The organism is Nitrobacter hamburgensis X14, from assembly GCF_000013885.1.
GTDB lineage: Bacteria > Pseudomonadota > Alphaproteobacteria > Rhizobiales > Xanthobacteraceae > Nitrobacter > Nitrobacter hamburgensis.
In genome coordinates this window covers 3,415,389-3,526,646 of sequence record NC_007964.1, presented here as the reverse complement: position 1 = coordinate 3,526,646, position 111,258 = coordinate 3,415,389, and the positions used below count along the sequence as shown (strand labels likewise).

Below are 111,258 nucleotides of genomic sequence, written 5' to 3'. Positions count from 1 at the left end.
AACGTCACCAAGGATCTGCAGCTTTACGTCGGCTCGTCGGTCGAGAGCATCTCCTTCGCCAACCGTGCGGCGGCCGAGGTCGATATCTACGGCGGTATCCGTCCGACTTTCGGCGCCTTTGCCTTCGACTTCGGCGTCTGGGGCTACCTGTATCCGGGCGGCACCTGCGTTGATACCGCAGCCGCCGGTCTCGGCACGCTCTGCCCGGGCGATACCGGTGCAATCGCTCTGTTCAACGGTAACGTCATGAAGAAGGACGTGAGCTTCTTCGAGACCTACGCCAAGGTGAACTACACCATCAACGACAACTGGGCGGTCGGCCTGAACGAGTACTATTCCCCGAACTTCCTGAACACCGGCGCCTGGGGCAATTACGCGTCGATCACCGCCAAGTACACCGCGCCCGCCACCACGTTCGGCAGCAGCGGCGTCGGCATGTATGTGTCGGGTGAGTTCGGCCGCCAGTGGCTCGGAACGTCGGACTCGTTCTACGGCACCGGCGTTGCCGCGGCCGGCTTCGCAGGTCCGTTTCCGAACGGCATCAAGTATGCCGATTACAATACCTGGAATATCGGCATCGGCCTCACCTACAAGGTGTTCACGCTCGACCTGCGCTACTCCGACAGCGACCTGTCGAAGGGGGACTGTAACGCCTTCACGTCGGATTTCAGGGCTCCGCTCAACGGCAGCTTTACAAACATCAATCCGGGCGGCGCCGGCTCCACCTGGTGCGGCGCGACTTTCATCGCAAAGCTGTCGGCTGACCTGACGGCGATGACCAGCCTGAAATAGTCCGCGCTCTTTTCGTCGAGCCATGATGTCAGGGCCGGGGAGGCGATTGCAGCCCGCAGGCAGATTTCGGCCACAAAGCGGACTCCACCTCACGAAATCTGCGTATGTAGCGTTTTCGAGCGAAGCTTGTCCTCGGGCTTGACCCGAGGATGGATACCGGTTCGCGTGAAGAAAACGCGTCAAAATCATAGAGCCCCGCTTCTGATTCCATCAGAAGCGGAAAGGCACTAGAACGGCGCGGGTCTGATCGGTCGCGATCATCATTCAACGAGGGCGGATGGCTGCAAGGTTTGGGTTCTGGTCCGGTGCGGTTGCGATCGCCGTCGGAGGCATCATTGCATCGCCGGCGTCGGCGCAGGATGGATTTCCGTTCGGCTTCGAGATGACGCTGGATGCGCCGCCGCAGCCCGGCTCGAAGCGGGTGCCGTCGCTGGAAATCGGCGACAGCGGCGAGGCCAAGCTCGAGTTGTGGTGCAAGGGCGGCAAGGGCCAGTTCTCGGTGGCCGGCAACACCGTCATCTTCGTGGCCGGTCCGCTGGAGGACCGCTCCTGTCCGCCGGAGAAGGCGCAGGCCGATGACGACCTGGTTGCGGCGCTCACTGCTGCGGTCACCTGGGAGCGGCAGGGCGACGCGGTCTCGTTCGCCGGACCGACCACGCTGCGGTTTCATCTCAATACAAACTGAGAGCGGGATGAGGTTTGATTGAATCGTCATGCCCGGCTTGGGCATCCACGTCTTGAAACGTGAATCCGATCGATGACGTGGATGGCCGGGACGTCTGCGCGAAGACGCGCTTCGCGCTTTAGCCCGGCAATGACGGACAATCGAGATGTTTCCGTCCAAGCGTGAAGCACTCATAATCCGATTTCCGCGCGCACGGATCGCAATCCTGTGCCGCAGAGAGTCGGGGCGCGTTATTTCCAGGCCGATTTGTCGGCGTCCCAGCGCTGGGCCTTGAACTGCTTCGCCAGCGCATCCACCGAACCGCTGTCGTCGGTCTCGACGCCCTCGTCGTCGCCCGCTGACGTGTCGTCGGCCAGACCGAGCCTCGGTCCCTCGGTTTCGTCTGTGGTAGTCGTCGACGGGACGCCGACCCAGAGCATGATGTGATCGGACCCGCCGGGCTTGTCGGGGCCGGGCAACGCGGTCACCTCGATGGTGTCGGTAAGCTTGAGCGCCGGAACCACGTCGCTCGGACGTTTGAAGGTCAGCGTCAGCTTGCCGGTGTCGTCACTCCATTTTGTTGACACCGGCTTTGCGTCGAGGGCTTTTTCCAGCACGCCGGAGATGGCGGTCGCGAGCTTGTTACGATTGAGCTTGCCGTTGTCGCGCCATTCCGCGGCCGGAAACCGGATGGTGCGCTCCATGTCGAACATGCCAGTGCTCCAGCCGGCGGCGATCACGCCGGGCGAAGCCTTCAGTTTGGCAACGAGGGCGGGCGCGCGCTCGGGATCGACGTTGATGTCGATGACCTGCGCGCCGGCCCGCAGCACCTCGCAGTTCACATCGAGGCTGTTCAGCGCCACCTCGACATGCTGTCCTCTCAACCCCTTGAGCAAATCGACCGCGGCGTCGAGTTTCACTTTCACGGCGATGGCTTCGGGAGACACCTCGGTGAAATCCTGCGGCGTTGCGATGATGCCGTCGTCGGTTGTGCGCGCGTCGTTGAACTCGGCCTCGCTGAGGTCGGAATTGTCCGTCGAGGTCACCTCGGTGACGGTCTGGCCGACGCTGACCCGGCCCTCGAACTCGAACGTATCGCCGGTGGGCTTGCGGGTGAGGTTGACCTCGACCGGAAGCTTGTCGCCGATGCTTTGGGTCGTGCCGGTCAGGGTCGAGCCGTTCACCGCGAGGTTGACGACGAAGCGGTCCTTGCGATCGGAGCCCTTTTTCGCAGGGTAACACACATCGAGAACGGCGGCTGTGACGGTCTTGCCCTGGCGAGTTTCCTTGAGGATGACGTCGGCATTGCCTTCCATCAGCCCGTCGATGGAGGTGAAGTATCGCACCTCGGCGCCGCCGGGGGGTGTCCTTGGAAGCGGCCTGTCCTGCGCGAACAGACTCCCCGGCAAAGCGATCACCAAGCCGACCAGGCACAGCCGTAGCGCGCGCATAGAGAATCCCCGTTTGTCGAATCGCCTGTCACCCTAGAACCGGCTTCGCCAAAAAAGAAGGCCGCCCGGAGGCGGCCTTCTGGCGAAGTCGTGCAGTTGGGAAGGCTCAGAAGCCCATGCCGCCCATGCCACCGCCGCCCGGCATAGCCGGCGCCGGCTCCTCCTTCGGCAGTTCGGCGACCATGGCTTCTGTGGTCACGAGCAGGCCCGCGACCGACGCGGCATCCTGCAAAGCGGTGCGCACCACCTTGGCCGGATCGATGATGCCCTTGGCGACCATGTCGACATACTCTTCCTTCTGGGCGTCGAAGCCGAAGGTCTCGGTCTTGTTTTCGAGAACCTTGCCGACAACGATGGACCCCTCGACGCCGGCGTTTTCCGCGATCTGGCGGATCGGGGCTTCCAGCGCCTTCAGTACGATGTTGATGCCGGCCTGCACGTCCGGGTTGTCGTTGGCGATGCGCCCGACCGCCTTCTTGGCGCGCAGCAGCGCGGTGCCGCCGCCGGGCACGATGCCTTCCTGCACGGCTGCGCGGGTGGCGTTGAGGGCATCCTCGACGCGATCCTTCTTTTCCTTGACCTCGATCTCGGTGGCTCCGCCGACGCGGATCACCGCGACGCCGCCGGCGAGCTTGGCCAGACGCTCCTGCAGCTTCTCGCGGTCGTAGTCCGAGGTGGTCTCCTCGATCTGCGCCTTGATCTGTCCGACCCGCGCTTCGATATCTTTCTTCTTGCCGGCGCCGTTGACGATTGTGGTGTTCTCCTTGTCGATCACCACCTTCTTGGCGCGGCCGAGCATGTCCACGGTGACGTTCTCTAGCTTGATGCCGAGGTCGTCGGAGATGAGCTGGCCACCGGTGAGGATCGCGATGTCCTCCAGCATGGCCTTGCGGCGATCGCCGAAGCCGGGCGCCTTGACGGCTGCGACCTTGAGGCCGCCCCGCAGCCGGTTGACCACCAGCGTCGCCAGCGCCTCGCCCTCGATGTCTTCCGCCACGATCAGCAGCGGCTTGCCCGACTTCACCACCGCCTCGAGCAACGGCAGTATGGCCTGAAGGCCGGACAGCTTCTTCTCGTGCAGCAGGATGTAGGCGCCGTCGAGTTCGGCGGTCATCTTCTCGGCATTGGTGACGAAGTAGGGGCTGAGGTAGCCGCGGTCGAACCTCATGCCCTCGACGATGTCGACGTCGGTTTCGAGCGACTTGTTCTCCTCGACGGTGATGACGCCCTCGTTGCCGACCTTCTGCATCGCCTGCGCGATCATCTTGCCGATCGCGGTGTCGCCGTTGGAGGAGATGGTGCCGACCTGCGCGACTTCGGCCGAGGATGCGACCGGCTTGGCGCGCTTGCCGATGTCCTTCACCACGGCCGCGGCCGCGATGTCGATGCCGCGCTTGAGGTCCATCGGATTCATGCCGGCGGCAACGGCCTTGGCGCCCTCGCGGACGATGGCCTGGGCCAGCACGGTGGCGGTGGTGGTGCCGTCGCCGGCGGTGTCGTTGGTCTTGGAGGCGACCTCGCGCACCATCTGCGCGCCCATGTTCTCGAACCTGTCGTCGAGCTCGATCTCCTTGGCGACGGTGACGCCGTCCTTGGTGATGCGTGGCGCGCCGAAGCTCTTCTCGATCACGACGTTGCGGCCCTTCGGGCCGAGGGTCACCTTTACGGCGTTGGCGAGGATATCGACGCCGCGCAGCATGCGGTCGCGCGCGTCGCCGGAAAACCTGACGTCCTTGGCTGACATTTGATGGTTCCTTGATTGAGCAAAACGTCTTCCGCAGAGTTTTACAAGCACTGTGCTGTCATCATCCGCGAAAGCGGATGACCCGGTATCCCGCGATGTTCAATCGCAACGCGTTGCGTCGGAATACTGGTTCGCCCGGTCATCGGGCGCATAGTGCGCTCTTGCCGGGCGATGACGTCGGTAGATGTGGAGGCCGTCAGGCTTAGTCCAGCACGCCCATAATGTCGGACTCCTTCATGATCAGGACGTCCTGGCCGTCGAGCTTGATCTCGGTGCCCGACCACTTGCCGAACAGTACCTTGTCGCCGACCTTGATGTCGATCGGGACCAGCTTGCCGGCTTCGTCGCGCCCGCCGGGGCCGACGGCGATGACTTCGCCCTGCGAGGGCTTTTCCCTGGCGGTGTCGGGAATGATGATGCCGCCCTTGGTCTTTTCTTCGGCATCGATGCGTTTGACCACGACACGGTCATGCAGCGGACGAAATTTGGTTTTAGCCATAGCGGCTCCTCCGGGGGTTCGCAGGACTCTGAATTGCCATCGACGGAATGCAATGCGCCCGGATTCGAAACGCCGAGCGATTCGTATCTTTGGCAATCATGCTCCGATCTTTGGCAATCATGCTCAAAGAGTGCTAATCGTCGGCGGGGAATATGGCTTGGCAGCCATGCTTGTCAAGCAAGCCCCCTTAAGCCGTTGGTGAGGGGTGTGTAGGATAGTGCAAACCATGTCGTGGTGCCCTCGTGATCGCGGGGTAAGGTTGCCGCGGCCACATTTTTTAAGCCTGGCTGCCTGGGGCGCGGCGGTCGGGAACTCGGTCGGGGAAACATACGATGGTCAGATCAGACGGCGGACGCGCGGCTTTGAACCTTGGGGCGGCCGCGGCCCTTGCGGTGTTTCTCGGCGGGTGCGGGTCGATCGGCTCGATCGGACTATCGAACCAACCGGCGCAGCCTCCCCAGCCGGCGGTCGAGCCCGACATTCCGGCCACGATCCGCGCCGACGAACTCGTCGGACGCTGGGGCCTTGCATCCTATCAAAACCCGAACGACCGGGCGCGGACCGAGGCTGCGGCCAAGACGCAGTGCCGTAATCCCTACGTGATCGGCGCAGGCGGCAACGGCGGTGTGATCATGCATCTCGCCGACGAGGCGACGCCGCAGGAATTGCGGCTGAAGGGCAGCCAGAGCGGCAAGAACTATATCGGACCGGAAGGACCCGCCGGCGGCCCGAAGGATCGCGAGATCGTCTCCTTCGACGGTCGCGTCCTGGTCACGCGCTTCATCGACCCGGATGCGGCGACCCGCTACGGCAACATGGTTTATGTCCGCTGCGCGCCCGCGGCCGCGTCGGCCTCCCGCCACACGGCGGCAAAGCCACACGCGCATTAGAGCGTTTTCGAGCGAAGCCTGTCCTCGGGCTTGACTCGAGGATGGGTACCGGTTCGCGTGAAGGAAAACGCGCCAATTCAAAATCATAGGGCCTCGCTTCTGATTCCATCAGAAGCGAAAAGGCTCTAGCCGGGTTGCGCGCGACTTGAAGCCGATCGATTTCAAACCAAATGCCCGGCGCGGCGGCCGGGCATTCTCAACGAGGGATGCTTCCTGGGACTAGCCGAACAACGCGTCGATATCGTCCTGGGAAGCGTGGCCCTCGTCGCCGTCGAGCTTCGGGCCATTCAGCAGCCTGGCATCGCCCACGCGATCGTCGACGATCGGCGGAGCGTGGGCCCGGATGGCGTCGACGCCGCCCCAGATGTCCATCATGACGTTGATGTGATGCTCGATGAACTTCATCGTACTCATCACCTTGGCGATGCGCTGGCCGGTGAGATCCTGGAAATTGCAGGCCTCGAAAATCGAGATCACGCGTTCCTGAATTTCCTCGCTCAGCAACCGTGTCTGCTCCGGCGACGCCGCCTTGGACAGGGCGCCGGCCGACTGATCGATCGCCTCGGTCGCCGCCAGAATCTGTTGCGTCGCCTGCTCGGTGCCTCCCACCACGGCGCCAAGCTCGTCGGTAACCTTCGCCATCTCGTCGCCGCTGAAACTCTTGCCATGCAGAACCGCGATTTCCTGCTTGGTGCGGTTGATGGCGTCGTGGATCAGATCGAGTTCGGTCTTGAGCTTTTCGCATTGTTCGATCTGTGCGCGGTAGGTCTGCAGCAACGCCTGCGCTTCGGCGACCTCGCGGCTGGCGGTCCCGCCGTCGGCCGCGACCGACTCGGCCGCACCATTGCGGTGCGGGGCTCCCATCTGTTGGCGGATCGCGCGCAACTCCGCCATGATCTCGCGATGCACCGGCATGGGCGCGTCGTCGACGGCGATTGCGATATCCGGCGTGCCGCCGCCCAGGATTTCCTCGACGCGGAAGCGTTTGCGTTGAACAGGCATCAGACTCCCCAGCTTTGACTTAATTCAATACGTTATATCATGCGTTTTATACCGTCGTGTTTTAACACCGGGTTCACGCCGGGAACCGCGCGTCACGAATTTTCCGCGCGCACCGGCGATTAACCATGGTCGGTGTCCGTTCATCGAAAATAAACGCTAGGTGAAGGAACCGGGTCGCATTGACGGCGTGGTGAATCGAAACGTCGGTCCTGTTTACCAAACCGATGCGATTTTGATTCTAATTCGCTTGTGTGAGGATGCGCCATCGGGCGCACTGACTGCGAACCATCCACGGCGAAACAGTACAGAGTACGTCGATGTTCAAAAACATATCCCTCGCGCTCCTCGCGGGCGCGTCGCTTGCTGGCTTTGGCGTTCAGCAAGCCTTAGCGAGAGAACCGCAAGCCAGGTTCTTCACCGAGCCGACCGTCGTTTACGCCGAGCAGTCCGCGTCGCAGCCGGCCGAGCAACGCTTGGCTTACGCGGAGCGGCCCAACATGGGCGGCGGATTCATCGAGTTCCTGTTCGGCGACGACCAGCCGCAGGGATCGCGTTACCAGCAGCAGCCCTACGATCCGCGTCCGCTCTATGCGCCGCAGCCGCAGCAGATCATGCCTGAGCAGGATGCAAGCGAGGCCGCGCATCCCGCGTTCGATCCGAAGTTCGAGAAGCAGCTCGTCGATTATCACGGCAAGGAAACCGCCGGCACCATCGTCATCGATACGTCGAGCAAGTTTCTCTATCTCGTGCAGGGCGACGGCAAGGCACTGCGCTACGGGGTCGGCGTCGGCAAGCCGGGCTTCCTGTGGGCCGGCGTCAAGACGGTCACGGCCAAGAAGGAATGGCCGGGCTGGACGCCGCCCGCCGAAATGCTGAAACGCCGTCCCGATCTGCCGCGCCACATGGAAGGCGGGCCGCAGAATCCGCTCGGCGCCCGCGCCATGTATCTCGGCTCATCGCTCTACCGCATCCACGGCTCCAACGAGCCATGGACGATCGGCACCAACGTGTCGTCCGGCTGCATCCGGATGCGCAACCAGGATGTGATCGATCTTTATGGCCGGGTTCACGTCGGCGCCAGAGTGGTCGTGATCTGACGCAGCACATCGTCTGAGACGAACAGGACATCGACTGAGACGGAAACGGCCGCCCCATCGGCGGCCGTTTTGCTGCTGCGAATCGGAGGGGTCAGTAATCGCCGCCGCCGTCGTCGAAGTCGTCGGAGTCCATATCCATCTCGTCGTTATCGTCGTCGTCCTGATCCTGGTCCTGGTCCTGATCGGCATCCGCCTGGGTCTGATCGAACGGACTGGTTTGCGGCGTGTTGCCGGGTTGCGATCCGACATCCTTCACACCGGCGTCGCGCGCCAGACTGCTGCCGGACTGATCGCCGGCGCCGCCCCATGGGCTGCTGCCTGAGCCGCCGAGGCCGCCCGAGCCGCCTAAGCTGCTGGCATGAGCTTCGCCGCCCATCATGGAGCGGATGCTGCTCAGAAGCAGGCCGCCGCCCACGGCGCCTGCGGCTGCGGCCGCCGCGGTTCCGAGAAACGAGCCGCCGCCCGCTTGCGGCATGCCGGTGGGCTGACCGGCAGGTGGCTGACCGGCAGGTCTCTGTTCGTAAGCTCCCTGATTGTAGCGTCCGGGCTGTTCGGCCTGCTGCAGCACCTGGCCGGTGTTCCAGGCCGGCCGGCTCGACGGCATCGGGGGAGGTTGAACGTTCGGGACCGAGCCGCGCTGCGGCGGCTTGCCGAACAGGGTGTCGCGCATCTGGTCGAGGAATCCGCCTGAGGCGGCCCGATCGGTGGCTCCGCCGCTCTCCAGTTCCTGAATGCGGTCGTGGGCGCGCTTCAGCGCTTCGTCCTGCACCAGAACCGTCTGGACCAGCGTGTAAAGCGCGTTGGGCGCACGCCGCAGGCCGTCGGCAATAACGGCGGCGGCGGCAGGATCGCGCGGCGCGTTTTCGACGCCGGCGAGGCGGGTGAAGAGGTCGTCAACCAACTGGCGTTCTTGCGGCGTCATGGCGCTCTCCCAAAAGATGGCGGATGGGATGTAGGCGCGTTTTGTGTCGCAAGTAGTGCCGGCCGGATTAAAATTTTTTCACACGGCGGCGGGAGGAAGGCTGGCTTTTTGGCGGCTCAGCCCAGCGTCACCCGATTCGCCGCCAGCATGTCCCGAAAACCGTCCCCTGAGAGGAATGCGTATTCCCGCTCGCGCTGGTCGGTGAGCGGATCGAGCGCGATCAGGGTGTCGTCGACAAAGCCGGGATGGCACATGATCAGGCCGCCGTCCGGCGAACCGTCCAGAAACGTCTGCATCAGCGCGGCGAAGTCGGACTTCGTGAAATCATAGGCGCCGGCGAATGCCGGATTGAAGCGGATGCCGGCACGCGCCGCATGGCGACGAAACCCGGCGCTCAGAATATCCAGAAGCAGCGCCTTCGGCGTGCCGAGCCGCCGCGCCAGCGGTTGGCGACGACCGCACTGGCGCACCCATGCGCCGGGCGCGGCGTTTCCGACCGCCGACAGAAAGGCGCCGCGTACCTGCGGGAAGATCTGCACGTGCTGATGGCCGTCGACATAATCGGGCGCGCGGCCGAACCGTTCGGTAAATGCCGCGATCTGCGCCGTCACTTCGTCGAGAATCATCTCGGGCTCGAACCGGCACAACAGGCTCGCGCGCAGCATCTTCGAAAGCGGCGGAAACAGTCCGCCATCGCGTGGCCGGTAGTGCATGGTGAGCGGCTGAAACGGCGCGGTAAGAGTGGCGTGCAGGCCGATGACGCAATGCGGATTGCGCGCGACTGCGGCCTCCAGCGCCTCGACGTCATGGCGTCCGGCGGCGGGGCCGACCACCATCACCGAGGTCGCATTGATGCGCTCCCGCTCGATCAGATCGCGGATCGCGCGGTTGACGCCGGGGCTGATGCCGTAGTCGTCAGCGCACAGCCGAATCCGGCGTAACGGTTTATCGCCGCTCATTCGGCGGCGGTCCGGTGCGGGTCGCCGGCGGACGGTTCGTCCTCGGCCTGCTTCACGCTGTGCTCGGCGACGAAGTAGATCGGTCGCGCCTTCAGTTCGGAGAGAATCTTGCCGATGTATTCGCCGACGATGCCGATCATCAGGAGTTGCACGCCGCCCAGCGTCATCAGGCCGACCACCAGCGACGGATAGCCGGGTACCGACTCACCATCGACCCAGGTTTCCCACAGGATCGACAATCCGAACAGGAAGGCGGCAAGCGCCAGCAGCAACCCGAGCAGGCTGGCCAGCCGCAGCGGCGCCACCGAAAACGACGTCAGCCCCTCGATCGACAGACCGAGCAGCCGCGCGGTATTGAACGTGGTCATGCCGTGGGCGCGAACGTCGGGTTCGTAGTCGACGCGAATCTGCCGGAAGCCGATCCAGCTCGCGAGGCCCTTGAAGAAGCGGTTGCGCTCGGGCAACTGGCGCAGCGCGGCGGCTGCGCGGGGCGACAACAGGCGGAAGTCGCCGGCGTCTTCGGGAATTCGCTGGCGCGCGCCCCAGTTGATGATCGCGTAGAAGCTGTGCACGCCGATCCGCCGCAGCACCGACTCGTTCGTCCGATGCGCTTTCGCTGTGTAGATGACGTCGTAGCCGCCGTTGATCCAGTGATCCACCAGCCGCTCGACGAGGTCGGGCGAATGCTGGCCGTCGCCGTCCATGAACAGCAGCGCGCCGCGCCGCGCGTGATCCAGGCCCGCCATCAGGGCGGCTTCCTTGCCGAAGTTGCGCGACAGCGACACCACCTGCACGTCGATCGCGGCGGCGGGGAGCGCGCGGGCCAGGCCCAGCGTGCCGTCGGTCGAGCCGTCGTCGACGTAGACGACCTCGCAGGCGAGGCCGAAGCGCTGCCTCAGCTTTGCCGCAAGCGCGCCGAGGCGTTCGTGCAACTGCTGGAGCCCGGCGGCCTCATTGTAGACGGGAACCACGATCGACAGACCCTGCGCAGCCGCGGCGGCCGCGTCCGCGGGCAGACCTGGAAGGCTGGCAGTTGGCGTCATCGGTCGATTCCGGCGGTTCTGTGCCGTAGGTAGTGGGTGCGGCCGTGCGCTTCAACGGGCGGCCAGCGCCGTTCTACGGCCGCAGAAACGCTTCCAGCCTCACGAATAGCGGGTTCTCGCGATCGAACACATAGTCCAGCGAGGCGATCGACACCGTTTCCGCACCGTGCTGGCGCAGAAAACTGCCGAGCGCATAAAGCCGGTCCGGCGGGCAGTGCAGCGTGACCATGCCTGAGGAGGTCGGCCCACCGAACGGCGAGACCACGCCGAAGCGATCGTGTGCTTCAGCGAGCAGCGTCGTATCGCAGCCTGTGAAGCGGGTCCGCACCTCGCGGTATTGGTTGGCACGGGCGCGCGCGGCGATGTGGTCGAGAATGATCCGCGCCGTTTCGCGCGCGCCGTTCGACCAGTCCGCGTCGCGCGACGCGACCAGGTTGGCCTGGCTGCGCAGGATGACGCCGTCGTCAAGTACCTTGAGGCCGTTGGCGGCGAGCGTTGCCCCGGTCGTGGTGATATCGACGATCATCTCGGCGGTGCCGACCGCGGGCGCGCCCTCGGTGGCGCCCGCGCTCTCGACGATGCGGTAATCGACCACGCCGTGCGACGCGAAGAAGACGCGGGTGAGGTTGATGTATTTGGTTGCGACCCGCATCCGCCGGTTGTGCTGCGCGCGAAACCCGATGGTCACGTCGTCGAGGTCGGCCATGGTGCGCACGTCGATCCAGGATTGCGGCACCGCGACCACCACGTTGGCGCTGCCGAAACCCAGCCCGTCGATCAGCGCCACGCGCTTGTCGGCGTCGACGATGCTTTCGCGGATCAAGTCTTCGCCGGTGACGCCGAGATGCACCATGCCGCGCGCGAGCTGGGAGGCGATCTCGCTCGCCGAGAGATAAGCGATCTCGACGTTGTCGAGTTCGGCGATGGTGCCGCGATAGTCGCGGACGCCGCGCGGCTTCGCCAGCGTCAACCCGGCGCGGGCGAAAAAGGCCTCGGCGTTTTCCTGCAAACGGCCCTTCGACGGCACGGCCAGAACGAGAGGGGCGGTCATGACGCGCTCCTGCCGGTTCGGCTCGCGGAGGCTTCACCCGCGAACCGTGTCAAGGCCTCGATCCAGATCGAGAAGCCGACCGCCGGGATCGGCGCGGCTGCACCCAGTTGCGTCATCAGGCCATCGTAGCGACCGCCGGCAACCAGCGGCTCGTCGCCGTTGCCCTTGCGCTGCAACTCGAATTCAAAGCCCGTGTAGTAGTCGACGCCGCGGCCGAACGACGTCGCGAAGCCGATGCTGCCGGTTTCGATGCCGCGCGCCGCCATGAAGCCAATACGGCTTTCGACCTGATCGATCGCGGTGTGGATATCGAGACCAGCGTCGGAAGCCAGCGCGCGCAGCTCGCCGAGCGCCTCGTCGGGATCGCCCGCTATCGCGAGAAACCGCTTGATGATGGTCAGCGCGTCGCGCGGCAGCGCGCCGCTCTTCAGCGTGGATTGTTCGAGAAAGCGGTCGGCGATCTCGGCCAGGGTGCGGCCGCCGACATTGGTCGCGCCCGCGATCGACATCATGTCCGTCACCAGTGCCAGCGCGGCCTTGCGATCCGAACCCGCGAGCGCCGCAAGCACGCCTTCGTATTCGTTGTGCCCGGGCCCGGTCGCGAGCGTCAGCCGCTCGATATCCTGCGCAAGACTGGACTTGCGGTTGAAACCCTTGATCAGCCGGCGCCGCCACACCGGATAAAGCTCGAGCGCATCGATCAGCGCGGTGAACAGCGCGACGTCGCCGGTGCGGATATCCACATCGGTGATGCCGAAAGCCGCAGCGGCTTCAAGGCCGAGCGCGAGCATCTCGGCGTCGGCGGCGGCGCGATCCTGCCGGCCAAACGATTCGATGCCGGCCTGGAGGAATTCGCTCGATCGGCCGCCGCGATAGCGGAACACAGGCCCGAGATAGCAGAATCCGGCCGGCTGGCCGGCTTTGCCGGAGGCAAGATAGTCCCGCGCCACCGGGATGGTCAGGTCGGGACGCAGGCAGAGCTCCTCGCTGCCCGCGTCCGAGGTCAGGTAAAGGCTCTTGCGGATGTCCTCGCCGGACAGGTCCAGAAACGGCTCGGCCGGTTGAAGGATCGCGGGCTCAGCCTTGACGTAGCCGGCCTGGGCGAACGACGACAGCAGTCCGTCCGCCCAGGAGGGCGATCGGGTTGCAGGATTTTCCGCGCTACGGCTCATATCGAAGTCCATGGATTCCAAGGCGTTTTCATTCGGTTTCAGGGCAAGCCCTTAGCATGGCCGTTCGATAGTTTCGACCACGATCGGGGGCATGGCTTAACGAGTTGCCGAAATCTCAACCTGCGTGCGTTGTTCGGCCGCGGTCCAGTCGCCCAGCACGGTCTGGACAAGGGCAATGGCAGCGACCGCGGCGGTATCGGCGCGCAGGATCCGTGGCCCCAGCGACAGCCGCAGCGTATTGGGCTGGTTGAGCAGATTGGCCCGCTCGTCTTCGGCAAAGCCGCCTTCGGGGCCGACCAGAACGTCGATGCCGTGCGCGGCGCCGCGCATGGGCTCCAGCGCCGCCGCCGGATTTGTCACCAGGGCGGCCTCGTCGCACAACACCAGCAGGCGTTCGGGAGCGCGCCGGCCGAGCCAGCGGTCCAGGGTCACCGGCTCCTCGACTGCTGCGAGGCTAAGGATGCCGCATTGCTCGGCGGCCTCGATGACGTTGGCGCGCATCCGTTCGCCGTTGACGCGAGCCACCTGGGTGAAGCGGGTCAGGACCGGCTGTAGTGCGGAGACCCCCATTTCCACCGCTTTCTGGACCATGTAGTCGAGCCGGGCGTGTTTCAGCGGCGCGAACACATAGTGCAGGTCGGGCAGGCGGTCCTGCGCCCTGGCCGCGGCGACGATATCGAGGCATTCCGGGCGCTTGCGGCCTGAAATCGCTGCCCGCCACTCGCCGTCGCGGCCGTTGAAAACCAGAACGTTTGCCCCGGATCCGAGGCGCAGGACGTTGCCGAGATAATTGCCCTGATTGCGGTCGAGCGGAACCTTGCCGCCCGGCTCGAGTGGGGCATCGACATAGAGCCGGGGACTGCGAAAGTCCGTGTCGGGCATGATTGAAATCCTTCGGGAGCCGTTTCTAGACCAACACCATCCGGCCCTCAAACCACGGCGCGGAAAACAGCCCTGAACTTTCTTACGACACCAGCTTGTTCGCGGGAAATGTGCGGGGTCCGGGGCCGCCGGCCTCCGTCGCGGCCATGCGCGCCGCGCTCTTGCCCAATTCGTCGGGTTGTTAAAAACCGGCAGGAATCGTAAAACGCGGAAACATGGAAAGTCGTTCGTTGCGAAGACTTCGGGGACATTGACCCTGCCGGAGGAATATTGTGATCGTCCGACGTCTGATCGTTCCACTGATCCTTGCGGTGTTCGCCACCAGCGTCACCGACGCGCTTGGCCAGACTCCGTTTCCGGCGCCGTTGCCCAATGGCGCGGTCGGAACGGTCAATGATCCGGCGTTTCCGCCCGTAAGGGGATCGGTCGGAACTCCCAACGATTCGGCCTTTCCGTCGGTCAACGGTACGTCTGCGCGAAGCACGGCCGCGCCGCGTCAGGATTCTGCGTTTCCCCCCGTTAACGGAACGACCTCTGCGAAAGCCGACGCGCCTGCCGCATTTCCCTCTGGTGGCGCGGCTCCGATGCTCGGCGGCTTTGGTGCACCTCCTCCGCGGCAAGCGGGTCCGCCCGGCGGCGAGGAATGCATGAAGGAGTTTGTGCCCCTGCGTGAAGCGGCGGAAAAGCGCGGCAAGCTGATCCAGGCCGCCGGTGCCCGTCATGCGCCGCCGGATGAGGCTTGCAAACTGATCGGACAATATTCGCAGGCTGAAATCAAAATGGTCAAATTCATCGACACGCATTCGCAGAAGTGCGGAATTCCCGACAATGTCGGGAAGCAGATGCGCGCCAACCACAAGGCGACGGAAGCCATGCTTCAGAAGGTTTGCGACGTGGCCAAGCAGGCAAAGATGCGCGCTCCGGCCGGCCCGAGCCTGAGCGAAGTTCTCGGCTCGGCCGGCGGCATGCCGGAGGCGACCACATCGAAAAAGGGTGGCAGCACGTTCGACACCCTGAGCGGCAACGTTCTCACCCGATGACCGGTATCCGATGAGCGATGCGGCGGCACGCGTCGCGGACTCCGCCGGCAACTGGGTCGACAGCCGTGCGCCGCTGTGGGCGCGGCCTTATCTCAGGCTGTCGCGGCTTGACAGGCCGATCGGGTCCTGGCTGCTGCTGCTGCCATGCTGGTGGTCGGCGGCGCTGGCCGCGGGCGTCGCCAATGACTTGAGCCGGCTACCCCTGACCATCGTGTTGTTTTTCATCGGTGCGTTCGCGATGCGGGGCGCCGGCTGCACCTGGAACGATATCACCGACCGCGATCTCGATGCCCGCGTGGAGCGGACGCGGTCGCGTCCGATTCCGGCGGGACAGGCGACGGTGGCGCAGGCCTTTGTGTTTCTCGTGGCGCAGGCGCTGGTCGGGCTGGTCGTGCTGCTGCAGTTCAACCGCTTTGCCATCGCGACCGGGATCGCCTCGCTTATCGTCGTCGCGGTCTATCCCTTCATGAAGCGCATTACTAACTGGCCGCAGGTCGTGCTCGGCCTCGCCTTTTCGTGGGGCGCGCTGATGGGGTTCGCGGTAGTGCTGGGCCGCGTCGATGCTGCCGCGCTGGCGCTGTATGCGGGGTCGATCGCATGGGTGATTGGCTATGACACGATCTATGCCCATCAGGACACGGAAGACGATGCGCTGATCGGCATCAAGTCGACGGCATTGCTGTTCGGCGAGCGCACGCGTTCCGCGCTTGCGATCTTCTACGGGCTGGCCGTTGTTCTCATCGGCGTTGCGTTGCATCTGGCCGGCGCGCGATGGCCGGCATGGATCGGCCTTGCGGCTTTTACCACGCATCTCGCCTGGCAGGTCGCCCGGATCCAGATCGGCGATTCCCGCCTCTGCCTGCGGCTGTTCAAGTCAAACCGCGATGCAGGATTGTTGCTGTTTGCGGGATTGCTGGCCAGCGCGTTGCTGCAGGCAGCCGGCGGGTCCTAATTCCGCGCGATGATCTCGCGCTCGCCCCGATAGACGCTCGCGGGGTTGAGCAAATCGCCGCTGCGCCGGCGCACCAGGAAGGTCGGACGCCGCTCACTGATCGCATTGCTCCGCCGCCGGCGCGGCGCCGGATCGCGTTTGTCGTCGGCAAGTTGCGGAAGCGCGAGGATCTCGCTCCAGGTTTGCCACGCGGCGGCACGCTCAGTAGCGTCCTCGGTCACGAGAAGGGGAATGGCGAGCGATGGATCGCGGTGAAGTAGAACGAGTGCTCGCCCCTCGGGGGTGTCGCGCACCGTAACGCCGATGAATTCTTTGACGCGCACATTGATCGTCATCTGCATGCCGTGCACGACGCGGTGCAGCGTCACGCGTTCCCGATGAAGCTCGATCTGCCGGACGCCGCCGTCGGCGCGGCTGTCGCGCGCGGCGAAACTGACGGGCAGTGTGAGAGGGTCGAGCCGCAAGCCACGGCTCGACCCGGCGGGATTGATCCCGCCTGTTGCTGTTTGACGCCTCACGGCTTCGATCTCCCCGCCGGGATTATGTTCCCGGTCGATGGGTGAGAGCATGCCAGAGCGCGGTCCGGATTGGCTTAACAAGGCTGGTTAATCGAAGGTACCCCGCCTGTCGTTCGTGCACATGATTGACAGACCCTTGGCCGACATGATTGACGGGACCTTGCCGGGGTGCGGAAAATCCTCGACACCCGCTTCATTGAATGCTTGAAGTCCGCATAAAATAAGCACATCTCATGATGGGCTGCTCGCGCGCAGGCCTTGCTCGAATCCCCGGGATTTTGTTCGTGATCTCTTCACCAAATTCGTCATCGTCGAAATCCGCCGCTTCCGAACTCTTCGATCAATCCGCGCTCAGTCAACTTGCCGAGCGGCTGGTCGAGGCTGCGAAGCGCGCAGGCGCAGATGCCGCGGACGCGGTCGCGGTGCGTGGCGTCTCGCAAGGCGTCGAGGTTCGCGACGGCCGCGTCGAGGAATCGGAGCGATCGGAGAGCGATGACGTCGGGTTGCGTGTGCTGGTCGGGCGGCGGCAGGCCACGGTCTCGACCAACGATGTCGGCGGCGACAATGTTGCGAAGCTCGCCGAACGCGCGGTCGCGATGGCGCGCGTTGCACCCGATGACCAATATGTCGGGCTGGCCGACCCGGCATTGCTGGCGCGGAATTTCCCCGATCTCGATCTGCTCGACCGGGTGACACCGTCAACGGCAGAACTCGAGCGCCGCGCGGTCGAGGCCGAGGCGGCGGGTCTTGCGGTCAAGGGCGTTACCAAATCCGGCGGCGCGTCGGCGTCCGCCGGCATCGGCGGCATGGTGCTGGTGACGAGCACTGGTTTCTGCGGATCTTATCTGCGTTCGAGCCAGGGCATCTCGATGATGGCGATCGTCGGCGACGGCACCGGCATGGAACGCGATTACGACTACACCTCCGCGCTTCATGCCTCCGATCTCATGTCGCCGGCCAGCATCGGCCGCAGCGCCGGCGAACGTACCGTGGCGCGCGCCAACCCACGCAAGGTTTCCACCTGCAAGGTGCCGGTGGTGTTCGATCCTCGCGTCGCGGGTTCGCTGGTGGGGCATGTCGTCAGCGCAGCCAATGGCGCCGCGATCGCGCGCAAGACCAGCTTTCTGAAAGACCGGCTCGGCCAGCAGTTGTTCGCGAAGGGAATCCGGATCGTCGACGATCCCTTGCGCCTGCGCGGACTGCGCTCGCAATCCTTCGACGCCGAAGGCGTCGCGACGAAAAAGCTGGCGGTGATCGACGATGGCGTCCTGACGTCGTGGCTATTGGATTCGGCAACCGCGCGCGAACTTGGTCTGACGACGACCGGTCACGCCCACCGCGGCGTCTCGTCGTCGCCATCGCCGGGATCGTATAACCTGCATCTCGAAGCAGGGCAGATGACGCCGACCGAGCTGATCGCCGACATCAAGCAGGGCTTCTACGTCACCGACCTGATCGGGTCCGGCGTCAACGGCGTGACCGGCGACTATAGCCGCGGGGCCTCCGGATTCTGGATCGAGAACGGCGAGATCACCTATCCGGTCAGCGAGATCACCATCGCCGGACATCTGATCGAGATGTTCAAGTCGCTGACGCCCGCCAACGACCTCGCATTCCGCTACGCGACCAACGCGCCGACCGTGCGCATCGAGGGGCTGACGGTTGGCGGGCGCTAACGCCGACAGCCGCGACGACCTTCTGGCGCGGGATCGCGCTCTATTGATCGAGACGGTGCGCGAAGCAGGCGGGCTGGCGCGCGCGATGTTCCGTACCGAATTGCGGACCTGGACCAAGGGGGCGTCATCGCCGGTGTCGGAGGCGGACATCGCCGTCAACGATCTCATTGCAGGCAAACTGCGCGCGGCGACGCCGGATTACGGCTGGCTGTCCGAGGAAAGCGCCGACGATCCCTCGCGGCTCGGCAAGCAGCGGGTCTGGATCGTCGATCCGATCGACGGCACGCGCGGCTATCTCGCCGGTCGCGACGACTGGTGCGTCAGCGTCGCGCTGGTCGAGGGCGTCTCGCCGCTGCTGGCGGCGGTGTTCGCGCCGGCCACGGACGAGTTCTTCCTCGCCGCGCGCGGGCAGGGCGCGTCGCGCAACGGCGTGCCGGTGCGGACGACGCCCGGCGACACCCTGGTTTTTCCCAGGATCGCGGGACCGAAGCCGCTTGTGGAAAAGCTGGACCGGCCGCGAGGCGATGTCGTCCTTCACCCGAGGATCAGTTCGTTGGCGCTGCGGCTGTGCCGCGTCGCGGACGGCAGCATCGATGCGGCTTTCGCCGGCGGCCAGAGTTGCGACTGGGATCTCGCCGCCGCCGATTTGCTCGTGCATGAGGCGAATGGTAGAATGACGTCGCTCAAGGGCGAGCCGATCCTCTATAACCGTGCCGAGGTAACGCACGGCGCGCTGATCGCGGCGGGCGGCCTGCGCCACGAGCGCATTCTCGCGCATTTTCAAGGACATCCGTTGCCGTAAGTGCCGGTGATGGACTTTCGTGGGAATTTGCCTGATGGCCGGCGACATAGTAGGACAACGCGTAAATGCCGCCAGACAGTCCGCCCCAGCAATTGCTCCATCTCGTGATCGGGGGCGAACTGACCGATCTTGCGCATACGACCTTCAAGGACCTCGACGAGGTCGAGATCGTCGGCCTGTACCCGAACTACGCATCGGCCTATGCCGCCTGGAAGGCGAAGGCGCAGCAGACGGTTGATAACGCCCACATGCGGTATTTCATCGTGCACCTCCACCGCCTGCTCGATCCCGGTCAAGATACGAAGCCCGCCCGTTGAGAAAGCTGCTTCGCAATCTGCTGCGCGCCCGCTGGTTTCAGCAGTTCGCGGGCCTTCTGGCCGCAGGCTTTCTGCGGCTGGTTTGGTTGACCAACAGGTTCAGCTATGATCCGGAGGATGTCTACGACATTGTCGAGCCCGAGATGCCGGTGATCCTCGCGTTCTGGCACGGACAGCATTTCATGACGCCGTTCATCAGGCGGGCGCACCATCGCGGCAAGGTCCTGATCTCGCGCCATCGCGACGGCGAGTTCAATGCGCTCGCGGCGGAGCGGCTCGGAATCGAAACCGTTCGCGGCTCCGGCGACCACGGCTCTGCGTTCAATCGCAAGGGCGGCGTCGGCGCTTTCAAGGAAATGGTCCGCGCGCTCGAAGAGAACTACAACATGGCCCTGACCGCCGATGTGCCGAAGCGCTCGCGCGTTGCAGGCCTCGGCATCATCATGCTGGCGCGCGAATCCGGGCGGACCATCATGCCGTTTGCGATGGCGACCAGCCGTTTCATCCGCCTCGACAACTGGGATCACACCACCATCAACCTGCCGTTCGGACGCGGCGCTCTGGTCGGCGGCGAGCCGATCTCGGTTCCGCCCGACGCCGACGCGCAGATGATGGAGGCGCTGAGGGCGCGGCTCGAGGCGACATTGAACGACGCTACGCGCCGCGCTTACGCCAGGGTCGGCCGGCCCGAACCCGAGGCGGGTCCCGAATACGAGGCGGGTCATGCCTAGCTCAATGCCGGCGACGCTGCGCCTCTACAGCAGACTGTCCGCCGCCGCCGCCCCGCTGACGCCAGCCCTTTTGAAGCGGCGGCTGAAGCAGGGCAAGGAAGATCCCGCGCGCATCGACGAGCGGCGGGGCATCACCCGACAGCCCCGCCCTGCAGGCCCGCTGATCTGGATTCACGGCGCGAGCGTCGGCGAAGTGCTGGCCGCAGCAGCGTTGATCGAACGGCTGCGGGCGCTGAATATCCGCATTCTGCTCACGTCGGGCACCGTGACCTCGGCGGCTGTCGTCGCGAAGCGATTCCCGCCGGATATCATTCACCAGTATGTCCCCTACGATTCGCCGCGCTTCGTGGCGCGCTTTCTCGATCACTGGCAGCCGGGTCTTGCGCTCTTCGTCGAATCGGATCTGTGGCCCAATCTAATTCTGGCTGGCGGCGCGCGCCGTCTGCCGATGGTGCTGATCAACGGACGGATGTCGCATCGCTCGTTCCCGCGCTGGCGCAGGCTATCGGGAACGATCGCCGCGCTGCTCGAACAGTTCGACATCTGCCTCGTTCAGTCGGGAATCGACGCGGAGCGCTTCACGGTGCTCGGCAGCCGTAATGTCATCACGACCGGAAACCTCAAGCTCGACGTGCAGGCTCCGCCGGCCGACGAGGCCAGGCTGGAACGACTGCTATTCGTCACCCGCGGCCGCCCGGTGGTGGTGGCGGCGTCGACCCATCCGGGCGAGGAAGAGATCCTTCTCAAAACGCACCGGACGCTGGCTGTTCACTTCCCCTTGCTCTTGACCGTGATCGTTCCACGCCATCCCGGTCGGGGCGAAGCGATCGCCCGCATGATCGCAGCGTCCGGCGCGCAGGTCGCGCGGCGCTCGCTGGAGGAACTGCCGACGGCGAGGACGGACATCTATATCGCCGACACCATGGGCGAACTGGGCTTGTTCTACCGGCTGGCGCCGATCGTTTTCATGGGCGGTTCGCTGGTGCCGCACGGCGGCCAGAATCCGATCGAGGCGGTCAAGCTCAATGCCTCCATCGTGCACGGGCCGCATGTCTTCAACTTCACCGATGTCTATGATGCGCTCGACCGCGCAGGCGGCGCGCGCCGGGCCGGCGACGGTGAAGCTCTGACGAAGCAACTCGGCCATCTGCTGAACGATTCCGCCGCCCGCGACGCCGCGGCGACGGCTGCGGCCCAGGTGGTGGATCGGCTCGGCGGCGCGCTGGATCGCACGCTGGCCGCGCTCGAGCCGTATCTGTTGCAGTTGCGGCTGGAACGGGGAGCGGCCGATGCATGAGCCGGCCTTCTGGCACCGGCCGTCATCGCTGCTGTCGCGGTTGCTCATGCCCGTTGGCGCGCTTTACGGCGCGGTCGCCGCGCGGCGGCTGATGCGGACAGGCATGCGCGCCGGCGTGCCCGTCATCTGCGTCGGAAACTACCATGTCGGCGGCGCCGGCAAGACGCCCACCGTGATAGCGCTGGCCGGCATCCTCCGCTCGCTCGGCGAAACGCCGGTCGTGCTCAGTCGCGGCTATGGCGGGCGGCTGCACGGTCCGGTGCACGTCGATCCGCATCGGCATACGGCTGCCGATGTCGGCGACGAACCGTTGATGATGGCGTGGACGATCCCCGTGATCGTGTCACGGCAACGGGCGGCGGGCATCGCACCGGCCCGCGCGCTGGGGGCGAGCGTGATCCTGATGGACGACGGCTTTCAGAACCCGGCGCTCGCCAAAGATATCTCGCTGATCGTGATCGACCGAGCTCGTGGCCTCGGCAACGGCCAGGTTTTTCCGGCCGGACCGCTGCGTGCGCCGCTGCCGCCGCAACTCGCGCGCACCGATGCGCTCGTGATCGTCGGCTTTGGGCCCGCCGCGGATGACGTTGCGGCAAGCATCGGCGCGCGGGGAGGCCTTGTGCTGCCGGCGCGGCTCATCCCGGATGACGCGTCGGTTGTGGCGCTGCGTGGCAGGCGTGTCTATGCCTTTGCCGGCATCGGCGATCCGCAGCGGTTCTTCCGCAGTTTGCGCGCCTGCGGCATCGACGTGGCCGCGGAGCGGGCATTCCCGGACCATCATCCGTTTTCGCAACGCGACGTCGCAGACTTGCAAACCGCCGCCGAACGCGACGGTTTGACGCTGGTGACGACGGAAAAAGATCTGGCGCGGCTACGCAACAGCGAAGACCTCGCAGCGTTCGCGCAGGCCGTCGTCGCCTTCGCGGTCACGCTTGCGTTTGATGATGAAGCGGTGTTGCGCTCGTTCCTGACTGACCGGATCGGCCGGGCGCGGCGGTAGCGCGTATTCCGCAAAAGTGGATACGGTTTTGCGATCAGAATACGCGCAGGTTATTGATTGAGAGGATTTTCTTACGGCTAACCGGATTCCCCTTAGCCGGAAAAGGCTCTACGACGGAGCCTTGAGCGCGCCGGGGTAATGCCGCTGCAAGACCGCGCTTGGGAGCGCGTAAGCCTCCTGCAAGTCGACGCTCCAGTATTTCAGCTCGTCGAGCGGAATGCGGGCGTCGGTGACGGCGCAACGGACATAGGTTCCCGGCGAAATCACCCGGAAGTCGCCATCGAGATACTGCACCCGCGCTTCGCCCTGGCCGGACTGGCCAAATTTATTCAGCACCGCTGCTCTCCCGCATCTTCCGACCGCAAACACGCCATCGGCTAGAGCCTCGCTTCTGATGGAATCAGAAGCGAGGCTCTATGATTTTGAATTGACGCGTTTTCTTCACGCGAACCGGTAACCCACTTCGCTGGAAAACGCTCCAGGTTATCATCTCCACAGATAGGTTCGCAGGGTGCTGCGTTAAACCCACCGATTTGTGATGAATTGCTTTCTGACCCCATGATAGGTCTGAATTCACGTCTCCTTTTTGCAGCATACCAGACCATCCGGCAAGATACATGCGCCTGCTGTCAGCACTTGTTTCGGTCGTGATCCTTGCGTCGACGGTCACGACATTCGCGGCGTCCGGCAAACCGCCGCCGCCCCAACGAGTCGACATTCCGCAGGCCAGCGGGGTGCTGCATGGCCTGCTCTACAAACCCGACGGCAATGGCCCGTTCGCAACGGTTATCGCCTTGCATGGCTGCAGCGGTCTGGAGCACGGCGGGCAGATCCAGCCGCGCTATCGCGACTGGACCGAGCGGCTGTTAAAGGCCGGGAACGCCGTGCTGTTTCCAGATAGTTATGGCTCGCGGAGCGCCGGTCAGCAATGCCAGCCCAAACAGCGCAAGATCCACGCGCGCCGCGAGCGCATCGCCGATATCCGCGCCGCGCAGCAATGGCTGATTCATCAATCCTGGGTTCTGCATGATCGCATCGGCCTGCTCGGATGGGACTCGGGCGCCAGTGCCGTATTATGGGCGGTTCGTCCGCAGCTTGCACCGGCCGGCCGGCATGACGATTTCCGTTCGGCCGTGGCGCTCTACCCGAACTGCCGGATAGCGTCGCGCCTCGGCTGGAGCGCGCGCGTTCCAACTTTGGTGCTGGTTGGTGCCGACGACGATCTCAGTTCGCCGTCCGCCTGCCGGCAGATGGTCGACAATGCGCGCGGACGCAGCGCGCTCGCCCGCATCATCGTCTACCCCAACGCCCATCATGGTTTCGACCGGGCGAACGTGCCGCTCCATCTGGTTGCCGGGAGACACGGCCATATCGGCACCAATCCCGGGGGACGGGTGGACTCGCAAAAGCAGGTCGCGGCCTGGCTCTCGCGTTAGAACAGGCTTCCCTGATCGGCGGCCTTGGCTGCGCGCTTGCCGGATGCCGGTTTGGGCCGGCCTCTCGGGTTGGATCCTGTCGGAGCGGACGATGTCGCTGCGGATTGATCGTCGTCGGCGGTTGCCGCTACCCGTCCGTCGGTGAACTCCAGTGTCAGCCGTGCGCCGGGACCGACCGCCGATGCGCTTCGCAATGCCTGTCCGGCGTCGTCGCGGACCAGCGCGAAACCGCGCGCGAGCACGCCGCGATAGGAAAACGCCGCCAGCAACTGGCCGGAATACGTGATGCGCGCCTCATGCCGCTGCAGCAAGGTGGCCAGCGCCCGCCGCGTCCGCTCGGCAAGCCTTTGGGTGCGCTCATTCGCGCGCGCGATCCGGTCGCGCTGCGCCTGTGCGTTGGCGAGTCGCGATGCCTTGAGCCGGATCGCCAGTCCCACGAAGCGATCGCGGCGGTGACGCAGCACGACCTGCGTGCCGTGCGCAAGCCGCGCGCCGGTCGCGGCGACGGACTGTTTTGCGTGCGCGACCTGTGCGCGCAGCACGCGCAGCGTGAGTCCGCGGGAGATTTCCGTAAAGCGGCGATGATGCAGGTGTGTGCTTGCACGCAAGACGCGCGGCAATGCGGCAGCGACGCCGTCGAGCTTCTGGCGGGGAATCGCGAGCAACTCGCCGGCTCCCGGCAGCGCGCGGGCGGCCGAGCGCAATTCGGTGCGCCGGTCGTCGTGACCGCGCCGCCATGCGACGATGGCGCGGGCCGCGAAACCCGAGACTTCCACGAACAGCTCGGTGCGGACCGGCACCGCCATTTCGGCGGCAGCCGTCGGAGTAGGCGCGCGTTTGTCGGCCGCAAAATCGATTAGCGTCACGTCGGTCTCGTGACCGACCGCCGAGATCAGCGGGATCATGCTGCTGGCGGCGGCGCGCACCACGATTTCCTCGTTGAAGGACCACAGGTCTTCGAGCGAGCCGCCGCCGCGCGCGACGATCAGGAGGTCGGGGCGCGGGACGTGTCCGCCTTCCGGCAGCGCATTGAAGCCGTCGATGGCGGCGGCGATCTGTTCCGCCGAGCCTTCGCCCTGCACCCGCACCGGCCACACCAGCACACGGCGCGGAAAACGATCCTCCAGCCGATGCAGGATATCGCGGATCACTGCGCCGGTCGGGGAGGTCACGACGCCGATTACCTCGGGCAGCCAGGGCAGCAGTTGCTTGCGGGCTTCGTCGAACAGGCCTTCCGCCGCGAGCTTCTTCTTGCGCTCCTCCATCAGCGCCATCAGCGCGCCGATGCCGGCAGGTTCCAGCGCCTCGATCACGATCTGGTATTTCGACGAGCCCGGATAGGTGGTCAGCTTGCCGGTGGCGATGACTTCGAGGCCCTCCTGCGGCTTGAACCGCATCCGGCCATGGACGCCTTTCCAGATCACCGCCTCGATCTTGGCGCTCTCGTCCTTCAGCGCGAAATAGCAGTGGCCCGATCCATGCGGGCCGCGAAAGCCGGATATCTCGCCGCGCACCCGCACATGGCCGTAAGCGTTCTCCACGGTGCGCTTCAGCGCCGAGGACAACTCAGAGACGGTATATTCCGGCGCGTTCGCCAGGAGTTGTGCAGGATTTGCGGGCATCAGGCTCACTTCTGTTGCGCCTCCGCCTTACCATGCTAAACCGCTTCGAAACCATCGGGAACCCTGGATCGGCAGTCAGTCATGAACATTCTTCTGCTCGGTTCCGGCGGCCGCGAACATGCGCTGGCCTGGAAAATCGCCGACTCTGTGCTGCTTACGAAACTGTGGTGCGCGCCGGGCAATGCCGGAATTGCGCGCGAGGCCGAATGCGTCTCGCTCGATGTTGCCGATCATGCTGCGGTGATCGCGTTCTGCAAAACCAACAAGGTCGATCTGGTGGTGGTCGGACCCGAGGCGCCGCTCGCGGCAGGGATTGTCGACGATCTCGCGGTCGCGGGTATCAAGGCGTTCGGGCCGAGCAAAGCCGCCGCGCAGCTCGAGAGCTCGAAGGGCTTCACCAAGGAGCTGTGCCGTGACAACGCTATTCCGACCGCGGCCTATGAACGCTTCAATGACGCCGCGGCGGCGAAGGCCTATATCCGCGTCCAGGGCGCGCCGATCGTCATCAAGGCCGATGGGCTTGCGGCCGGCAAGGGCGTCGTGGTCGCGACGACGCTCGACGAGGCGCTGGCGGCGGTCGACATGATGTTCGACGGCGGGTTCGGCGGCGCCGGCGCGCAGGTCGTGGTCGAGGAATTCATGCGTGGCGAGGAGGCCTCGTTCTTCGCGCTGTGCGACGGCGAAGACGCGCTGGCGTTGGCGACGGCGCAGGACCACAAGCGGGCGTTCGACGGCGACAAGGGACCGAACACCGGCGGCATGGGCGCCTATTCGCCGGCGCCGGTGATGACCGCCGAGATGTGCCGCCGCACCATGGACGAGATCATCATTCCGACATTGCGGGCGATGCGCGCGCGGGGAGCGCCTTTCAAGGGCGTGCTGTTCGCCGGCCTGATAATCACGGAACAGGGACCGAAGCTGATCGAATACAACGTCCGCTTCGGCGATCCGGAATGCCAGGTGCTGATGCTGCGGATGATGGGGGACATCGTGCCGGCGCTGTTCGCGGTCTGCGACGAGCAGTTGAAGCATTTCGATCTGCGCTGGTTTCCCGCTTCCGCCTTGACCGTCGTGATGGCGGCGAAGGGGTATCCCGGTGACTACGCCAGGGGGACGCGCATTGACGGGCTCGATAATGCCGCCAAGGTGGAGGGCGTGGAGATTTTCCATGCCGGGACGAAGGAAGAGGGCGGGCAGATTCTCGCCAATGGCGGCCGTGTGCTGAACGTCTGCGCCTCCGGCAAGACCGTCGCGGAGGCGCAAGCCCGCGCCTACGAGGCGGTCGATCGCATTAACTGGCCCGATGGCTTCTGCCGCCGCGACATCGGCTTTCAGGCAGTGGCGCGGGAGCGGGAACTGAAGGCTTGACGAAGGTATGATCGAGGCCGTCATACCCGCGAAGGCGGGCATCCAGTAAACCGGGCGGTGGTTACTGGATCGTCCGCTTTCGCGGACGATGACCGTGCCTGTATACAAGGCGAGGCAGCCGACCTCACCGCCGCGCCTTGAAGAAATCCCGCAGCAGTGTCGCCGCCTCGCTCTCCCCGACCGCCGGGTACACCTCCGGGCGATGATGGCAGGTTGGCGCGGCAAAGAATCGAACGCCGGAATCCACTGCGCCGCCTTTCGGGTCGGGCGCCCCGTAGTAGAGCCGCCGGATCCGCGCGAACGAGATCGCGCCCGCGCACATGGTGCAGGGTTCCAGCGTCACATAGAGATCGCAGTCGGTCAGCCGTTCGCTGCCGATGGCGTGTGCGGCGGCCCTGAGCGCCAGAACCTCGGCATGTGCGGTGGGATCGCGGTCGGTCAGGGTCCGGTTTCCGGCGGCGGCGATGACCTCGCCGTCACGCACGATCACGCAGCCGATCGGCACTTCGCCCGATTTTCCGGCGCTATTGGCGGCTTCCAACGCCAAATCCATGAAAGAGGGTGCGGTCATGCCTCGTGTCTCAGCATATGATCCGCCAAAGTGTAAGCGGTTTGGCGATCAGATCATGCGCCATATCAATATCTTAGAGCGTGATCGGACGCAAAACCGGCATCCACTTTTGCTCATCGCGCTCTGATGAGAACTCTGTTAAGAGGGCGCCTTCAGCAAAAGTGGATGCCGGTTTTGCGTGAGAATGCGCTCTGTATAAGAGGCGGGCGCGACCTCGTCATGCTACCCCTCCACGCCGGCGCGGCTGCCGTTTCCAATGCCCGTAGCGAGATCATTCATGCCCCGCGATAACGACAAAGACAATGCATCCTCGCGCGGCCGGCGTGATCGGCCCTCCGGCGGCAAGGGCCGTTCCGGCGCGGCGCGCGGGCCGGAAAAGAAGTTCGCCAAGCGCGGCCTTGCCGGCAAGACCGACAAAGGTGACGGCGACAAGCGGCCCTATGCCGGCAAATCCGATGGCACGAAGCCCTATGCCAAGAAGCCTTACGCCAGGAAGCCGTATGGCGCGGGCAAACCCTACGCGAGCAAGCGCGATGGCGATGCCGCACGGCCCCGCTTCAATCGTGACGGCGGCAGCGAGAAGCGCCCCTATGCGCCCCGAGGGGATTCACCTCGCAGCGAACGCCCGGCCTTCAAACGTGACGATCGCGCGCCGCGCGCCGACCGTGGCGATACGCGTCCGGCAGGGCGCCCTGCCGACAAGAAGTTCGGCGAGAAGCGTTCGTATGCGCCGCGCGGAGATCGTCCCTTCGGTGACAAGAAGTTTTCGCGCGGCGCGCCGGATCGCGGTCCGCGCAAGGAGTTCGGCGATCGTGCGGATCGCGGCGAGTCCAAGCCGTGGGAGAAGCGCGAGGCCCGTCCTCGCGATGATGCGCGCCGCGAGTCCCGGCCCTCCCGCGATGGCGCCGGGCGTTTCGACAAGCCTCGTTTCGACCGGCCGCGCGACGATCGCGGCGGCTCCGGGCGTCCACGATTCTCGAAACCACGAGAGGATCGTCCGGAGCGCACTGCAGGCGGCGATCGTGGCCCGCGCAAGTTCGACCGGCCGCAAGGCGACCGTCCGCGTTATGAACGTCCGACCGGGGATCGTCCCCGCTTCGATCGCCCGCGCCAGGACCGTCCTGACGGCGATCGTCCTGGTGGTTCCCGCAACGCGTGGCAGGAGCGGCCACGTCGCAATGACCGCGACGAGCGTCCGCGTCGCGACAACGAGGATGACAGCAGGGTTTTCGCCAAACGTCCGGCGTTCGGGGGACGCGGCGCTTATCGCGAACGCAAGCCTGACGACGACCGGCGCGGAGCACGGCCCGAACCAAGGTCGAAGAAGACCGGCGAACGCATCGCGAAGGTGATGGCGCGCGCAGGCGTCGCCTCGCGCCGCGACGCCGAGGAATGGGTCACGCAGGGCCGCGTTGCCGTCAACGGCCGCGTCATCAACTCGCCGGCGCTCGATGTCACCTCGCGCGATGTCATCACGATCGACGGCCAGCCGTTGCCGGAGCGCGAGCGCACGCGGCTGTTCCTGTACCACAAGCCGCGCGGCCTGATGACGACCCACGCCGACCCGGAAGGGCGGCCGACCGTGTTCGACAATCTGCCTGAAGGTCTGCCGCGCCTGATCAGCATCGGCCGGCTCGATTTCAACACCGAAGGGTTGCTGCTGCTGACCAATGACGGCGGTCTGGCGCGCGCGCTGGAACTGCCCGACACCGGCTGGCTGCGGCGCTATCGCGTCCGCGCCCACGGCGAGGTGACGCAGGCGCAGCTCGATGCGCTGAAGAACGGCGTCGAGGTCGACGGCGTCAAGTATGGCTCGATCGACGCCACGCTGGAGCGCGACCAGGGCGCCAATGTCTGGCTGGTGTTCGCTATACGCGAGGGCAAGAACCGCGAGGTGCGCAACGTGATGGCCCACCTCGGGCTCGAGGTGAACCGGCTGATCCGGGTCTCCTATGGACCGTTCCAACTGGCCGAGATCGCGGAAGGTCAGGTCGAGGAGGTCAAGACCCGCGTGCTGCGCGAGCAGCTCGGCGATAAAATCGCCGCGCTCGCCAATGCGAATTTCGCCGGCACGGCCGCCGAAGCCGAGACCGAGCCAAAGCTCGGCCGCGACGGCACACCATTACGCTCGAAGAAGGACAACAAGGCGAGAGCGAAGCGCTCGCTGATTGAGGATCGCAAGGGCCGCAACGTCGTGGTGCAGCGAACCGGCAGCGACGAGGCGCGGGCGCGCAACGAAGCCGAGGCCAATGGCTACGGTCCGCCACGCCGGCCGAAGCGCGGCTATCACGGCAAGCGCGATCTGACGCCTCGGGACTGAACGATGCGTGTCGTCGGCGGACGGCTGAAGGGCCGCAACCTCGCGTCTCCATCGACGCAGCAGATTCGGCCGACGGCCGATCGCCTGCGCGAGTCGCTATTCAACATCCTCGTTCATGCCTATGACGATCCGGTTGCGGATGCGCGCGTGCTCGATCTGTTTGCGGGCACCGGCGCGCTCGGCATCGAGGCGGTGTCGCGCGGGGCGACATTCACGCTGTTCGTCGATAACGGCGCCGAGGCGCGCGCACTGTTGCGCAACAACGTCGAGGCGCTGGGGCTCGGTGGTGTCACGAAAGTCTATCGCCGCGATGCGACCGATCTCGGGCCTGCGCATCCCGTCGAGCCGTTCTCGCTGGTGTTTCTCGATCCGCCCTATGACAAGGGTCTGGCGGACAAGGCGCTTGCCTCGCTGCGCGACGGCGGTTGGTTGACGCGGGGAGCATTGCTGATCGTCGAGGAAGCCACGGCGGCGGCGTTCACCGCGCCTGAAGGTTTTTGCGAACTCGAACGCCGCGCCTACGACGACACGGAATTCGTATTCCTGCGGAGCGCATGACCACCGGCCCCGTCATTGCGAGCTCGCGACAAAATTGGCTCTTGCCAATTTTGCGCGTGAAGCGAAGCAGTCCAGATGCCGCACACCAACGCTGGATTGCTTCGCCGCTACAGCTTCTCGCAATGACGAAATGGTTCGATCTACCTTCGCCCGAACAGCTTCTCGATATCGGCGAGTTTCAATTCCACATAGGTCGGGCGGCCGTGGTTGCACTGGCCTGAATTGGGCGTGTCTTCCATCTCGCGCAGCAGCGCATTCATTTCCTCCGGCTTGAGGATGCGCCCGGCGCGCACCGAACCATGACAGGCCATCGTGGCCGCGACATGCATCAGGCGTCGTTCAAGAGGAAGCGCCTCGTCCCATTCCGCCATGTGCTCGGCGAGATCGCGCAACAGCGCTGCCGCGTTGGTCTTGCCGAGCAGCGACGGCGTCTCGCGCACGGCGACCGCGCCGGGTCCGAAGGACTCGATGGCGAGACCGAATTTTTCCAGCTCAGGCGCACGGTCGATCAACTTTTCGACGGTGGCCTCGTCCAGCTCGACGATGTCCGGTATCAAAAGGATCTGCCGCTGCACGCCGTCGCGCTCCAGCGCCGCCTTCAATTTCTCGTAGACGATGCGCTCGTGCGCGGCGTGCTGGTCCACCACGATCAAACCGTCGCGGGTTTGCGTCACGATGTAAGTCTCGTGAATCTGGGTGCGCGCCGCGCCGAGCGGCCGGTCTATCAGATCGGCCACGGGGTTGGGATCGGATCGCACATCCGCGCTGGGCGCACCGACATCGAACGCGGTTTGTCCGGGTGCGGCGAAGGCGGCAGCAGTCGCGCCGCCGGACCATGGCCCCGCGCCGACAGGCGAGGCCGGCGATTGCCGCCAGTCCCAGTTGGCCGGGCGCGGAACTGCGGCGGGACGGAATGCGGTGAGCACCGCGCCGTCGCTGTTGGCCGCCGTGCGTCGGCCCTCGCGCGCCAGACCTTCCTTCAGGGCGTGCACGATCAGCGCCCGCACCAGTCCGGCGTTGCGGAAGCGCACTTCCGTCTTGGCGGGGTGAACGTTGGCATCGACCTCCTGCGGAGCGGTCGTTACGAACAACGCCACCACCGGATGGCGGTCGCGCGGCAGGTAATCGGAATAGGCCGCGCGCACCGCGCCGATAATCAGCTTGTCGCGCACCGGGCGGCCGTTGACGAACAGGTACTGGCCGAGCGCGTTGGCGCGGGTCAGCGACGGCGCGGCGGCAAAGCCCTCCACGGTGACACCGTCGCGTTCGGCGCGTACCGCGATGGCGCTGCAGCGAAAATCCGCGCCAAGAATGTCGCCGAGCCGCGTCAATTGTCCGGCCGCGCCCGGCAATGCCGCAGTCCACGTCACCGGTGCGCGTTCTTCACCGGCGAGCGTGAAAGCGATATCGGGTCGCGCCATCGCCAGCCGCCGCACCACCTCGCGGATCGCCTCGGCCTCGGTGCGGTCGGTCTTGAGAAATTTCAGGCGCGCGGGCGTCGCATAAAAGAGATCGCTGACCTCGACGCGGGTGCCTTGCGTCAGTGCCGCCGGCACGATCGCGGATTTCCGTCCGCCCTCGACGGTGAGCGACCACGCATGCGGCTCGCTGCCGTGGCGCGTGGTGATGCCGAGCTTCGCCACCGCGCCGATCGACGGCAGCGCTTCGCCGCGAAAGCCCAGCGTGCGGATGCGCAGCAGATCCTCGTCGTCGAGTTTCGAGGTGGCGTGGCGGTCCACCGCGAGCGCGAGGTCGGCCTTCGTCATGCCTCCGCCGTCGTCGGTGATGCCGATCCGCCGCCGTCCGCCGCCGTCGGTGAAGATGTCGATGCGGCCCGCGCCGGCATCGATGGCGTTCTCCACCAGTTCCTTGACGACGCTCGCCGGACGCTCGACCACTTCGCCCGCGGCGATGCGGTTGACGACGGTCTCGGGAAGCTGGCGGACGGGCATGGGCGATTCACTTGGGCCGGTATTGAAGTCGATTCGAGCCTTGGCGCAGTCTAGTGGATCGCGTCTGACATTTGAATCCGGGATGGGATTCCCATCTGACTGGATGCATGCGAGTCTGGCGCATGCGAACCGGAATTTTCATCACCCTTAAGCCTGCCGACCGCCGCCATCTGAAGGCGCTGGCGCGGAATCGGAACACCCCACACAAGCATGTTTGGCGGGCCGAGATCGTACTGTTGAGCGCGGACGGTTTCGGCACCCATGAGATCATGCGCCGGACCGGCAAGTCGAAGACCTGTGTGTGGCGCTGGCAGGAACGCTTCATGGTGGCGGGTTATGACGGCCTCCTGCACGATAAGACACGCCCCTCGCGCATTCCGCCGCTGGGGTCGGGCATCGCTGAACGCGTCGTGGCGCTCACCCGGACCGAGCCGCCAGCAGAGGCGACCCACTGGACCTCGGCCATGATGGCGAAGGTCGTCGATATCAGCGCGAGTTCCGTTCAACGCATCTGGCGCGCCCATGGGCTGCAGCCGCACCGGGTGAAACAGTTCAAGCTCTCCACTGACCCGCGCTTCGTCGACAAATTGCGCGATGTCGTCGGCCTCTATGTCGATCCGCCCGCCCATGCCGTCGTTCTCTCGGTCGATGAAAAAAGCCAAATCCAGGCGCTCGACCGCACCCAGCCCGGCTTGCCAATAAAGAAGGGTCGCGCCGGGACGATGACCCACGACTACAAGCGTCATGGCACGACGACACTGTTTGCGGCCCTCAACGTCCTCGACGGCACCGTCATTGGCCGCAATATGCAGCGCCATCGGCACCAGGAGTTCATCCGCTTCCTCAACGCCGTCGAAGCGCAGGTGCCGCCGCGAAAGCAAATCCACGCTATCGTCGACAACTATGCAACCCACAAGCACCCGAAAGTGCGCCAGTGGTTGGCCCGGCATCCCCGCTGGGCCTTCCACTTCACGCCCACATCAGCATCCTGGCTCAACGCCGTCGAGGGCTTCTTCGCCAAACTCACAAAACGACGACTGAAACGCGGCATCTTCCGATCGGTCGTCGACCTGCAGGCTGCAATCAATCGCTTCGTAATCGAACATAACGCCGAACCGAAGCCCTTCACATGGACTGCCGATCCCAACAAAATTATCCGAGCCGTCAGACGCGGGCACCAAGTGTTAGATTCCATCCACTAGCAGGCTGTTGAAAAATCGCTCTCGTCGTGAACATAACCGAATCTCACAGAGAACGAATTACGATTCAATCAAACCCTATCCCGCGCTAGTCCTCGAATCCGGCCGATCCGCGTCTTGCCTTGACGTCGGCGCGGCGCTTCTTGCTCTCGAGGCGGCGCTGTTTCGAGCCGAACGTTGGTTTCGTCGCGCGGCGTGGCGTCGGCCGGATCGCGGCCTCGCGCAGCAGTTCGATCAGGCGGTCGGTGGCGTCGGCGCGGTTGCGCTCCTGGGTGCGGAAGCGCTGGGCATGGATCACGATCACGCCGTCCTTGGTCAGGCGCTGACCGGCGAGCCGGGCCAGCCGCACCGCAACGTCAGGGGCGAGCGTCAGGCGGCGGGTGTCGAAGCGCAATTGCGCGGCGGTCGAGAGCTTGTTGACGTTCTGGCCGCCCGGTCCGGAGGCGCGAATGAAACTGATCTCGATGTCGTTTTCGTCGATCACGATATCGCGAGTGATCCGCACCATGCCACTCACCAGGCCTCGCCTGTCCGACGGCGGGAATGGCGGGAATCAGGCCAAGGCACCATAACCCGTTTGCGCGATCTTGCCTGCCCGCGCCGTCAGTGCGCGGCAGGTTGAGGCGCCGCCGGCTGGGTTGCCGCTGGTTGGGCCGCCGCTGGTTGCGCTGCCGCCTGTGGCGTGCGTCCAACGATCACGGTCAGAAGCCCCTGTCCCCACAGCCGCTTCGCGATCTGCCTGGCCTGGTCGAGGGTGACGGCATCGACAATGGAATTGCGTTTCTCGATGTAGTCGATGGGCAGATCGTCCGTCTGATACTGCAACAGGCCGGTGGCGAGCTTCGAGGAGGTGTCCAGCTCCAGCATCTGCGACCCCTTCAGGTAGGATTTGGCTTCGTCTAGCTCCTTCTGGGTCGGCCCGCTTTCGGCAAAGCGCCGGATTTCGCTGTTGATGGCGTCGATGCTCTCGCCGACGCGGTCGGCGCGGGTTCCGGTGGTGCCGGCAAACAGCGCCGAGTGATCCATCCACAACAGCGATTCCGAGACGGAATAGGCGAGGCCGCGCTTTTCGCGAACCTCCCGATAGAGCCGCGACGACAGCGAGCCGCCGCCGAGAATGTGGTTGTCGATGTAGGCCGCCATGAAATCCGGATCGTGACGCTTGATGCCGGGGCCGCCGAACATGACCACGGTTTGTGGCACGTCGAGCGGAACCAACGCGCGTTGCGGCGGCTTCGCGGCGACGACGTCGGCAACGGGTGTGAGGTCGCCCTTCGCGGGCAGGCCCCCAAAAGTCTGATCCAGCAGTTTTGCGAGAGCCGCCGGCTCGATGTCGCCCACGACCGCGATCTTCAGCTTGTCCCTCGCCAGCACGTGGCGCACGTAAGTCCTGAGGTCGTCGGTCTTGATCGTCGGGATGCTTTCGAGCGTACCGTGCGACGGGCGGCCGTAGGGATGATCGCCGAATGCGAGCTTGAGGAAATTGCGGCCGGCGAGTGCGTTGGGATTGGTCGAGTTACGACGCAGCCCCGACATGATCTGCGAACGGATGCGCTCGACGTCGCTGCTGTCGAAGCGCGGCGCAGTCAGGGCGAGCCGCAGCAGGCCGAACGCTTCGTCGCTGTGCTCCTTGAGCATCCGCAGCGAGCCGCGGAGCCGGTCGCGTTGGATCGTAAAGCTCAGCTCGATGGCGCGGCGGTCGAGCCGTTCATGGAAGGTCCTGGAGTCGAGATCGGCGGCGCCTTCGTCGAGCAGGCTCGCGACCATGTAGCCGACGCCCGGCTTGTCGGCCGGGTCCTGTGCCGCGCCGCCCGCAAACGCATATTCCATCGCCACCAGCGGAACGGTCGCATCCTGAACGAACCAAGCCTCGATCCCTCCCGGCGTCACCAGATGCTGGATTTTTGTCGCCGCGAACGACGGATTCGCGACGAGGGAGGTCAATGCGAAGCATAAGGCGGCGAGCAGGCGGCGCGCCGCGCCGGTCCGGGTGCATCTCACGACCGCTTCTCCTCAGGCTTCGGCGTGGTGTCCTTGATCAGGTATCCCGTGACCGACCGCGTCTTGACCAGCCACTTTTGCGCGGCCTCGCGAACCTGCGCGGCGGTCACTGCGCGGATGCGGTCCGGCCAGCTTCTGATCTCGTCGACGCTCAATCCGACCGTCATGCCCGCGCCGTACCAGCGCGCCAGCGTCGTCTGGCTATCCTGGGCGTAGATCGCCTGCGCGATCAACTGCGTCTTCACGCGCTCGAGGTCTTCCGCGGGGATCGGGTTTTTGGCGAGATTTGCGATCACGGCGTCGATGGCCTGCTCGATCTCGGGGAAACCGACGCCCGGCTTCGGCGCCACCGCGATCGAAAACTGGCTCGGATCGACCGCGGTGCCTTGATAGGTTGCGTTGGTGCTGACGGCGAGCGGCTTGTCGACGACCAGCACGCGATAGAGATAGGCGTTGCTGCCGTCGCCCATCAATTGCGCAAGCACATCCAGCGCGGCGCTTTCGCCGGCGGCGGCAGTGGTTGCGGAGGGGACGAGATAATAGCGCCGCAGCATCGGCTGCTCGACGCGAGCGTCCGCGAGCGTGACCGTCCGCGACGCGACCGGCAGCGGTTCCTGCGGACGGATGCGGGTGGCCGGAATGGCGGGCTGCGGCGGCACCTGGCCGAAGGTCTTTTCGATCTCGGGGCGAATTGTTTGCGCGTCGACGTCGCCTGCGATCACCAGCGTTGCATTGTTCGGCGCATAAAACCGTTTGTAGAAGGCAAGCGCGTCCTCGCGGGTGAGCTTCTCGATCTCATGGTGCCAGCCGATCACCGGGCGGCCATAGGGATGGTTGAGATACAGCGCGGCCATGATCTGTTCGGTCAGCCGCGCGTCGGGATTGTTGGCGACGCGCATGTTGTATTCCTCGAGCACCACGTCGCGCTCGGGCAGCACGTTTTCGTCCTTCAGCACCAGGCCGGTCATGCGGTCGGCCTCGAACGCCATCATCGTCGCGAGTTGATCGCGCGGTACGCGCTGGTAGTAGCCGGTGTAGTCGAAGTTGGTGAAGGCATTCTCCTCGCCGCCGACACGCAGCACGGTCTGGGAAAACTCGCCGGCCGGATGCTTGGCGGTGCCCTTGAACATCAGATGCTCAAGGAAATGCGCGAGCCCGGATTTGCCGGGCGTTTCGTCCGCCGAGCCGACCTTGTACCAGATCATCTGCGTGACCACCGGCGTCCGGTGATCGGGAATGATCACGACCGCGAGGCCGTTGGCCAGGGTAAACGTGGCGGGAGGCTGAGAGGTGACGGTCTGCGCCTCAGCTTCGGGGAAGGCAAACAGGAGCGCAAGGCACAGGGCCAGCGCCGCGAGGGCGCGGACGGTCAATCGTCGCACTGCCGTCATGGCGTGCACCGGCGGCAATTTGTCTTTAGTCGTCACGGGTTGCCGCCAGTCCTTTGCTAGAGTGTTTTCGAGCGAAGGGTCGCGTGGTCCGATGGCCGCCGCGACCGTTAGTTAGTACGCTCTTTACCGCTGTTGATATCGATATAGGTGTTGCCGAGGGCTTCCTTCGGTCCGGTGCCATAAGCGAAGTTCGGTGACGGGGTCTGATAGCCCGCCGGCGGCTGCGTCAGTGTTTCCCGTTCCGGTTCACCCGTGAACGGTGCGGTCTGGGTCTTGTTGCCGCCGAACAGATTGCCAAGCTTGCCGGTGAAGCCGAGTTGCGAGGGGCTGAGCGACGGATTCTCGTTCTGCGGTTTGCCCGGCTCTTCCGTCTCGGCCCGTCGTGAGGTGGTGCCGGAACCGTGCACCGCGAGCTTGCTCGGCAAAATCGAGCGGCCGTTTTCTTCAGATGTCAGTTTCCTTTGCTTGCGGGCGGCGACCGCTTCCTTGTGGCGCTGAACGTCGGGGTCATTCGGCCAGTTCGGGTCCCTGGCCGCGGTCGAGCCCGGCGGCGGCAACTCGATCTTGGGCGGAATCACCAGCGGCGACCGCTCGCGATACTCGATGCCTTTGCTTTCCATGTTGGTGCCGCCGATGCCGCTCATGAGGTTGTGGATGATTTTCTCCTCGAAGGTGGAGCTATCATCGTCGTCCTGGGCGCGGGCCACGCCGGACGACAGTACGACGGCGATGCCCGCGGCAACCGCGGCGAGGAGAACGCCGCGCGGCAGCATTCCCGAAGCCTTGAGCACATCCCAACCGTTCCGTCCGGTCTTGCGCATCGCGTTCATCCTGTTCATTTTTTCGAAGGATCGCGGCCGGAAGACGCCGGCATTCCGAGCAGCCCCCTATCGGCCGGGATCAGGGCGCTTTTGCGGCGGGTGTCCTGAGGAAGGAATCATACAACAGGGCTATCACCCCGGCAACGATCGCCACATCGGCAAGGTTGAACACGTACCAGCTATAGGTTTTTCCCGCGAGTGGGACGTGAAACAGGACGAAATCCACCACCGCGCCATAGGCGAAGCGGTCGATGGCGTTGCCGATGGCGCCGCCGATGATGAGGCCGAGGCCAATTGTCGCGAGGCGGGTCTGCGAGCGCGCCATCCAGATTGCCAGCAGGACTACCGCGCCGGCCTTGATCGCGAGCAGGATCGTGGCGCCGACCGGGCTGTCGGTCTGGAACCAGCCGTAGCTGATGCCGGTGTTCCAGGCCAGCACCAGGTCGAAGAACGGCGTAACCCTGACGGCGCCGCGATGGCCGATGTCGAACACGAACAATAGCCAGAGCTTGGACGCCTGGTCGGCAATCAGCGCCGCGACCGCTGCGACGATGCCGGAGCGCAGGGGGGTCACACGGTCACTCCCAGCGCCTTCCACTCCCGCAGCGCCTGCGCGTCGCGCGGCGACACGTCGGGATACTCCTTGTCGTCGCCGACGGTCGGCAGGATCTTCCACGATCGGGCGCACTTGGTGCCCGCGGCTTTCTCGACCACCACGGCCACGCCGGGGACGTTCGGCAAACGGAACGCGTCGGCCGGCGCGTCGCCCTCGCGAACCTCGTAGTTCGAGGTGATGCAGACCTCGGCAAGATCGACGTCGAACAACGTTGCGAGCATCGCGCGGTCGGCGACATAGACGATCGGCGAGGCTTCGAGCGAGGAGCCGATCCGCTTGGCGGCGCGCTCGCGTTCCAGCGCGCCGGTGACGACGCTGCGCACGGCGCGGATGGTCTCCCACTTCGCGGCCAAAGCATCGTCCCGAAATATTTCGATACTCTCCGGAAACAGCGTCAGATGCACCGACGGTTCCGCATCCGGCCGATATTGCCGCCATGCTTCTTCGGTGGTGAATGAAAGCACCGGCGCCAGCCATTTCAGGATCGCGTCGCACAGCAAATCGATAATGGTGAGCGCGGCTTTCCTTGCCGCGGACGACGGCGGATCGCAATACAGCGTGTCTTTCCGGATATCGAAATAGAACGCCGAGAGTTCCGTGTTCATGAAGGCCGCGAGACTGGCGACCACGGTCTTGTAATCGAAATCCGCGTAGGCCTTGCGCACCACCGCGCTCTGCACGGCCAACTGATGCAGCATCAGCCGTTCCAGTTCGGGCACGTCGCTGAACGTGACCTCGTCGTCGCGCTTGAAGTGATGCAGCGTGCCGAGCATCCAGCGGATAGTGTTGCGCAGCTTGCGATAGGTCTCGACGGTGTTCTTGAGGATTTCCGGACCAATGCGCTGGTCGTCGGCATAGTCCGTCGCGCAGACCCACAGTCGCAGGATGTCGGCGCCGGACTGCGCGATCACCTTCTGCGGCTCAACCGTGTTGCCCAATGACTTGGACATCTTGCGGCCGTTCTCGTCGAGCGTGAAGCCGTGGGTCAGCACCACATCATAGGGCGCGCGGCCGCGGGTGCCGCAGCTCTCCAGCAGCGAGGAGTGAAACCAGCCGCGATGCTGGTCGCTTCCTTCCAGATACATCACGGTATCCTTGCCGCCATCGACCTTGCGTTTGATGCCCGCAAGACCGGGGAAGTGCACGGGATCTTCCAGCACGAAGGCGTGGGTGGAGCCGGAGTCGAACCAGACGTCGAGGATGTCGTCGACCTTGCTCCAGTCCTCGCCGGCACGCGGCCCAAGAAAACGCTCGCGCGCGCCCTCGGTGTACCAGGCATCGGCGCCTTCCGTCTCGAAGGCGTCGGTGATCCGTTTGTTGACGGCGGCGTCGATCAGGATTTCGGCGGAGCCGTCGCCCTTTTCGCGCACGAACACGGCGATCGGCACGCCCCAGGCACGCTGGCGCGAGATCACCCAGTCGGGCCGTCCGGTGATCATGCCGGTGATGCGCCTCTCGCCGGCCGGCGGCACCCATTGGGTGACGGAGATCGCCTGCAGCGCGCGGGCGCGGAGGGTGTCGCCGCTCTTGGCCTGACCGCGGCCGGCGATGTCCTTATCCATCGCGATGAACCACTGCGGCGTGTTGCGGAAGATCACCGGCTTCTTCGAGCGCCACGAATGCGGATACTGATGCTTGAGCCGTCCGCGCGCGAGCAACATGCCGCGTTCGATCAGCGCCTTGATGACGGCCTCGTTGGCGTCGCCCTTGTTGCCCTTGTCGTCGATGACGCGCTTGCCCTCGAAGCCGGGGGCCTGCGCGGTCAGCGCGCCGTTCTCGTCGACGGTGTAAGGGATCGCGCTCGAGACGCCACGCGTTTCGAGATCACGCGCGTTGTGAGTCCAGATGTCGAAGTCCTCGCGTCCGTGGCCGGGCGCGGTGTGAACGAAGCCGGTGCCGGTGTCGTCGGTGACGTGGTCGCCATCCAGGAGGGGGACGGTGAATTCATATCCGCCGGACAGGCCTTTCAGCGGATGCGCGCACTCGATTGCATCCATGGTGTCGGCCGGAACATCGCGGACCTTCTCGTAAGCCGCGACCCGCGCCTGCTTGAACACCTCAGCGGCGAGATTGTCCGCAAGGATCAGCAGATCGCCGGTTTTGGCCCAGTTGTCGGCCGGCGCATCGGTGACCTTGTAAAGACCATAGGCGATCCTGTTCGAGAAGCTGATGGCGCGATTGCCCGGCAGCGTCCACGGCGTGGTGGTCCAGATCACCACGCTCGCCTGCGCCAGCGCGCCGTGTGCCGGCGAGGTCACCGGAAATTTCACCCACACCGTATCGCTGGTGTGGTCCTCATACTCGACCTCGGCCTCCGCCAGCGCGGTCTTCTCCACCACACTCCACATCACCGGCTTTGAGCCGCGATAGAGCGTGCCGTTGGCGGCGAACTTCATCAGTTCGCGCGCGATTTGCGCCTCGGCCGGATAGGTCATGGTGGCGTAGGGATGGTCCCAGTCGCCGATAATGCCGAGGCGCTTGAACTCCTCACGCTGCACGTTGAGCCACTTCTCGGCATAGGCGCGGCACTCCTTGCGGAACGCCACCATCGCCGCGGAATCCTTGAAGTTCGGCTTTGCCTTGCCCTTGGAGCGGTAGTTCTCTTCCTCGATCTTCCATTCGATCGGTAGGCCGTGGCAGTCCCAGCCCGGCACGTAGTTTGAATCGTGACCCAGCATTTGCTGGCTCCTGGTCACCACGTCCTTCAGGATCTTGTTGAGCGCGTGGCCGATATGGATGCTGCCGTTGGCGTACGGCGGGCCGTCGTGCAGCACGAACTTTGGCCGCCCCTTCGCGCGCTTGCGGAGTTGTCCGTAGAGATCGATGTCGTTCCAGCGCGCCAGAATCTCCGGCTCGCGCTGCGGCAGTCCGGCGCGCATCGGAAAGTCCGTCTGCGGCAGGTAGAGGGTCTTGGCGTAATCGGGGGCGTCGGACTTCTGGGGCTTGTTGGTCATGGCGGGGTGAATAGCGTGTTTTGACGGGAAGGGGAAACCCGGTCTTGGGGTCTTTCCCTTTCCCCGCAAGCGGGGAGAGGTGAAGACGTCACTCGATCACCCCTAGATTCGGGAATGCGTCGGGCGCGGCTGCGAGTTGGGTTCGGGCGCGGGCGCTGTCGTCGTCCATCTGACGAATGAGCGCGTCAATGCTGTCGAATTTCAGCTCGTCGCGAATGAAGCCGATGAAGGCCACGTCCAGTACTGTTCCGTAAAGGTCGCCCTTGAAGTCGAACAGGAAGACTTCGAGCAGCGGCGCGCCGTTGTCGAAGGTCGGACGGCGGCCAAAGCTCGCAACGCCGTCGAAGCGCCGGTGATCCTTTCCCTGGCCGAGGCCGACCCGCACCGCATAGATGCCGTGCTTGAGGCCGCAATCCTTGTCGAGGCGGATATTGGCGGTGGGATAGCCGAGGTGGCGGCCGCGCTTCTCGCCGTGAATCACCTCGCCGGTCACGAACCACGGTCCGCCGAGCATGGCGGTGGCGTCCGCGATCTGGCCCTCCGCCAGCGCCATGCGGATAGCGCTGGAGGAGACCGGGCGCTCGTCGATATCGACAGGGGGCCGCACATCGACCTCGATGCCGAGCCGCGTCGCCTCGCTCAACAGCAGGCTCGGCGAGCCGACGCGACCCTTGCCGAAATGGAAATCGTAGCCGACGGCGATGCCGCTGACGTCGAGCCGGGCGATCAGATCATGGTGAATGAAATCCTGCGCCGTGGTTCCGGCGCGGGCAGTGTCGAAGGTCATGACCACGGCACCGGCGAGGCCGGCGCCGGCCAAAAGCCGCAACTTGCTGGTTTCGTCGGTCAGGCGGAATTGTGGGGTGTTCGGGCTGAAGAACTTTCGCGGGTGCGGCTCGAAGGTGACCGCGAAAGCCGGCTTGCCGCGGGAGCGGGACATCGCGAGCGCGGCTTCGATCACCGCGCGGTGACCGAGGTGAACGCCGTCAAAATTGCCCATCGCCACCACCGACCCCTTGGGGATCGCGGCGGCGGGGGTGGTGTCGCGGATGATGGTAAACCGGGGGGGCATCACGGTTTCGTTGATGAGTGGGGGCCCGATTGAAGTCAAGCGCGGCCTGTCGAGGCGTTGTGTGGCGCAGGACGTCGGCGCCTGTTCCCGGGTTAACGCGCTGTTTAACGGCTGGTGCTATTCGTCAAGGCAGACCCGAGAGGCGAGCGACCGGCGGAATGCCGGTGTTTGCTTCGAGGATGGCCCGCTCCGGCGGGCTTTTGGCCGATTTTCGGCACACATAGAATGTGGCGTGCAGGGGGCTCAAGATGGCGGTTGATTTGTCGATGTCGGTTCTGGTCGTGGACGACTACAACACCATGATCCGCATCATCCGGAATCTTCTCAAGCAGCTTGGGTTCGAGAACATCGACGATGCCAGCGACGGTTCGGCGGCGCTGAACAAGATGCGCACCAAAAAATACGGTCTGGTGATCTCCGACTGGAACATGGAGCCGATGACGGGCTACGACCTGCTCAAGGAAGTCCGCGCCGATCCCAATCTGGCGATGACGCGGTTCATCATGATTACGGCGGAGTCCAAGACCGAGAACGTCATCGCCGCCAAGAAGGCCGGGGTGAACAACTACATCGTCAAGCCGTTCAACGCGGCGACGCTGAAGACCAAGATCGAAGCGGTGTTTCCGGACAACGTCCCGGCGTAAACGGCGCCTCTCTTCGCCTCGCCCCGCAAGCGCGGGGGGTGGAAAACACGCCCGTATTCACCACTTCAGTTCGCGCATCAGCGCCCGCGGCGGACGGCCGAACAGTTCCTTGACCGAGGCCGGATCGAGCTGGTCGATGCCGGCGAATTCCTCGGAATGGATGCCGCGCGTCAAAAACAGCAGGTCGATGCCGAAGGCGTGGGCGCCCATGAGGTCGGTGCGCACGGAATCGCCGATGGCCAGCACCCGGTTCAGTGGCGTGTCCTTGCCGCGCTGCTCCCGCGCCAGCGCCATGGCGCGTACGTAGATCGGCCGGTGCGGCTTGCCGTAGAAGATCACCTCGCCGCCGAGTTCTCGATAAAGTTCGGCGATGGCGCCGGCGCAATAGAGCAGTCGGTCGCCACTTTCGACCACGATATCGGGATTGGCGCAGATCAGCGGCAGCTTGCGCTCGCGCGCCTGCATCATCATGGCGCGATAGTCCTCGGCGGTCTCGGTCTCGTCGTCGAACGGACCGGTGCAGATGATGTAATCAGCACGCTCGATCGGCGCGAACACCGGATCAAGGCCGCTGTGGATCGAACTGTCGCGCTCGGGCCCGAGCCAGTAAACCGCCTTGGAGGGATGCGCGGCGACGTAGCTGCGCGCCAGGTCGCCGGATGACGCGATGCCGTCATAGGTGTCGTCGGGAACACCGAACTTGCGCAGTTGCCGCTGCACGGCGTCGGCCGGGCGCGGGGCGTTGGTGATGAGGATGACGGTGCCGCCCCGGCTGCGGAACGTTTTCAGCGCGGCGCAGGCCTCGGGAAACGACACGAGGCCGTTGTGGACGACGCCCCAGATGTCGCTGAGCACGACATCCCTCCCGGTCGCGAGGTCGTGCAGATGCTCTATGAAACGAAGGGCCGTCATTGCGGTCGGATGCTTTCAGACCACGCCGCCGGCGCGGCGCGTCAGGGCAGCGTTACCGGTCATGCGGGGCGGACGTTCGGGTTTGATTGCGCCAGCCTTCATCATGCCGGTTCCGGTTGCATCGGTCCAGCCGGGTCCGGCCGTGCCATTAGCGACGGGCTTTGCCTTGTCGACTGTGTCTTCTGCCGCATCCTGACGCAGCGGCCGCGGCGCGGCGAACAGAAAGCCCTGGCCGAAGCGGACGTCGTAGTCGAGCAGATCGACCACCGCCCGTTCGTCTTCGATCCTTTCCACGATCAGGTCGATGCCGAAGCGTGCGAGCAGATCGGAGATGTCGGCCGGATGGATATCGGAGGTCGAGGTCTGCTTCTGGTCCAGCAGGAGCGAGGCGGGCATTTTGATGAAGCGGACGCCGCGATCGGCCAGTTCGCGCGGCTCGATCCGCAAATCCTTGACGTGATCGATGGAGAATCGGTAACCGCGCTGCGCCAGCGCGGCGAGGTGCTCGCTCTCCGTCGTGCCGAGAGTGCGCAGCGTACTGTGCTTGAATTCGAGGATCAGCGAGGGCGCCAGCGCATGATTGGCTTCGAGAAAATCGAGGTACTGCGCGAACGTCGCGGGATTACTGAGCGTCGCCGCGGCGACGTTGCAGAACACGCCGACCTCCTTGTTGCGCACCTGAAGCCGCCGCAGCACCTGCACGCAGCGGAAAATGGCCATATTGTCGATGCGCCCCATGAGACCGGCGGCTTCGGCAGCGGGAATGAAATCGCCGGCCGCCAGGATTTCGCCGCGGGCATCGCGCAGCCGCGTCACGGCTTCGTAGTAACGCACCTTGCGCTGCGGCAGCGTGACGATCGGCTGCAGGAAGATATCGACGCTGTTGGCCTCGATGGCGCTCTTGATCGTTGTCAGGGTCTGCGCGTCGTTGCCGGCCGGCGCAGCAATAGGCCGGGCGGCGGGAGGCGCGGGTGCGGCCCGTGCCGGCGCGTGAGCCGGCTTTGTGTCCGGGACAGGTTCGGCCATGGGCGCCGCGGCGGCCGACGGCAACAACGCCAGCATGTCGTCATGGGCGGCAACCGTGGCGGCTAGTTGCTTGACCAGCCCGCCGAGTTCGTTGATTTCGCCAAGTGCCGATTGAAGTCCCGATTGAGTGCGGTCCGACGCAGCGGAATTCGCCGCGGCGATCTTGCTTTCGGCCGCCGCGAGGCGGCGTCCGAATTCGGTGACCTGGCGGGCGAGGTCGGCGATGCCGCGCGACAGATCGGCGATCTGTCCATTGACGTCGCCGCGCACGCGCATCCGCATCGACACCGCGTTGTAGAGAACGAGGCAGGTCAGGGTGGCCAGCGCCACGATGGCGGCTTCCGACGCGCGCAGGCCCGTCAGCGAATAGAGCACGAGGCCGAGCGAGCCGGAGACCAGCACCATGCAGACGGCAACGAAAATCGTGGAAATACGGATCATCTGGCGTGAACGTTCCCGGCGCGGAGCGATCTTCCGGTCCCTCACACTATCATTATCGCTGATTCGGCGGGCAGGTCTTCTGGAGGTTGTCCGCCGAAATCGGACCGGTGGTTCAGGCGACGGCGCGAATCACCCTGGCGACCTTGTCGATGATCTCGCCGACCTGATCCTCGCCGACGATCAGCGGCGGGGTCAGCGCCAGCGTGTCGCCGGCGATGCGCATCATCACGTCGTGGTCATGGAACCCGCTTCTCAGCGCGGCAAAGCCACGGTCGCCGGGCCCGTTTTCGTTGGGTGCGAGGTCGATGCCCGCCGTGATCCCGACGGTGCGGATATCCACCACATTAGGCTCGTTGCGCAGGCTCATCACCGCATCGGCGAATTTCGGCTCCAGGTTTTTGGCGCGCTCGAACAGCTTTTCGTCGCGGTAGATATCGAGGGTGGCGAGGCCCGCGGCGCAGGCCAGCGGGTGCGCCGAATAGGTATAGCCGTGGAACAGCTCCACGGCATTCGCCGGACCGGTCATGAAGGCGTCGTGGATGGTGTCGCGCACCAGCACACCGCCCATCGGGGCCGCGCCGTTGGTCACGCCTTTTGCGAAGGTGATCATGTCGGGCAGCACGCCGTAGCGCTCGGCGGCGAACGCGTAACCGAGGCGGCCGAAGCCGGTGATGACCTCGTCGAAAATCAAGAGAATGCCGTGCTTCTGGGTGATCTCGCGCAGCCGCTTGAGATAACCTTTCGGCGTGGGCAGCACGCCGGTCGATCCGGCCATCGGCTCCACGATCACGGCGGCGATGGTGTTGGCGCCGTGCAGGTTGACGAGACGCTCCAGCTCATCGGCGAGTTCGGCGCCCCATTCCGGCTCGCCCTTGCTGAACGCCTGCTTGTCGCGGTTGTAGGTGGATTGCAGATGGTCGACGCCGGTGAGCAGCGTGCCGAACATCTTGCGGTTGCTGACGATGCCGCCGACCGAGGTGCCGCCGAAGCCGACGCCGTGATAGCCGCGCTCGCGGCCGATCAGGCGGATGCGGTCGCCGTGGCCGTTGATCTGGTGATAGGCCAGCGCGATCTTCAGCGCGGTGTCCGCGGCTTCCGATCCCGAATTGCAGAAGAACACATGATCGAGCCCCTTCGGCGCAAGCTCGGCGATGCGGCTCGCCAGTTCAAAGGCCTGCGGAATGCCGAACTGGAACGGTGGCGCGAAGTCCAGCGTCTCGGCCTGTCTGGCGATCGCGCTCGCGATCTGGTCGCGGCCGTGGCCGGCGTTGCAGCACCACATGCCGGCGGCGCCGTCTATGACCTTGCGGCCGTCGGTGGTGAAATAGTGCATGTCCTTGGCGCCGGCGAGCAGCCGCGGTGCGCTCTTGAAGGCGCGGTTGGCGGTGAACGGCATCCAGAACGCGGCGAGATCGTTCGGCACGTTGAGGGCGGGGCTCTTGTCTAACATCGGTGGTCCCTCATTATTTATTTTTAGGCGCGCCGCAGGTTCGGGCGTCCGCTTAAGGAGCTTGCAGAGAAAATGAAGCGAACTTCTGAACCACCACACTAGAACCTTTTGCACGTCTGCGGAATGCGGTTTGCACCGCTATTGCGTCTACATCCGTGGTTTGGACGGATTGTGTTGGAAGCACGGGTCGCGCACGGCGCCAGCAGTTCCGCAAGTGCAAGCCGGAGATACTGCCGTTTTTCGTGCATTGGATTCATATACACTTAATGGTTGTATGGCTCAGTAAGCCACATGACAGGTTCCGCGCCACGTCCGTTTTTTCTTGATCTTCGGCTCTTTGCGCGCTGCGGCCGCGGCGCATCCGCGGTCGAGTTCGCGATGTTGCTGCCGCTGTTTCTGGTGCTGGTGTTCGGCATCGTCGTGTTCGGCGCCTACCTCACCATGGTCCACAGCGTGCAGCAACTCGCCGCGGAAGCGGCGCGCTCCTCGGTCGCCGGCCTGAGCGAGACCGAGCGCGTCAGCATTGCCGAAAATTATGTCACGGCGAACGCCGGGTCATATCCGCTGTTGCAGCCCAGCCATCTCACGGTGAGCGCGGCGACGTCGGGCAGCGACGTCTTCGTCGTCACCGTCAACTACGACGCCTCGGACAGCTTCATCTACACGTTGCCGTTCGTGCCGGCGCCGACCTCTACCATCGCGCGCTCGGCGGCGATCCCGTTCGGCGGCTTTTGAGGGAGGTTTGCTGTGCGAAACCTGCTTCGGCGCTTCATCTCGGATACGCGCGGCAATTTCGTGATCATGGGGGCCGGGTCCATGGTGCTCTTACTCGGCTGCGCCGCGCTCGGTGTCGATGTCGGCTCGATCTATGCTGACCGCCGCAAAGTCGCAGAGCGCCGCCGACCTCGCGGCCATCGTGGCCGCCGGCAACATCAGTAACGCCACCGGCGCGGCCGCCGCCACCGTGACGGCCAACGGCTATCCGGCGAGCGCGCTGGTTTCGGTCGAACCCGGCACCTACACCGCAAACGCCGCGCTAGCGCCGCAGGCGCGCTTCGTGACGCCTGCGGTTGGCTCTGCCAATGCCGCGCGGGTGACGCTGCACACCGAGACACCACTCTATTTCGCGCGCATGTTCACCGGGGGTCGCAGTCACTTCGACATCACCACCAGGGCCACGGCGGCGAGCACCGCGATCGCCTCATTCGCGATCGGCTCGCGGCTCGTCGCGCTCAACGGCGGTCTTGTCAATGAGATCCTCGGCCGCATGTTGGGGACGACATTGTCGTTGTCGGCGATGGACTATCAGGCGCTGATCGACGCGCATATCGATGCCTTTGATTTCCTCAACGCGCTAGCGACGCGGCTTGACCTGACCGGCGTCACCTACGACTCCGTGTTGTCGGGCAACGTGAAGGTCGCCGACATCGTGGCGGCAATGTTGAGCGCGCAGCAAGCGGCGAACGGCCTGAACGCCGCGACGGCGGCGCTGTCACGCGTCTCGCAGGCGCTTGCGGGGGTGACCACCAAGATCACGCCGGGAGCGCTGATCGACCTCGGCCCCTACAAGTCGATGACGACGGGCTCGAAGCCGAAAACCGGCGTCAGCGTCTCGGCCCTCGATCTGCTCTCGGCAACCGGCGCGATCGCCAACGGCACCAACCAGATCGCGGCCTCCGCTAATCTCGGGCTGCCCGGTATCGCCAGCGTCGCCGTCATGGCGACGATCGGCGAGCATCCGCAAGGGACAAGCTGGGTGACGGTCGGGACTGAAGGAGCGAGCGTGCACACCGCGCAGACCCGCGTACTGCTGGCGATCACGCTGCTCGGCAGCGGCACTGTGTCGGCGGTCAATCTTCCGCTCTATGTCGAGGTGGCCTCGGGCACCGCGACGCTGAATGCCGTGAGTTGCGGCCGTCCCGACGTCAGTACGTCCAGCGTCACGCTCGGCGTGACGCCGGGCATCGTCGATGCCTGGATCGGCAACGTTTCGGCGACTGAGATGACCAACTTCACCAGCAAGCCCGATCCGGGGGCGGCGACGCTGGTCAATCTCGGCGCGGTTACCGTGACCGGCCGCGCCCATGCCGGAATGGGCAACACCGCGCCGACCTCGGTCTCTTTCAGCTATGCCGATATCGCCGCGCAGACCAAGAAGACCGTGACGACGACCAACTTCACCTCATCGCTGACCGCGAGCCTGCTCGGCGATCTCTCGCTCAAGGTGAAGGTGGGGCCGCTCGGCTTGCCGATCCCCGGCCTTGGGCCGGTCGTCACCGGAATCATCGGCGGCGCCACCGCCTCGATCGATCAGGTGCTGGCGCAGGTTTTGGCGGCGCTCGGTATCGGCATCGGGCAGGCGGATGTCTGGGTTTCGGGCGTCCGCTGCGACGGCGCGGTGCTGGTGAACTAAAGGCAGACCAGAGGGCGTGGCTTCGTCTCCCTCACTCGAGTTTTGTCGTCATGGCCGGGCTTGACCCGGCCATCCATCCGCTTCGCAAGACTCTCGGAAGATTGATGGATACGCGGGTCGAGCCCGCGTATGACGGCAAACCAACTTGCCCGCCTGCACCGCGGCTGGTAACCCGGCTGTAAGTCGATACTGACTTACAACCGAGCGCCATGTCCGACAAAAAAGCGAAGAAGCCGCAAAAACTCCGCGCCCGCCTGCCGCGCGGGTTGGAGGATCGCGGTCCCGCCGCCATCGCCGCCACGCGGCGGATGGTCGAGAAAATCCGCGAAGTTTACGAACGTTATGGGTTCGAGCCGGTGGAAACACCCGCGATGGAATACACCGACGCGCTCGGCAAATTCCTGCCCGATCAGGACCGGCCGAACGAGGGCGTGTTCTCGTTCCAGGACGACGACGAGCAGTGGATTTCGTTGCGCTACGATCTCACCGCGCCGCTGGCGCGCTATGTCGCGGAAAATTTCCAGAACCTCGCGCTGCCCTATCGCAGCTATCGCGCGGGCTACGTGTTCCGCAACGAGAAGCCGGGGCCCGGACGTTTTCGCCAGTTCATGCAGTTCGATGCCGATACGGTCGGCAGCGCCTCGCCCGCCGCCGACGCCGAGATGTGCATGATGGCCGCCGACACCATGGAGGCGCTGGGCATTCCACGCGGGCAGTATGTGGTGAAGGTCAACAATCGGAAAGTTTTTGATGGAATGAAGGTCGAGCTTGGCATCACGGATGATGCACGTTGGCTCACGATTCTGCGTGCGATGGACAAGTTAGATCGACTAGGCGTGGAGGGAGTGGACGCACTCCTCGGGACAGGGCGAAAAGATGAAACCGGAGATTTTACAGTAGGAGCGAACCTTAGTCGTTCTCAAGCGAATACCATTTTTAGCTACGTGATGTCGGAGCCTGTTCAGATACTAAGGGAGCAATATGAGCGCTTAGGACAAGACGGTTTTGTAACCTTCGCCACTCGCGAGGTCCATCGGCGTCTACAGGATTTACAAGCCCTAGATGTGCTCATGTACGAATTCGGTCGTAACCCAATCTCCAAGCAGGGAATTGACGAGTTGCGAGCGATAACAGAGATTGTGCGTAGCGCAGGTTACAATGAAGACCGGATAAAGATCGACACGTCAGTTATCCGCGGTCTCGAATACTACACCGGTCCTGTCTACGAAGTTGAATTGCTGCTGGAGACCAAGGACGAGAAGGGCCGCCCGGTTCGGTTCGGTTCGGTCGGCGGCGGTGGACGCTATGACGGTCTCGTCTCGCGGTTTCGCGGCGAGCCGGTGCCGGCGACGGGTTTCTCCCTCGGCGTGTCGCGGTTGCAGGCCGCGCTGACCATGCTTGGCAAGCTGGACACCAAGCCGCAGCCGGGTCCGGTGGTCGTCACCGTGTTCGGCGGCGAGATCGCGGGCTACCAGAAAATGGTCGCGGACCTGCGCAACGCCGGTATTCGTGCGGAATTGTATCTCGGCAATCCCAAACACTCGCTCGGCCAGCAGATGAAATACGCCGACAAGCGCCATTCGCCGTGCGCGATCATCCAAGGCTCGGACGAAAAGGCCAGCGGCAAGGTGCAGATCAAGGACCTGATCGCGGGCGCCGGGCTGACGTCGATCGAGGACCGCACTGAGTATCTGAAGAAGCAGGCCGAGGCGCAGATCGAGGTCAGCGAGGGCGATCTTGTCGCGGCGGTGCAGAAATTGCTCGCGCGTCATGGTGTGAGGTGGGGATAACACGACACCCGCCCGCCGTCTTCCCCGCGAAAGCGGGGAACCAGTATGCCGGAAAGCTGGTGATCAGCCGTGACGGTGCGGGTTACTGGATCATCCGCCTTCGCGGATGATGACCGAGGGTTCAAATACGAAGTGCGACGGGGAGACCGCCATGACTGAGGTCAAGATCAATCTCGCCCCGTAAGAACGGGGAGAGTTGAACCAATCGCGTCACTTCGGCACCATCGCCTTGAATTTTTCGAGGTCGCGCATGTTCATCTTGAAGCCGCCGGGCATCACCACATCGCCGGGCTTCTGACCCTCCTTGCAGGGGCCGGTCCATTTCGCCGCCATGGTTATCTTGCTGTCGCGGGTTCCGAGCTTGCCGCCCTCGCTGCGCGCGGTGATCGTCACCGTGTAGGCGGAGTCGAAATCGCCTGAGGTCTCGGCGTGCGATGTCACGGTCGCGCCGGCCATGGTGCAGACCGAATCCATGACGTAGCCGGCTGCGGTTTTCCGGAGGTCGGTCTTCGAGCAGTTCTGTTTGGCGGACGGGACGAATTCCGAAGTGAACTCGCGATCCACCGCCTGGCTGGTGCATTGCTGGACCGTCACCGCCGGCATTCTGGCGCCCTCGTGGTCCATCGTGATGTCCCACAGTCCGGCCTTGCGCAGCGGAAATTGCACCTTCGCCAATGCCGGCGCGGCGCACAGCAAGACCAGCGGCAGGAGAATCGAGAGGCGAAGAGGCCGTCGCATCGCAGGCTCCGTCGGTGGGATCAAGTAGTCCGGTTCTGACATTCGCATCTCGCTTGCCGGGTTCGCCGCAAAATGGATAGCGGATGTCAAATTCACGCTACCAGGTCGCCGGCTCAGTAGCGGGTCCGCAGCGGAGGTTGGTCGGGGCCATAGGGCACCCAGCGGCAGGCGAACGAGATGTAGCCGCCCGGATAGGCCTGGACGCCGAGGAATTTCGCCACCTTGCCGTAGCGCGCGCAGTGATCGACCGCGATAGTGCGGATATCCCTGGTCCCGACCACCGAATAGGAGATGATTCCACCGGTGTCATTGCCCTTGACCGGTGGCACCCAGTCGGCCCGCGCCGGTCCGCAAACCAGCGTGCCCGTCATCGCCGCCAGCAAAGCCGCTCCGAGCAATCTCATCGTCATCTCCATCGTTGCGATTCAAACCTTAGAACGCCGCGCGGGCCATGAAAAGAACGGCAAGCCGGTCATTATGGAGTTAGGCGGTGGGTGTTGCCCTGCCGCACTTGACCTTGCACGGGCTTCGCGGCACCGTCCTACACTCGGATCACCGGCGGATGCTCCCATGCGGAACCTTATCACATCCTTGAAGAAAGCCGGCTCCAGCGCGGCGCTCGGCGCAGCGTTGGGGCTGTTCGCCGCCCTGCCGGCGGCGCAGGCCGTCAATTTCCCCCTGTTCGGACCGGGCTATGACGGACGGGTGGCGGGCTGCGAGGCCGGGCTGCCGACCATCACATCGGAATTCTGGGAGAAGGAAAGCACCTTCTGGAATTCGCCGCTGCGGATCACGGCCTATGGCAACGTCCATGAAACGGCGTTCCGGCCCTGGCAGTCCGACAACATCCCGCGCCGCTACTGCACCGCCGACGCGATGGTCAGCGACGGCAAGGTCCGCACCGTGCATTTCTCGATCATCGAGGATGGCGGGATTGCCAGCATGGGGGATGGCGTCGAATGGTGCGTCGTCGGCCTCGATCGCAACTGGGCCTACAACCCGGGCTGCCGCGCCGCGCAGCCCTAGAGTTTTCCCGGCCGCTTCGGTCCGCTATGCTGCTATGCTATAGTCGCCTGATCCGTTGTTCTTGAAAGGATCTTGCGCGAGGGTCGGATTCCGGCCGGGCTGGGAGTTTGGCGTCATGAGGTGGGTGTCTCGCGCGATGGCCGCGTCTGTTCTGTCGTGGCTGATCCTGCTCGCGGGGTGGTCGGGCAGCGCGGCGGCAAGGGACCATCGCCAGAACGCGCCGGGCGCATTCGATTTCTATGTGCTGTCGCTGTCATGGTCGCCGTCATTTTGCGCGAGTGCTGCGGAGCGCGGTAACACCAGCCGGTCGCAGCAGGCCCAGTGCGGCGGGCGGCCGTTTGCCTTCGTGGTGCACGGCCTTTGGCCGCAATACGAGCACGGCTTTCCGGGTTATTGCGAGCGTCCCGCGCCGCGGCTCGATCGCCGCATCATGTCCTCGATGCTGGACCTGATGCCGGCCCCCGGTCTGATCTACAGCGAGTGGGACAAACACGGCACCTGCTCGGGGCTCGGCGCGCGGGCCTATTTCGAGACCGTCCGCAAAGCGCGCGCCGCGGTGAAGGTTCCTGCGGAGTTCCTCGATCTTGAGGCGCCGAAGAGCATCGCGCCCGACGCCATCGAGGAGGCCTTCATCAAGGACAATCCGGGCCTCAGCCATTCCGCGATCGCGGTGATCTGCGACCGGACCAGGCTCAGCGAGGTGCGGATCTGCATGAACAAGGACCTGCAATTCCGCGCCTGCGAGGAAATCGACCGCCGCGCCTGCCGCAGGGACCAGGTGGTGCTGCCGCCGATGCGGGGCGGATAGCGGCACGCCGTCATCCTGAAGGCGTCGCAAGGTGGCGCAATGCCATGCCCGTGCCTCGGTGATCTCTTCGCCTCGTCACTGATGTCTGGGGTTATGGCCCCTACGGCAAAGCCGTTGCGCGCATGACGGGTTACTTTCATTACGGGATGGCGTAACCAGCGCCATGAACTACCGCCACGCCTTCCACGCCGGTAACTTCGCCGACGTCATCAAGCATATCGTGCTGGTCCGCATCCTGACCTATCTGCACGAGAAGCTGGCGGCGTTCCGCGTCATCGACACCCATGCCGGCGCGGGCGTTTACGATCTGACCGGCGACGAGGCCGGACGCGGCGGCGAATGGCTGACCGGCATTGCGCGGCTGATGCAGGCGCGGTTTTCGGATGCCGTCGGCCCCTTGGTCGCGCCCTATCTCGATATCGTCAGGGCCTTCAATCCGCAGCGCGGCCTGCTGCGGTCCTATCCGGGATCGCCGCTGATCGCGCGCGCTTTGCTGCGGCCGCAGGACCGACTGGTCGCGTGCGAACTCGAACCCGTCGCCCGCAAGCACCTGATCGGCGCGCTGCGCCGCGACGCCCAGGCAAACGTGGTCGATCTCGACGGCTGGGTGGCGCTGCCGGCTTTCGTGCCGCCGAAGGAGCGGCGCGGGCTGGTGCTGATCGATCCGCCGTTCGAGCGCAAGGACGAGTTCGAACGGCTCGCCGGCGGATTTGCCGAGGCCTTCGCGAAATGGCCGACCGGCAGTTACCTGCTGTGGTATCCGGTGAAAAGCCGCCGGGCTGCGGACGATCTGGCCCGCAGGGTCGGCGCTGCGACCGGTGGTGGGGCCGACAAATGCCTGCGGCTGGAATTCAGCGTGGCGCCGCAGACCGCGGACGGGCCGCTCACTTCGGCCGGGCTCCTGATCGTCAATCCGCCGTGGACGCTGATGGCCGAGTTGAAGGCCATCCTTCCCGAACTGGAGAAGCCGCTGGGTCAGGGCGGGGCCGCCAGGTTCAGGCTCGATGCGGTCCGGGGCTGAGGCATTCTCCGATTCGCAAGATTTCATTTCGTCGTAGTCAGTTCGAAGGGAACCGTATTAAGCTGCCGCCCTTGCGACTGGCTTTACGTTCCGTTTCCGCGAATGGAGGCGGCTGAGTGACGACGCCCTCTTTTGATGCGCCCGCTGCCGAAGCAGGCTTCATTGCCGGGGATGGCCGTGTTGTCCGGAAAGCGAATGTCTGGTCGAGCCGGCGCGCGGCGGCGCGGCGGCGCAGCAAGGGGAGAGGAGTCTGCCCATGTCCATGACGGGAACGGTTAAGTTCTTCAACGGTGAGCGCGGCTACGGCTTCATCAAGCCGGACGATGGCGGCCGCGATGTCTTCGTTCATATCACGGCTGTGGAGCAGGCCGGATTGACGGAATTGTCCGAAGGGCAGCGCGTCACGTTCGAGGTCGAGCCGGACAAGAAGGGCAAGGGCCCCAAGGCGGTCAATCTCGTGATCTCGTCCTGACCTGGACCTGTCCGGCGTTCGTACAGCGAAGGGTGCGTCAAGCTTGGCTGCGCTCGTGGTGGGCGGCGACGCGTTGCGTGACGAAAAATCCCGGCCGTGAACGGCCGGGATTGCAGCGTGATCAGGGTGATACGGGTTGAAGGAGTCAGCCTCAGATCTGTCAGAAGTGATAGTTCACGCCGGCGCGGACCAGTCCGAACTGATAACTGTTGGGAGCGTCGGTAATGGTGAAGTTGCTGCTCGACAGGTCGACGTAGAGATATTCGACCTTCGCGGTCCAGTTCTGGTAGATGCCGAATTCGGCGCCGACGCCCACGGTCCAGCCCGCATTGGTGTGGGATTCCGACAGGCCAAACGTTTCAGCGCGCAGCGCGCCGAAGGCAAGACCGCCGGTGCCGTAAATCAGGACGTTGTTGAAGGCATAGCCGAGGCGGCCGCGCACCGTGCCGAACCACGGATTGGAGAACTTCCACCGCGCAAAGATATCGTCGGCGGCATTGGCCTGGATGTCGCCTTCGAGGCCGAACACCAGCGGCCCGCTCTGCCAGTTGTAGCCGGCCTGCACGCCGCCGAACACGCCGTTCGGCTTGGTGGCGCTGTTCTGGACGCTGCCCCAGGCGTAACCAAGGTTGCCGCCCAGATAGGGGCCGGCCCAGCTATAGGCGTTGAGCGGCTGATTGACGGTGTAGGGCGAGCGGTAAGAGAAATCCGCGGCCTGCGCGGTGCCGATCAGCGCCATTGATGCCACGGCTGCCAATGCTGCGATCGTTGTCTGGCCCATCTCGACTCTCCACCACGCTACTGTCGTTGCCGTCGGGACTGCCGAGACATCGCAACCCGACCCATAGGGTTACGAAATCCGAAATCCCGTACCTAGGGTTTATCGAAAGTTTTAAGTTAAGCGGTTCTTAAGACGACGCCCCCACCGTCTGTTGTTCTTAAAAAAGTGTTACCGGCATGGCAGCGCCGGGAACCGGTGACGCTGCCTTTGCCATGGAACCAGCCCGGTGCGTTGCGCGGGGGCGGCGCACCGCCGCTGGCATCGGCCGGTTTCATCGCTTAACTGAGGGACATGACGACCGATTCCTCCGATCCCGCAAAGCCGGCCGGACCCGGACAACCGCCTGGTTCCGGAGCGGACACGCGCCCCGGGGGACTGGCGACGGGCCAGGATGTCGATCCCGCAACCATCGAGACCGACGAGGACGACGAGGCGCGGCTGCCCGATGTTCCGGACGAGCCCACTGATGCGATCGCGGAGGGCCCGCTCGCGGTCGGGCGTGCGGCCATCGAACACGCCGTTCGCCATGCGCCGACCTCGCCCGGCGTTTACCGCATGATGAATGCCGCGCGCGACGTACTCTATGTCGGCAAGGCCAAGAATGTGCGCAAGCGCCTGTCGTCCTATGCGCGGCCGACAGGCCAAGTGATGCGCATCGCGCGCATGATCGCGGCGACGTCCACCATCGAAATCGTGTCGACCGAGACCGAGACTGAGGCACTGCTGCTCGAAGCGAACCTGATCAAGCAGTTGCGGCCGCGCTTCAATGTGCAACTTCGCGACGACAAGTCGTTTCCCTATATCCTGATTACCGGCGACCACTGGGCGCCGCAGATCCTCAAGCATCGCGGCGCGCAGTCGCGGCCGGGGCGCTATTTCGGACCCTTCGCGTCCGCGGGCGCGGTCGGCCGCACCATCACCGCTCTGCAGCGCGCGTTCCTGGTGCGCTCCTGTACCGATTCCTTCTTCGAAGGTCGGACACGACCGTGTCTATTGTACCAGATCAAGCGCTGCGCGGGCCCCTGCACCGGGGAGATCGATTTCCCCGGTTATACGGCGCTGGTTCGCGAGGCGACCGACTTCCTGTCCGGCCGCAGCCGCGCTGTGAAGGAAGAACTCGCGCGCGAAATGGAGAAGGCCTCCGGCGACCTCGCCTTCGAGCGCGCGGCGCTCTATCGTGATCGGCTGGCCGCGCTGTCGGCGATCCAGTCGCAGCAGGGCATCAACCCGCGCACGGTGGAAGAAGCTGACGTGTTCGCGATCCACCAGGAGGGCGGCTATTCCTGCGTCGAGGTTTTTTTCTTCCGCACCGGACAGAACTGGGGCAACCGCGCCTATTTTCCGCGCGCGGAAAAGTCGTTCACGCCGGAGGAGGTGCTGGGCGCGTTCCTCGCGCAGTTCTACGACGACAAGCCGCCGCCGAAGGTGATCCTGCTGTCGCACCGGATCGAGGAGAGCGAATTGCTGGCCGATGCGCTGTCGATCAAGGCCGGTCACAAGGTCGGGGTTTTGATGCCGCAGCGCGGCGAAAAGAAGGAACTGGTCGCGCACGCGCTGACCAATGCGCGCGAGGCGCTGGGCCGCAAGCTGGCGGATACCGCGACGCAGTCGCGGCTGTTGCAGGGTTTGGCGACCGTTTTGGGCTTGCCGCACGCGCCGCGACGCATTGAGGTCTACGACAACAGCCACATCCAGGGCACCAATGCGGTCGGGGCGATGATCGTCGCCGGCCCCGAAGGCCTTCTGAAAAACCAGTATCGCAAGTTCAACATTCGCTCCGAGAACCTGACGCCCGGCGATGACTACGCGATGATGCGCGAGGTGCTGGAGCGCCGTTTCAAAAGATTGCTGACGCAGAAAGCTGCCGATCCGGACAAGGCCGACGAGCCGGAAAAGGATGCGGTGCCGCAATGGCCGGATCTTGTGATCATCGATGGCGGCCTCGGCCAGCTCAATGCCGTCCGCGGGATTTTCGATGCGCTGGGGTTGAGTCAGGTCTCGCTGATGGCGGTCGCCAAGGGACCCGACCGCGATGCCGGTCGCGAAACCCTGTTCCTGCCGGATCGCCCCGCCATCAAGCTCGAACCGCGCGATCCCGTCCTGTATTTCATCCAGCGGCTGCGCGACGAGGCGCATCGATTTGTCATAGGATCGCATCGCAAGCTGCGCAGGAAGGACATTCGCGAAGCCGGGTTGCAGGAGGTTCCCGGCATCGGCCCGGCGCGCAAGCGGGCGCTGCTGCACCATTTCGGGACCCTGAAGGAAATCGAGCGCGCCTCGGTCGCAGATCTCGGCAAGGTTCCGGGCATCAGCGCCGAAAGCGCCCGCAAAATCTTCGATTTTTTCCATACCCGGCCGGGGTGAGGGTGGATTTTGGATTTTGTAATGATAGTCGGCGGCTTTTTTCGTATTAAGATCAACGGATAAGGTTGCCGCAGCCGCGAAGTCGGTAAAATGCGCCGCGCGGCCGGTTGACGTCCGCACCACGACAGTATTGGTAAGACGAAATGACCACCACAACCAGTCAGGCGACCGCGAGGCATATGCTGTCGCTTCCGAATATTCTCACCTTTGCCCGGATCGCCGCGATCCCCGTGGTGGTGGGCTGCGTCTATGCGCAGTCCATCATGGACGGGCCGTTGCGGCTGCGCTGGGTGGCGCTGGGAGTGTTCATCGCGGCCGGCGTCACAGACTTTCTCGACGGCTACTACGCGCGAATCTGGGATCAGCAGTCGGCCTTCGGCAAGATGCTCGATCCGATCGCCGACAAGCTCCTGGTTGCATCCTGCCTGCTGATGCTGGCGGCGGACGGCATCATCCACGGCTGGACGCTGTGGGCGGCGATCGTAATCCTGTGCCGCGAGATTCTCGTATCGGGCCTTCGCGAATATCTGGCGGGGCTGCGCGTCAGCGTGCCCGTGACCAAGGTTGCGAAATGGAAGACCACGGTGCAACTGGTCGCGATCGGATTCCTGCTGGCGGGCGAAGCCGGCGATCTGATATTCCCGTTCGTGACCCAGATCGGGCTTCTGCTGTTGTGGATCTCGGCGATCTTCACCATCTATACCGGGTGGGATTATTTCCAGGCCGGCATCCACCACCTCATCGAGGAGGATGAAAAATGAAGGTGCTGTATTTCGCTTGGGTGCGCGAACGGGTCGGCAAGGCCGAGGAGGCGCTCGACCCGCCGGCGGCCGTCGCGACGGTTGCCGATCTGATCGCATGGTTGTCGCAACGGGGCGATGAATATGCTCATGCCTTCGAGAAACCGAAGGTGATCCGCGCCGCGATCGACCGGATGCACGTCAAGCAGGATACGATGATCGCGGGCGCGCACGAGATTGCTTTCTTTCCGCCGATGACCGGCGGCTGATCTGTCAACGGCGGCGCCATCCATGACCGTTCCCGTCACCATTCGCCTGCAGGAAGCGGACTTCGACGTCGCGCGCGAAGTCGCGGCGCTGTCGCGCGGCAACACCGATATCGGCGCGGTTGTGAGTTTCAGCGGCATCTGCCGGGGCGAGGAGGGCGGTGACGCGATCGCCGCGCTGACGCTGGAACATTATCCCGGTATGGCGGAGGCCGAGATCGCGCGTCATGCCGAGGAGGCGCTGGCGCGTTGGCCGCTCACCGGCATCACCGTCATTCACCGGTTCGGCCGAATCGTGCCGGGCGAGAATATCGTTCTCGTGGTCACAGCGTCGTCGCACCGCGAGGCGGCATTTCAGGGCGCCGAGTTCCTGATGGACTACCTCAAAACGCGGGCACCGTTCTGGAAGCGCGAGGAGGGCACCTCCGGATCCGGTTGGGTTGACGCCCACGATCGCGATGACTCCGCCGCGGCGCGCTGGGCCAAATCCTGATGGTGAAGACCGCCGTGCGCGGCGGACGATCGACAGTCGCGACCCGTAGCTCAGCCAAAAAACGGCGGCCGACGCGGGCTGTAGCCAAAACTGCAAACCCCTCCGCCGCCGGAACCCCGGCTCCCGTACTCGTGACGATTTTCGACTACGTCCGCTTCGCTGCCGCAAGGCTCACGCGCGCTCGCGTTACGGTTGCGCACGGCACCACTGATCCGGTTGCCGAGGCCGCCTTCCTGGTCGGCGAGGCCATGCACCTGCATCCGGACGAGGTCGAGCCGCTGGCCGCGCGGCGTGTGCCGAAGGCGGCCGGCCGGCGCATCCTCGGCTGGATCGAGCAGCGCATCGCGACCCGCAAGCCCGCCGCCTATCTCGTCAACAGGATGTATATGCGCGGCATGGCGTTCTATGTCGACGAACGTGTGATCGTGCCGCGCTCGTTCATCGGAGAGCTTCTGGATTCGCATTTCGGCGGCGACGATGTGCTGCGTCTGCGCGATCCCGCGACGGTGACCCGCGTGCTCGATCTCTGCACCGGCTCGGGATGCCTTGCCATTCTGGCCGCGCGCGCGTTTCCGAATGCGACGGTCGATGCGGCCGACCTGTCGGCGGACGCGCTCACCGTAGCCGAGCGCAACGTGCAAGAGCACCGCCTTGAAGATCGCATTCAACTGGCACAGGGCGACCTGTTCGCGGCAGTCAGCGGCAAGCGATACGATCTCATCATCTCGAACCCGCCCTATGTCGATGCGCAGGGCATGGCGAGCCTGCCGCACGAGTGCCTTGCGGAGCCGCGGATGGCGTTCGACGGTGGTGCTGACGGCATCGACCTGGTGCGACGGATCATCGACGGCGCCAAAACTCATCTCGCGTCCGGCGGCGGGTTGTTGTGTGAGGTTGGCCGCTGCAAACCGGCGATCGAGAAGGCTTATCCGCGCGCGGATTTGCTCTGGCTCGACACCGAGGAGTCCGAGGGCGAGGTGTTCTGGATCGATGCCGCGACGCTTGCGGATTGTGCGCCCGCGCGACACCCGGTCGGCACGGCATGACCGCTCCGCACGTCCGGGCGACGCACGAAAACCTCCGGCGATACCGTCGGAGGTTTCGTCGTCCTGATACTGTCCTTCTGCCCCAGTTGCCGCGTTGATGATCGTGCCGCCATGCTTTTTGACGCCCACCGGAGCGCGCTGTCGCGCGAAGCCTGGCTCGGAGAATTCCGGGCGACGCTGACGCTTGGTTGGCCGCTCGTTCTCACCAACCTCGCGCAAATCGCGCTGACCACCACCGATGTGATCGTACTGGGCCGCGTTGGTCCTTCGGCGCTGGCCGCAGGAACCCTTGGCGTCAATCTGTACCTCGCGATCCTGATTTTCGGCATCGGCGTCGTCACTGCGGCGTCGCCGATGATGGCCGAAGCGTTCGGTCGTAAATTGCACATGGTGCGCGATGTGCGGCGGACGTTCCGGCAGGGGCTATGGACGGCGGTGCTGATTGCGGTGCCGAGCTGGCTGCTGCTCTGGCATACAGATGCAATCCTCATTCTGCTCGATCAGGAACCGCAGCTTGCAGCCGACGCCCAGGTGTTCGTGCGCGCATTGCAATGGGGCATGCTGCCGACTCTGGGTTTCATTGCGCTGCGTTCGTTCTTCGCCGCGCTGGAGCGCCCGGTATGGGCGATGATGGTGACCGCAGCCGCGATCCTGTTCAATATCGTGGCGAACTGGGCGCTGGTGTTCGGTCATCTCGGTCTGCCGGCACTGGGGCTGCGAGGGTCCGGCATCGCGACCACGTTGTCGAATACCTTCCTGTTCGTCGGGCTGGCGCTGGTGGTGAGCTTTGGCCGCAGGTTTCGTCGCTATCATCTGTTCGGCAACTGGTGGCGCGCCGATTGGCCATGTCTCGTCACGCTGTGGCGCGTTGGACTGCCGATCGGCGCTGCGCTTGCCTTCGAGATCACCGTGTTCAATGCCGCGGTGTTCCTGATGGGGCAGTTCGGCACGGCCTCGATCGCGGCTCACGCCATTGCGATTCAGATCGCGTCGGTCTCCTTCATGGTGCCGATGGGACTGGCGCAGGCCGTAACGGTGCGCGTCGGTCGCGCTTACGGGGCCGGAGATCGCGATGGGATCGCCCGCGCCGGGTGGGCGTCGTTGGCGCTGGCGATTGCTTTCATGACCAGCACCAGCGTGTTGATGATTACTGCGCCGCGATGGTTGATCGGCGCATTCGTCGACGTCAACGATGCAGCGAATGTCGAGGTGATCGGGTTGGCCGTGTCGTTTCTGACCTGCGCGGCGGTGTTTCAGATTGCCGACGGTGCACAGGTGGTCGGCGCCGGTATGCTGCGCGGCTTGCAGGATACCCGCGTGCCGATGATCTATGCCGGTCTTGGCTATTGGGGCTTCGGCATGTCGCTGAGCTTGCTGTTTGCCTTCAGGCTCGGATTTCAGGGCACCGGTATCTGGATCGGCCTGGCGTCGGGCCTCGCGGCCGTGGCCATCCTGATGATCTCGCGCTGGATCAGACGTGAGCGGCTCGGTCTGGTGCCTCTAAAGGATATGCGGTATCGCGAGGCCTAGCAGGCTGTTGAAGAAGTTTCCCACGGAGACGGATATGGAATGGAGTCAGCGTGATCTGCGGGCGGCGCCACCATCAGGGTCCTGATCGAGCATCTTGACGGTGCACGACTTGTGTTTCACGCGGCGGCTGCCAGGAGTTTGGGCAAGCGGATCAGGTTGTAGGCCGCCAGCGCCAGGGTGAAGGTGGCGTTGACGCGGTCGCGGCCTCGCAGCTTGATCTTGGCAAGTCCGGCGGAGGCCTTGATCCAGCCGAACACCTCCTCGATGCGCTTGCGACAGCGTTGGCTGACGGCATATCCGGCATGACGGAGAGTCCTCTGGTCGATCGCGGTCTTGCGCGGCTTTCCGGTCTTGCTCAAATGCCCGTCGATGGCGATGTGCGGCGTGACCGAACGCCGTCTTAAGTCCTCGACGAATGCGGTGACGTCATAGGCCTTGTCGGCGCCCAGCGTGATCCGCCGCTCGCTTTGGCCGCGGTGGCAGTCGATCAGCGCCAACGCCTGATCCCGCTCCGCCGTTCCGGTCGCCCGGCTCACGCCACCCAGCACCGCCAGTCCGTTGCGGTTCTCCATCAGGGCATGGCCGATGTAGCAAAGCTTCGCCGGCTGGCCGCCGCCCTTCTTATAGAGCCGTGCCTCGGGATCGGTCGTGCTCTGATGCGTCTCGTTGCAGCGCTTCTCGTTGTGGAAACTGCGCTCGGCGTTGCGTCCCGGTCCATCACTGTCCTGGTCACCGCCGTCCTTGCGCCGGAAGCTCTTGATCGATGCCCACGCCTCGATCAGCGTGCCGTCGACCGAAAAATGCTCGCTTGATAACAGCCGCTTGACCTGGTGCTGCCCCATCAGCGCGTTCAAGAACTTCGCGGCGATCTCACCTTCAAGCAATCGGTCGCGGTTCTTCGAGAAGGTCGAGTGGTCCCACACCGGGTCGTCCACGCCCAAGCCCACGAACCAGCGCAACAGCAGGTCGAACTCCAGCCGCTCCATCAACTGCCGTTCCGAGCGGATCCCGTAGAATGCCTGCAGCAGCATTGCCCGAAGCAGCTTCTCCGGTGCGATCGAGGGACGGCCGAACGCCGTGTAGAGCTTGTCAAAGTCCCTCGACAGATCATTCAACGCCGCGTTCGCGATCTGTCGGATCGTTCGCAGCGGATGGTCGGAGCGAATCCGAGCCTCCAAGTCCACATAGCTGAACAGCGAGCCTGACCGTTCGTCGCTTCCCCGCATCGCTCCCCCCTCGACGCATCCGCATCAAGAGAATCATGCCCAGAACCGCTGCGCCAGAGACTTCTTCAACAGCCTGCTAGAGCCTTTTCGCTTCTGATGGAATCAGAAGCGGGCTCTATGATTTTGATTTGACGCGTTTTCTACACGCGAACCGGTATCCATCGTCGGGTCAAGCCCGAGGACATGCTTCGCTCGAAAACGCTCTAACCGCAAAATAAGCCGTCATCGTCCGCGCAAGAGGACGATCCAGTAATCGTGGTGATGCCAAAGGTGTTTCTGTCGCCGCGGAATACTGGATACTCCGCTTTCGCGGAGTATGACGGTTCTTGTATTGCGACGAATGCGCCGCCGGCGATCACAGCACCTTGCGGGTCCAGTTGTGCGCGTCGGCCGCGCGGCCGTACTGGATGTCGACCAGCTTCTTGCGAAAGCCCATCGCGACGGGACCGGCGGCGCCGCCATTGATGGTGAAATCGCCGTGCGCCGAGCACACCTTGCCGATCGGTGAGATGACCGCCGCCGTGCCGCAGGCGAAGGCTTCTTTCAGCCTGCCGCTGGCGGCGTCAGAGCGCCACTGGTCGATTGTATAGGGCTCCTCGCGCACGCGCGTACCGGATTCCTTTGCGAGCGTAATGATCGAATCGCGGGTGATGCCCGGCAGGATGGTGCCGAGCGGCGGCGTCGAGAGTGAACCGTCGTCGAACACGAAGAAAATGTTCATGCCGCCGAGTTCCTCGATGTAGCGGCGCTCGACCGCGTCCAGGAAAACGACCTGATCGCAGCCGCGATCGATGGCTTCGGCTTGTGCGCGCAGGCTGGCGGCGTAGTTTCCGCCGCATTTGACGGTGCCGGTGCCGCCGACCGCCGCACGCGTGTAGTTTTCCGAGACCCAGATCGAGACCGGCGCGGGGCCGCCCTTGAAATAGGAGCCGACCGGCGAGGCGATGACGGCGAAGATGTACTCCGCCGAGGGCTTCACGCCGAGGAAGACCTCGTTCGCGATCATGAAGGGCCGCAGGTACAGGCTGCCTTCACCGCCCGGAACCCAGGCCCGGTCGATGCGCACGAGTTGCTCAATGGCTTCGATGAACACGGGCTCAGGGAGCGGCGCCATCGCCATGCGCTCGGCCGAATTGCGGAAGCGCCGCGCATTGGCGTCGGGGCGGAACAGGTTCACGCCGCCGTCGTCACGCTTGTAAGCCTTGAGGCCTTCGAAAATCTCCTGCGCGTAGTGCAGAACGGCGGTCGCGGGATCGAGCGAAAAGCTGGCGCGGGATTCGACGCGCGCGCCGTGCCAGCCCTTCGCCGGATTGTAGCGCACCACGGCCATGTGGTCGGTAAACACCCGGCCGAAACCCGGGTTGGCGAGCTTCTCCGTACGCGCGGTCGGGGGCGTCGGATTGGCCGTCGGCTGGACGTCGAATTTCAACGTCATCGCGCCATCGATCGTATCGAGCGAAACTCCCATGGGTCTTCTCCCGGCTTTGCCGCAGTCCTCGCGATGGCGGGCTTAAGGTCTAGAGCCTTTTCGCTTCTGATGGAATCAGAAGCGGGCTCTATGATTTTGATTTGACGCGTTTTCTTCACACGAACCGGTATCCACTTCGCTCGAAAACGCTCTAACATTCGTTTCCCTTTGCGGCGGGCACCTTTGCAAATGCAAGAATCACGGCCCTCCAGCAACTGCAAGTTTTACAGTGGCGTTATGAATTTGACATTCGCTGTCAGACCTTGCGGCAAGGCGGGTCGTGAATGTCAAGGTCACGCCACCGATCGGTTCGGGCCCTGGGTTCTTGCCCGCCGGTCCGAAAGCCGGTTTCAGCTTTGGCGGAAGGCGCGAAGTCCAGTATGTTGGCCGAAATGCCGCCCGACGATCGTTACGGCCGAAAAAACTCTCGGCCGCTCGGCCTCGCCGTTCGATAATCAGGCCGTAGATCGGACCGGTTCCGGGCGAAGCGTTATAATATTTCGCCGCGAATAGCAGTCTCGTAACATTGGAACCAAGATATGTCAACATGGCTGTCCTAAATTTCTCGGCCCCCACCGCCGCCATGGGCGCTGCCGGCCCGGAAGCATCGGGCAGGCGACCTGCGGAGACGCGATGGGACATCATCGAACTGCTGTTCTTCGCCTATCGCGATTTCGTCGGCGATCCCGACCATGTGCTGGAAAAATTCGGTTTCGGCCGCGCGCATCATCGGGTGATGCATTTCGTCCACCGTTATCCCGGCCTCAACGTCGCGGATCTGCTCGAGGTGCTGCGCATCACCAAGCAATCGCTGGGGCGGGTTCTCAAGCAGCTCCTCGATGAGGGCTATATCGTGCAGAAGGCCGGCGACGCCGACCGGCGTCAGCGCCTTCTTTTCGCCACCGCGAAAGGCGAGGCGCTAGTGGCGCAGCTCGCGGGCCTGCAGACCGACCGCATCGCGCGCGCGCTGCGAGGCCTCGATGCATCCGGCGCCGAGGCGGTGCGCAAATTTCTGCTCGGGATGATCGACCACGACGATCCCGACAAGGTGCTGGAGGCGATCCTGCGGGTCGACGGCAAGATGGTGAAGGTATGACGGTCACGCAAACGGCAGGGGGCGCGCGACCGCCGGTGAGGCCGGCCGACGACGCCCCGCATCTGCTGCTGGTCGACGACGACAGGCGTATCCGCGATCTGCTGTCGCGTTTTCTGGTGGGGGAGGGCTACCGCGTCACCACCGCCATGAGCGCCAAGGCCGCCCGCTCGAAACTGCTTGGACTGTATTTCGACCTGTTGATCCTCGACATCATGATGCCCGGCGAAACCGGCTTCGATCTCGCTCGCTTCATCCGCGCCTCGTCCTCGGTGCCGATCATCATGCTGACGGCCCGGCATGAGGCGGAGAGCCGCATCGAGGGCCTGCAGATCGGCGCCGACGACTATGTCGCCAAGCCGTTCGAGCCGCGCGAGCTGGTGCTGCGGATCGGGAACATCCTCAAGCGCACGATGCCGCTGCCGGCGGTACGAACCGGATCGATCGCGTTCGGGCCTTACGTCTATCATCTGGAGCGCGGTGAGCTGCGGCAGGGCGACGACGTCGTTCATCTCACCGATCGCGAGCGCGAGATGCTGCGCGTGCTCGCCGCCACGCCCGGCGAGACGGTTCGCCGCGGTGAGCTGAACGGCGGCGGCACCGTGAATGAGCGCGCCGTCGATGTTCAGATCAACCGGCTGCGGCGGAAGATCGAGCGCGATCCGGCCAACCCGCTATTCCTCCAGGCCGTGCGCGGCGTCGGCTATCGCCTGGTCGCAGCGCCTTGATGCCGATCAGGACTAAGCTCGATGGCCGCCTAACGCTTATCAGGGCCACGCTCGACGCCGGCCTGACGCTGATCCGCACTGCGTCCCGGCGTGTCTCGGTAGCCAATGGCCGGATCGGGCGGGCGTTCAAGAACTGGATGCCCAAGGGTCTCTATGCCCGCGCTCTGCTGATCATGATCGTGCCGATGGTGGTGCTGCAATCGGTGGTGGCCTTCGTGTTCATGGAGCGGCACTGGAATACGGTGACGCGCCGGCTGTCGGCGGCGGTGGTGCAGGATGTAGCCGCGCTGATCGATGTCTATAAGGACTACCCGCAGGACAAGGACCGCGCGACGATCCGCGGCATCGCACAGCAGCGGCTCGGGCTCGTGGTCGATTTCCTGCCGCCGGGCGATATGCCGCCGCCCGGGCCGAAGCCGTTCTTCTCGCTGCTCGACCAGTCGCTGTCGGTGCAGATCGGCAGGCAGATCGGCAAGCCGTTCTGGATCGACACGGTCGGCCGCTCCAATCTGGTGGAGATCAGGATCCAGCTCGACGACGCGGTGATGCGGGTGTTCGCGCAACGCAGCGCCGCCTATGCGTCAAACTCCGAAATCTTCATTTTCTGGATGCTGGGCACGTCCTCGATCCTGCTGTTCGTCGCGGTGCTGTTCCTGCGCAACCAGATCAAGCCGATCCTGCGGCTGGCGGATGCCGCCGACAGTTTTGGCAAGGGCCGCGACGCTCCGAACTTCCGTCCGCGCGGGGCGCGCGAGGTCCGGCGCGCCGCGCAAGCCTTCATCGAAATGAAGATGCGTATCGAGCGCAGCATCGAGCAGCGTACCGCGATGCTGGCCGGCGTATCGCATGACCTGCGCACCATCCTGACCCGCTTCAAGCTGGAACTGGCGCTGATCGGCGGCGACAGTCCGGAAGTCGACGGCATGCGCAAGGATGTCGACGAGATGCATGGGATGCTTGAGGCCTATCTCGCCTTCGCGCGCGGCGACAGCGGCGAGCCGGCGCAACCGACCGACATGGCGGCCGCGCTGGAGGAGTTGCGCGGCGACGCCGAGCGCAACGGTCACGCCGCGACGAGCATTTTTTACGGACTGCCCGTTGTCACCGTCAAGCCGGCGGCGTTCAAGCGCTGTCTCGGCAATCTGGTGTCGAACGCGGCACGCCATGGCGACTCCATCGCGATCAACGGCCATCGCGATCACCGCTGGCTCACGGTGATGGTCGACGATGACGGTCCGGGCATCCCGCAGGACATGCGCAAGGAAGTTTTCAAGCCGTTCCTGCGGCTCGACAGCGCGCGCAATCAGGACGAGAGCGGCTCCGGCCTCGGCCTCGCCATTGCGCGCGACATCGCGCGCTCCCATGGCGGCGACATCACGCTCGGCGACAGTCCGATGGGTGGTCTGCGCGCAACGGTGCGGGTGCCGGTGTAACGATCGATAGCGTCCGTCTTGTTTCTCTCCTCCACAAGGGGAGAGGATCATTTCAGGAATTTAGAGCGTTTTCGAGCGAAGCATGTCCTCGGGCTTGACCCGAGGATGGATACCGGTTCGCGTGAAGAAAACGCGTCAAATCAAAATCATAGAGCCTCGCTTCTGATTCCATCAGAAGCGAAAAGGCTCTAGCGAACGCATCAAGTGTGCCGCCATCGCAAACCGAGCTTGCAGCATCAGATACAGGCCGCTTAAACTCTAACCGACGATGAGCCAGAGCTTTTGTCGTGAAATGCCCGATTGGTCTGTCAATCATCTGACGGCGGTCACACCTCATGATCACGCAGTGCCTGCCAGCATCGCTCACGCCGCTCGAGACCGCGGTTGCAACCTTGCTGTACGAGATCGAGGCGGTGACGCCGGAGGAGCTTCCCCTTGCCGAGGCGCTCGGCTGCGTCGTGGCCGAAATTCCGGCTCTCCCATCCGTTCCGGCCCGCGATCTTGCCGCCGCCGATGGTTGGGCGGTGAACGCCAATGATGTGGTCGGCGCGTCATCCTATTCGCCGCTCGCCGTAGTGAGGCCTCCGACCTGGGTCGATGCCGGCGATGCGATGCCGCAACACTGCGACTGCGTGCTCGATATCGACGCGGTCGATACGTCGGGCCCGGTCGCCGAAGTCATCGTCGAAGGTGTGCCCGGGCAGGGTATCCGGCGCGCCGGCAGCGACGTCGCTGCGGACCGCCCGGCGATTGCGTCAGGTCATCTGATCCGCCCGCGCGATCTTCTCACGGCGCGGGCCGCCGGGCTGGAAACGCTCAACGTGCGCCGTCCGCGGCTCCGCATCGTCAATCTTCCCGGCGGCACGGCGACAGCCCATCTGATCGCCGACCATGCTCGCGCCAACGGCGCCCACGTCACTGAGATAGAAGCCGCAGCCCGCGATGCGTCGTCGATCGCGGACGCGCTCGACCCGGTCGGCTCCGACCTGTTGATCGCCGTAGGCGGCAGCGGCGTCGGCCGCAACGATGCAACGCTCACCGCGCTCGCCCGCCGCGGCGAGGTGCTTGCCCATGGCATCGCGCTGCAGCCTGGGCGCACCGCGGCCATCGGACGGGCTGGTGCGGTCCCCGTTCTCATGATGCCTGGCGCTCCCGATCATGCGCTCCCCGCATGGTTCGCCTTGGCGCTTCCCGCGCTGGAGCGTCTGACCGGACGACGATCGCGGGAATCGCGGCTCCTGCCCCTGGCGCGCAAGATCGCCTCGAGCGTTGGCCTCGCCGAGATCGCGCTGCTTGAGGAACGGGATGGCGCGTGGCTTCCGCTCGCGACTGGCGATCTGCCGCTTCATGTCATGGCCCGCGCGGATGCGTGGCTGTTGATCCCGGGCTCCAGCGAAGGTTTCGCGGCAGGCACGCCGGTCGATGCCTATCTATGGCGTGAATGATATGGCTCGAAAGACGACCAACATTTCGCCCCCGAACAATCGCGATAGCGGCGAGCAGGACCAATTCCTCACAATTCTCTCGCGCGAAGAAGCTCTCCAACGGTTCGAGGCCGCGCTGTTTCCGCGCGCTATCACAAGGGAGCAGCGCGGGCTTGCCGATGCGCTCGGCAGCGCGCTCGCCGACGATGTGGTGGCGCCGCTCGACGTGCCGCCCTTCGATCGTTCCAATGTAGACGGTTTTGCCGTTCGCTCGGTCGATCTGTCTTCGGCAACCGAAGGCACCCCGGTTCGGCTAGCGTTGAACGACGAAGCGATCGCATGCGGCACCGCGCCCACCAAGCCGGTGCTGTCGGGAACGGCGACGACGATTGCGACCGGTGGCCCTCTGCCGCGCGGCGCCGACGCGATTGTTATGGTCGAACACACCCAGCCGGCGGATGGCTTCGCCATCGACGTGCGCCGCACCGTTTCGCCCGGACAGTTCGTCTCCTACGCCGGTTCTGACATCGCCCGCGGCGAGACGTTGCTGCGGGCCGGAACGGTGATCGGCTCGCGCGAGGTCGGCATGCTGGCGGCATGCGGCATCGCGGAGGTCAGTGTTGCCGGGAGGCCGCGCGTTGCTGTCATCTCGACAGGCGACGAACTGGTGCAGCCCGGTTCACCGCTTCGCCCCGCCGCAATCTACGATACCAACGGCGCGATCGTCGCCGCGGCGATAGATGAAAACGGCGGTGATGCGGTCTTTCTCGGCGCCGTCCCGGACGATGATGCACAGCTCGAGGCGGCGATGCGGCGCGCGCTTCTCGAAAGCGACATGCTGGTGCTGTCCGGCGGCACCTCCAAAGGCGCTGGCGATCTGTCCCACCGCATCATCGGCCGGCTAGGTAGCCCAGGCATCACCGCGCATGGTGTTGCCCTCAAGCCGGGCAAGCCGCTATGCCTTGCTGTCTGTGACGGCAAGCCGGTCGTGATCCTGCCGGGATTTCCGACCTCGGCGATGTTCACCTTTCACGACATGATCGTGCCGGTGCTTCGACGAATGGCCGGTATGCCGCCCCGCACCGATGCCAAAGTCAGCGCGAAGGTGCCGATACGGATCGCTTCCGAACTCGGCCGCACCGAATTCGTCATGGTTTCACTGGTCGAAGGTCGCGACGGACTGATCGCCTATCCAACCGGCAAGGGCTCGGGTGCGATCACCTCGTTCGCGCAGGCCGACGGCTTCCTGCGTATCGAGACATTGGCCGACCACATGCCGGCCGATACCGAGGCGGAGGTCACGCTGTTCACCCGGCATGTCCGGGCGCCGGATCTTGTGATCATAGGGAGCCATTGCACCGGACTTGATCTCGTCACCACGCCGCTCGCGCGCGCGGGCCTCATCGTGCGCTCGATCGCGGTCGGCAGCCTCGGCGGACTGGCAGCGGCGCGGCGTGGCGAGTGCGATCTCGCGCCCATCCATCTGTTCGACGACAGGACCGAGACCTACAACACGCCTTTCCTGGTCGAAGGACTCGAATTGCTGCCGGGCTGGCGCCGCATGCAGGGCATTGTGTTTTGCAGGGGAGACCGACGATTCGAAGGCGTGAGTGCGCAGGAAGCCGTGCGTGCTGCGCTGGCCGATCCTTCCTGCATTATGGTGAACCGCAACCAGGGCGCTGGCACGCGCATCCTGATCGACCGGCTGCTCGGAGGCGCGCGGCCGGAAGGTTACTGGAACCAGCCGCGTTCGCATAATGCGGTTGCCGCAGCGGTGGCGCAGCGTCGTGCCGATTGGGGCATGACCATTGCGCCGGTGGCGCGGGCCTCCGATCTCGGCTTCATTCCGCTCGCCGAGGAGTATTACGATTTCGCGCTGGTGACGGCGCGAAAGCAACGTCCTGCGGTACAGGCCTTTCTCGACGCGCTGGTATCGGACGAAATCCGGACAGCGCTGGACCATGCCGGCTTTCGGCGGGCGTGACGGCCAGAACAGTTCATATTTGGATGGAAACGCGACTTGTCGTCATTGCGAGCTGGCGACCAAATTGACTCTCGCCAATTTTGCGCTGAGCGAAGCAATCCAGTTCTTGTTTTGAAAGCATCTGGATTGCTTCGTGGTTCCGCTCCTCGCAATGACGAGAAAAGAGCCCCGATTCCACCAAGCCATAAACGGCTCTAGCCCCCGTCGAGGGCCGCCAGCCGTTCCGCCTCTGCGATGTCCTCGACCGTATTGGCATTGAAGAACGGATCGAGCGGTTCGGTCGGCCAGCTTACAGCCGCGAGCCGGTAGCACGCGGTCCAGCGGTCGATCTTGCGGATGTCGTCTTTGACCAGCGCGCGGCGCAGCTCCTCGCGCAGGCCGACATGCCAGAGCCCGATCACCGGATGCGATTGTTCGCCGGACACGGCGACCGCAAGTTGGGCCTTCTCCTCCGCGCGGCCCTGATGCAGGCGCATGACAAGATCGCGCGGCAGGAACGGGCAATCCGCGGCGGCGCTGAGCACCCATTCGACCCCGGGGCGGTTCGTGGCCGTCCAGTCGAGCGCAGCAAGAATACCGGCGAGCGGTCCGGGAAAATCGGGCACGTTGTCGGCGACGACCGTGAGCCCGAACATAGCGAACCTTCCGGGATCGCCATTGGCGTTGAGAATGATCCCGTCGCATTGCGGCTTCAGCCGCGCAATGACGCGCTCCAGAATGGTACTGCCGCCGATCGTCCGCATCGGCTTGTCGCCGCCGCCCATGCGTCGCGCAAGGCCGCCGGCGAGCAGCACGCCCTGGGTCGGCGGGATTTCAATCGTCAATGCTCTCCCCCTTACGCTTGTGCCGCGCCGACTCGTCCTCGACATAAGTGAGGTTCTGATCGTAGACGATGCGCTCTTCGCCCGACAATGCGATGAAGCGTTTTCCCCGTGTGCGCCCGACCAGCGTCAATCCCACCTGCCGCGCCAGATCGACGCCCCAGGCGGTGCAGCCCGAGCGCGACACCAGGATCGGAATGCCCATCCGCACGGTCTTGATCACCATCTCCGAGGTCAGCCGTCCTGTGGTGTAAAGGATCTTGTCGGCGGGATCGACGCCGTGTTGGTACATCCAGCCGGCAATCTTGTCGACGGCGTTGTGACGGCCTACATCCTCGGTGTAGCAGAGCGGCGTGCCTTCCCTGCACAGCACGCAGCCATGGATAGCACCGGCCTCAAGGTAGAGCGAGGGCGTGGTGTTGATCGTGTGCGTCATCTGATACAGCCAGGACGTGCGCAGTTTCGCCTTGGGAAGCTCGACGCTTTCGACTGCTTCGAGCAGATCGCCGAATGACGTACCCTGCGCGCAACCGGAGGTCTGCGTGCGCTTCTTCAGCTTGTGCTCGAAATTGGTGTTGTGCTCGGTCCTGACGACCACGACCTGCAGATCGTCGTCATAGTCGACCTCGGTGACGACGTCGTCGTATTTCAGCATGTTCTGGTTGAGCAAGTAGCCCAGCGCGAGGTATTCCGGATGGTCGCCGATCGTCATCATGGTGACGATCTCCTGAGCGTTCAGGTAGAGCGTCAGCGGCCGCTCCATCGGCACCTTGATCTCGACATTCGCGCCGGTCTGGTCGATCCCGATGACGCGCTGGGTCAGCCGTGAATCGTCCGGGTTCGGGACGATCAGGGGGACCGGTGATTTTTCGATCCTCATCATGTCAAAGACGTTAGCATGACATCGGCGTCGAACCGATATAAACATGTGGAATAAATGCCGCTGGCCTGTCGTTGCGGGCGCCGCAACCCAAAAGCGGGTGGTGCGGATGCAGCCTGGATTGATTGGCCGCTTCGCTGCTCGCGATAGCGCGGAAAGCGAGCCGGCTCCGAGGATCAGGATGAAAGTCATCGGCCTGGCGGGATGGAGCGGCGCCGGAAAGACCACGTTGCTGACGCGCCTCATTCCGTATTTGCTGAAAGAGGGCCTGAGTATTTCCGTAATCAAGCACGCTCACCACAATTTTGATGTGGATGTGCCCGGCAAGGACTCCTGGCGTCACCGCGAGGCCGGCGCGACCGAAGTCCTGGTGTCATCCGAGCGGCGCTGGGCGCTGATGCATGAGCTGCACGAGGCTCCCGAGTTGCATCTTTTTGAACTGCTGCAAAAGCTGGCCCCCGTTGACCTCGTTGTCGTCGAAGGATTCAAGCGCGAGCCGCTGCCCAAGATCGAGGTCCACCGTGCCGGTAACGGCAAGCCCTTCCTGTTTCCTGACGACAAAAACATCGTCGGCATCGCCGCTGACATTGCGGTTGAAACCAGGCTGCCGGTGGCCCATCTCGATGATATCTCCGCTATCGCCAAGCTCATGCAGCGCGCGGCGATGCCGGTGGAGGAGATCGATACGCTGCGCGCGGTACGAGGCTGAAGAGGCGCCATGGCTCAATTGTCCGACGATTGCTTTGCCTTCGGCGGACCGATGATGTCGGTCGACGACGCGGTCGGCCTGATCGCTACGTCCGTCAGCGCGGTCACGGACACCGAAACGGTGCTTCTTCTCGACAGCGATGGACGCGTGCTCGCACGCAACGTTACCGCGCCGTTGCCGTTGCCGCCTTTCACCAATTCCGCGGTCGATGGTTACGCGGTGCGTAGCGAGGACATTACGAAAACGACGGAGAATATCCTGCCGGTGGTCGGCCGCATTCAGGCCGGCGCTGCGGCATACGAGCCGTTGAAGGCCGGTCATGCTGCGCGCATCTTTACCGGTGCGCCGATTCCGCCGGGCGCCGATACGGTGTTCATGCAGGAAGACGTCCGGATCGATCCATCCGGCAAGGTCGTTTTGCCGCCTGGCTTGAGGCCGGGAGCCAATGTCCGTCCTGCGGGCGAGGACATCCCACAAGGCGAGATTGGCTTGCGTGCCGGCCAGCGCCTGAGCCCGCAGCACGTCGCGCTCGCCGCCGCGTTCGGCTTGACCCGGCTTAAGGTCGTCAGGCGGATCCGTGTCGCGGTCTTTTCGACCGGCAACGAGTTGGCCGCGCCGGGCGAAGCGCGTGCCGGCGCGCAACTCTTCGATTCCAACCGCTTCATGCTGATGGCGATGCTGCGCAGGCTCGGCTGCGAGATTACCGACCTTGGCATCGTCCGTGACGACCTCACATCGCTCGCCGGCGGTCTGAAGAAGGTCGCAGGCGAATGCGATCTGATCCTGACCACCGGCGGCGTTTCGACGGGCGAAGAGGATCACGTCAAGGCGGCGGTTGAAAGGATCGGCACGCTGGTGATGTGGCGCATGGCGATCAAGCCGGGCCGTCCCGTCGCGATGGGGATCATCGGCGGCACGCCCTTGATCGGATTGCCGGGCAATCCGGTCGCGAGCTTCGTCACCTTCGTCCATGTCGTGCGGCCGACGGTGCTGGCGTTGTCGGGCGCCTTGCCCGAACCGCTTATGCCGATGCCGGTGCGCGCGGCTTTTACCTACAAGAAAAAGCCCGGCCGACGCGAATATGTCCGCGCCAGCTTGCGCAAGGCCGACGATGGCAAACTCGAGGCGATCAAGTTTCCGCGCGAGGGCGCCGGGCTTTTGTCATCGCTGGTCGAAACCGATGGTCTGGTCGAGCTCGGTGAAACCATCAGTCGGGTCGAGCCCGGGCAGGGCGTCGGGTTTCTTCCTTATGCCAGCCTGCTGTGAGGATGCGTTGACCTTGATCGCACCCACCGTCATCTTGCGCACATGAACAGGACGAAGCTTGATCTCACCGGACTGAAATGTCCGTTGCCCGCCTTGAAGACAAGGAAGGCGCTGAAGCCATTGCGGGCGGGCGATCTGCTCGAAGTGCACTGCACCGACCCATTGTCGGTCATCGATATTCCAAACCTGATCCGCGAAACCGGCGACAAGGTCGAAATTACCGAGCGCAACGAGCAGCGCATCGTTTTCCTGATAGAGAAAACGAATGGCGCGATAGAAATCTGATTATTTCGGTCCAGACGGTGATCGCTAGAGGCGAACGCCTGATGTGGAGAAGGCAACACTGACCGGTTTCTGAACGACGTTGAGGCCCTCGACGGCCACAAGCGCAAGCACGATGGCGCAGACGCACGCCAGCAAAAAGGTTTTCATTCGAGTGTCCTCCAGAGCGAGGCATCATCCGCAACGACGCAGGGCAGGGGTTCTACTCCGCGGGCGTTGCCGACGGCCGGCGGTGCGTTTCGTTGACGCCGGTGCGGGCATTTTGTTCGTCGAGCCAGAGGCTGTGATGTTCCCTGGCCCAGTTCAGGTCCACCGTACCCTCACCCATCGCCTCAAATGCTCCCTCCATTCCAATCGTGCCAATATAGATATGCGCCAGCATGACGGCGACGAACAGCACCGAGACCACGGCGTGAACGACGTGCGCGAGTTGCATGCCTTCGATGCCCGTCAAATAGAAAGGAAACATCAACTGATAGCCGGTCGCCGCCACGGCACCTCCACCGACGACGACGATCCAGTAGACAGCCTTCTGACCGGCATTGAAGCGATAGGCCGGCGGGTGGTCATGGCCGACCATGCCGCCGCCGCGCTTGAGCCACTCGACATCGACCTTGTTGGGAATGTTGCCGGCGATCCACATCAGGAAAATCAGAATGACGCCGATGGTGAAGGGGAAGCTCAGATAATTGTGCGCGTACTTGGCCCACTGCGACCATTCCGAGAATGCCGCAAAGCCGATCAAGGGCAGCAAAAGAGGACGACCGAAGGTAATGTTCAGGCCTGAAATTGCGAGAATGATGAAACAGGTTGCGGTCATCCAGTGCACGAAGCGCTCGAAGGCGGAGAAGCGAACGATGGTGCGGCCTGAGCGACCGCTTTGGATGCGAACCATGCCCCGCGCCAGATAGAAAATGCTGAGGATGGCAAGCATCCCGAGTATCGCGATGCCACCGATCCAGCGCAGCGTGACATCGCGGAAATGCCGCCAGTCCCGGCCGGCCGGTTGTTCCAGCACGCCTGAGCGCTGATCCGGAATGCTGACGCGTCCATGGATGCGGTCCTGTTCCTGAAAAAGCTTCTGCTCCGTCACCGCGCTCGCGTTGGGGTCGACCCGGGACGGCTGCTGGGCGGATGCCGGAACGACCAAAACGATGAAGAATAAGGTCCAGACACAGGCGGCGAAGCGAACATATCTTGCGAAAGACGCCATGAGGACTCTCCCTCGATTTTCAGCTGCGCCCGTCGCGCAGCCGCTCCCACCCGCGAATTACGACGTGATGGTTTCCCGGTAGGCTGTCTGCCAACCCCATGCGCCGGAACCGTACCCCCGCTTGGTCACCCTTTCCTTGTAGATTTCCGCGATGATCTCGCCATCGCCCGCGAGCAGCGATTTGGTCGAGCACATCTCCGCGCACAGAGGTAGTTTACCTTCGGCAAGACGATTGGCTCCATATTTCTCGTATTCTTCCTTGGAGCCGTCGGCTTCCGGACCGCCAGCGCAGAACGTGCACTTGTCCATCTTGCCGCGCGAGCCGAAGTTGCTGACCTTCGGATACTGCGGCGCGCCGAACGGACATGCATAGAAACAATAGCCGCAGCCGATGCAAAGATCCTTGGAGTGCAACACCACGCCGTCTTCCGTGGTGTAGAAGCAGTTTACGGGGCACACCGCGGCACATGGCGCGTCGGTGCAGTGCATGCACGCCATCGAGACCGAGCGTTCGCCCGGCTTGCCGTCGTTGATGGTCACGACCCGACGCCGATTGATCCCCCATGGCACCTCATGCTCATTCTTGCAGGCCGTAACGCATGCGTTGCATTCGATGCAACGATCAGCGTCGCAGAGAAATTTCATCCGGGCCATGGCTGTTGCTCCTTATGCCGCGACGATCTGACAGAGCGTGACCTTCGGTTCCTGCATGCCCGTTGCAGGATCGTAGCCGTAGGTCGTGATCGTATTGGCACTCTCGCCCAGCACGATCGGATCGGTCCCCTTCGGGTAGTTGTTGCGCAAATCGACGCCTCCGAACCATCCGCCGAAGTGGAACGGCATCCACGCCACGCCCTTGCCGACCCGCTCGGTCACCAGCGCCTTCATCCTCGCTTTCGAGCTGTTCTCGGCGCCCGTCACCCAGACCCAGCCGCCGTCCTTGATGCCGCGTTCGGCGGCGTCCGCGACGCTGATCTCGATGAACATGTCCTGCTGCAATTCGGCGAGCCACGGATTGCTCCGCGACTCCTCGCCGCCGCCCTCATATTCGACCAGGCGGCCTGAGGAGAGGACGAGCGGAAACTGCTTGGCGATTCCTTTCTCGACCGCGGCCTTCTGCACGGAGAAGCCGATGTTGGGTAAGCGGAACTGCTTGGCGTCCGGCAACGTCGGATATTTCGACACCAGATCGACACGCGGAGAGTAAATGGGTTCGCGATGCACCGGGATCGGATCCGGCAGACCGAAGGCGTTCATGCGCGCCTTGCCGTTGCCGTAGGGAACGCAGCCGTGCATCAGCGCGACGCGCTGAATACCGCCCGAGAGATCGAGCGCCCAGGACACCGTATCCGGTTTGTCGGGATTGACCTTGTTGATCGTGGCCATCTCGCTCTCGGTCAGATCCTTGTCCCAGCCAAGCTTCTTCAAGCTCGCCAGCGTGAATTCGGGATAGCCGTCCTTGATTTCCGAATCCTTCGAATAGGAACCGTCCGCGAGCAGGCTGACCTTGCGGGTGCTGCCATCGGGCAGCTTCTCCTCGCGCTCGAGTCCGAAACGCGGGCGGAAGCAACCGCCGCCGTCCATGACCGCAAGATTGGTGTTGTAGAGCAGGGGCGTGCCCGGATGCCGCACCTCCGGCGAACCCCAGCACGGCCACGGCAAGCCGTAATAGTCCCCACCGACTTCCGGATCGTCCTTTGGCGCGCGCATGGTGACCAGATCGAACTTGTTCTGGTTTTTCATGTGCGCCTTGAGGCGTTCCGGCGATTGGCCGCAATAGCCGGTCGACCAGCTCCCGCGATTCATCTCGCGAAGGATATCCTCCGCCACCGGCAGGTTGTCCTCGACCTTGATGTTCTTGAACAGCTTGTCTGCAAAGCCGAGCTTTTTGGCGACAAGATACATGACCTCGAGGTCGTCCTTCGACTCGAAGACCGGCTTCACGATCTGCTCACCCCATTGCAGCGAGCGATTCGAGGCGACGCGCGAGCCCTTGCATTCGAACTGCGTGGCGACAGGCAGAAGATAAACACCGTCCTTGCGGCCGGCTTGTACCGCGAGCGAAGCCCATGTGGTCGGATGCGGGTCGGCGATGACGAGCAATTCCAGCGCCTTTAGTCCCTTCATCGATTCGGGGATTCGCGTAATGCTGTTGCTGGCGTGTCCCTGCACGAACACCGCCTTCACATTGTCTTTCTGGGCCACGTCGGCTTTTGGAAGGATAACGGCGTCGAACCACCGCGTCAGCGGAATGCCGGGCGTTTCCATCGATTTCTTGTCGTCGAAACGTGACACCAGATAGTCGTATTCGACCTCCCAGACACGCGACCAGTGCTTCCAGGCGCCTTCGGCCAGGCCGTAGTAGAAAGGCAGCGTCACGATATCGAGCCCGACGTCGGTCGCGCCCTGCACGTTGTCATGGCCGCGGAAGATGTTAGCGCCGGTGCCGGGTTTGCCGACATTGCCGGTCAGCAGCAAGGCGATGCAACTCGCGCGCACATTCGCGGTGCCGACCGTATGCTGGGTCTGCCCCATGCACCAAATCAACGTCGCCGGCTTTTCCGTCGCGAACATCTTGGCGACGCGCTCAAGCTGCGCGCCCGGAACGCCACTGACGCGTTCGACTTCCTCCGGATTCCACTTCTCCGCTTCCTTGCGAAGATCGTCGAAACCGTAAACGCGTTGCCGGATGAATTCCTTGTCTTCCCAGCCATTCTTGAGGATGTGCCACATCATTCCGTACAGAACCGGAATGTCTGTTCCCGGCCGCAGCCGCACGTACTCGGTCGCATGTGCGGCGGTCCGCGTCATGCGCGGATCGATCACGACGACATTCGCCTTGTTCAATTCGGCGCCTTCAAGAAGATGTTGTAGCGAAACCGGATGCGCTTCGGCGGGATTGCCGCCCATGATGATCTGCGTTTTGGAGTTACGAATATCGTTGAAGCTGTTGGTCATCGCGCCGTAGCCCCAGGTGTTGGCCACGCCGGTCACAGTTGTCGAATGGCAGATGCGCGCCTGGTGATCGGTGTTGTTGGTGCCCCAGAACGCACCGAGCTTGCGGAACAGATACGACCCTTCGTTCGTCATCTTCGCCGAACCGAGCCAATAGACCGAGTCGCCGCCCGACTTCTGGCGGACCTGCACTAACTTGTCGCCGATCTCGTCGATGGCCGTATCCCACGAAACGCGCGTCCATTGTCCGTTGACAAGTTTCATCGGGTAGCGGAGGCGGCGCTCGTTATGGACGAGTTCGCGCACCGATGCGCCCTTGGCGCAGTGCGAGCCGCGATTGATCGGCGAATCCCAGCTCGGCTCCTGGCCGATCCAGACACCGTTCAGCACCTCGGCGGTGACGGTGCAGCCGACGGCGCAATGCGTGCACACGCTTTTACGAACCGTCGCGCCCGACGTCAGCGGCCCCGCAGCCGCCGCTTCGGCCTTGCGGACGGTGCCGAGCGGCAGCGTGCTCAACGCGGCAAGACCGCCGGCGGCCAGACCGGAACGGCGCAGGAACGTGCGGCGGTCGAAGCCTTTTCCCGGCTCGGTCAGCGTTCCGAGAGCCGAACCGCCGCGCGCGATTTGCGCATTCTGTCGCTGTGATCTCTTGATCAGCACGGCAGCCTCCTTCAGCTCGGATAACGGTTGACGCGGTAATATGCCTTGACGTCGTCGGTTACCCGGTAGCGGGATTTGCGCTTCTCATCGTAGGTCTCGCTATCGGCCTCGGCGGGCGACGCAAGCGGCGATATAGCCAGCGCGCCGACACCCAGCGCACCGACGCCGACCCCGCGCAAAAAACTACGACGGCCGACGGCTGCTTCACCCTCATCGTTGTCGTTTTTCATCGCGAGTCCTCCTTGGTGAGCGTTCGATGACCGCTCAATTGGTGAGCGTAAAGGCCTCCGCTTCGATCTCCAGAAACAGACGGCCGAGCGCTCCGACCGGACGGTAGAAATTCGCGCCGGCAGCGTTCTCCATATCGGCGAACAAACGCCCCATCCAGGGCGCGATATGTTTCTCAAACATCAAGCGCTGTGCATCTCTGGAAGCCGGGATGCAGCCGCCTGCCAGACCGGCCATGATCTCGCACAGCGTCGCCGCATGATCCTCCGGCTCGAAATTGTTCTCGGCACGTTCAATGCCGAGCGCGGCGAGATCCTGCCGCAGGCGCGACAGCGGCCGCTCGTTGAGGAAGCCGGTCAGATAGAACGATGCGTACGGCAATAATTCGCCTCGCCCCAGGCCGAGGAACAGGTCGAAGTATTCGCGCTCGACGACAACGGGAGTGATCGTCGACGCCGCTTGTGCCAGCCGGGTGTGCGCCAACTCCAGCGGAGTCGCATCGCCGCGCAGTCGGGCGAGCTGTGCGAGCAACGTATCCGGTGGCGCGCGCGAGAGCAGCGTGGCGAGCAGCGCATATTCCTGGGCACGGCCGACATCAACATCGTCAACGTCAACGTCATCAGCCACGGCTAACTCACTATAAAGGTCAGGACGAAGTTCCAGGCGCGATATGCCGGTTACGGCTTCTACAGCGATCACCCGCTCGGCGGGTACCCTGTTCCAGTTCGACACCGATGGCTGCGAGATGCCTATTCGACGGGCAAGCTCAGCCTGCCCACCAGCCACCTGAATTGCCCGATCTAATCCTGAATCGCGCATATTCGTTTCCCGAGTGAGCGCCCCGATGCGTCTTTCTCTTTGGAACGATTAAAAGTTAGGCCTTCGCGCTGACGGTCGTCAATGGCTAACTATAGGTAGGGGCTATATCTTCGTTGGAACTCTATCTTGGCAATGCGCCGCCGTGAGTGCGACGAACAACTGAAGGGCCATCCACTCTTCGTTGACTGTTCTCCTGTCGCTCACGCAGGTCGGCTTCAGGATCTTGCGACGAAATATATTCCGACTCTCTCTGCTCCGCTTCGCAAGCGATTTGTCCGGCCGCTGCGGTGGGCACATCGGCCGCCGCCGGCAATTCATGCCAGTCAGCTTCCGCCGATGGAGCCTGCTCGGTTCCGGGATGCGGTGCAGCATCGCCCGCGATGTCGTCGGTTGCGCGCCGCGCGCCACCAACGATCCTGGCGACCAGATCGCGCAGCTCTTCCGGCGTATAGTCCAGCGGGCCGAACCCCGGCATTGCATCGGGATCGTTGAAGTCCCAGGCATTCTCGGCGAGCCCGACGAAGTCGCGGATCGTCGGGTCTGCGATCCAGGCACGACGGAGCGCCTCGCGACTCAACGCTAGCGGAACGCCCTTGCGCAGGAACGCGGTGACGTCGGTGGTCGCTGAGATCGACTCAAGCGACGGCAACGTCGAGAGGTCGAATTCCTCGACGGATTCTACCACGCCTTTCGAAGCTGGCGGGACGCTCTCGTTCTTCTGTCCCTCGTTTGCCTCGGAAACAGGTGTTTCGGAAGGGACAGACACGTTCGCCATGCGCTTGCGGCGCGCCCAACGGCTCAGGAAACCCTTGTCCGTCATTCGTCCCGACCTCCGCGCGCACGCCGCCCGAGCGCTTCGAGATCCGCGCGACCGCGCTTGCGCTTGACGAACTCTTCCCTCTCGACGTGGTGTTCGGCGATGAATCGTTCAATGGCGCCGCGGATGACATCCGGCATCGGCACCGCTTCGACAAGATTGGCCGACGCGTCGGTGAAACTCTCGCCCTCGGCAGAGTCGGCGGTGACCGCCGTGATTGCATAAGGCCACGGACCTTCGGATGGGCTCATAACCACCCAGATGATGGCCGCACCGGAGGCCAGATTTTCGCGATAACGCCCGGTCTCCGAGCGGTAGAGATCGATCGCGGCACTCCCGGCATAATAGAGCGTGCCATCCGCATCCGCGCGCAGCGTCGTCCATGGCTCGATGTCCGGCGCGCCGGGCAGCACACCGACCGCGCGCCAGATAAAATCGGTCCAGGCAGATGCCGCCGCGCGGCGTTCGATCACCACGCCGACAGGAATGCGCACAAGCGGTGACGCGGCAGGGCTCAACTTGCGGCCTCCAGATGCTTGACGGGCAGTCCGGTGACCAGATTCTGCGGTTTCATTCGCAGAATGTGGTCGGGCGATGTCGCCAAAATCAGATAGACTGGCTCATTCATCCGCCCATCGATGATGGCTGTATGGTCTGAAAACACAAGCCGGAAAAGCGCCGCGACTTGGGCGGCCATGTCGCCGTCGAGGGATTCATCATTCCAAAGCCGGTCGCCGATCCTGGTAGCCTCGGAATCAAGTCCCACGTACCAGGTGAATTTTGCATCGCGCAACTCCGCGAGCGGCTCGATCGTCACATCGACTGCGAGCAGGTGCCTGATCCACCGGGTCATTGCTTCTGCAAGGGCAGCCAGACCACGCCCTCCGGCCGAGAGATCCAACCCCAGGTCGAACATATCGCTTCGACGCCAATAGCTGCCAGCATTCGCGTCGTCCATGACCTCGATCTGTCCGTCGGCGGGTATGTCCAGCAACGACAAGAGCGGCGCCGCGGGCGTCGGATTCGCGCTCGCGATCCATTCCTCATCGGCCGCCGTCACGGATTGTTGACTCGGCATGATGCGCTGCGGGCGGAAAAACAGTTCGCCGGCCCGTAAGACGAACGGATCGTCGCAGCCATCGAGCACGTTGCGCAGGATCACGTGTGTGAGTTGATTGACGAACAGCGGCGGCAAGGTAACCGCCCTGCCACGCATCAAGGCGAGATAGGCGGCCTCGAGGGTCTGGTGGCGCAACAACAGTTCGCGAAACGCCAGCACAAACCGCCAGTTTTCTCGCGCGTCGGGATCGCCGATTGCGGAAATGTCGGCCGCGTCAACGGGCCGTCGTGGTTGAGCCAGCAACGCCGCATGTAATTTTCGTTCGAACACGCAAGCATCCGGCGGCGGCATCAATTCGGGCCGGATGAAATAGGCCTTGAGAAATTCGTCGGTTGCCACCAGCCCGCCGCCCGGTCCGCGGTCGAGCAGATGATGGCCGCAGGATATCCAGAAATCCTTCATTTGCTATCACGCTCCACGAAGGTGTCGGCCAGATCGATTTCGTCCGCCGATTGCTCGGCATCATCGACTTCCAGAAACGAGAACGCGCGATGGGATTGCGATCCGCAGCGTGAGCGCAGCGTACGGAATGTTTCGCGGATCTCGCCAGCCTCCACCGTGCGGCGGACCGCGATCAAGATGCCAGCCGGGTCATTGCAAAGCGATTCGGCAAAGCCGACTTCTTCCTCGGCCGCGCGTCGCGCGGCGGCGAGATCGGGCGCACCGAGCCGCTCGACCAGGCGTTGCGCAAGCAATTCCACGACCGTATCGCGATCGCCATCCTTCACGTCCACGATCTGAACGAGGGTTGACCAACCCCACGATTGCAGGCCGAGAAATCCGCTGCGAAACGCGGAACGCGCCTTGCCATGCAGCGTCGCCGGATCATCACGCCAGAATCGGAAAGTGCCCGGCACCGCCCATTCGCCCGGCTCGGCGGCCGGGTCGAACACAAACGTATCCGACGGATCGAGTGCGATTGTCCGCAGCAGCTTCATAGCCGCGGCCCCCCGGTGTCCGGATCAAGCCACGATGGCGCATTCAATGCCGGCAGCAACTCACAGCGCACCGCGCCGGTGCCGCCTGTACGGCGCACCAGCAAGTCGCCATTCTCGGCAATCTCGTGAATGACGCCGGGCGTGCGCGGCAACCGTTGCACAAATTCCCGTGCAAGGCCGTCAAATCCGTCCGATTGCCAGACATCGCATGCCGTCATCAGATGGCGCGCGAAAGCCTCGGTCAGCCTTGCCGCGCCGACATCGCCGAAACCTTCCTGCTCCAGCGCCGACGCGAGGGGATGCGCGCCGGGCTCTTCCCCCGACATCAACACCATGCGGATCATGGCGCCGAATACCAGCCACTCCGGTCGTTCATCCTCCCTCGTGATCCCCGGCCATCCAAGACGTCCGCCACCAATCAGACCACCGTCGATGCGAATGGCATCCGGCCAGTCGACCGTCACCAATTTCCCCGGCGGCGCATAGGCCAGCAGAGCGTCGCTCAGTGCGACCATGCCGGCGTAAAGGGCGCGGCGCGCCGTGCGCAGCGGTTCATCCGGCTCCAGAACCACCGCGAACTCCGCAAGGTCGAAGCGTCCGACGTAAACCAGCGTGCCGGCGCCGCTTTGCGACGCAATATCGAGCGCATGGGTGAATGCATCCGAGCGCTCACGCAGCCGCACCAGCGCAAACGGGGGCGGCAGATCGAGAACCTGCTCGAAGGGTGCGCGGACACGCATGGTCGGCGGCAAGACGACCTCCGGCGACTATTTCATTCGTTCCAATATAGCTATAGGCTTCTCACTTCCGATACGAGTCCTGTGATACGCGATAAGCGCAGGTAGCGGCAATGGCGGACCGACCCCGGAAAATCCTGATGTGCTCGTGCGAGGACACGATGAGCCTGGATTCGGCCGCGGTCCGAAGGGCGTATCCCGACGCCGAGATTTCCACCTTTTGTCATATGTGCCGGACCGAGGTGGAGCGATTCCGCGATGCGCTACAAGACGGCGCCGCGCTGACTGTCGGCTGCGCCCAGGAGGCGCCGCTATTCTCGGAATTGGCCGGCGAGCGCGATGCTCCGATCAGTTTTGTCAACGTGCGCGAAACCGCAGGCTGGTCCACGCAGGGAGCGAAGGCGGGTCCAAAAACGGCCGCGCTGCTCGCGCTCGCGACTGAGCCTGCGCCGGACTTTCCGCTGGTCAGCCTGTCGAGCGAAGGCGTCATTCTGATTTACGGTCGGGACGAACGCGCGATCGAGGCCGGCAACCTGTTGGCCGATCAACTCGACGTGACTGTCCTGGTCAGCCAGCCGGAACCGCTGGAGCCGCCCGGCGTCACCACGTTCCCGATCGTCAAGGGGACCATCCGTGCAGCGACAGGCCATCTCGGCGCGTTTGAGCTGACGGTCGACGATTACGCGCTAGCGCGGCCGTCTTCACGCGACAAGCTGATATTCGAACCGCCGCGCGACGGAGCGGTCTCGCGTTGCGATCTCATACTCGATCTCACGGGCGGCGTTCCGTTGTTTCCGGCGCACGATCTGCGCGACGGCTACCTGCGGGCCGATCCCAAGGATCCGGCAGCGGTGCTGCGCGCCGTGCTCAAGGCCCGCGATCTTGTCGGCAGCTTCGACAAGCCACGCTACATCGACTTCCATGCGGAGCTATGCGCCCATTCGCGTTCGAATATCGTCGGATGCCACCGATGCCTTGATCTCTGTCCGACCAGCGCGATCACGCCCGATGGCGACCACGTCGCCATCAATGCGGAAATTTGCGCCGGATGCGGCCAATGCGCCGCAGCATGTCCGACCGGAGCCGCGTCCTACGCGTTGCCTCCCGCGGACGTGCTGGTCCACAAATTGCGCGCGATGCTGATGGCCTACCAGAAAGGTGGCGGCGCCGATGCCATCGTGTTGCTGCACGATGGCGAACATGGCACCCCGCTGATCGAGGCGCTCGCGCGTCACGGCGAGGGCCTTCCCGCGAACGTGCTGCCGCTCGGCGTCAATGAGGTGACGCAGGTCGGGCTGGAAGCGATCGTGGCGGCCTTCGCGTATGGTGCCGCCGGCTTGCGGCTGTTGTTGCGAGCAAAACCACGTCACGCGACAGTCGGACTTGGCAAAACGACGGCGCTGGCCGAGACGATCCTCGCAGGGCTCGGGCTCCACGGCCTACGTGTTTCCACGATCGAAACCGACGACCCGGATGCGCTCGGCGCAGCATTGTACGGCATTACGCCGGCCGCGGCCGTCCAACATCCGGCAAGCTTCAGGACAGTCGGCAGAACACGCGACGTCCTGCGTTTCGCATTGCGTGAATTGCATCGCGTGGCGCCGGCGCCGGTTGATGTGATCGCGCTGCCCGATGGCGCGCCGTTCGGTACTCTCGAAGTCGACGTCGAAGGATGCACGCTCTGTCTGTCTTGCGTTTCCGCCTGTCCCACCGGCGCGTTGTACGATGACCCGGAACGGCCGGTGCTTCGGTTCACTGAGGATGCCTGCGTGCAATGTGGCCTGTGCCAAGCGACGTGCCCGGAAAAGGTCATCAAACTGGTGCCGCAAATCGACTTCCGGGCGGCCACCGCGCCCGCGCGTACGCTCAAGGAGGAAGAGCCGGCGCTCTGTGTCCGCTGCCACAAGCCGTTCGGTGTCAAAAGCACCATCGACCGGGTCGCGGCGAAGCTGGAGGGCCGGCACTGGATGTATCCCAACGCCAACAAACGCGTCGATGCCATCCGGATGTGCGCCGACTGTCGCGTTATCACCATGAGCGAGGACGGTTTCAATCCGTTTGTCGACGTTCCCGAGCGCCCGGCGCCGCGCGCCACCGACGATTATCTGCGCGAACGCGACCAGGAAGCAAAGAGCTGATTATTGGCGGTGACGCGGGCCAGAAAGTCGGTGAGCGGCTTCGGTCGTCCAGTCCTCACTTTGGCCGATCCGCGTAACCGTATCGTCAAGGACGTCGCGAAGCGCCTCGCCACCGAGGCCGGATCGATAAAGATGTTCGACATCGCGGATCGGGTCGAGACGATCATGGCCGATGCCATTAAAATGTTCACCAATCTCGACTGGTTCAATGCAGCGCGGGCAGGGTATGCTTCGCCGCGAAGCCGCCATCGCCACGAAACCGGGAGCGTCGAAGGTGAGGATGTTCCATTGCAATAATCAGGTCCTCGCATGAAGGATGATGGACAGAAAAGCCTGCTGCAATGGCTCGCTCCCGAACTGGCAGCGAATGGCGTCCTGGGAAACGAACCGTGGGTCCAGATCAGCGCGCGTCAGGCCGAGGACATGTTCTCGGTAAAACCATTGGCTATCGCGGCCGTGACGATGGTCGTGGTCGAACCATTCGCGATCGACTATCTGAGGCAAGCTCCGGTCCTTGTCGTTGCGGCGGCGCAGGGCATGGAGTGCTGCCGGCCAGCGGAACGAGAATTTGTCCTGCGGGATTGGCAGACGATCATCCATGACCGCCCGAAATTGCGCGATCTCCTGAGATACTATGGACTCGTCCGCCCGTTACGGGCGCTCAAAGGGCAAGCGTTCCGCGCCGGCCAAACCGAATATCAGATCATTACGAATTTGTGTGACATTCCGCCGTCGCCGCTGGCGCAGGCGATCCCGACCTCTATCCGCAAGCAGCACACCTGGCTACGCGCGCTCGGTGAATGGTCCGACGCCATGTGTCGTCGTGAGCAGAGCGCCAAGGCCCTTTTTGATTGGGCCGTATGCGCAATGGGCGATCATACGAGAAGCATGGCGGATGGCACCCTGGATCAGGCGTCCACTGTTGCGGATTACGCGGCATTTCATATCGATAGTTTCAATCGGCGGTGGAGATATCAGCGTGCTTTCCGGGCCGCGCTCGAATGGCATGAGGAACTCGCGCGGGCAAGCAACGAGAAGGCGTACCTTCTAACCCACAAGATGGGGTGGGACGATGTGATCGATTACGGAGACCTGCCGGGCAGCGTGACCATCGAAGGATACGAAATTGTCGCGCTCCAGTCCGGCGCGACGCTTCACGCCGAGAGCGCGGATATGCATCATTGCGTCGCGAGCTATGCTGGAAATGTCATACGAGGATTCAGCCGGATTTTTTCGGTGCGCAGAGACGGCCGGCGGGTCGCGACGTTCGAGATCAGCAAGTCAGGCTTCTTGCTTGCGTCGGGCGAGTTTCTTCAATTACCCTCCAGCAAAAGACCACCTTACAAGCTCATTCAGTTCAAGGGACCGTACAATGCCGAGGTCTCGCCCGAGATCGAAAAGGCGATCCATGCCTTTATGTCTGGTGTGAACGAAACAACCCGAGCCTCCGGATGAGCATGTCGCCCCCGATCACGCGCGAGCAGCTTCTGGTGCCGAAGCTCAATGCGCGATTGAAGCGCGAAGCTTTGGCTTTGTCACGGGTTGGGGATCGAAAGGCCGGCAGCGTCCAATGCGCGTCTCAACGCTTCGCGGGCCCGCTCCGGCGGCGTCCATCCATCCACCGCATCGCGGCATAAATGAACTGCAAGTCTGTAGGAAGTGTTTTCGACACCGCGCCAATAGCGAAGAAGGTACTCAAGCCCTTCCCATGCGCTACGGATCGTGTAGTGGCTGGTCTCGTCCAGCTTCGCCAGCAAAGGATTACGAAACGGCCTATCAGCCATAACTTCTCTCCCTTCATTTTTTGTAGTTTTGGCGGCGCGTTGTGATTCGCCGCTACAACTAAGCTAATCCTGAAGCAGGTTTATTCAAGGCAGGGTTGGTGCGCGATGGCAAAGAGTTTCTCTTTCAGCTTTGGGGTTCGCGTCGTTTTCAGAGCTGCCAGCTTGGCCAATACTGCATCCGTCATGCCTGCCGCTCCCGTTCTTTGGGCGGCGCACGCATGCGCCGGTCGAGCGAGAAGTTGAGGCGAACCTCTCCGCGGTCAAGCTTGAAGCTGCGCCTTGCTTTGATGTGTCGACATCATATCTCATACAGCGGTGTTCGGATTGGGAGCGAATTTGTATGATCAAAGACATTATTTTTCATCTTGAACGTGACACCTCTCGGGATACCGTTCGCGATTTCGCTGCTTCGATAGCCGAAACTTTCGCCGCGCATCTGACCGGGGTCATATTTAACTTTGAGACGAACATTCCCGCAGAAGCGCTCGGCGATCTGTTTGCCGAGAGCGAGGCAGAGGCGCGCGATGCAATCGGCCGTTTTGAGTTGGCCATGAAGCGCGGCGATCTTTCGGCTGAACCGCGGCTCATCTCTGGAACACCTAGGACGTTTTCGGAGATGGCACGGTGTTTCGATCTAAGCATCATCATGCAATCCGACGATTATAAGGGCGTCAATAACAGCATTCTAATCGAAGCGACGTTGTTTGATTCCGGTCGGCCGCTCATTGTCGTTCCTTGCATCCACCAGGGTGGGTTGAAGCTCGACCGAGTCGTGTGCTGTTGGGACGGAAGCCGCACCGCAGCGCGAGCCATCAATGATGCGTTGCCGCTGCTAAAAAAAGCCAACGCTGTCGAACTGTTTATTGTTGAAAATGAAAAGACCGCGGATGAGCAGGTACTTCGCGGAACCGAAATCGGCCGGCATCTCGCTCGACACGATATCAAGGCGGAGGTGGAAACGATACCTGCTGCCGATATCGATGTGGCGAATGCCATTCTGTCGCACATTGCTGACGGATCGACGAGCCTGGTTGTGATGGGCGGCTATGGACATTCTCGCCTCCGTGAATTCGTATTTGGTGGAGCGACGCGCGGAATGCTGGCGGCGATGACGGTTCCTGTTTTCATGTCGCACTAGCAGGCTGTTGAAGAAGTTTCCCACGGAGACGGATATGGAATGGAGTCAGCGTGATCTGCGGGCGGCGCCACCATCAGGGTCCTGATCGAGCATCTTGACGGTGCACGACTTGTGTTTCACGCGGCGGCTGCCAGGAGTTTGGGCAAGCGGATCAGGTTGTAGGCCGCCAGCGCCAGGGTGAAGGTGGCGTTGACGCGGTCGCGGCCTCGCAGCTTGATCTTGGCAAGTCCGGCGGAGGCCTTGATCCAGCCGAACACCTCCTCGATGCGCTTGCGACAGCGTTGGCTGACGGCATATCCGGCATGACGGAGAGTCCTCTGGTCGATCGCGGTCTTGCGCGGCTTTCCGGTCTTGCTCAAATGCCCGTCGATGGCGATGTGCGGCGTGACCGAACGCCGTCTTAAGTCCTCGACGAATGCGGTGACGTCATAGGCCTTGTCGGCGCCCAGCGTGATCCGCCGCTCGCTTTGGCCGCGGTGGCAGTCGATCAGCGCCAACGCCTGATCCCGCTCCGCCGTTCCGGTCGCCCGGCTCACGCCACCCAGCACCGCCAGTCCGTTGCGGTTCTCCATCAGGGCATGGCCGATGTAGCAAAGCTTCGCCGGCTGGCCGCCGCCCTTCTTATAGAGCCGTGCCTCGGGATCGGTCGTGCTCTGATGCGTCTCGTTGCAGCGCTTCTCGTTGTGGAAACTGCGCTCGGCGTTGCGTCCCGGTCCATCACTGTCCTGGTCACCGCCGTCCTTGCGCCGGAAGCTCTTGATCGATGCCCACGCCTCGATCAGCGTGCCGTCGACCGAAAAATGCTCGCTTGATAACAGCCGCTTGACCTGGTGCTGCCCCATCAGCGCGTTCAAGAACTTCGCGGCGATCTCACCTTCAAGCAATCGGTCGCGGTTCTTCGAGAAGGTCGAGTGGTCCCACACCGGGTCGTCCACGCCCAAGCCCACGAACCAGCGCAACAGCAGGTCGAACTCCAGCCGCTCCATCAACTGCCGTTCCGAGCGGATCCCGTAGAATGCCTGCAGCAGCATTGCCCGAAGCAGCTTCTCCGGTGCGATCGAGGGACGGCCGAACGCCGTGTAGAGCTTGTCAAAGTCCCTCGACAGATCATTCAACGCCGCGTTCGCGATCTGTCGGATCGTTCGCAGCGGATGGTCGGAGCGAATCCGAGCCTCCAAGTCCACATAGCTGAACAGCGAGCCTGACCGTTCGTCGCTTCCCCGCATCGCTCCCCCCTCGACGCATCCGCATCAAGAGAATCATGCCCAGAACCGCTGCGCCAGAGACTTCTTCAACAGCCTGCTAGAGCCTTTTCGCTTCTGATGGAATCAGAAGCGAGCTCTATGATTTTGATTTGACGCGTTTTCTTTACGCGAACCGGTATCCACTTCGCTCGAAAACGCTCTAAAAGCGGGATCAGATTCATTGTCCTGCCGGACCATCGCTTCGATGCAGTCGGTGTCGCTCCGCTCATCGAGGTCTTAACCTTTGGGGGCTTCATTGCCGACATTGCTGGCTTCATGATTCTGCCGACGACAAGAATTACGCAGCAATTCAATCATATACGAGTTCGCAGTTTTATTCTGGATAGCGCGCCATTGCCTATAACGCTGCATACAGGGATGCCGGCGCACATCCAGGCTGCTCCGCGATGCGGCTGGGCTTCCCGAACAGACGTCTCGTCACCGATGCGGCCTGCATTCAGGCGTGCGTACTGAAGCGCCCGTGCATCTCGTTGGCCGTCAGGCGGGCGAATTGCGCCTGACTGAGATGCAGCAGCGTCTGGTGATCGCCAGCTTCCATGTAGATGTCCGGCTGCGCGTTGATGCTGTCGTCGACGATGAGATCCAGTCCGTAGCATTTGCCGACGGCCGGCACCGCGCCATGCGCGCAGTCGCTAAACAACTGGCCGATCTCGGTCTCGTCGGCCATATCCACATCGCTGCCGAGTCTGGTCCTCAACTCCGGCATATGAAGGCGATGCGAGGCGGGCATGACGGCCAGCATGTAGGCGTCGTCTCGACGCAAAACGATGGCCTTGGCCAGGCGATCTCCCGGGATGTGGCATGTCTGCGCAGTGCGCGCGGACGACATGGTGGGTTCGTGCGGGATCTCTTCGTATTGGATGTTTTCGGCGGTCAGATATTTCTGGAGTGTGGGAGCGATAGACATGATGCAACCTCCGGTGCCAGATGCCAGCGACCACCGTGAGGGCCTTGCGCCGCACGATGGGCGGCCAACTGAGTATAGCGTCAAAAGACGCCGCTGTCCGCCGGTTGATAGCGAACGCCAGCAGCCGTTTTGTCGCATCGGATGTGAAACGGCTCTAGCTTTCCCGCTTTGCAGCCCCACATTGAAGACAGGCACGATTGCAGTCCAGCTCGCCCTCGGTAGGAGCGCGCGCGAGGCGCTACGGCCTCGGAACAAGGTCGAGTTGAGGGAGGGAGGGAGTGACATGGACGGCTCGGTTCAGCTGGAAATGCGCTTCGGTGCCTCCAACTATGCACCGATGCCGGTCACCATCGTGCGTGGCAAGGGCGTCTACCTGTGGGATGAAAGCGGGCGGCGCTACATCGATATGATGGGCGCCTATTCGGCGGCAAGCTTCGGGCATTGTCATCCGCGGCTGGTGCAGGCGCTCACCGATCAGGCACAACAACTGGACACGATCTCCCGTGCCTATTTCAACGATCGTCTCGGCGCCTTTCTCGGCCGTGCCTGCACCCTGACCGGAATGGATCTTGCGCTGCCGATGAACAGCGGCGCGGAGGCGGTGGAGACGGCGCTGAAGGCCGCGCGCAAATGGGCCTACACGGTCAAAGGGGTGGCAGCCGACAGCGCCGAAATCATCGTGTGCGACGGCAATTTTCACGGCCGCACCATCGCCATTGTCGGCTTCTCGTCTGTGCCGCAATATCGCGATGGTTTTGGGCCATTCCCGGCTGGCTTCAAATCGGTGCCGTTCGGCGATGCGGCCGCGCTTCGGGCTGCGATCACGCCGAATACAGCGGCCTTCCTGGTCGAGCCGATCCAGGGCGAAGGCGGCATCAACGTGCCGCCGCCGGGCTACCTCGCCGAGGTCGCGCGCATCTGCCGGGAGCACAACGTCCTGCTGATCTGCGACGAGATTCAGTCCGGGCTCGGCCGCACCGGACGGCTGCTGGCTTGCCAGCACGACGGCGTCACGCCGGATGCGGTGACGCTGGGCAAGGCATTGGGCGGCGGACTTCTGCCGGTGTCGTTGTTTCTGGCGCGCCGCGAGGTGATGCAGGTGTTCACACCCGGCGACCACGGCAGCACCTTCGGTGGCAATCCGATTGCCGCCGCGGTCGGACTGGCGGCGCTTGATACGTTGATCGAGGAGAAGTTGATCGAGCGATCCGCACGCCTCGGTGTGCATCTGCTCGCGCGGCTTCGCGCGATCAGGAATCCGATCATTCGCGAGGTGCGCGGGCGCGGGCTGTTCGTTGGAGTCGAACTGAATCGCGATTGCGCCAGTGCGGCTGCGGTGGCGACGCGGCTGTTGCGGGTTGGCGTGCTGACCAAGGATACTCACCGTAATACCGTCCGCTTCGCGCCACCGCTGACTATTGAGGAATCCCAGATCGATTGGGCGGTGGACCGTGTTGCCGAAGTGCTGGACGAATTCGCCCGCGTGGAAGCTCATCATTGATTGGGCTGCAAAGCGCTGCCTCAACCGATGTCGAAACGAACGCCCTGGGCTAGCGGGAGATCGTCACCGTAGTTCACGGTGCTGGTAAGACGTCGCATATACGCTTTCCAGGCGTCGGAGCCGGCTTCGCGACCACCGCCGGTTTCTTTTTCGCCGCCGAATGCGCCGCCGATCTCGGCGCCGGAAGGGCCGATATTGACATTGGCGATGCCGCAGTCGGAGCCCGCCGCTGAGAGGAACTTCTCCGTCTCGCGCATGTCGGTCGAGAAGATCGAGGACGACAGGCCGTGAGCGACCGCATTGTGCAACTCGATCGCTGCGTCGAGGTCGGTGTATGTCATGACATATAGAATCGGCGCGAAGGTCTCGCGCAGCACTGGTCCGGTCTGCGCCGGCATCTCCACCAGCGCCGGCCGGACATAATACGCGTTTGGAAACCGCTTCTCATCGACACGCTCGCCGCCGTGGACCCGCGCGCCGTGCGTCCGTGCCTGCTCAAGCGCGCGCTGCATGTTCCGGAATGCTGCTTGGTCGATCAGCGGACCGACCAGCACCTCGTCGCTCGTAAGCGGATCGCCGATCCGAACCGAGGCGTAAACCTGCTTCAACCTCGCTACGAACTCATTGTGGATGCTGTCATGGACGAACAGCCGACGCAACGTGGTGCAGCGCTGGCCGGCGGTTCCGATGGCCGCGAAAGCGATGGCCCGTAGCGCCAGATCGAGGTTTGCCGACGGACAGACGATCGAGGCGTTGTTGCCGCCGAGTTCGAGAATGCCGCGCGCAAACCGCCGCGCAAGCCGCGTTCCGACCTCGCGGCCCATCGCAGTCGATCCGGTCGCGGACACCAGCGGCAGGCGTGGATCGTCGACCAGCACTTCGCCGACATCGCGCCCGCCGATCAGCACCGTGGACAGGCCGTCCGGGATGTTGCCCGCCTTGGCGGCGGCGCGCTCGAACAGCGCCTGCACCGCCAGCGCCGCCAGCGGGGCTTTCTCCGACGGCTTCCAGATCACCGGACTGCCGCAGACGAGCGCCAGCGCCGCATTCCACGACCACACCGCGACGGGGAAATTGAATGAGGTGATGACGCCGACCGGGCCGAGCGGATGCCATTGCTCCATCATCCGGTGATTGGGCCGTTCGCTGGCGATGGTGAGGCCGTAAAGCTGGCGCGACAGGCCGACCGCGAAATCGCAGATGTCGATCATTTCCTGCACCTCGCCACGGCCTTCCGAGACGATCTTGCCGGCTTCGATGGTGACGAGGCGCCCCAGTGCATCCTTGGCGGCGCGCAATTCATGGCCGAGCAGGCGAACCAGTTCGCCGCGCTGCGGTGCAGGAACATGGCGCCATTGCCGGAATGCCGCTTCGGCCTGCGCAATGGCCTCGGCTGCGCGCTGCGGACTTGCATCCTCGACATGGGCGATGGTCTCGCCGGTCAGCGGTGATCGCACCGCACGCGCGCCGCGCCGACAGTCGGGGGCGACGCCAAGACGATCGAGCAGGGATGTAACCTCGCTGGCGAGCACGACGGGACTTTCTTCTGCGTTGTCAATCGACCGGTGGCAAACGGCGCATGTTGCGGTATTTCAAAGCAATTCTTCAGGCCATCCGATCGTTCCGGCGGTATGCTGCGGCGCGTGGCACGGCGCACTTCACGAAACTGTGCCGTGGCGTTGAACCGAAGGCACACTATTTGGTTGAGTAGGGAGCGTCCACGGTCTTGGGAGGCAACCGGATGACCAAGAACTGGCCGGACAATCAGCTTCCGGTAATCGCGCGCTTCGAGGTTCGATACCGCAACTACCTCGCGCCGGATGGCGCGATCACCCGGCCGCCCCCTGCCTTTGCTTCCGACATTGGTCTGCTGGTTTCGCTTTACCGCGCCATGGTGCTGGTGCGCGCCTTCGACCTGAAGGCGGTGGCGTTGCAGCGCACCGGGCGGCTCGGGACGTATGCGGTGTCGCTCGGCCAGGAAGCGGTCGCGGTCGGTGTCGCCAGCGCGATGCGCGACGAAGACGTGCTGCTGCCGTCTTATCGTGACAACGCGGCGATGATCTGGCGCGGGGTCAAGCTCGAGGAAATCCTGCTGTTCTGGGGTGGCGACGAGCGCGGCAACCATTCCTCCGGGCCGGTCCACGATTTCCCGTGCTGCGTCCCCGTCGGCTCGCAGGCGCCCCATGCCGCCGGCGTCGCCTATGCGTTCAAGCTGCGCCGCGAACCGCGCGTGGCGGTGTGCCTGTTCGGCGACGGCGCGACCTCGAAAGGCGACGTGTTTGAAGCGATGAATTTCGCCGGCGTGCACAAGCTGCCGGTGGTGTTCGTCATTACCAACAATCAGTGGGCCATTTCCGTGCCGTTGCGCTTGCAGACGGCCTCCGAGACCTTGGCGCAAAAGGCGATCGCGGCCGGCTTCATCGGCGAGCAGGTGGACGGCAACGACGCAGTCGCGATGCACGCTGCCGCGACTGAGGCCATCGCGGCCGCGCGCGACGGCCGCGGTCCGCGCCTGATCGAGGCGGTGACCTATCGGCTCGGCGATCACACCACGGCCGACGACGCTGCGCGCTATCGTCCGCCTGAGGAGGTGCAGGCGCGATGGAAGGATGAGCCGATCGGGCGGCTGCGCGCTTATCTCGTCGGCCGCAACGCCTGGGACAAGGCGAAAGAGGAGCAACTCGTCGCCGAATGCCAAACGCGGATCGCGGCGGCGGTCGAGCGTTATCTGGCGACCGGGCCGCGCGCGCCCGAGACCATGTTCGATCATCTCTACGCCACGCTGCCGCCGGTCTATGCCGCGCAGCGCCGCGACGTCGAGGAGAACCACTGATGCCGCAAGTGACGCTGATCGAAGCCGTCAACATGGCGCTGGCGCGCGCGATGGCCGACGATGCCGGGGTGGTGGTGCTCGGCGAGGATGTCGGCGTCAACGGCGGCGTATTCCGCGCTACTGTCGGTTTGCAGCAACGTTTTGGACCCGAGCGTGTGCTGGACACACCTCTGGCCGAACTTCTGATCAGCGGGCTGTGTGTCGGCCTGGCGAGCCAGGGCCTTAAACCGGTCGGCGAGATCCAGTTCATGGGCTTCATCTATCCCTGTGTCGATCAACTGGTGAACCATGCTTCGCGGTTGCGTAACCGCACTCAGGGGCGGCTCAGTTGCCCGATGGTCTTGCGCGTGCCGCATGGCGGCGGCATCCGCGCGCCCGAGCATCATTCCGAAAGCACCGAGGCGATGCTCGCGCATATTCCCGGTCTGCGCGTGGTGATCCCGTCGTCTCCCGAACATGCCTACGGGTTGTTGCTGGCCGCGATCCGCGATCCAGACCCCGTGGTTTTCCTGGAGCCGACCCGCATCTATCGCGCGGCCAAGGGCGAGGTCGATGACGACGGCGTGGCACTGCCGCTGGATGCCGCGTTCGTGCTGCGGGAGGGTCGCGATGTCACCCTGATAAGCTGGGGCGCGATGGTGCGCGAGACGTTGGCAGCGGCCGACGCACTGGATACCGAAGGCATCAGCGCCGAGGTGATCGACCTCGCGACGCTGAAACCATTCGACGAAGACACCGTGCTCGCGTCGGTGGCGCACACCGGACGCTGCGTGATCGTGCATGAAGCCGCGCGCACCGGCGGCTTCGGCGGCGAGATCGCCGCGCTGATCGCCGAGCGCGGGTTGACGTCGCTGCTGGCGCCGATTGCGCGCGTCACCGGCTACGATACGGTGATGCCGCTCCCGCGGCTCGAACAGCATTACATTCCGTCGGTCGGCCGCATCGTTGCTGCCGGTCGGGCGGCGTGCCGGTTCAATTGATGCGAGCGGAGCGACGGCGAATGCAGCAGTTCACATTGCCCGATCTGGGCGAGGGCCTCGAGGAGGCCGAAGTCGTCGCCTGGCACGTCAATGAGGGCGACCATATTGTGACCGATCAGCCGCTGCTGTCGGTGGAGACCGACAAGGCGGTGGTCGAAGTGCCGTCGCCGTGGAGCGGACGCATCGCGCGGCTGTGCGCGGAGAAGGGCGATCTGGTCAAGGTCGGCGCGCCGCTGGTGGAATTCGCCGCCGACGCCGAGCGGGACACCGGTACGGTGGTCGGCCAGCTTGAGAGCAGCGAGGAACGCGACGCGAAGGCCCCAAAGGTCGCACCGGCGCGGCGAGGCACGGCACAGGCCGCGCCGGCGGTCCGTGCGCTCGCCCAAAAACTCGATGTCGATCTCAACGCGGTGCAGCCGACCGGCCCCGATAACACCATTACGCGTGCGGATGTCGAACGCGCCGCGCGCAGCCTCGCCGAGGCTGGACCGGCGCAGGTGCTGCGCGGAATGCGGCGCGCGATGGCGCAGCGCATGACCGCCGCACACGCCGAAGTCGTTCCCGCCACCGTCACGGACGACGCCGACATCGAGGAGTGGCGCAAGGACGAAGACGCCACGATCCGCCTGATGCGGGCTATCGCAGCAGCGTGCAAAGCCGAACCCGCGCTCAATACATGGTACGATTCCCGTGCCGGCGAGCGTCGTCCGATCACGCGCGTCGATATCGGAATCGCGATCGACACCGAAGGTGGCCTGATCGTGCCGATCGTGCGCAACGTCGCCGCGCGCGATGCACATGACTTGCGCGCCGGGCTCGACCGGCTGCGCACCGATGCGGCCGCGCGACGAATTCCGCCGGAGGAATTGCGCGGCGCCACCATCACGTTGTCGAATTTCGGCATGATCGGCGGCCGCTTCGCGAATCTCGTTGTGGTGCCGCCGCAGGTGGCCATTGTCGGCGCCGGACGCATCGTCCAGCGCGTGGTGGCGCATCACGGCCAGCCGGCGGTGCGCCGCGTGCTGCCGTTGTCGCTTTCGTTCGACCATCGCGTGGTGACCGGGGGCGAGGCCACGCGCTTCCTGATGGCGCTGAAGGCGGATATCGAGCGCTCCGCATAGAGCATGGCTGATTGAGTTCACGCCCGCTCGTATGAGTTCGGGAGGGTTCGGTTCGGGCAGCCGAGCGAGCAACGCTCAATCGTGAGCTAAGTAGAGGGTGAAATCACTTCGCCAGTTCCTTCGATCGCTTTGTCGCGGCGGCAACTGCGCGCGTCATCAGCTCTTTCAGGCCGTGCTCGCCCATCAGCACGCTTAGCGCTGCGGCCGTGGTGCCGCCGGGCGAAGTGACGTTCTGGCGCAGCGTCGCGGCGTCGAGATCGGATCGGTACAGTAGTTCGCCTGAACCGGCGACGGTCTCGCGGGCGAGTTTTGTCGCAAGGTTCGCAGGCAGACCCGCGGCGACGCCGGCGCGCGCCAGCTCCTCGGCGAGCAGAAAGACGTAAGCCGGTCCCGATCCCGAGACAGCCGTGACGGCGTCCATCAGCGCTTCGTCATCGATCCATTCCACCGCCCCCGTGGCGCGCAGCAGCGCGTCGGCAGTGGCGCGCTGCTGCTCGTTCACGCCTTTGGCGGCGACCGCCACGGTGATGCCGCGGCCGATCGCGGCCGGCGTGTTGGGCATCGCGCGGACGATGGTGCCGCCGCAGACCGCGTCGAGCATGGCAATCGTCGTGCCCGCCATGATCGACACCACCAGGGTCGACGGCCCGATCAGCGGCCGCAACGCCGGGCCGGCTTTACCGAACGTTTGCGGTTTGACCGCGACGACGAGCGCCGCGACAGTGCCGGCCTCCTTTGCCGTGGGGTTCAGTCGGATGCCGCGCGCGGCGAGCGCGCGGACATCGTCGGAAGGGTGCGGCTCGATCACGGCGACGCGTTTCGGATTCAGTCCCCGCGCGAGCCATCCGGTCAGCAACGCGCCGCCCATCTTCCCCGCACCGGCGAGAACGACGGTGCCGGAGATATTTGCGAGAGTTTGCGTGTCCGGCGCGGTGGTCATGGCAGGCTCCTGATGGTCGGAGAGTGTTCGCGAAAAGACCCGTTATCGCCGGGCTAGAGCCTTTTCGCTTCTGATGGAATCAGAAGCGGGCTCTATGATTTTGATTTGACGCGTTTTCTTCACGCGAACCGGTATCCACTTCGCTCGAAAACGCTCTAAAGTGCGAAGCACATCTTCGCACAGATGCCCCGGCGATCCATCATTTCAGAAACGATTTGCAAGAGGATGGATGGCCGGGTCAAGCCCGGCCATGACGCCGATGGTGTAGCGCGAGAGGTTACGCCTCGCCCTCGGTGTCGAACATCGCGGCGCTCATCGCCTCGGCCGCGGACTTTCCGGCCCAGACCACGAACTGCAACGCCGGGTAATAGCGCTCGCAGGCATGGATGGCACCGGCCAGCATGGCCTCGCATTGCGCGTTCGACGCGATCAGCCCCTCGGGAAGCACAAGCGCCTGCCGGTACATGATCATGCCGGTCTGGGTCCAGATGTCGAAATGCCCGATCCACAATTGCTCGTTGATCGCGGCGATGATGCGCTGGACCTCGTTGCGGCGGGCCGCTGGTATCTTCATGTCGAAGGCGCAAGCGAGATGCAGCGCATCGATCTCGCTCATCCAGGTGAAGGTGAGCTGATAATCGGTCCAGTTGCCCTTCGAGACGATGGTGATCTCGTCTTCGCCCGAACGCTCGAACGCCCAGTCATTGGCGGCGGCGATGTCCTCGACCACCGTCAGCGGGTTGTTTTGGGATTCGATAGTGCCTTCGAGGAGCGACATGCCGTCCCGACCCTTGCTCATGCTTGTGTTGATACGCACGCATCGGACGGCACCAATGCTGGCACGCCGCGGCGGTCGTCGATCTCCAGGGCGGTCCGATGTGAGCGGATCGGATGAGAATGATGTCCTGCGCGGATCAAGTGATGTGATTTGCGGAATCGGCGCAACGCCGCCCGGAGTCCGTCCACAGGCAAAGCGCGCGTCGTCCACAACTGATCAAATGGCGATGCGGCTCGCGCCGTGAACAAAACGGATTCGGATTTGCGTCGTGCGAGTCCTGCGCTCCGGACTCGCTTGCCGCGAGTCCGGCATAGTCCGACATGATGGAATCGGATTTCCCGAGATGGATGATTTCTGATTCAGATGTCCTGCCGGCGGTTGCCGGTGGCGCGATCGGTGGCGAATGGCTGAAGGGTGGATGTGCCGCATGGCTGCGCCCTTCGCTCTCGACGGACCGGTCGATCGCATCGCTTTCGAAACTCATGTCAAGAAGGTTTTGATCCCTGCTCCGGACGGTGTCTCGTTTAGCGGCCTGTTTGTCCGTGGCGCCTGACAGCAGCTTCGCGTGGCAGAAAAATCCGGCCCAATTCCTTGTTATTCCGGGCGTTTACGGTTAGAACGCCGCCACGTCTCACGGCCCCCGCACCCCTGGAGGCTTGCCGGTGACGTGCAACGGGCCGCGATTGCGGCCTTTAACTTTTTGAAAAGCAAGGACTAAATCGATGGCGACCGTCAGGGAATTGAAGGCGACCGCGCGTCCGAAGAGCGGCAAGGGGGCCGCCCGGGCAGAGCGTCGCGCCGGCCGAGTGCCCGGTGTTATCTATGGAAACAACCAGCCCCCGCAGCCGATCTCGGTCGAAGAACCCGAACTGCGTCAGCGCATTCTGGCAGGCCGTTTCCTGACCACGGTCTTCGACATCAGCCTCGAAGGCAAGAAGCATCGTGTGATTCCGCGCGACTTCCATCTCGATCCGGTCAAGGATTTTCCGATCCACGTGGACTTCTTGCGGCTCGGCGAAGGCGCCACCATCCGCGTCAGCATTCCCATTCGCCTGCTGAAGGCGGATGTCGCGCCGGGCGTGAAGCGCGGCGGCACCGTCAACCTCGTGATCCACGCCATCGATGTCGAGTGCGCGGCCGACGACATTCCGCAATTCATCGAGGCCGACGTCGGCGGACTGGAAATGAGCCACTCGCTCCATCTGTCAGACGTCGAACTGCCGCCCGGTGTGAAACCGCTGGCGCGAGAGGACATGACGCTGGTGACCATCGTGCCGCCGTCAGGTTACGCGGAAGAAGTCAAGGCGGCTGCCGCTGCGGCTGCGGCCGGCACCGCGGCTCCCGCCGCTGGCGCGGCCCCCGCGGCAGGCGCGGCTGCCGCAGGCGCGAAGGCGCCCGCGGGCGGTGGCGACAAAAAGAAGTAAGCGACAACCCGCGTCATGCGCCTGTTCGTCGGACTGGGCAATCCCGGCACGAAGTATCAGGGTAACCGACACAACATCGGATTCATGGTCGTGGACGAGATCGCGCGGCGCCACGGTTTCGCACCGTGGCGCCGCCGCTTTCAGGGCGAGGCCTCCGAAGGCGCGCTCGATCAGGAGCGCGTCGTTCTGCTCAAGCCCGCGACCTACATGAACGAGTCCGGCAACGCGGTTCAGGACGCCGCGCGATTCTTCAAGCTGACGGAGGGTGACGTCGTGGTGTTTCACGACGAGATCGAGCTCCCGCCGGCCAAGGTCCGCGTCAAGGTCGGCGGCGGCATTGCCGGACACAATGGCTTGCGATCGATTTCGGCGCATATCGGCAACGAGTATCGCCGCGTCCGGCTCGGCGTCGGTCACCCTGGCGTCAAGGAACGGGTGCATGCGCACGTGCTGAACGACTTCGCCAAGAGCGAGCGGCCCTGGGTCGAGGCGCTGGTGGATGTCGTGGCGGAAAACGCGGCGCTGCTCGTGACAGCCAGGGATTCGGCGTTTCAGAACAAGGTGCATCTTGCGATGCAGGCGAAGGGATTCGTCGAGAAGGACGCCAAGGGAGACAACGGCGGCAAGTAACACCGTCGTCATCGCCGGATTTGATCCGACGATCCATCCCTCAAAGAAGATGGATACGCGGGTCGCTTGTACGAAGATGTGCTTCGCACTTAAGCCCGCGTATGATGATCCAGCCCTTTAGCGCAGTTTGCGCCAATCATCGGAAATGAATCATGGGATTCAAGTGCGGTATCGTCGGATTGCCCAATGTCGGCAAGTCGACTCTGTTCAACGCGCTGACGGAGACGGCGGCGGCGCAGGCTGCGAACTATCCGTTCTGCACCATCGAGCCCAATGTCGGCGCCGTGGCGGTGCCGGATCCGCGCCTTGACCAGCTCGCGGCGGTCGCCAAATCGGCGCAGATCATTCCGACGCAACTGACGTTTGTCGACATCGCGGGTCTGGTGCGCGGCGCATCCAAGGGTGAAGGCCTCGGCAACCAGTTTCTCGCCAACATCCGCGAAGTCGATGCGGTCGCCCATGTGGTGCGCTGTTTTGAAGATTCCGACATCACCCATGTCGAAGGCAAGATCGCGCCGCTCGCGGATATCGAGACCATCGAGACCGAGCTGATGCTGGCCGATCTCGACAGTCTCGAGAAGCGTGTCGACACCCTTTCGAAAAAGGCCAAGGGCAACGACAAGGAGGCCAAGGAGCAGCTCGATCTGGTCGAGCGTGCGCTCAAGCTGTTGCGCGAGGGCAAGCCGACGCGCGGCATGGAGCGCAAGCCTGAGGAAGAGCGCAATTTCCGCATGCTCGGACTACTGACCTCAAAGCCGGTGCTCTACGTCTGCAACGTCGAGGAGGGCTCGGCGGCTGGCGGCAACGCCTTCTCGCAGGCGGTGTTCGACCATGCGACCAAGGAAGGCGCGGTCGCGGTGGCGATTTCCGCGAAGATCGAATCCGAGATCGCGACGCTGTCGCGCGAGGAGCGCGCTGATTTTCTCGATACGCTGGGGCTGGAAGAGGCGGGTCTCGACCGGCTGATCCGCGCCGGCTACCGGTTGCTCGATCTCATCACCTACTTCACGGTCGGCCCGAAGGAAGCGCGGGCATGGACCATCACCCGCGGCACCAAGGCGCCGGCCGCGGCCGGCGTCATTCACACCGACTTTGAAAAAGGTTTCATCCGCGCCGAAACCATCGCTTACGCCGATTATGCGGCGCTCGGCGGCGAGGCCGGTGCGCGCGATGCCGGCAAGCTGCGGCTGGAAGGAAAGGAGTATGTGGTCGCCGACGGCGACGTCATGCATTTCAGGTTCAATACTTAGAGCATGATCAGGAAAAGTGAGCACCGGTTTTCCGTCAGATCATGCGAAAAACAGACCTCTGATCCGGTTCAATCTGAACGGATCAACACGGTGGATCAATCGACAGGATTCCTGGTCTGCGTGCTTCGCAGGCATCCCGGAATGACTAGAGCCTTTTCGCTTCTGATGGAATCAGAAGAGGGCTCTATGATTTTGATTTGACGCGTTTTCTTCACGCGAACCGGTATCCACTTCGCTCGAAAACGCTCTAAGAATAGGATCGCCGTCTAAGACCGTGTGAGCGCCTTTAATGCCTCGCGCCCTGATCGCGGATCGCACCGAGATGCTCATTGATACGAAACACGATCAGGATGCATTCGGCTGCGATCCGCGAAAACATGATGCCGACCAGGACGCCGGCGACGCTCAGAAGAATTGTGATGAAGCCGCCGAACGGACTGACCGCCATCGTCGCCAGGCCCGCGAAGATGCCGGATAATCCGGACAGAACAATCAAAACGATGACCAGCCAGTAGAATACCTTGATGATCGTGGGCGTGATGAAGCGATCCCACTGAAACAGATCCCGGAATTCAAACATCTGCCGTTCCCCTCGCGCATCGCCGCCGTCATAAGCCGAACGGCACTTAACCCCACGGGCCGTCCCTAGCAAGATCGCAGCCGCGTCATGCCGGCGTGCGGGTTGAGATTGCTGCAAATAGCGGCCACAATCGGGCCGTTCCTTCAACAGGTCCGGCCATGACCCTGACATTTGAGGATTTTCCCGTCGGCCGTTTCGGCACGTTCGGCCCGCGGCATGTCAGCCGTGACGAAATCATCGCATTCGCGTCGGAGTTCGATCCCCAGCCCATGCACCTCGACGAGGAAGCGGCCAGGCACACCATGCTGCGCGGGCTGTCGGGATCGGGCTGGCATTTGTGTTCGCTCATGATGCGCATGATGTTCGACGGCTATATCGGACGGACCGCTTCGCTCGGTTCTCCCGGCATCGATGAAGTCCGCTGGCTGTCGCCGTTGCGCCCCGGCGACGATCTGCTGCTGGATGTCGACGTCACCGCGGCGCGGGTGTCGCGCAGCCGCCCGGAGACGGGAATCGTGACCTTCGCGATCCGCGTGCGCAACGCTTCAGGGCAGGTCTTGCTCGAAGCGGTGTCGCCGATCATCATCAAGCGCCGCACGGCGTCGATGGCGCGGAACTGACCGATGCGCTATTTCGAAGACATGAAGGTCGGGCAGCATCGCGATCTCGGTTCGTTTACCTTCACCGCCGAGCTCATCAAGGCGTTCGCGTCGCAATTCGACCCGCAGCCGTTTCATCTCGACGAGGAGGAGGGCCGAAAATCACTGTTCGGCGGTCTGGCGGCCTCCGGCTGGCATGTCGGGTCGGTTTGGATGAAGCTGATGGTGGCGGACGGTCAGCGTGAGGCGGCGGACGCCGCCGCGCGCGGCGAGAAGCTCGCGATGTGGGGACCGTCGCCGGGGTTTCGCGACCTGCGCTGGCTGAAGCCGGTCCTGGCGGGCGATACCGTCAGCTACGCCAGCGACGTCTACTCGCTGAGGCTCTCTCGCTCGCGGCCGGAGTGGGGTGTCATGCAAGTGCGCAACACCGGCACCAATCAGCGCGGCGAGCTGGTGTTTTCCTTTCTGGCGTCGGTTTTCGTGCCGCGCCGAGACCCGCAGGATTGACGGTCTGTACGGTTGCTCTCGCGATTTCGTTCGGATTTTATGCGAGAAACCGGTGTTCCGTTAAGGAATTGTGAACTCTCAGCCAGTCTTGATCGAGCTACTTGGAGCCTTTCCGCTTCTGATGGAATCAGAAGCGGGCTCCATGATTTTTGATTTGACGCGTTTTCTTCGCGCGAACCGGTACCCATCCTCGGGTCAAGCCCGAGGGCATGCTTCGCTCGAAAACGCTCCAAGGGGCAGGGGATGGCGATGGCGGATCGTACCGGATTGAAGATCGTCGGCTTTCTCTTCGCGACCGTGACGCTGGCCGTGACGGTGGCAACCTGGACAGTGGTGAAGGGTTATGCCGACGGCGTGTATTCGCTGGAGAATACCGCGACCGCGAACATCGCGGCTCGCTGAAGCGGGCCTGAAAAGCGAGCCGCTCAGTCGGCGCCGCCGAGCCGGGCCTCGAGCGCCGCGACGCGCGCCTTCAGCGCTTCGTTGTCCTCACGCGCGAGCCGCGCCATCTCCTTCACGGCCTCGAACTCCTCGCGCTTGACGATATCGAGATCGCGCATAACCTTCTCGGCCTGATTGCGGACCACCGCATCGACCTCGCGCTTGACCCCCTGCGCAGCGCCGGCCGCGTCGTTCATCAACCGTCCAATCTCGTCGAAAAACCGGTTGCTGGTCTGGGTCATCTCACTTCCTCCCGGCCGGCGGCAAGATCGCCGCCACGCCTCACGATCAGACAATGGCAATCCGGACGCGGCAGTTCAAGTCCGCTTGAGCGCCCGATCCCGCCGCCAGCCTTGTCAGTGCCGGATTTCCTTGCAATCGTGACGGGATCATTCAAGACGTGGATGGCCGCGACAAGCGCGGGCATGACGCCCTGGGTGGAACGACAACCGATGTTTCTCCTCATCACCTATCCCGTCTTCGATCCCGTCGCCATCTCGCTCGGCCCGATCGCGATTCGCTGGTATGCGCTGGCCTATATCGGCGGCATCATGCTCGGCTGGCTCTATGCGCGGGCGTTGCTCAAGAGCGAGAAGCTCTGGGGCGGGCCGGCGCCGATCTCGGGGCTGCAACTCGACGACTTCATCCTGTGGGTGACGATCGGCATCATCCTCGGCGGCCGCACCGGCTATGTGCTGTTCTACAACCTGGATTTCTTCATCCGCCATCCCGCCGAGATCTTCGAGATCTGGAAGGGCGGCATGTCGTTCCATGGCGGCTTCATGGGTTGCGTCGTGGCGGTGATCCTGTTCTGCCGCAAGCATGGCCTGCCGATCCTGTCGCTTGGCGACGTCGCCACCGCGGTCGGGCCGATCGGCCTGTTCCTCGGCCGTATCGCCAACTTCATCAACAGCGAACTATGGGGCCGCCCGGCCGACCCGAGCCTGCCGTGGGCCATGGTGTTTCCTAACGGCGGCCCGCTGCCGCGCCATCCGAGCCAGCTTTACGAGGCCACGCTCGAGGGCCTTGTGCTGTTCACGATCCTTGCGTTGATGATCCGGGCCGGCGCGCTGAAGCGGCCGGGCCTCGTTCTCGGCAGCTTCATCACGCTGTACGCGATGGCGCGCATTGCCGGCGAATTCTTCCGCGAGCCAGATCCGCAGCTCGGATTTCTGTGGGGCGGATTGACCATGGGAATGCTATTGTCGGCACCGATGATTATTGCCGGACTTGCCATTATTTGCGTTGCCTGGTCGCGCGGCCCGCGGGCGCCAGTCGCACAGACGATTTCGACCCCGGACGTTTCAACCAAGGCCGATCGTGACTGAAGCTTCTCCGCTGCTGCCCGACATTAAAAAACTGATCAAGACATCCGGCCCGCTGCCGGTCTGGCGCTACATGCAGCTTTGCCTGACCCATCCCGAACACGGCTACTACATCGCGCGCGACCCGCTCGGGCGTGAGGGCGACTTCATCACCTCGCCGGAAGTCAGCCAGATGTTCGGTGAACTGATCGGGCTTTGGGCGGCATCGGTGTGGCGCGCGATGGGCTCTCCGACCACGCTGCGGCTGATCGAGCTCGGCCCCGGCCGCGGCACCATGATGGCGGATGCGCTGCGCGCGCTGCGCGTGCTGCCGCCGATGCATCAGGCACTCAGCGTGCATCTGGTCGAGATCAATCCGGTGTTGCGGGAGAAGCAGAAGGCGGCGCTGTCCGACGCGCGGACCATCCAGTGGCACGCGAGCCTCGACGAGGTGCCACAGGGGCCGGCGATCATTCTCGCCAACGAATATTTCGACGTGCTTCCGGTCCATCAGATGGTCAAGCGCGACGATGGCTGGTACGAGCGCGTCGTCGATATCGACGGCAGCGGCCAGCTCGTATTCGGCACGACCGCGGCGCCGACGCCGCGGTTCGACGCGCTACTGCCGCCGCTGGTGCGCGCGGCGCCGGTCGGAGCCATTTTCGAGTGGCGTCCGGACGCCGAGATGATGACCATCGCAACCCGCGTCCGCGATCACGGCGGCGCCGCGCTGATCATCGATTACGGTCATGTGCGCAGCGATGCCGGCGACACCTTCCAGGCCATTGCAGGCCACAGCTTCGCCGATCCGCTGAAATATCCCGGTCAGGCCGACGTTACCGCGCATGTCGATTTCCAGGCGCTCGCCCGCGCCGCCGAGGATATCGGCGCCCGCGTACACGGACCGGTGACGCAGGGAGAATTCCTGCAACGGCTCGGCATCGAGGCCCGCGCCGTCAACCTGATGGCGAAGGCGACCCCTGAAATATCCGAGGGCATTTCGACGGCGCTGAAACGTCTGACCGAAGGCGGTCGCGGCGGCATGGGATCGATGTTCAAGGCGATCGGCGTCTCCGATTCCAGCCTCACCGAGCTGGCGGGACTGAGCGACCGGAAGCGGCGCGGCGGGATCAGGGCGCCATGACGCTTGTATCCTCCCTGCTCTCGGCCGTTCCCGGCCTGCGGCACGCCTTTTTCACCCGCGAGGGCGGCGTCTCGCAGGGCATCTACGAAAGCCTGAATGCGGGCATCGGCTCGCAGGACGATCCGGCGCATGTCGCCGAGAACCGGCGGCGCATGGCCGAGGTCATGGGCGTTGCGCCGGCGAATTTTCTCTCCCTCTACCAGATCCACTCGCCCGACGCCGTGATCGCCGACAGGTCCTGGGACGCCGCATCGCGGCCGCGCGCCGACGCCATTGTCACGAAAACGCCGGGGCTTGCGATCGGCGTCACCGCGGCCGATTGCGGCCCGATCCTGTTCGCCGATCCGCGGGCCCGCGTCATCGGCGCCGCACATGCCGGCTGGAAGGGCGCGCTGACCGGCGTGCTGGAAAAGACCGTCGATGCGATGGAAACACTCGGCGGCCGGCGCGGCGACATCGCCGCCGCCATCGGTCCGCTGATCCGGCAGCAAAGCTACGAGGTCGGCGCCGAATTCGTCGCGGGATTCACCGAGGCCGATCCGGGCCATGCGCGGTTCTTCGTTCCGTCGGAGCGCGATGGCCATGCCATGTTCGATCTCGGCGGCTTCATTCGGATGCGGCTGGAGCGCGCGGGCATACTGACGATCGACGACACCGGCATCGACACCTATTCCAGCGAGAGCTTCTTCAGCTACCGCCGCTCGGTGCATCGCAAGGAGCCGGATTTCGGCCGCCACGTCCATGCCATCGTGCTGGAAGGCGAATAGCTCCGCAAAACCTCGAACGAATTGAGAACGGCCGCGATTGTCCGCAAAACCCTTGCGGCCCCGGTGTCGCTTCGCCCTAGACGTTAACGCGTTTTAACGATATCGCTCGACGAAAACAGGGACGTCAGCGAATGCCTCTCAAGACCCCCGGCGCCGGGCGGTTCGCGCGCACCGTCGCGCTGCTGGCGATGCTGTGCTTGCTGGCCGGCTGCGCGGGCGGCGGCAATGGCGGCGAGTCCTTCGCTCAGGCCGGCAATGGCGCGACCGTCGCGTTCGAATCCGTCGACGGACCGCCGCCGCAGGTGTTCGACCGTCTCGTCGACATCCTCAATTCCGAATCGCAACTCCGCAATCTGGCGATCGTGTCGCGCGAGGCCAAAGCCGCCTATCGCGTGCGCGGCTATCTCGCGGCCGAAGTCAGCCGGGGGCGCACCACCATCGCCTGGGTCTTCGACGCCTACGATCGCGATCAGCACCGCGCGCTGCGCCTGAGCGGCGAGGAGCCCGGTGGCAAGGCCGGACGCGATGCCTGGGCCGCCGCCGATGATCTGATGCTGCGCAAGATCGCGCAGGCCGGGCTGAGCGGATTGAGCAGCATGGTGAACGGTACCGCTGCGCCCGAGGCGGAACCTGCGCCGCCGCCGTCCAGCGGCCCCGCAATCGCCAGCGCGGACGATTTTCCGCAGACGTCCGGCGCGCCGGTGAGCGCGCTCGGCTTTGCCGCGCATTAAGCCATCATTTTAGGCCGGAAACGCAGGATTTTACGCCGGAATTCGCGGGCCGCGTATTGCCAGACTTGGCCACTCCTTGATACACCGCCTCCGTCGGTATCGGAGAGGTTCTCTGGAGTCGGGATGTTGAACGTTGTATCCACCACATCGCGGGGAGACGCGTCGATGTCCGCCAAAAACGGCGCAGTCAAGCTGGTCGCCGGCAACTCCAATCCGGCGCTGGCGCGAGAAATTGGCAACTGGCTCGGGCTTAACCTCACCAAAGCCAGCGTGCGGCGCTTTGCCGACAACGAAATCTTCGTCGAAGTCCTCGAGAACGTGCGCGGCTCGGACGTCTACGTGATCCAGTCGACCTCGTATCCGACCAACGACCATCTGATGGAGCTTTTGATCATCACCGACGCGCTGCGCCGCGCTTCGGCGCGCCGGATCACCGCGGTGATTCCCTATTTCGGCTATGCGCGGCAGGATCGCAAGGTCGGTTCGCGCTCGCCGATCTCGGCCAAGCTGGTGGCCAACCTGATCACGCGCGCCGGAACGGATCGCGTGCTGACGGTTGATCTGCACGCGGGGCAGATTCAGGGCTTCTTCGATATTCCGACCGACAACCTTTACGCGTCGCCGGTGATGGTCCGCGATATCAAGGAGCGGTTCGATCTCGGCAACCTGATGGTGGTGTCGCCCGACGTCGGCGGCGTGGTGCGCGCGCGCGGCCTCGCCAAGCGTATCAGTGCACCGCTGGCGATCATCGATAAGCGCCGCGAGCGCGCTGGCGAATCCGAGGTCATGAACGTGATCGGCGACGTCGCGGGCTATACCTGCATCCTGATCGACGACATCGTCGATTCCGGCGGCACGCTGGTCAATGCCGCCGACGCGCTGCTCGCCAACGGCGCCAGGGACGTCTATGCCTACATCACTCACGGCGTGCTGTCCGGCGGCGCCGCCGCGCGCATCGCCGGTTCGAAGCTGAAGGAGCTGGTCGTTACCGACTCGATCCAGCCGACCGACGCCGTGAACAAGACCGGCAATATCCGCATGCTGTCGATCGCCGGATTGATCGGCGAAGCGATCCGTCGCACTGCCGCCGAACAGTCGGTGTCGAGCCTGTTCGACTGAAGGTCTTCCTAGGGGACCGCAGGAGTTTAAGCAGTTTCAATCGGGTAGCGGAGAGTTTGGGGAATATCACTACCATTGATAATCAAAGGCTTTTCCGGCCCATCCCCAAACGAGCGCGAACACCTATAGCGGCGCTACCACGGTGACGAGCACCGGCATCCTCGCGGTTGTGCATTAGCTCGGAGCGCCAGATCATCTGGTGATCCAACGCAGCCTCCGTGAAAAGCGCT

110 protein-coding genes (1 of these 110 cut by a window edge) are annotated in these 111,258 nt (G+C 63.9%); 58 read left to right on the top strand and 52 right to left on the bottom strand.

Going from position 1 to position 111,258, the window contains the following annotated elements; all coding sequences use genetic code 11:
* Both NHAM_RS16400 and NHAM_RS16395 read left to right on the top strand, forming a co-directional pair.
* Positions 1-792 carry the 3' portion of a TorF family putative porin gene (locus NHAM_RS16400; RefSeq protein ID WP_011511590.1) on the top strand. The gene continues 219 nt to the left of window position 1, outside the view, so the window shows 792 of its 1,011 coding nt (coding positions 220-1,011); its start codon lies off the left edge, out of view; the stop codon is at positions 790-792.
* A 277-nt stretch (positions 793-1,069) separates the two neighbouring features.
* Positions 1,070-1,477, top strand: a complete 408-nt coding sequence (locus NHAM_RS16395) for an META domain-containing protein (protein WP_011511589.1) — start codon at positions 1,070-1,072, stop codon at positions 1,475-1,477.
* 230 nt (positions 1,478-1,707) lie between these two features.
* Here the strand turns inward: NHAM_RS16395 and NHAM_RS16390 are convergent, their stop codons facing one another.
* The 3 genes from NHAM_RS16390 to NHAM_RS16380 form a co-directional block, all read right to left on the bottom strand.
* Positions 1,708-2,907 (bottom strand): hypothetical protein, encoded by a 1,200-nt coding sequence (locus tag NHAM_RS16390; RefSeq protein WP_011511588.1) that lies wholly within the window; start codon positions 2,905-2,907, stop codon positions 1,708-1,710.
* Between the two features lie 106 nt (positions 2,908-3,013).
* Positions 3,014-4,651, bottom strand: a complete 1,638-nt coding sequence (gene groL, locus NHAM_RS16385) for a chaperonin GroEL (RefSeq protein WP_011511587.1) — start codon at positions 4,649-4,651, stop codon at positions 3,014-3,016.
* 202 nt (positions 4,652-4,853) lie between these two features.
* Positions 4,854-5,150 carry a co-chaperone GroES gene (locus NHAM_RS16380; protein ID WP_011511586.1) on the bottom strand — a complete coding sequence of 99 codons (297 nt, stop codon included), beginning with the start codon at positions 5,148-5,150 and terminating at the stop codon, positions 4,854-4,856.
* Positions 5,151-5,482: 332 nt separating this feature from the next.
* On the opposite strand from NHAM_RS16380, the gene NHAM_RS16375 reads away from it, so the two are divergent.
* A complete protein-coding gene (locus NHAM_RS16375) occupies positions 5,483-6,040 on the top strand; it encodes a hypothetical protein (protein ID WP_011511585.1) in 558 nt (185 codons plus the stop codon).
* 219 nt (positions 6,041-6,259) lie between these two features.
* On the opposite strand, the gene NHAM_RS16370 is transcribed toward NHAM_RS16375, so the two are convergent.
* On the bottom strand, positions 6,260-7,042 hold the full coding sequence (locus tag NHAM_RS16370; protein WP_011511584.1) for a protein phosphatase CheZ: 783 nt from the start codon (positions 7,040-7,042) through the stop codon (positions 6,260-6,262).
* Between the two features lie 317 nt (positions 7,043-7,359).
* On the opposite strand from NHAM_RS16370, the gene NHAM_RS16365 reads away from it, so the two are divergent.
* Complete coding sequence (locus tag NHAM_RS16365) at positions 7,360-8,139, top strand: L,D-transpeptidase (protein ID WP_011511583.1); 780 nt, start codon at positions 7,360-7,362, stop codon at positions 8,137-8,139.
* Positions 8,140-8,230: 91 nt separating this feature from the next.
* On the opposite strand, the gene NHAM_RS16360 is transcribed toward NHAM_RS16365, so the two are convergent.
* The 6 genes from NHAM_RS16360 to NHAM_RS16335 all read right to left on the bottom strand — a co-directional run bounded on the left by NHAM_RS16360 (position 8,231) and on the right by NHAM_RS16335 (position 14,168).
* Positions 8,231-9,061 carry a DUF2076 domain-containing protein gene (locus NHAM_RS16360; protein WP_011511582.1) on the bottom strand — a complete coding sequence of 277 codons (831 nt, stop codon included), beginning with the start codon at positions 9,059-9,061 and terminating at the stop codon, positions 8,231-8,233.
* Positions 9,062-9,177: 116 nt separating this feature from the next.
* Positions 9,178-10,020 (bottom strand): ChbG/HpnK family deacetylase, encoded by an 843-nt coding sequence (locus NHAM_RS16355; RefSeq protein WP_011511581.1) that lies wholly within the window; start codon positions 10,018-10,020, stop codon positions 9,178-9,180.
* Entirely contained in the window at positions 10,017-11,063 is a 1,047-nt protein-coding gene (locus NHAM_RS16350) for a glycosyltransferase family 2 protein (RefSeq protein ID WP_011511580.1), read from the bottom strand. The genes NHAM_RS16355 and NHAM_RS16350 overlap by 4 nt, the downstream gene beginning before the upstream one ends.
* Positions 11,064-11,136: 73 nt before the next feature.
* Positions 11,137-12,114 (bottom strand): ATP phosphoribosyltransferase, encoded by a 978-nt coding sequence (gene hisG, locus NHAM_RS16345; RefSeq protein ID WP_011511579.1) that lies wholly within the window; start codon positions 12,112-12,114, stop codon positions 11,137-11,139.
* Complete coding sequence (locus NHAM_RS16340) at positions 12,111-13,286, bottom strand: ATP phosphoribosyltransferase regulatory subunit (RefSeq protein ID WP_041359170.1); 1,176 nt, start codon at positions 13,284-13,286, stop codon at positions 12,111-12,113. Before NHAM_RS16340 ends, hisG begins: the two co-directional genes overlap by 4 nt.
* A gap of 96 nt (positions 13,287-13,382) precedes the next feature.
* On the bottom strand, positions 13,383-14,168 hold the full coding sequence (locus NHAM_RS16335) for a 16S rRNA (uracil(1498)-N(3))-methyltransferase (protein WP_011511577.1): 786 nt from the start codon (positions 14,166-14,168) through the stop codon (positions 13,383-13,385).
* Positions 14,169-14,440: 272 nt separating this feature from the next.
* On the opposite strand from NHAM_RS16335, the gene NHAM_RS16330 reads away from it, so the two are divergent.
* Together NHAM_RS16330 and ubiA are read left to right on the top strand one after the other, a co-directional pair.
* The gene (locus tag NHAM_RS16330) at positions 14,441-15,208 is read left to right on the top strand and encodes a hypothetical protein (protein WP_011511576.1); all 768 of its coding nucleotides are present in this window, start codon (positions 14,441-14,443) and stop codon (positions 15,206-15,208) included.
* A gap of 10 nt (positions 15,209-15,218) precedes the next feature.
* Positions 15,219-16,160 (top strand): 4-hydroxybenzoate octaprenyltransferase, encoded by a 942-nt coding sequence (ubiA, locus tag NHAM_RS16325; RefSeq protein ID WP_011511575.1) that lies wholly within the window; start codon positions 15,219-15,221, stop codon positions 16,158-16,160.
* Here the strand turns inward: ubiA and NHAM_RS16320 are convergent.
* Entirely contained in the window at positions 16,157-16,678 is a 522-nt protein-coding gene (locus NHAM_RS16320; RefSeq protein WP_011511574.1) for a DUF6101 family protein, read from the bottom strand. The two genes, ubiA and NHAM_RS16320, sit on opposite strands and share 4 nt — an antisense overlap.
* A gap of 284 nt (positions 16,679-16,962) precedes the next feature.
* Between NHAM_RS16320 and NHAM_RS16315 the strand changes: the two genes are divergently transcribed.
* The 6 genes from NHAM_RS16315 to lpxK all read left to right on the top strand — a co-directional run bounded on the left by NHAM_RS16315 (position 16,963) and on the right by lpxK (position 22,501).
* Positions 16,963-18,354: a TldD/PmbA family protein gene (locus NHAM_RS16315; protein WP_011511573.1), complete on the top strand. Its 1,392-nt coding sequence runs from the start codon at positions 16,963-16,965 to the stop codon at positions 18,352-18,354.
* Complete coding sequence (locus NHAM_RS16310) at positions 18,341-19,156, top strand: 3'(2'),5'-bisphosphate nucleotidase CysQ (RefSeq protein WP_011511572.1); 816 nt, start codon at positions 18,341-18,343, stop codon at positions 19,154-19,156. Before NHAM_RS16315 ends, NHAM_RS16310 begins: the two co-directional genes overlap by 14 nt.
* Before the next feature lie 65 nt (positions 19,157-19,221).
* A complete protein-coding gene (locus tag NHAM_RS16305; RefSeq protein ID WP_011511571.1) occupies positions 19,222-19,473 on the top strand; it encodes a DUF4170 domain-containing protein in 252 nt (83 codons plus the stop codon).
* Entirely contained in the window at positions 19,470-20,204 is a 735-nt protein-coding gene (locus NHAM_RS16300) for a lysophospholipid acyltransferase family protein (RefSeq protein ID WP_011511570.1), read from the top strand. The genes NHAM_RS16305 and NHAM_RS16300 overlap by 4 nt, the downstream gene beginning before the upstream one ends.
* Complete coding sequence (locus NHAM_RS16295; protein ID WP_011511569.1) at positions 20,197-21,501, top strand: 3-deoxy-D-manno-octulosonic acid transferase; 1,305 nt, start codon at positions 20,197-20,199, stop codon at positions 21,499-21,501. Before NHAM_RS16300 ends, NHAM_RS16295 begins: the two co-directional genes overlap by 8 nt.
* Complete coding sequence (gene lpxK, locus NHAM_RS16290) at positions 21,494-22,501, top strand: tetraacyldisaccharide 4'-kinase (RefSeq protein WP_011511568.1); 1,008 nt, start codon at positions 21,494-21,496, stop codon at positions 22,499-22,501. Before NHAM_RS16295 ends, lpxK begins: the two co-directional genes overlap by 8 nt.
* A gap of 108 nt (positions 22,502-22,609) precedes the next feature.
* Here the strand turns inward: lpxK and NHAM_RS16285 are convergent, their stop codons facing one another.
* Positions 22,610-22,837: a DUF2093 domain-containing protein gene (locus tag NHAM_RS16285; RefSeq protein ID WP_011511567.1), complete on the bottom strand. Its 228-nt coding sequence runs from the start codon at positions 22,835-22,837 to the stop codon at positions 22,610-22,612.
* A 281-nt stretch (positions 22,838-23,118) separates the two neighbouring features.
* Between NHAM_RS16285 and NHAM_RS16280 the strand changes: the two genes are divergently transcribed.
* Positions 23,119-23,937, top strand: a complete 819-nt coding sequence (locus NHAM_RS16280; protein WP_011511566.1) for a dienelactone hydrolase family protein — start codon at positions 23,119-23,121, stop codon at positions 23,935-23,937.
* Here the strand turns inward: NHAM_RS16280 and xseA are convergent.
* On the bottom strand, positions 23,934-25,559 hold the full coding sequence (gene xseA, locus NHAM_RS16275; RefSeq protein WP_011511565.1) for an exodeoxyribonuclease VII large subunit: 1,626 nt from the start codon (positions 25,557-25,559) through the stop codon (positions 23,934-23,936). The genes NHAM_RS16280 and xseA overlap by 4 nt on opposite strands.
* An 81-nt stretch (positions 25,560-25,640) precedes the next feature.
* Between xseA and purD the strand changes: the two genes are divergently transcribed.
* Positions 25,641-26,927, top strand: coding sequence for a phosphoribosylamine--glycine ligase (gene purD, locus NHAM_RS16270; RefSeq protein ID WP_011511564.1), 1,287 nt, complete (start codon positions 25,641-25,643; stop codon positions 26,925-26,927).
* A 124-nt stretch (positions 26,928-27,051) separates the two neighbouring features.
* Here the strand turns inward: purD and NHAM_RS16265 are convergent, their stop codons facing one another.
* Positions 27,052-27,498: a nucleoside deaminase gene (locus tag NHAM_RS16265; RefSeq protein ID WP_011511563.1), complete on the bottom strand. Its 447-nt coding sequence runs from the start codon at positions 27,496-27,498 to the stop codon at positions 27,052-27,054.
* 277 nt (positions 27,499-27,775) lie between these two features.
* Here NHAM_RS16265 and NHAM_RS16260 point away from each other — a divergent pair, with 277 nt between their 5' ends.
* Both NHAM_RS16260 and rsmD read left to right on the top strand, forming a co-directional pair.
* Positions 27,776-29,818, top strand: a complete 2,043-nt coding sequence (locus tag NHAM_RS16260; RefSeq protein WP_041358255.1) for a pseudouridine synthase — start codon at positions 27,776-27,778, stop codon at positions 29,816-29,818.
* Positions 29,819-29,821: 3 nt separating this feature from the next.
* Positions 29,822-30,376: a 16S rRNA (guanine(966)-N(2))-methyltransferase RsmD gene (gene rsmD, locus NHAM_RS16255; protein WP_011511561.1), complete on the top strand. Its 555-nt coding sequence runs from the start codon at positions 29,822-29,824 to the stop codon at positions 30,374-30,376.
* Between the two features lie 140 nt (positions 30,377-30,516).
* Here rsmD and mutL read toward each other — a convergent pair whose 3' ends face one another.
* Complete coding sequence (mutL, locus tag NHAM_RS16250; protein ID WP_011511560.1) at positions 30,517-32,328, bottom strand: DNA mismatch repair endonuclease MutL; 1,812 nt, start codon at positions 32,326-32,328, stop codon at positions 30,517-30,519.
* Positions 32,329-32,450: 122 nt separating this feature from the next.
* Between mutL and NHAM_RS16245 the strand changes: the two genes are divergently transcribed.
* Complete coding sequence (locus tag NHAM_RS16245; RefSeq protein WP_081434946.1) at positions 32,451-33,530, top strand: IS630 family transposase; 1,080 nt, start codon at positions 32,451-32,453, stop codon at positions 33,528-33,530.
* Positions 33,531-33,615: 85 nt separating this feature from the next.
* Here the strand turns inward: NHAM_RS16245 and arfB are convergent, their stop codons facing one another.
* The 7 genes from arfB to NHAM_RS16210 all read right to left on the bottom strand — a co-directional run bounded on the left by arfB (position 33,616) and on the right by NHAM_RS16210 (position 42,382).
* On the bottom strand, positions 33,616-34,035 hold the full coding sequence (gene arfB / locus NHAM_RS16240) for an alternative ribosome rescue aminoacyl-tRNA hydrolase ArfB (protein ID WP_011511559.1): 420 nt from the start codon (positions 34,033-34,035) through the stop codon (positions 33,616-33,618).
* 95 nt (positions 34,036-34,130) lie between these two features.
* A complete protein-coding gene (locus NHAM_RS16235) occupies positions 34,131-35,528 on the bottom strand; it encodes a M16 family metallopeptidase (protein WP_011511558.1) in 1,398 nt (465 codons plus the stop codon).
* Complete coding sequence (locus NHAM_RS16230; RefSeq protein ID WP_011511557.1) at positions 35,525-36,919, bottom strand: M16 family metallopeptidase; 1,395 nt, start codon at positions 36,917-36,919, stop codon at positions 35,525-35,527. The genes NHAM_RS16235 and NHAM_RS16230 overlap by 4 nt, the downstream gene beginning before the upstream one ends.
* Positions 36,920-37,026: 107 nt before the next feature.
* Positions 37,027-37,740: a hypothetical protein gene (locus NHAM_RS16225; RefSeq protein WP_011511556.1), complete on the bottom strand. Its 714-nt coding sequence runs from the start codon at positions 37,738-37,740 to the stop codon at positions 37,027-37,029.
* A 79-nt stretch (positions 37,741-37,819) separates the two neighbouring features.
* Positions 37,820-38,314, bottom strand: coding sequence for a signal peptidase II (gene lspA, locus NHAM_RS16220; protein WP_011511555.1), 495 nt, complete (start codon positions 38,312-38,314; stop codon positions 37,820-37,822).
* Positions 38,311-41,310, bottom strand: a complete 3,000-nt coding sequence (gene ileS, locus NHAM_RS16215; protein WP_011511554.1) for an isoleucine--tRNA ligase — start codon at positions 41,308-41,310, stop codon at positions 38,311-38,313. The genes lspA and ileS overlap by 4 nt, the downstream gene beginning before the upstream one ends.
* A gap of 88 nt (positions 41,311-41,398) precedes the next feature.
* Positions 41,399-42,382: a bifunctional riboflavin kinase/FAD synthetase gene (locus NHAM_RS16210; protein WP_011511553.1), complete on the bottom strand. Its 984-nt coding sequence runs from the start codon at positions 42,380-42,382 to the stop codon at positions 41,399-41,401.
* 248 nt (positions 42,383-42,630) lie between these two features.
* Here NHAM_RS16210 and NHAM_RS16205 point away from each other — a divergent pair, with 248 nt between their 5' ends.
* On the top strand, positions 42,631-43,026 hold the full coding sequence (locus tag NHAM_RS16205) for a response regulator (RefSeq protein WP_011511552.1): 396 nt from the start codon (positions 42,631-42,633) through the stop codon (positions 43,024-43,026).
* A gap of 57 nt (positions 43,027-43,083) precedes the next feature.
* On the opposite strand, the gene NHAM_RS16200 is transcribed toward NHAM_RS16205, so the two are convergent.
* The 3 genes from NHAM_RS16200 to NHAM_RS16190 all read right to left on the bottom strand — a co-directional run bounded on the left by NHAM_RS16200 (position 43,084) and on the right by NHAM_RS16190 (position 46,855).
* Positions 43,084-43,938: a TIGR01459 family HAD-type hydrolase gene (locus tag NHAM_RS16200; protein ID WP_011511551.1), complete on the bottom strand. Its 855-nt coding sequence runs from the start codon at positions 43,936-43,938 to the stop codon at positions 43,084-43,086.
* A gap of 15 nt (positions 43,939-43,953) precedes the next feature.
* Entirely contained in the window at positions 43,954-45,405 is a 1,452-nt protein-coding gene (locus NHAM_RS16195; protein ID WP_011511550.1) for an EAL domain-containing protein, read from the bottom strand.
* 112 nt (positions 45,406-45,517) lie between these two features.
* A complete protein-coding gene (locus NHAM_RS16190) occupies positions 45,518-46,855 on the bottom strand; it encodes an aspartate aminotransferase family protein (protein ID WP_011511549.1) in 1,338 nt (445 codons plus the stop codon).
* Positions 46,856-47,146: 291 nt separating this feature from the next.
* Here NHAM_RS16190 and NHAM_RS16185 point away from each other — a divergent pair, with 291 nt between their 5' ends.
* The 3 genes from NHAM_RS16185 to hisS all read left to right on the top strand — a co-directional run bounded on the left by NHAM_RS16185 (position 47,147) and on the right by hisS (position 51,058).
* A complete protein-coding gene (locus NHAM_RS16185; RefSeq protein WP_011511548.1) occupies positions 47,147-47,590 on the top strand; it encodes a TadE/TadG family type IV pilus assembly protein in 444 nt (147 codons plus the stop codon).
* Positions 47,591-47,723: 133 nt separating this feature from the next.
* Positions 47,724-49,268: a TadG family pilus assembly protein gene (locus tag NHAM_RS16180; protein ID WP_347336415.1), complete on the top strand. Its 1,545-nt coding sequence runs from the start codon at positions 47,724-47,726 to the stop codon at positions 49,266-49,268.
* Positions 49,269-49,477: 209 nt separating this feature from the next.
* Positions 49,478-51,058 (top strand): histidine--tRNA ligase, encoded by a 1,581-nt coding sequence (gene hisS, locus NHAM_RS16175; RefSeq protein ID WP_011511547.1) that lies wholly within the window; start codon positions 49,478-49,480, stop codon positions 51,056-51,058.
* Positions 51,059-51,268: 210 nt separating this feature from the next.
* On the opposite strand, the gene NHAM_RS16170 is transcribed toward hisS, so the two are convergent.
* Positions 51,269-51,796 (bottom strand): DUF3617 domain-containing protein, encoded by a 528-nt coding sequence (locus NHAM_RS16170; protein ID WP_011511546.1) that lies wholly within the window; start codon positions 51,794-51,796, stop codon positions 51,269-51,271.
* Between the two features lie 113 nt (positions 51,797-51,909).
* Positions 51,910-52,200 (bottom strand): hypothetical protein, encoded by a 291-nt coding sequence (locus NHAM_RS16165; RefSeq protein ID WP_041359165.1) that lies wholly within the window; start codon positions 52,198-52,200, stop codon positions 51,910-51,912.
* A 166-nt stretch (positions 52,201-52,366) separates the two neighbouring features.
* Between NHAM_RS16165 and NHAM_RS16160 the strand changes: the two genes are divergently transcribed.
* The 4 genes from NHAM_RS16160 (at position 52,367) to NHAM_RS16145 (ending at position 55,123) form a co-directional block, all read left to right on the top strand.
* The gene (locus NHAM_RS16160; RefSeq protein WP_011511544.1) at positions 52,367-52,822 is read left to right on the top strand and encodes a hypothetical protein; all 456 of its coding nucleotides are present in this window, start codon (positions 52,367-52,369) and stop codon (positions 52,820-52,822) included.
* Positions 52,823-52,958: 136 nt separating this feature from the next.
* The gene (locus NHAM_RS16155; protein WP_245270073.1) at positions 52,959-53,630 is read left to right on the top strand and encodes a ribonuclease T2; all 672 of its coding nucleotides are present in this window, start codon (positions 52,959-52,961) and stop codon (positions 53,628-53,630) included.
* A 163-nt stretch (positions 53,631-53,793) separates the two neighbouring features.
* Positions 53,794-54,651, top strand: a complete 858-nt coding sequence (locus NHAM_RS16150) for a 23S rRNA (adenine(2030)-N(6))-methyltransferase RlmJ (RefSeq protein ID WP_011511542.1) — start codon at positions 53,794-53,796, stop codon at positions 54,649-54,651.
* 256 nt (positions 54,652-54,907) lie between these two features.
* Positions 54,908-55,123 carry a cold-shock protein gene (locus NHAM_RS16145; RefSeq protein ID WP_011511541.1) on the top strand — a complete coding sequence of 72 codons (216 nt, stop codon included), beginning with the start codon at positions 54,908-54,910 and terminating at the stop codon, positions 55,121-55,123.
* A gap of 160 nt (positions 55,124-55,283) precedes the next feature.
* Here the strand turns inward: NHAM_RS16145 and NHAM_RS16140 are convergent, their stop codons facing one another.
* Positions 55,284-55,904, bottom strand: coding sequence for an outer membrane protein (locus NHAM_RS16140; protein WP_011511540.1), 621 nt, complete (start codon positions 55,902-55,904; stop codon positions 55,284-55,286).
* A 291-nt stretch (positions 55,905-56,195) separates the two neighbouring features.
* Between NHAM_RS16140 and uvrC the strand changes: the two genes are divergently transcribed.
* The 6 genes from uvrC (at position 56,196) to NHAM_RS16110 (ending at position 62,343) form a co-directional block, all read left to right on the top strand.
* A complete protein-coding gene (uvrC, locus tag NHAM_RS16135) occupies positions 56,196-58,268 on the top strand; it encodes an excinuclease ABC subunit UvrC (RefSeq protein ID WP_011511539.1) in 2,073 nt (690 codons plus the stop codon).
* A gap of 143 nt (positions 58,269-58,411) precedes the next feature.
* On the top strand, positions 58,412-59,029 hold the full coding sequence (gene pgsA / locus NHAM_RS16130) for a CDP-diacylglycerol--glycerol-3-phosphate 3-phosphatidyltransferase (protein ID WP_011511538.1): 618 nt from the start codon (positions 58,412-58,414) through the stop codon (positions 59,027-59,029).
* Positions 59,026-59,277, top strand: a complete 252-nt coding sequence (gene moaD, locus NHAM_RS16125; protein WP_011511537.1) for a molybdopterin converting factor subunit 1 — start codon at positions 59,026-59,028, stop codon at positions 59,275-59,277. The genes pgsA and moaD overlap by 4 nt, the downstream gene beginning before the upstream one ends.
* A gap of 22 nt (positions 59,278-59,299) precedes the next feature.
* Entirely contained in the window at positions 59,300-59,767 is a 468-nt protein-coding gene (locus NHAM_RS16120) for a molybdenum cofactor biosynthesis protein MoaE (protein ID WP_011511536.1), read from the top strand.
* Positions 59,767-60,813, top strand: coding sequence for a 50S ribosomal protein L3 N(5)-glutamine methyltransferase (gene prmB / locus NHAM_RS16115; RefSeq protein WP_049769359.1), 1,047 nt, complete (start codon positions 59,767-59,769; stop codon positions 60,811-60,813). The genes NHAM_RS16120 and prmB overlap by 1 nt, the downstream gene beginning before the upstream one ends.
* Positions 60,814-60,924: 111 nt before the next feature.
* Positions 60,925-62,343 carry an MATE family efflux transporter gene (locus NHAM_RS16110; protein ID WP_011511534.1) on the top strand — a complete coding sequence of 473 codons (1,419 nt, stop codon included), beginning with the start codon at positions 60,925-60,927 and terminating at the stop codon, positions 62,341-62,343.
* Between the two features lie 116 nt (positions 62,344-62,459).
* Here the strand turns inward: NHAM_RS16110 and NHAM_RS16105 are convergent, their stop codons facing one another.
* Entirely contained in the window at positions 62,460-63,569 is a 1,110-nt protein-coding gene (locus NHAM_RS16105; protein WP_011509106.1) for an IS5-like element ISNha7 family transposase, read from the bottom strand.
* A gap of 355 nt (positions 63,570-63,924) precedes the next feature.
* The gene (locus tag NHAM_RS16100) at positions 63,925-65,037 is read right to left on the bottom strand and encodes a branched-chain amino acid aminotransferase (protein ID WP_011511533.1); all 1,113 of its coding nucleotides are present in this window, start codon (positions 65,035-65,037) and stop codon (positions 63,925-63,927) included.
* A gap of 583 nt (positions 65,038-65,620) precedes the next feature.
* Between NHAM_RS16100 and NHAM_RS16095 the strand changes: the two genes are divergently transcribed.
* From NHAM_RS16095 to NHAM_RS16075, 5 genes are all read left to right on the top strand, one after another.
* Entirely contained in the window at positions 65,621-66,133 is a 513-nt protein-coding gene (locus tag NHAM_RS16095; RefSeq protein ID WP_041358252.1) for a MarR family winged helix-turn-helix transcriptional regulator, read from the top strand.
* On the top strand, positions 66,130-66,858 hold the full coding sequence (locus NHAM_RS16090; protein ID WP_011511531.1) for a response regulator: 729 nt from the start codon (positions 66,130-66,132) through the stop codon (positions 66,856-66,858). The genes NHAM_RS16095 and NHAM_RS16090 overlap by 4 nt, the downstream gene beginning before the upstream one ends.
* The gene (locus NHAM_RS16085; protein WP_011511530.1) at positions 66,858-68,291 is read left to right on the top strand and encodes an ATP-binding protein; all 1,434 of its coding nucleotides are present in this window, start codon (positions 66,858-66,860) and stop codon (positions 68,289-68,291) included. Before NHAM_RS16090 ends, NHAM_RS16085 begins: the two co-directional genes overlap by 1 nt.
* 338 nt (positions 68,292-68,629) lie before the next feature.
* On the top strand, positions 68,630-69,736 hold the full coding sequence (locus NHAM_RS16080; RefSeq protein ID WP_041359161.1) for a molybdopterin-binding protein: 1,107 nt from the start codon (positions 68,630-68,632) through the stop codon (positions 69,734-69,736).
* Position 69,737: 1 nt separating this feature from the next.
* Positions 69,738-71,699 (top strand): molybdopterin biosynthesis protein, encoded by a 1,962-nt coding sequence (locus NHAM_RS16075; RefSeq protein ID WP_011511528.1) that lies wholly within the window; start codon positions 69,738-69,740, stop codon positions 71,697-71,699.
* 194 nt (positions 71,700-71,893) lie between these two features.
* On the opposite strand, the gene mobA is transcribed toward NHAM_RS16075, so the two are convergent.
* A complete protein-coding gene (mobA, locus tag NHAM_RS16070; RefSeq protein WP_049769434.1) occupies positions 71,894-72,568 on the bottom strand; it encodes a molybdenum cofactor guanylyltransferase MobA in 675 nt (224 codons plus the stop codon).
* Complete coding sequence (gene fdhD / locus NHAM_RS16065; RefSeq protein WP_011511526.1) at positions 72,513-73,403, bottom strand: formate dehydrogenase accessory sulfurtransferase FdhD; 891 nt, start codon at positions 73,401-73,403, stop codon at positions 72,513-72,515. The genes mobA and fdhD overlap by 56 nt, the downstream gene beginning before the upstream one ends.
* A gap of 178 nt (positions 73,404-73,581) precedes the next feature.
* On the opposite strand from fdhD, the gene mobB reads away from it, so the two are divergent.
* From mobB to NHAM_RS16050, 3 genes are read left to right on the top strand one after another with little or no spacing between them, the layout of a single operon-like run.
* Entirely contained in the window at positions 73,582-74,109 is a 528-nt protein-coding gene (gene mobB / locus NHAM_RS16060; RefSeq protein WP_041359159.1) for a molybdopterin-guanine dinucleotide biosynthesis protein B, read from the top strand.
* A 9-nt stretch (positions 74,110-74,118) separates the two neighbouring features.
* Positions 74,119-75,375, top strand: a complete 1,257-nt coding sequence (locus tag NHAM_RS16055) for a molybdopterin molybdotransferase MoeA (RefSeq protein WP_011511524.1) — start codon at positions 74,119-74,121, stop codon at positions 75,373-75,375.
* 42 nt (positions 75,376-75,417) lie between these two features.
* Positions 75,418-75,660, top strand: a complete 243-nt coding sequence (locus tag NHAM_RS16050; protein WP_011511523.1) for a sulfurtransferase TusA family protein — start codon at positions 75,418-75,420, stop codon at positions 75,658-75,660.
* Between the two features lie 24 nt (positions 75,661-75,684).
* Here the strand turns inward: NHAM_RS16050 and NHAM_RS28925 are convergent, their stop codons facing one another.
* The 11 genes from NHAM_RS28925 to NHAM_RS16000 all read right to left on the bottom strand — a co-directional run bounded on the left by NHAM_RS28925 (position 75,685) and on the right by NHAM_RS16000 (position 85,150).
* On the bottom strand, positions 75,685-75,807 hold the full coding sequence (locus NHAM_RS28925; protein WP_283805352.1) for a hypothetical protein: 123 nt from the start codon (positions 75,805-75,807) through the stop codon (positions 75,685-75,687).
* Between the two features lie 52 nt (positions 75,808-75,859).
* Positions 75,860-76,870: a formate dehydrogenase subunit gamma gene (locus NHAM_RS16045; RefSeq protein WP_011511522.1), complete on the bottom strand. Its 1,011-nt coding sequence runs from the start codon at positions 76,868-76,870 to the stop codon at positions 75,860-75,862.
* Between the two features lie 57 nt (positions 76,871-76,927).
* Positions 76,928-77,524: a formate dehydrogenase FDH3 subunit beta gene (fdh3B, locus tag NHAM_RS16040; RefSeq protein ID WP_011511521.1), complete on the bottom strand. Its 597-nt coding sequence runs from the start codon at positions 77,522-77,524 to the stop codon at positions 76,928-76,930.
* A 12-nt stretch (positions 77,525-77,536) separates the two neighbouring features.
* Entirely contained in the window at positions 77,537-80,488 is a 2,952-nt protein-coding gene (locus tag NHAM_RS16035; RefSeq protein WP_011511520.1) for a formate dehydrogenase subunit alpha, read from the bottom strand.
* Between the two features lie 11 nt (positions 80,489-80,499).
* On the bottom strand, positions 80,500-80,718 hold the full coding sequence (locus NHAM_RS16030; RefSeq protein ID WP_011511519.1) for a twin-arginine translocation signal domain-containing protein: 219 nt from the start codon (positions 80,716-80,718) through the stop codon (positions 80,500-80,502).
* Positions 80,719-80,752: 34 nt separating this feature from the next.
* A complete protein-coding gene (locus NHAM_RS16025) occupies positions 80,753-81,535 on the bottom strand; it encodes a Cro/CI family transcriptional regulator (RefSeq protein WP_011511518.1) in 783 nt (260 codons plus the stop codon).
* Positions 81,536-81,656: 121 nt separating this feature from the next.
* Positions 81,657-82,355, bottom strand: coding sequence for a DUF3306 domain-containing protein (locus NHAM_RS16020; RefSeq protein WP_011511517.1), 699 nt, complete (start codon positions 82,353-82,355; stop codon positions 81,657-81,659).
* Entirely contained in the window at positions 82,352-82,870 is a 519-nt protein-coding gene (locus tag NHAM_RS16015; RefSeq protein WP_011511516.1) for a DUF3305 domain-containing protein, read from the bottom strand. The genes NHAM_RS16020 and NHAM_RS16015 overlap by 4 nt, the downstream gene beginning before the upstream one ends.
* The gene (locus NHAM_RS16010; RefSeq protein ID WP_011511515.1) at positions 82,867-83,874 is read right to left on the bottom strand and encodes a DUF6352 family protein; all 1,008 of its coding nucleotides are present in this window, start codon (positions 83,872-83,874) and stop codon (positions 82,867-82,869) included. Before NHAM_RS16010 ends, NHAM_RS16015 begins: the two co-directional genes overlap by 4 nt.
* A complete protein-coding gene (locus NHAM_RS16005) occupies positions 83,871-84,410 on the bottom strand; it encodes a DUF6505 family protein (protein WP_011511514.1) in 540 nt (179 codons plus the stop codon). Before NHAM_RS16005 ends, NHAM_RS16010 begins: the two co-directional genes overlap by 4 nt.
* On the bottom strand, positions 84,407-85,150 hold the full coding sequence (locus tag NHAM_RS16000; protein WP_041358250.1) for a biotin/lipoate--protein ligase family protein: 744 nt from the start codon (positions 85,148-85,150) through the stop codon (positions 84,407-84,409). The genes NHAM_RS16005 and NHAM_RS16000 overlap by 4 nt, the downstream gene beginning before the upstream one ends.
* A 158-nt stretch (positions 85,151-85,308) precedes the next feature.
* Between NHAM_RS16000 and NHAM_RS15995 the strand changes: the two genes are divergently transcribed.
* From NHAM_RS15995 to NHAM_RS15985, 3 genes are read left to right on the top strand one after another with little or no spacing between them, the layout of a single operon-like run.
* Positions 85,309-87,285 carry a 4Fe-4S binding protein gene (locus NHAM_RS15995; RefSeq protein ID WP_041358249.1) on the top strand — a complete coding sequence of 659 codons (1,977 nt, stop codon included), beginning with the start codon at positions 85,309-85,311 and terminating at the stop codon, positions 87,283-87,285.
* Between the two features lie 9 nt (positions 87,286-87,294).
* Positions 87,295-87,582 carry a citrate/2-methylcitrate synthase gene (locus tag NHAM_RS15990; protein ID WP_245270072.1) on the top strand — a complete coding sequence of 96 codons (288 nt, stop codon included), beginning with the start codon at positions 87,295-87,297 and terminating at the stop codon, positions 87,580-87,582.
* Positions 87,583-87,594: 12 nt separating this feature from the next.
* On the top strand, positions 87,595-88,740 hold the full coding sequence (locus NHAM_RS15985) for a PcfJ domain-containing protein (protein ID WP_011511511.1): 1,146 nt from the start codon (positions 87,595-87,597) through the stop codon (positions 88,738-88,740).
* An 80-nt stretch (positions 88,741-88,820) separates the two neighbouring features.
* Here NHAM_RS15985 and NHAM_RS25155 read toward each other — a convergent pair whose 3' ends face one another.
* Positions 88,821-89,069 (bottom strand): DUF982 domain-containing protein, encoded by a 249-nt coding sequence (locus NHAM_RS25155; protein WP_011511510.1) that lies wholly within the window; start codon positions 89,067-89,069, stop codon positions 88,821-88,823.
* Between the two features lie 340 nt (positions 89,070-89,409).
* On the opposite strand from NHAM_RS25155, the gene NHAM_RS15975 reads away from it, so the two are divergent.
* Positions 89,410-90,207 (top strand): universal stress protein, encoded by a 798-nt coding sequence (locus NHAM_RS15975; protein ID WP_011511509.1) that lies wholly within the window; start codon positions 89,410-89,412, stop codon positions 90,205-90,207.
* 116 nt (positions 90,208-90,323) lie between these two features.
* Here the strand turns inward: NHAM_RS15975 and NHAM_RS15970 are convergent, their stop codons facing one another.
* Together NHAM_RS15970 and NHAM_RS15965 are read right to left on the bottom strand one after the other, a co-directional pair.
* Positions 90,324-91,433 (bottom strand): IS5-like element ISNha7 family transposase, encoded by a 1,110-nt coding sequence (locus NHAM_RS15970; protein ID WP_011509106.1) that lies wholly within the window; start codon positions 91,431-91,433, stop codon positions 90,324-90,326.
* Between the two features lie 475 nt (positions 91,434-91,908).
* Positions 91,909-92,379, bottom strand: coding sequence for an aminoacyl-tRNA deacylase (locus NHAM_RS15965; protein WP_011511508.1), 471 nt, complete (start codon positions 92,377-92,379; stop codon positions 91,909-91,911).
* Positions 92,380-92,662: 283 nt separating this feature from the next.
* On the opposite strand from NHAM_RS15965, the gene rocD reads away from it, so the two are divergent.
* Positions 92,663-93,880: an ornithine--oxo-acid transaminase gene (rocD, locus tag NHAM_RS15960; RefSeq protein ID WP_011511507.1), complete on the top strand. Its 1,218-nt coding sequence runs from the start codon at positions 92,663-92,665 to the stop codon at positions 93,878-93,880.
* Positions 93,881-93,900: 20 nt separating this feature from the next.
* Here the strand turns inward: rocD and amaB are convergent, their stop codons facing one another.
* Positions 93,901-95,412 (bottom strand): L-piperidine-6-carboxylate dehydrogenase, encoded by a 1,512-nt coding sequence (amaB, locus tag NHAM_RS15955; RefSeq protein ID WP_011511506.1) that lies wholly within the window; start codon positions 95,410-95,412, stop codon positions 93,901-93,903.
* A gap of 209 nt (positions 95,413-95,621) precedes the next feature.
* On the opposite strand from amaB, the gene pdhA reads away from it, so the two are divergent.
* The 3 genes from pdhA to NHAM_RS15940 are packed head-to-tail and all read left to right on the top strand — an operon-like array spanning position 95,622 to position 98,814.
* Complete coding sequence (gene pdhA, locus NHAM_RS15950; protein ID WP_011511505.1) at positions 95,622-96,713, top strand: pyruvate dehydrogenase (acetyl-transferring) E1 component subunit alpha; 1,092 nt, start codon at positions 95,622-95,624, stop codon at positions 96,711-96,713.
* On the top strand, positions 96,713-97,693 hold the full coding sequence (locus tag NHAM_RS15945) for an alpha-ketoacid dehydrogenase subunit beta (RefSeq protein WP_011511504.1): 981 nt from the start codon (positions 96,713-96,715) through the stop codon (positions 97,691-97,693). The genes pdhA and NHAM_RS15945 overlap by 1 nt, the downstream gene beginning before the upstream one ends.
* 20 nt (positions 97,694-97,713) lie before the next feature.
* The gene (locus NHAM_RS15940; RefSeq protein WP_011511503.1) at positions 97,714-98,814 is read left to right on the top strand and encodes a dihydrolipoamide acetyltransferase family protein; all 1,101 of its coding nucleotides are present in this window, start codon (positions 97,714-97,716) and stop codon (positions 98,812-98,814) included.
* Between the two features lie 103 nt (positions 98,815-98,917).
* Here NHAM_RS15940 and proC read toward each other — a convergent pair whose 3' ends face one another.
* Both proC and NHAM_RS15930 read right to left on the bottom strand, forming a co-directional pair.
* A complete protein-coding gene (gene proC / locus NHAM_RS15935) occupies positions 98,918-99,754 on the bottom strand; it encodes a pyrroline-5-carboxylate reductase (protein ID WP_011511502.1) in 837 nt (278 codons plus the stop codon).
* 277 nt (positions 99,755-100,031) lie between these two features.
* Positions 100,032-100,532, bottom strand: coding sequence for a YbjN domain-containing protein (locus NHAM_RS15930; RefSeq protein ID WP_041359154.1), 501 nt, complete (start codon positions 100,530-100,532; stop codon positions 100,032-100,034).
* Between the two features lie 722 nt (positions 100,533-101,254).
* Between NHAM_RS15930 and NHAM_RS15920 the strand changes: the two genes are divergently transcribed.
* From NHAM_RS15920 to ychF, 3 genes are all read left to right on the top strand, one after another.
* The gene (locus NHAM_RS15920) at positions 101,255-101,956 is read left to right on the top strand and encodes a 50S ribosomal protein L25/general stress protein Ctc (protein WP_011511499.1); all 702 of its coding nucleotides are present in this window, start codon (positions 101,255-101,257) and stop codon (positions 101,954-101,956) included.
* A 15-nt stretch (positions 101,957-101,971) separates the two neighbouring features.
* Entirely contained in the window at positions 101,972-102,586 is a 615-nt protein-coding gene (pth, locus tag NHAM_RS15915) for an aminoacyl-tRNA hydrolase (protein ID WP_011511498.1), read from the top strand.
* A 152-nt stretch (positions 102,587-102,738) separates the two neighbouring features.
* Positions 102,739-103,836: a redox-regulated ATPase YchF gene (gene ychF / locus NHAM_RS15910; RefSeq protein ID WP_011511497.1), complete on the top strand. Its 1,098-nt coding sequence runs from the start codon at positions 102,739-102,741 to the stop codon at positions 103,834-103,836.
* A gap of 286 nt (positions 103,837-104,122) precedes the next feature.
* Here ychF and NHAM_RS15905 read toward each other — a convergent pair whose 3' ends face one another.
* Positions 104,123-104,416 carry a DUF4282 domain-containing protein gene (locus NHAM_RS15905; RefSeq protein WP_011511496.1) on the bottom strand — a complete coding sequence of 98 codons (294 nt, stop codon included), beginning with the start codon at positions 104,414-104,416 and terminating at the stop codon, positions 104,123-104,125.
* Between the two features lie 158 nt (positions 104,417-104,574).
* Here NHAM_RS15905 and NHAM_RS15900 point away from each other — a divergent pair, with 158 nt between their 5' ends.
* From NHAM_RS15900 to NHAM_RS27655, 3 genes are all read left to right on the top strand, one after another.
* A complete protein-coding gene (locus NHAM_RS15900; protein WP_011511495.1) occupies positions 104,575-105,036 on the top strand; it encodes a MaoC family dehydratase in 462 nt (153 codons plus the stop codon).
* A 3-nt stretch (positions 105,037-105,039) separates the two neighbouring features.
* A complete protein-coding gene (locus NHAM_RS15895) occupies positions 105,040-105,522 on the top strand; it encodes a MaoC family dehydratase (RefSeq protein WP_011511494.1) in 483 nt (160 codons plus the stop codon).
* A 249-nt stretch (positions 105,523-105,771) separates the two neighbouring features.
* Positions 105,772-105,924: a hypothetical protein gene (locus NHAM_RS27655; RefSeq protein WP_041359153.1), complete on the top strand. Its 153-nt coding sequence runs from the start codon at positions 105,772-105,774 to the stop codon at positions 105,922-105,924.
* Between the two features lie 23 nt (positions 105,925-105,947).
* On the opposite strand, the gene NHAM_RS15885 is transcribed toward NHAM_RS27655, so the two are convergent.
* Both NHAM_RS15885 and NHAM_RS26855 read right to left on the bottom strand, forming a co-directional pair.
* Positions 105,948-106,205, bottom strand: coding sequence for an accessory factor UbiK family protein (locus NHAM_RS15885; RefSeq protein WP_011511492.1), 258 nt, complete (start codon positions 106,203-106,205; stop codon positions 105,948-105,950).
* Positions 106,202-106,390: a hypothetical protein gene (locus NHAM_RS26855; protein ID WP_157043656.1), complete on the bottom strand. Its 189-nt coding sequence runs from the start codon at positions 106,388-106,390 to the stop codon at positions 106,202-106,204. Before NHAM_RS26855 ends, NHAM_RS15885 begins: the two co-directional genes overlap by 4 nt.
* 25 nt (positions 106,391-106,415) lie before the next feature.
* On the opposite strand from NHAM_RS26855, the gene lgt reads away from it, so the two are divergent.
* The 5 genes from lgt (at position 106,416) to NHAM_RS15860 (ending at position 111,028) form a co-directional block, all read left to right on the top strand.
* A complete protein-coding gene (gene lgt, locus NHAM_RS15880; protein ID WP_011511491.1) occupies positions 106,416-107,291 on the top strand; it encodes a prolipoprotein diacylglyceryl transferase in 876 nt (291 codons plus the stop codon).
* Entirely contained in the window at positions 107,284-108,411 is a 1,128-nt protein-coding gene (locus NHAM_RS15875; protein ID WP_011511490.1) for a class I SAM-dependent methyltransferase, read from the top strand. Before lgt ends, NHAM_RS15875 begins: the two co-directional genes overlap by 8 nt.
* Complete coding sequence (gene pgeF / locus NHAM_RS15870; RefSeq protein WP_011511489.1) at positions 108,408-109,178, top strand: peptidoglycan editing factor PgeF; 771 nt, start codon at positions 108,408-108,410, stop codon at positions 109,176-109,178. The genes NHAM_RS15875 and pgeF overlap by 4 nt, the downstream gene beginning before the upstream one ends.
* A 131-nt stretch (positions 109,179-109,309) precedes the next feature.
* The gene (locus tag NHAM_RS15865) at positions 109,310-109,909 is read left to right on the top strand and encodes a hypothetical protein (protein WP_011511488.1); all 600 of its coding nucleotides are present in this window, start codon (positions 109,310-109,312) and stop codon (positions 109,907-109,909) included.
* A gap of 165 nt (positions 109,910-110,074) precedes the next feature.
* Positions 110,075-111,028 carry a ribose-phosphate pyrophosphokinase gene (locus NHAM_RS15860; RefSeq protein ID WP_011511487.1) on the top strand — a complete coding sequence of 318 codons (954 nt, stop codon included), beginning with the start codon at positions 110,075-110,077 and terminating at the stop codon, positions 111,026-111,028.
* Positions 111,029-111,258 lie beyond the last annotated feature (230 nt).

Bases quoted from the DNA above. Each gene is read 5' to 3' on its own strand.
- NHAM_RS15975 (WP_011511509.1), top strand. From the start codon at position 89,410: ATGATCAAAGACATTATTTTTCATCTTGAACGTGACACCTCTCGGGAT.
- NHAM_RS16185 (WP_011511548.1), top strand. From the start codon at position 47,147: ATGACAGGTTCCGCGCCACGTCCGTTTTTTCTTGATCTTCGGCTCTTT.
- pgsA (WP_011511538.1), top strand. From the start codon at position 58,412: ATGACCACCACAACCAGTCAGGCGACCGCGAGGCATATGCTGTCGCTT.
- mobA (WP_049769434.1), bottom strand. From the start codon at position 72,568: ATGTCGAGGACGAGTCGGCGCGGCACAAGCGTAAGGGGGAGAGCATTG.
- NHAM_RS16145 (WP_011511541.1), top strand. From the start codon at position 54,908: ATGTCCATGACGGGAACGGTTAAGTTCTTCAACGGTGAGCGCGGCTAC.
- NHAM_RS16280 (WP_011511566.1), top strand. From the start codon at position 23,119: ATGCGCCTGCTGTCAGCACTTGTTTCGGTCGTGATCCTTGCGTCGACG.
- NHAM_RS16335 (WP_011511577.1), bottom strand. From the start codon at position 14,168: ATGCCCGACACGGACTTTCGCAGTCCCCGGCTCTATGTCGATGCCCCA.
- uvrC (WP_011511539.1), top strand. From the start codon at position 56,196: ATGACGACCGATTCCTCCGATCCCGCAAAGCCGGCCGGACCCGGACAA.
- NHAM_RS16260 (WP_041358255.1), top strand. From the start codon at position 27,776: ATGCCCCGCGATAACGACAAAGACAATGCATCCTCGCGCGGCCGGCGT.
- NHAM_RS16105 (WP_011509106.1), bottom strand. From the start codon at position 63,569: ATGCGGGGAAGCGACGAACGGTCAGGCTCGCTGTTCAGCTATGTGGAC.
- hisS (WP_011511547.1), top strand. From the start codon at position 49,478: ATGTCCGACAAAAAAGCGAAGAAGCCGCAAAAACTCCGCGCCCGCCTG.
- NHAM_RS16030 (WP_011511519.1), bottom strand. From the start codon at position 80,718: ATGAAAAACGACAACGATGAGGGTGAAGCAGCCGTCGGCCGTCGTAGT.
- NHAM_RS16120 (WP_011511536.1), top strand. From the start codon at position 59,300: ATGACCGTTCCCGTCACCATTCGCCTGCAGGAAGCGGACTTCGACGTC.
- NHAM_RS16075 (WP_011511528.1), top strand. From the start codon at position 69,738: ATGGCTCGAAAGACGACCAACATTTCGCCCCCGAACAATCGCGATAGC.
- NHAM_RS15930 (WP_041359154.1), bottom strand. From the start codon at position 100,532: ATGTCGCTCCTCGAAGGCACTATCGAATCCCAAAACAACCCGCTGACG.
- NHAM_RS16210 (WP_011511553.1), bottom strand. From the start codon at position 42,382: ATGCCCCCCCGGTTTACCATCATCCGCGACACCACCCCCGCCGCCGCG.
- NHAM_RS15920 (WP_011511499.1), top strand. From the start codon at position 101,255: ATGGCGACCGTCAGGGAATTGAAGGCGACCGCGCGTCCGAAGAGCGGC.
- NHAM_RS16110 (WP_011511534.1), top strand. From the start codon at position 60,925: ATGCTTTTTGACGCCCACCGGAGCGCGCTGTCGCGCGAAGCCTGGCTC.
- NHAM_RS16190 (WP_011511549.1), bottom strand. From the start codon at position 46,855: ATGTTAGACAAGAGCCCCGCCCTCAACGTGCCGAACGATCTCGCCGCG.
- hisG (WP_011511579.1), bottom strand. From the start codon at position 12,114: ATGACCGCCCCTCTCGTTCTGGCCGTGCCGTCGAAGGGCCGTTTGCAG.
- NHAM_RS16395 (WP_011511589.1), top strand. From the start codon at position 1,070: ATGGCTGCAAGGTTTGGGTTCTGGTCCGGTGCGGTTGCGATCGCCGTC.
- NHAM_RS16380 (WP_011511586.1), bottom strand. From the start codon at position 5,150: ATGGCTAAAACCAAATTTCGTCCGCTGCATGACCGTGTCGTGGTCAAA.
- ileS (WP_011511554.1), bottom strand. From the start codon at position 41,310: ATGACCAACAAGCCCCAGAAGTCCGACGCCCCCGATTACGCCAAGACC.
- NHAM_RS16085 (WP_011511530.1), top strand. From the start codon at position 66,858: ATGCCGATCAGGACTAAGCTCGATGGCCGCCTAACGCTTATCAGGGCC.
- NHAM_RS27655 (WP_041359153.1), top strand. From the start codon at position 105,772: ATGGCGGATCGTACCGGATTGAAGATCGTCGGCTTTCTCTTCGCGACC.
- NHAM_RS15985 (WP_011511511.1), top strand. From the start codon at position 87,595: ATGAAGGATGATGGACAGAAAAGCCTGCTGCAATGGCTCGCTCCCGAA.
- rocD (WP_011511507.1), top strand. From the start codon at position 92,663: ATGGACGGCTCGGTTCAGCTGGAAATGCGCTTCGGTGCCTCCAACTAT.
- NHAM_RS15865 (WP_011511488.1), top strand. From the start codon at position 109,310: ATGCCTCTCAAGACCCCCGGCGCCGGGCGGTTCGCGCGCACCGTCGCG.
- pdhA (WP_011511505.1), top strand. From the start codon at position 95,622: ATGACCAAGAACTGGCCGGACAATCAGCTTCCGGTAATCGCGCGCTTC.
- NHAM_RS16355 (WP_011511581.1), bottom strand. From the start codon at position 10,020: ATGAGCGGCGATAAACCGTTACGCCGGATTCGGCTGTGCGCTGACGAC.
- NHAM_RS16350 (WP_011511580.1), bottom strand. From the start codon at position 11,063: ATGACGCCAACTGCCAGCCTTCCAGGTCTGCCCGCGGACGCGGCCGCC.
- NHAM_RS16370 (WP_011511584.1), bottom strand. From the start codon at position 7,042: ATGCCTGTTCAACGCAAACGCTTCCGCGTCGAGGAAATCCTGGGCGGC.
- rsmD (WP_011511561.1), top strand. From the start codon at position 29,822: ATGCGTGTCGTCGGCGGACGGCTGAAGGGCCGCAACCTCGCGTCTCCA.
- pgeF (WP_011511489.1), top strand. From the start codon at position 108,408: ATGACGCTTGTATCCTCCCTGCTCTCGGCCGTTCCCGGCCTGCGGCAC.
- NHAM_RS16160 (WP_011511544.1), top strand. From the start codon at position 52,367: ATGCGGAACCTTATCACATCCTTGAAGAAAGCCGGCTCCAGCGCGGCG.
- NHAM_RS16095 (WP_041358252.1), top strand. From the start codon at position 65,621: ATGGGCGCTGCCGGCCCGGAAGCATCGGGCAGGCGACCTGCGGAGACG.
- NHAM_RS16295 (WP_011511569.1), top strand. From the start codon at position 20,197: ATGCCTAGCTCAATGCCGGCGACGCTGCGCCTCTACAGCAGACTGTCC.
- NHAM_RS15895 (WP_011511494.1), top strand. From the start codon at position 105,040: ATGCGCTATTTCGAAGACATGAAGGTCGGGCAGCATCGCGATCTCGGT.
- NHAM_RS16245 (WP_081434946.1), top strand. From the start codon at position 32,451: ATGCGAACCGGAATTTTCATCACCCTTAAGCCTGCCGACCGCCGCCAT.
- purD (WP_011511564.1), top strand. From the start codon at position 25,641: ATGAACATTCTTCTGCTCGGTTCCGGCGGCCGCGAACATGCGCTGGCC.
- NHAM_RS16170 (WP_011511546.1), bottom strand. From the start codon at position 51,796: ATGCGACGGCCTCTTCGCCTCTCGATTCTCCTGCCGCTGGTCTTGCTG.
- NHAM_RS25155 (WP_011511510.1), bottom strand. From the start codon at position 89,069: ATGGCTGATAGGCCGTTTCGTAATCCTTTGCTGGCGAAGCTGGACGAG.
- NHAM_RS16365 (WP_011511583.1), top strand. From the start codon at position 7,360: ATGTTCAAAAACATATCCCTCGCGCTCCTCGCGGGCGCGTCGCTTGCT.
- NHAM_RS28925 (WP_283805352.1), bottom strand. From the start codon at position 75,807: ATGAAAACCTTTTTGCTGGCGTGCGTCTGCGCCATCGTGCTTGCGCTT.
- NHAM_RS15905 (WP_011511496.1), bottom strand. From the start codon at position 104,416: ATGTTTGAATTCCGGGATCTGTTTCAGTGGGATCGCTTCATCACGCCC.
- NHAM_RS16305 (WP_011511571.1), top strand. From the start codon at position 19,222: ATGCCGCCAGACAGTCCGCCCCAGCAATTGCTCCATCTCGTGATCGGG.
- NHAM_RS15995 (WP_041358249.1), top strand. From the start codon at position 85,309: ATGAGCCTGGATTCGGCCGCGGTCCGAAGGGCGTATCCCGACGCCGAG.
- NHAM_RS16005 (WP_011511514.1), bottom strand. From the start codon at position 84,410: ATGAAGCTGCTGCGGACAATCGCACTCGATCCGTCGGATACGTTTGTG.
- pth (WP_011511498.1), top strand. From the start codon at position 101,972: ATGCGCCTGTTCGTCGGACTGGGCAATCCCGGCACGAAGTATCAGGGT.
- NHAM_RS15945 (WP_011511504.1), top strand. From the start codon at position 96,713: ATGCCGCAAGTGACGCTGATCGAAGCCGTCAACATGGCGCTGGCGCGC.
- mobB (WP_041359159.1), top strand. From the start codon at position 73,582: ATGAAAGTCATCGGCCTGGCGGGATGGAGCGGCGCCGGAAAGACCACG.
- NHAM_RS16050 (WP_011511523.1), top strand. From the start codon at position 75,418: ATGAACAGGACGAAGCTTGATCTCACCGGACTGAAATGTCCGTTGCCC.
- NHAM_RS16265 (WP_011511563.1), bottom strand. From the start codon at position 27,498: ATGACCGCACCCTCTTTCATGGATTTGGCGTTGGAAGCCGCCAATAGC.
- NHAM_RS16045 (WP_011511522.1), bottom strand. From the start codon at position 76,870: ATGGCGTCTTTCGCAAGATATGTTCGCTTCGCCGCCTGTGTCTGGACC.
- NHAM_RS16165 (WP_041359165.1), bottom strand. From the start codon at position 52,200: ATGAGATTGCTCGGAGCGGCTTTGCTGGCGGCGATGACGGGCACGCTG.
- ubiA (WP_011511575.1), top strand. From the start codon at position 15,219: ATGAGCGATGCGGCGGCACGCGTCGCGGACTCCGCCGGCAACTGGGTC.
- prmB (WP_049769359.1), top strand. From the start codon at position 59,767: ATGGTGAAGACCGCCGTGCGCGGCGGACGATCGACAGTCGCGACCCGT.
- groL (WP_011511587.1), bottom strand. From the start codon at position 4,651: ATGTCAGCCAAGGACGTCAGGTTTTCCGGCGACGCGCGCGACCGCATG.
- NHAM_RS16000 (WP_041358250.1), bottom strand. From the start codon at position 85,150: ATGCGTGTCCGCGCACCCTTCGAGCAGGTTCTCGATCTGCCGCCCCCG.
- fdhD (WP_011511526.1), bottom strand. From the start codon at position 73,403: ATGATGAGGATCGAAAAATCACCGGTCCCCCTGATCGTCCCGAACCCG.
- NHAM_RS16020 (WP_011511517.1), bottom strand. From the start codon at position 82,355: ATGACGGACAAGGGTTTCCTGAGCCGTTGGGCGCGCCGCAAGCGCATG.
- NHAM_RS16390 (WP_011511588.1), bottom strand. From the start codon at position 2,907: ATGCGCGCGCTACGGCTGTGCCTGGTCGGCTTGGTGATCGCTTTGCCG.
- arfB (WP_011511559.1), bottom strand. From the start codon at position 34,035: ATGGTGCGGATCACTCGCGATATCGTGATCGACGAAAACGACATCGAG.
- NHAM_RS15970 (WP_011509106.1), bottom strand. From the start codon at position 91,433: ATGCGGGGAAGCGACGAACGGTCAGGCTCGCTGTTCAGCTATGTGGAC.
- NHAM_RS16025 (WP_011511518.1), bottom strand. From the start codon at position 81,535: ATGCGCGATTCAGGATTAGATCGGGCAATTCAGGTGGCTGGTGGGCAG.
- NHAM_RS16055 (WP_011511524.1), top strand. From the start codon at position 74,119: ATGGCTCAATTGTCCGACGATTGCTTTGCCTTCGGCGGACCGATGATG.
- mutL (WP_011511560.1), bottom strand. From the start codon at position 32,328: ATGCCCGTCCGCCAGCTTCCCGAGACCGTCGTCAACCGCATCGCCGCG.
- proC (WP_011511502.1), bottom strand. From the start codon at position 99,754: ATGACCACCGCGCCGGACACGCAAACTCTCGCAAATATCTCCGGCACC.
- NHAM_RS16360 (WP_011511582.1), bottom strand. From the start codon at position 9,061: ATGACGCCGCAAGAACGCCAGTTGGTTGACGACCTCTTCACCCGCCTC.
- ychF (WP_011511497.1), top strand. From the start codon at position 102,739: ATGGGATTCAAGTGCGGTATCGTCGGATTGCCCAATGTCGGCAAGTCG.
- NHAM_RS26855 (WP_157043656.1), bottom strand. From the start codon at position 106,390: ATGCCCGCGCTTGTCGCGGCCATCCACGTCTTGAATGATCCCGTCACG.
- lpxK (WP_011511568.1), top strand. From the start codon at position 21,494: ATGCATGAGCCGGCCTTCTGGCACCGGCCGTCATCGCTGCTGTCGCGG.
- NHAM_RS15940 (WP_011511503.1), top strand. From the start codon at position 97,714: ATGCAGCAGTTCACATTGCCCGATCTGGGCGAGGGCCTCGAGGAGGCC.
- NHAM_RS15860 (WP_011511487.1), top strand. From the start codon at position 110,075: ATGTCCGCCAAAAACGGCGCAGTCAAGCTGGTCGCCGGCAACTCCAAT.
- NHAM_RS15885 (WP_011511492.1), bottom strand. From the start codon at position 106,205: ATGACCCAGACCAGCAACCGGTTTTTCGACGAGATTGGACGGTTGATG.
- xseA (WP_011511565.1), bottom strand. From the start codon at position 25,559: ATGCCCGCAAATCCTGCACAACTCCTGGCGAACGCGCCGGAATATACC.
- moaD (WP_011511537.1), top strand. From the start codon at position 59,026: ATGAAGGTGCTGTATTTCGCTTGGGTGCGCGAACGGGTCGGCAAGGCC.
- fdh3B (WP_011511521.1), bottom strand. From the start codon at position 77,524: ATGGCCCGGATGAAATTTCTCTGCGACGCTGATCGTTGCATCGAATGC.
- NHAM_RS16340 (WP_041359170.1), bottom strand. From the start codon at position 13,286: ATGAGCCGTAGCGCGGAAAATCCTGCAACCCGATCGCCCTCCTGGGCG.
- NHAM_RS16205 (WP_011511552.1), top strand. From the start codon at position 42,631: ATGGCGGTTGATTTGTCGATGTCGGTTCTGGTCGTGGACGACTACAAC.
- NHAM_RS16375 (WP_011511585.1), top strand. From the start codon at position 5,483: ATGGTCAGATCAGACGGCGGACGCGCGGCTTTGAACCTTGGGGCGGCC.
- NHAM_RS16155 (WP_245270073.1), top strand. From the start codon at position 52,959: ATGGCCGCGTCTGTTCTGTCGTGGCTGATCCTGCTCGCGGGGTGGTCG.
- NHAM_RS16230 (WP_011511557.1), bottom strand. From the start codon at position 36,919: ATGACGGCAGTGCGACGATTGACCGTCCGCGCCCTCGCGGCGCTGGCC.
- lgt (WP_011511491.1), top strand. From the start codon at position 106,416: ATGTTTCTCCTCATCACCTATCCCGTCTTCGATCCCGTCGCCATCTCG.
- NHAM_RS16150 (WP_011511542.1), top strand. From the start codon at position 53,794: ATGAACTACCGCCACGCCTTCCACGCCGGTAACTTCGCCGACGTCATC.
- NHAM_RS16140 (WP_011511540.1), bottom strand. From the start codon at position 55,904: ATGGGCCAGACAACGATCGCAGCATTGGCAGCCGTGGCATCAATGGCG.
- NHAM_RS16090 (WP_011511531.1), top strand. From the start codon at position 66,130: ATGACGGTCACGCAAACGGCAGGGGGCGCGCGACCGCCGGTGAGGCCG.
- NHAM_RS15965 (WP_011511508.1), bottom strand. From the start codon at position 92,379: ATGTCTATCGCTCCCACACTCCAGAAATATCTGACCGCCGAAAACATC.
- NHAM_RS15900 (WP_011511495.1), top strand. From the start codon at position 104,575: ATGACCCTGACATTTGAGGATTTTCCCGTCGGCCGTTTCGGCACGTTC.
- NHAM_RS16225 (WP_011511556.1), bottom strand. From the start codon at position 37,740: ATGCGCAAGACCGGACGGAACGGTTGGGATGTGCTCAAGGCTTCGGGA.
- NHAM_RS16195 (WP_011511550.1), bottom strand. From the start codon at position 45,405: ATGATCCGTATTTCCACGATTTTCGTTGCCGTCTGCATGGTGCTGGTC.
- NHAM_RS16180 (WP_347336415.1), top strand. From the start codon at position 47,724: ATGCTGACCGCCGCAAAGTCGCAGAGCGCCGCCGACCTCGCGGCCATC.
- NHAM_RS16100 (WP_011511533.1), bottom strand. From the start codon at position 65,037: ATGGGAGTTTCGCTCGATACGATCGATGGCGCGATGACGTTGAAATTC.
- NHAM_RS16010 (WP_011511515.1), bottom strand. From the start codon at position 83,874: ATGAAGGATTTCTGGATATCCTGCGGCCATCATCTGCTCGACCGCGGA.
- NHAM_RS16200 (WP_011511551.1), bottom strand. From the start codon at position 43,938: ATGACGGCCCTTCGTTTCATAGAGCATCTGCACGACCTCGCGACCGGG.